General features: G+C 57.2%; 108 protein-coding genes, 1 tRNA gene, 1 other RNA gene, 2 pseudogenes and 1 other annotated feature (2 of these 113 only partly in view). Of the genes and pseudogenes, 55 read left to right on the top strand and 57 right to left on the bottom strand.

The window, feature by feature from the left end:
- Positions 1 to 638, top strand: partial view of an amino acid ABC transporter ATP-binding protein gene (locus tag DBY66_RS06320; RefSeq protein ID WP_039383149.1) — the 3' portion only. Its footprint begins 88 nt before the window's first position; the window shows 638 of its 726 coding nt (coding positions 89-726); its start codon lies beyond the left edge, outside the window; the stop codon is at positions 636 to 638.
- 58 nt (positions 639 to 696) lie between these two features.
- On the opposite strand, the gene DBY66_RS06325 is transcribed toward DBY66_RS06320, so the two are convergent.
- Positions 697 to 1179: a zinc ribbon-containing protein gene (locus tag DBY66_RS06325; RefSeq protein WP_039383147.1), complete on the bottom strand. Its 483-nt coding sequence runs from the start codon at positions 1177 to 1179 to the stop codon at positions 697 to 699.
- A 301-nt stretch (positions 1180 to 1480) separates the two neighbouring features.
- On the opposite strand from DBY66_RS06325, the gene leuS reads away from it, so the two are divergent.
- From leuS to lipA, 13 genes are all read left to right on the top strand, one after another.
- A complete protein-coding gene (gene leuS, locus DBY66_RS06330; protein ID WP_071668981.1) occupies positions 1481 to 4063 on the top strand; it encodes a leucine--tRNA ligase in 2583 nt (860 codons plus the stop codon).
- A 14-nt stretch (positions 4064 to 4077) separates the two neighbouring features.
- The gene (lptE, locus tag DBY66_RS06335; protein WP_039383142.1) at positions 4078 to 4677 is read left to right on the top strand and encodes an LPS assembly lipoprotein LptE; all 600 of its coding nucleotides are present in this window, start codon (positions 4078 to 4080) and stop codon (positions 4675 to 4677) included.
- Positions 4674 to 5705, top strand: coding sequence for a DNA polymerase III subunit delta (holA, locus tag DBY66_RS06340; protein ID WP_039383140.1), 1032 nt, complete (start codon positions 4674 to 4676; stop codon positions 5703 to 5705). The genes lptE and holA overlap by 4 nt, the downstream gene beginning before the upstream one ends.
- Positions 5698 to 6366, top strand: a complete 669-nt coding sequence (gene nadD / locus DBY66_RS06345) for a nicotinate-nucleotide adenylyltransferase (RefSeq protein ID WP_108569688.1) — start codon at positions 5698 to 5700, stop codon at positions 6364 to 6366. Before holA ends, nadD begins: the two co-directional genes overlap by 8 nt.
- Before the next feature lie 111 nt (positions 6367 to 6477).
- The gene (gene rsfS, locus DBY66_RS06350; protein WP_071668979.1) at positions 6478 to 6795 is read left to right on the top strand and encodes a ribosome silencing factor; all 318 of its coding nucleotides are present in this window, start codon (positions 6478 to 6480) and stop codon (positions 6793 to 6795) included.
- Between the two features lie 3 nt (positions 6796 to 6798).
- Positions 6799 to 7269, top strand: a complete 471-nt coding sequence (gene rlmH, locus DBY66_RS06355; protein WP_071668978.1) for a 23S rRNA (pseudouridine(1915)-N(3))-methyltransferase RlmH — start codon at positions 6799 to 6801, stop codon at positions 7267 to 7269.
- 33 nt (positions 7270 to 7302) lie between these two features.
- Positions 7303 to 9207 carry a peptidoglycan DD-transpeptidase MrdA gene (gene mrdA, locus DBY66_RS06360; RefSeq protein WP_071668977.1) on the top strand — a complete coding sequence of 635 codons (1905 nt, stop codon included), beginning with the start codon at positions 7303 to 7305 and terminating at the stop codon, positions 9205 to 9207.
- Between the two features lie 8 nt (positions 9208 to 9215).
- The gene (mrdB, locus tag DBY66_RS06365) at positions 9216 to 10328 is read left to right on the top strand and encodes a peptidoglycan glycosyltransferase MrdB (protein ID WP_039385756.1); all 1113 of its coding nucleotides are present in this window, start codon (positions 9216 to 9218) and stop codon (positions 10326 to 10328) included.
- Positions 10329 to 10338: 10 nt separating this feature from the next.
- The gene (gene rlpA, locus DBY66_RS06370) at positions 10339 to 11418 is read left to right on the top strand and encodes an endolytic peptidoglycan transglycosylase RlpA (RefSeq protein WP_108569687.1); all 1080 of its coding nucleotides are present in this window, start codon (positions 10339 to 10341) and stop codon (positions 11416 to 11418) included.
- Between the two features lie 123 nt (positions 11419 to 11541).
- Entirely contained in the window at positions 11542 to 12753 is a 1212-nt protein-coding gene (gene dacA / locus DBY66_RS06375) for a D-alanyl-D-alanine carboxypeptidase DacA (RefSeq protein WP_039383127.1), read from the top strand.
- Positions 12754 to 12848: 95 nt separating this feature from the next.
- Entirely contained in the window at positions 12849 to 13112 is a 264-nt protein-coding gene (ybeD, locus tag DBY66_RS06380) for a DUF493 family protein YbeD (protein ID WP_039383125.1), read from the top strand.
- A gap of 69 nt (positions 13113 to 13181) precedes the next feature.
- Positions 13182 to 13832 carry a lipoyl(octanoyl) transferase LipB gene (gene lipB, locus DBY66_RS06385; RefSeq protein ID WP_108569686.1) on the top strand — a complete coding sequence of 217 codons (651 nt, stop codon included), beginning with the start codon at positions 13182 to 13184 and terminating at the stop codon, positions 13830 to 13832.
- A 176-nt stretch (positions 13833 to 14008) separates the two neighbouring features.
- The gene (gene lipA, locus DBY66_RS06390; RefSeq protein ID WP_039383121.1) at positions 14009 to 14974 is read left to right on the top strand and encodes a lipoyl synthase; all 966 of its coding nucleotides are present in this window, start codon (positions 14009 to 14011) and stop codon (positions 14972 to 14974) included.
- Between the two features lie 98 nt (positions 14975 to 15072).
- Here the strand turns inward: lipA and tatE are convergent, their stop codons facing one another.
- The 5 genes from tatE to pagP form a co-directional block, all read right to left on the bottom strand.
- Positions 15073 to 15276 carry a twin-arginine translocase subunit TatE gene (gene tatE, locus DBY66_RS06395; RefSeq protein ID WP_039383119.1) on the bottom strand — a complete coding sequence of 68 codons (204 nt, stop codon included), beginning with the start codon at positions 15274 to 15276 and terminating at the stop codon, positions 15073 to 15075.
- Between the two features lie 99 nt (positions 15277 to 15375).
- Positions 15376 to 16170 carry a deaminated glutathione amidase gene (locus DBY66_RS06400; RefSeq protein ID WP_108569685.1) on the bottom strand — a complete coding sequence of 265 codons (795 nt, stop codon included), beginning with the start codon at positions 16168 to 16170 and terminating at the stop codon, positions 15376 to 15378.
- 24 nt (positions 16171 to 16194) lie between these two features.
- Positions 16195 to 16620 carry a GNAT family N-acetyltransferase gene (locus tag DBY66_RS06405; RefSeq protein WP_071668974.1) on the bottom strand — a complete coding sequence of 142 codons (426 nt, stop codon included), beginning with the start codon at positions 16618 to 16620 and terminating at the stop codon, positions 16195 to 16197.
- A 347-nt stretch (positions 16621 to 16967) separates the two neighbouring features.
- On the bottom strand, positions 16968 to 17177 hold the full coding sequence (cspE, locus tag DBY66_RS06410) for a transcription antiterminator/RNA stability regulator CspE (RefSeq protein ID WP_010615627.1): 210 nt from the start codon (positions 17175 to 17177) through the stop codon (positions 16968 to 16970).
- A gap of 150 nt (positions 17178 to 17327) precedes the next feature.
- Positions 17328 to 17900 carry a lipid IV(A) palmitoyltransferase PagP gene (pagP, locus tag DBY66_RS06415; RefSeq protein ID WP_071669036.1) on the bottom strand — a complete coding sequence of 191 codons (573 nt, stop codon included), beginning with the start codon at positions 17898 to 17900 and terminating at the stop codon, positions 17328 to 17330.
- Positions 17901 to 18842: 942 nt separating this feature from the next.
- Between pagP and DBY66_RS06425 the strand changes: the two genes are divergently transcribed.
- Positions 18843 to 19088: a hypothetical protein gene (locus DBY66_RS06425; protein WP_039383108.1), complete on the top strand. Its 246-nt coding sequence runs from the start codon at positions 18843 to 18845 to the stop codon at positions 19086 to 19088.
- Between the two features lie 39 nt (positions 19089 to 19127).
- Here DBY66_RS06425 and gntT read toward each other — a convergent pair whose 3' ends face one another.
- Positions 19128 to 20444 (bottom strand): gluconate transporter, encoded by a 1317-nt coding sequence (gntT, locus tag DBY66_RS06430; protein WP_039383106.1) that lies wholly within the window; start codon positions 20442 to 20444, stop codon positions 19128 to 19130.
- A gap of 275 nt (positions 20445 to 20719) precedes the next feature.
- Here gntT and DBY66_RS06435 point away from each other — a divergent pair, with 275 nt between their 5' ends.
- Positions 20720 to 21865, top strand: coding sequence for an iron-containing alcohol dehydrogenase (locus tag DBY66_RS06435; RefSeq protein WP_108569683.1), 1146 nt, complete (start codon positions 20720 to 20722; stop codon positions 21863 to 21865).
- 19 nt (positions 21866 to 21884) lie between these two features.
- Here the strand turns inward: DBY66_RS06435 and DBY66_RS06440 are convergent, their stop codons facing one another.
- The 3 genes from DBY66_RS06440 to DBY66_RS06450 all read right to left on the bottom strand — a co-directional run bounded on the left by DBY66_RS06440 (position 21885) and on the right by DBY66_RS06450 (position 24051).
- Positions 21885 to 22709 (bottom strand): Cof-type HAD-IIB family hydrolase, encoded by an 825-nt coding sequence (locus tag DBY66_RS06440; RefSeq protein ID WP_071668971.1) that lies wholly within the window; start codon positions 22707 to 22709, stop codon positions 21885 to 21887.
- Positions 22710 to 22812: 103 nt separating this feature from the next.
- Positions 22813 to 23232 carry an RcnB family protein gene (locus tag DBY66_RS06445; RefSeq protein ID WP_104084653.1) on the bottom strand — a complete coding sequence of 140 codons (420 nt, stop codon included), beginning with the start codon at positions 23230 to 23232 and terminating at the stop codon, positions 22813 to 22815.
- A 588-nt stretch (positions 23233 to 23820) separates the two neighbouring features.
- The gene (locus DBY66_RS06450; protein ID WP_039383097.1) at positions 23821 to 24051 is read right to left on the bottom strand and encodes a DUF1272 domain-containing protein; all 231 of its coding nucleotides are present in this window, start codon (positions 24049 to 24051) and stop codon (positions 23821 to 23823) included.
- A 131-nt stretch (positions 24052 to 24182) separates the two neighbouring features.
- On the opposite strand from DBY66_RS06450, the gene DBY66_RS06455 reads away from it, so the two are divergent.
- Positions 24183 to 25286, top strand: coding sequence for an AI-2E family transporter (locus DBY66_RS06455; RefSeq protein WP_104084651.1), 1104 nt, complete (start codon positions 24183 to 24185; stop codon positions 25284 to 25286).
- A gap of 402 nt (positions 25287 to 25688) precedes the next feature.
- Here the strand turns inward: DBY66_RS06455 and DBY66_RS06460 are convergent, their stop codons facing one another.
- The 11 genes and pseudogenes from DBY66_RS06460 to DBY66_RS06510 form a co-directional block, all read right to left on the bottom strand.
- Positions 25689 to 25943, bottom strand: a complete 255-nt coding sequence (locus DBY66_RS06460; protein ID WP_233499573.1) for a hypothetical protein — start codon at positions 25941 to 25943, stop codon at positions 25689 to 25691.
- Between the two features lie 30 nt (positions 25944 to 25973).
- Entirely contained in the window at positions 25974 to 26342 is a 369-nt protein-coding gene (locus DBY66_RS06465; protein WP_233499574.1) for a VENN motif pre-toxin domain-containing protein, read from the bottom strand.
- A 71-nt stretch (positions 26343 to 26413) separates the two neighbouring features.
- A complete protein-coding gene (locus DBY66_RS06470; protein ID WP_108569682.1) occupies positions 26414 to 26824 on the bottom strand; it encodes a hypothetical protein in 411 nt (136 codons plus the stop codon).
- Positions 26825 to 26829: 5 nt separating this feature from the next.
- Positions 26830 to 28012, bottom strand: a pseudogene (locus DBY66_RS18105) (VENN motif pre-toxin domain-containing protein); the annotation flags it as partial.
- A 157-nt stretch (positions 28013 to 28169) separates the two neighbouring features.
- On the bottom strand, positions 28170 to 28424 hold the full coding sequence (locus tag DBY66_RS06480; RefSeq protein WP_108569681.1) for a MafI family immunity protein: 255 nt from the start codon (positions 28422 to 28424) through the stop codon (positions 28170 to 28172).
- 347 nt (positions 28425 to 28771) lie between these two features.
- Positions 28772 to 29215, bottom strand: coding sequence for a VENN motif pre-toxin domain-containing protein (locus tag DBY66_RS18000; RefSeq protein ID WP_233499578.1), 444 nt, complete (start codon positions 29213 to 29215; stop codon positions 28772 to 28774).
- Between the two features lie 9 nt (positions 29216 to 29224).
- Positions 29225 to 29323 (bottom strand): annotated as a pseudogene (locus tag DBY66_RS18110) (VENN motif pre-toxin domain-containing protein); the annotation flags it as partial.
- 73 nt (positions 29324 to 29396) lie between these two features.
- A complete protein-coding gene (locus tag DBY66_RS06495; RefSeq protein ID WP_108569680.1) occupies positions 29397 to 29744 on the bottom strand; it encodes an immunity 8 family protein in 348 nt (115 codons plus the stop codon).
- 9 nt (positions 29745 to 29753) lie between these two features.
- Complete coding sequence (locus DBY66_RS06500; protein WP_108569679.1) at positions 29754 to 38432, bottom strand: hemagglutinin repeat-containing protein; 8679 nt, start codon at positions 38430 to 38432, stop codon at positions 29754 to 29756.
- Between the two features lie 12 nt (positions 38433 to 38444).
- Positions 38445 to 38972, bottom strand: coding sequence for a toxin-activating lysine-acyltransferase (locus DBY66_RS06505; protein WP_071668960.1), 528 nt, complete (start codon positions 38970 to 38972; stop codon positions 38445 to 38447).
- 2 nt (positions 38973 to 38974) lie between these two features.
- Entirely contained in the window at positions 38975 to 40666 is a 1692-nt protein-coding gene (locus DBY66_RS06510; RefSeq protein ID WP_083429512.1) for a ShlB/FhaC/HecB family hemolysin secretion/activation protein, read from the bottom strand.
- A 436-nt stretch (positions 40667 to 41102) separates the two neighbouring features.
- On the opposite strand from DBY66_RS06510, the gene vgrG reads away from it, so the two are divergent.
- From vgrG to DBY66_RS06540, 6 genes are read left to right on the top strand one after another with little or no spacing between them, the layout of a single operon-like run.
- Entirely contained in the window at positions 41103 to 43640 is a 2538-nt protein-coding gene (gene vgrG / locus DBY66_RS06515) for a type VI secretion system Vgr family protein (protein WP_094111774.1), read from the top strand.
- Positions 43637 to 45781 (top strand): DUF3274 domain-containing protein, encoded by a 2145-nt coding sequence (locus tag DBY66_RS06520; protein ID WP_108569678.1) that lies wholly within the window; start codon positions 43637 to 43639, stop codon positions 45779 to 45781. Before vgrG ends, DBY66_RS06520 begins: the two co-directional genes overlap by 4 nt.
- A gap of 44 nt (positions 45782 to 45825) precedes the next feature.
- Positions 45826 to 46527, top strand: a complete 702-nt coding sequence (locus tag DBY66_RS06525) for a hypothetical protein (RefSeq protein WP_199559916.1) — start codon at positions 45826 to 45828, stop codon at positions 46525 to 46527.
- Positions 46527 to 47282, top strand: a complete 756-nt coding sequence (locus DBY66_RS06530; RefSeq protein WP_233499575.1) for a hypothetical protein — start codon at positions 46527 to 46529, stop codon at positions 47280 to 47282. Before DBY66_RS06525 ends, DBY66_RS06530 begins: the two co-directional genes overlap by 1 nt.
- 50 nt (positions 47283 to 47332) lie before the next feature.
- The gene (locus DBY66_RS06535; protein ID WP_108569676.1) at positions 47333 to 47587 is read left to right on the top strand and encodes a PAAR domain-containing protein; all 255 of its coding nucleotides are present in this window, start codon (positions 47333 to 47335) and stop codon (positions 47585 to 47587) included.
- On the top strand, positions 47588 to 49012 hold the full coding sequence (locus DBY66_RS06540; protein WP_108569675.1) for a hypothetical protein: 1425 nt from the start codon (positions 47588 to 47590) through the stop codon (positions 49010 to 49012).
- A gap of 193 nt (positions 49013 to 49205) precedes the next feature.
- Here DBY66_RS06540 and DBY66_RS06545 read toward each other — a convergent pair.
- A tRNA-Arg gene (locus DBY66_RS06545) sits at positions 49206 to 49282 on the bottom strand.
- A 95-nt stretch (positions 49283 to 49377) separates the two neighbouring features.
- A complete protein-coding gene (locus tag DBY66_RS06550) occupies positions 49378 to 49881 on the bottom strand; it encodes a DUF1198 family protein (RefSeq protein WP_108569674.1) in 504 nt (167 codons plus the stop codon).
- 175 nt (positions 49882 to 50056) lie between these two features.
- On the opposite strand from DBY66_RS06550, the gene folD reads away from it, so the two are divergent.
- Positions 50057 to 50923, top strand: coding sequence for a bifunctional methylenetetrahydrofolate dehydrogenase/methenyltetrahydrofolate cyclohydrolase FolD (gene folD, locus DBY66_RS06555; RefSeq protein ID WP_039383072.1), 867 nt, complete (start codon positions 50057 to 50059; stop codon positions 50921 to 50923).
- Positions 50923 to 51135 (top strand): ribosome-associated protein YbcJ, encoded by a 213-nt coding sequence (gene ybcJ, locus DBY66_RS06560; RefSeq protein WP_039383070.1) that lies wholly within the window; start codon positions 50923 to 50925, stop codon positions 51133 to 51135. The genes folD and ybcJ overlap by 1 nt, the downstream gene beginning before the upstream one ends.
- Positions 51136 to 51168: 33 nt before the next feature.
- Here ybcJ and cysS read toward each other — a convergent pair whose 3' ends face one another.
- Complete coding sequence (gene cysS / locus DBY66_RS06565; protein WP_094111779.1) at positions 51169 to 52554, bottom strand: cysteine--tRNA ligase; 1386 nt, start codon at positions 52552 to 52554, stop codon at positions 51169 to 51171.
- Positions 52555 to 52769: 215 nt separating this feature from the next.
- On the opposite strand from cysS, the gene ppiB reads away from it, so the two are divergent.
- From ppiB to purK, 4 genes are all read left to right on the top strand, one after another.
- Complete coding sequence (gene ppiB, locus DBY66_RS06570) at positions 52770 to 53264, top strand: peptidylprolyl isomerase B (RefSeq protein WP_039383066.1); 495 nt, start codon at positions 52770 to 52772, stop codon at positions 53262 to 53264.
- The gene (gene lpxH, locus DBY66_RS06575; RefSeq protein ID WP_094111780.1) at positions 53264 to 53980 is read left to right on the top strand and encodes a UDP-2,3-diacylglucosamine diphosphatase; all 717 of its coding nucleotides are present in this window, start codon (positions 53264 to 53266) and stop codon (positions 53978 to 53980) included. The genes ppiB and lpxH overlap by 1 nt, the downstream gene beginning before the upstream one ends.
- A gap of 131 nt (positions 53981 to 54111) precedes the next feature.
- Positions 54112 to 54621 carry a 5-(carboxyamino)imidazole ribonucleotide mutase gene (purE, locus tag DBY66_RS06580; protein ID WP_039383061.1) on the top strand — a complete coding sequence of 170 codons (510 nt, stop codon included), beginning with the start codon at positions 54112 to 54114 and terminating at the stop codon, positions 54619 to 54621.
- Positions 54618 to 55682 (top strand): 5-(carboxyamino)imidazole ribonucleotide synthase, encoded by a 1065-nt coding sequence (gene purK / locus DBY66_RS06585; RefSeq protein ID WP_039383059.1) that lies wholly within the window; start codon positions 54618 to 54620, stop codon positions 55680 to 55682. Before purE ends, purK begins: the two co-directional genes overlap by 4 nt.
- A gap of 36 nt (positions 55683 to 55718) precedes the next feature.
- Here the strand turns inward: purK and ybbP are convergent, their stop codons facing one another.
- Positions 55719 to 58136 (bottom strand): putative ABC transporter permease subunit YbbP, encoded by a 2418-nt coding sequence (gene ybbP, locus DBY66_RS06590; protein ID WP_104084640.1) that lies wholly within the window; start codon positions 58134 to 58136, stop codon positions 55719 to 55721.
- Complete coding sequence (ybbA, locus tag DBY66_RS06595) at positions 58133 to 58819, bottom strand: putative ABC transporter ATP-binding protein YbbA (RefSeq protein ID WP_039383054.1); 687 nt, start codon at positions 58817 to 58819, stop codon at positions 58133 to 58135. Before ybbA ends, ybbP begins: the two co-directional genes overlap by 4 nt.
- On the opposite strand from ybbA, the gene tesA reads away from it, so the two are divergent.
- The 5 genes from tesA (at position 58787) to DBY66_RS06620 (ending at position 62583) form a co-directional block, all read left to right on the top strand.
- Positions 58787 to 59419 carry a multifunctional acyl-CoA thioesterase I/protease I/lysophospholipase L1 gene (gene tesA / locus DBY66_RS06600; RefSeq protein ID WP_139803627.1) on the top strand — a complete coding sequence of 211 codons (633 nt, stop codon included), beginning with the start codon at positions 58787 to 58789 and terminating at the stop codon, positions 59417 to 59419. The genes ybbA and tesA overlap by 33 nt on opposite strands.
- Before the next feature lie 25 nt (positions 59420 to 59444).
- Positions 59445 to 60218, top strand: coding sequence for an SDR family oxidoreductase (locus tag DBY66_RS06605; RefSeq protein ID WP_104084638.1), 774 nt, complete (start codon positions 59445 to 59447; stop codon positions 60216 to 60218).
- A 79-nt stretch (positions 60219 to 60297) separates the two neighbouring features.
- Complete coding sequence (locus DBY66_RS06610; protein WP_094111783.1) at positions 60298 to 61152, top strand: co-chaperone YbbN; 855 nt, start codon at positions 60298 to 60300, stop codon at positions 61150 to 61152.
- Positions 61153 to 61210: 58 nt separating this feature from the next.
- Positions 61211 to 62125, top strand: coding sequence for an SPFH domain-containing protein (locus DBY66_RS06615; RefSeq protein ID WP_104084637.1), 915 nt, complete (start codon positions 61211 to 61213; stop codon positions 62123 to 62125).
- Entirely contained in the window at positions 62125 to 62583 is a 459-nt protein-coding gene (locus tag DBY66_RS06620; protein ID WP_071668948.1) for an NfeD family protein, read from the top strand. The genes DBY66_RS06615 and DBY66_RS06620 overlap by 1 nt, the downstream gene beginning before the upstream one ends.
- On the opposite strand, the gene cueR is transcribed toward DBY66_RS06620, so the two are convergent.
- Complete coding sequence (gene cueR / locus DBY66_RS06625; RefSeq protein ID WP_071668947.1) at positions 62559 to 62975, bottom strand: Cu(I)-responsive transcriptional regulator; 417 nt, start codon at positions 62973 to 62975, stop codon at positions 62559 to 62561. The genes DBY66_RS06620 and cueR overlap by 25 nt on opposite strands.
- A 94-nt stretch (positions 62976 to 63069) precedes the next feature.
- Here cueR and copA point away from each other — a divergent pair, with 94 nt between their 5' ends.
- The 3 genes from copA (at position 63070) to ybaK (ending at position 67145) form a co-directional block, all read left to right on the top strand.
- Positions 63070 to 65577 (top strand): copper-exporting P-type ATPase CopA, encoded by a 2508-nt coding sequence (copA, locus tag DBY66_RS06630; protein WP_108569673.1) that lies wholly within the window; start codon positions 63070 to 63072, stop codon positions 65575 to 65577.
- Between the two features lie 71 nt (positions 65578 to 65648).
- A complete protein-coding gene (locus DBY66_RS06635) occupies positions 65649 to 66458 on the top strand; it encodes a TraB/GumN family protein (protein WP_104084635.1) in 810 nt (269 codons plus the stop codon).
- Positions 66459 to 66665: 207 nt separating this feature from the next.
- Entirely contained in the window at positions 66666 to 67145 is a 480-nt protein-coding gene (ybaK, locus tag DBY66_RS06640; protein WP_104084634.1) for a Cys-tRNA(Pro)/Cys-tRNA(Cys) deacylase YbaK, read from the top strand.
- Here the strand turns inward: ybaK and DBY66_RS06645 are convergent.
- Positions 67142 to 68014, bottom strand: coding sequence for a LysR family transcriptional regulator (locus DBY66_RS06645; protein WP_108569672.1), 873 nt, complete (start codon positions 68012 to 68014; stop codon positions 67142 to 67144). The two genes, ybaK and DBY66_RS06645, sit on opposite strands and share 4 nt — an antisense overlap.
- A 90-nt stretch (positions 68015 to 68104) precedes the next feature.
- On the opposite strand from DBY66_RS06645, the gene DBY66_RS06650 reads away from it, so the two are divergent.
- On the top strand, positions 68105 to 68536 hold the full coding sequence (locus DBY66_RS06650; RefSeq protein ID WP_039383032.1) for a multidrug/biocide efflux PACE transporter: 432 nt from the start codon (positions 68105 to 68107) through the stop codon (positions 68534 to 68536).
- A 47-nt stretch (positions 68537 to 68583) separates the two neighbouring features.
- Here DBY66_RS06650 and ushA read toward each other — a convergent pair whose 3' ends face one another.
- Positions 68584 to 70278, bottom strand: coding sequence for a bifunctional UDP-sugar hydrolase/5'-nucleotidase UshA (ushA, locus tag DBY66_RS06655; RefSeq protein ID WP_233499576.1), 1695 nt, complete (start codon positions 70276 to 70278; stop codon positions 68584 to 68586).
- A 408-nt stretch (positions 70279 to 70686) separates the two neighbouring features.
- On the opposite strand from ushA, the gene ybaL reads away from it, so the two are divergent.
- Entirely contained in the window at positions 70687 to 72375 is a 1689-nt protein-coding gene (gene ybaL, locus DBY66_RS06660; protein ID WP_039383029.1) for a YbaL family putative K(+) efflux transporter, read from the top strand.
- 53 nt (positions 72376 to 72428) lie between these two features.
- Here the strand turns inward: ybaL and DBY66_RS06665 are convergent, their stop codons facing one another.
- From DBY66_RS06665 to DBY66_RS06680, 4 genes are all read right to left on the bottom strand, one after another.
- Positions 72429 to 73730 (bottom strand): inosine/guanosine kinase, encoded by a 1302-nt coding sequence (locus tag DBY66_RS06665; RefSeq protein ID WP_039383027.1) that lies wholly within the window; start codon positions 73728 to 73730, stop codon positions 72429 to 72431.
- Between the two features lie 61 nt (positions 73731 to 73791).
- Positions 73792 to 74751 (bottom strand): ferrochelatase, encoded by a 960-nt coding sequence (gene hemH, locus DBY66_RS06670; RefSeq protein ID WP_039383026.1) that lies wholly within the window; start codon positions 74749 to 74751, stop codon positions 73792 to 73794.
- A 114-nt stretch (positions 74752 to 74865) separates the two neighbouring features.
- Positions 74866 to 75510 carry an adenylate kinase gene (gene adk, locus DBY66_RS06675; protein WP_108569671.1) on the bottom strand — a complete coding sequence of 215 codons (645 nt, stop codon included), beginning with the start codon at positions 75508 to 75510 and terminating at the stop codon, positions 74866 to 74868.
- A gap of 151 nt (positions 75511 to 75661) precedes the next feature.
- A complete protein-coding gene (locus DBY66_RS06680) occupies positions 75662 to 76483 on the bottom strand; it encodes a DUF6024 family protein (RefSeq protein ID WP_108569670.1) in 822 nt (273 codons plus the stop codon).
- 185 nt (positions 76484 to 76668) lie between these two features.
- On the opposite strand from DBY66_RS06680, the gene DBY66_RS06685 reads away from it, so the two are divergent.
- A complete protein-coding gene (locus tag DBY66_RS06685) occupies positions 76669 to 77538 on the top strand; it encodes a LysR substrate-binding domain-containing protein (protein WP_108569669.1) in 870 nt (289 codons plus the stop codon).
- A gap of 65 nt (positions 77539 to 77603) precedes the next feature.
- On the opposite strand, the gene htpG is transcribed toward DBY66_RS06685, so the two are convergent.
- The 6 genes from htpG to DBY66_RS06715 all read right to left on the bottom strand — a co-directional run bounded on the left by htpG (position 77604) and on the right by DBY66_RS06715 (position 83851).
- Positions 77604 to 79478 (bottom strand): molecular chaperone HtpG, encoded by a 1875-nt coding sequence (htpG, locus tag DBY66_RS06690; RefSeq protein ID WP_071668943.1) that lies wholly within the window; start codon positions 79476 to 79478, stop codon positions 77604 to 77606.
- Between the two features lie 100 nt (positions 79479 to 79578).
- Positions 79579 to 80184, bottom strand: a complete 606-nt coding sequence (gene recR / locus DBY66_RS06695) for a recombination mediator RecR (protein ID WP_039383019.1) — start codon at positions 80182 to 80184, stop codon at positions 79579 to 79581.
- The gene (locus DBY66_RS06700) at positions 80184 to 80513 is read right to left on the bottom strand and encodes a YbaB/EbfC family nucleoid-associated protein (protein WP_031377860.1); all 330 of its coding nucleotides are present in this window, start codon (positions 80511 to 80513) and stop codon (positions 80184 to 80186) included. The genes recR and DBY66_RS06700 overlap by 1 nt, the downstream gene beginning before the upstream one ends.
- Before the next feature lie 50 nt (positions 80514 to 80563).
- A complete protein-coding gene (gene dnaX, locus DBY66_RS06705) occupies positions 80564 to 82543 on the bottom strand; it encodes a DNA polymerase III subunit gamma/tau (protein WP_104084633.1) in 1980 nt (659 codons plus the stop codon).
- Positions 81158 to 81219: a sequence feature (DnaX frameshifting element), on the bottom strand. It overlaps the preceding gene by 62 nt.
- A 225-nt stretch (positions 82544 to 82768) precedes the next feature.
- Positions 82769 to 83320 (bottom strand): adenine phosphoribosyltransferase, encoded by a 552-nt coding sequence (gene apt, locus DBY66_RS06710; RefSeq protein ID WP_039383017.1) that lies wholly within the window; start codon positions 83318 to 83320, stop codon positions 82769 to 82771.
- A gap of 153 nt (positions 83321 to 83473) precedes the next feature.
- Positions 83474 to 83851 carry a DUF454 family protein gene (locus tag DBY66_RS06715; RefSeq protein ID WP_039383014.1) on the bottom strand — a complete coding sequence of 126 codons (378 nt, stop codon included), beginning with the start codon at positions 83849 to 83851 and terminating at the stop codon, positions 83474 to 83476.
- Positions 83852 to 83903: 52 nt separating this feature from the next.
- Between DBY66_RS06715 and priC the strand changes: the two genes are divergently transcribed.
- The 3 genes from priC to rsmS are packed head-to-tail and all read left to right on the top strand — an operon-like array spanning position 83904 to position 84870.
- Positions 83904 to 84416 carry a primosomal replication protein PriC gene (gene priC / locus DBY66_RS06720; RefSeq protein ID WP_104084632.1) on the top strand — a complete coding sequence of 171 codons (513 nt, stop codon included), beginning with the start codon at positions 83904 to 83906 and terminating at the stop codon, positions 84414 to 84416.
- Between the two features lie 44 nt (positions 84417 to 84460).
- Positions 84461 to 84706 (top strand): membrane protein, encoded by a 246-nt coding sequence (locus DBY66_RS06725; RefSeq protein ID WP_039383012.1) that lies wholly within the window; start codon positions 84461 to 84463, stop codon positions 84704 to 84706.
- A gap of 8 nt (positions 84707 to 84714) precedes the next feature.
- A complete protein-coding gene (gene rsmS / locus DBY66_RS06730; protein WP_071668940.1) occupies positions 84715 to 84870 on the top strand; it encodes a pleiotropic regulatory protein RsmS in 156 nt (51 codons plus the stop codon).
- Here rsmS and acrR read toward each other — a convergent pair.
- Entirely contained in the window at positions 84867 to 85502 is a 636-nt protein-coding gene (gene acrR / locus DBY66_RS06735; RefSeq protein ID WP_108569668.1) for a multidrug efflux transporter transcriptional repressor AcrR, read from the bottom strand. The two genes, rsmS and acrR, sit on opposite strands and share 4 nt — an antisense overlap.
- Before the next feature lie 143 nt (positions 85503 to 85645).
- Here acrR and DBY66_RS06740 point away from each other — a divergent pair, with 143 nt between their 5' ends.
- The 4 genes from DBY66_RS06740 to ykgO all read left to right on the top strand — a co-directional run bounded on the left by DBY66_RS06740 (position 85646) and on the right by ykgO (position 90545).
- Entirely contained in the window at positions 85646 to 86842 is a 1197-nt protein-coding gene (locus DBY66_RS06740) for an efflux RND transporter periplasmic adaptor subunit (RefSeq protein WP_108569667.1), read from the top strand.
- 16 nt (positions 86843 to 86858) lie between these two features.
- A complete protein-coding gene (locus tag DBY66_RS06745) occupies positions 86859 to 90011 on the top strand; it encodes a multidrug efflux RND transporter permease subunit AcrB (protein WP_039383009.1) in 3153 nt (1050 codons plus the stop codon).
- Between the two features lie 123 nt (positions 90012 to 90134).
- Positions 90135 to 90392: a type B 50S ribosomal protein L31 gene (locus tag DBY66_RS06750; protein WP_039383008.1), complete on the top strand. Its 258-nt coding sequence runs from the start codon at positions 90135 to 90137 to the stop codon at positions 90390 to 90392.
- 12 nt (positions 90393 to 90404) lie between these two features.
- Positions 90405 to 90545, top strand: coding sequence for a type B 50S ribosomal protein L36 (gene ykgO, locus DBY66_RS06755; protein WP_071668939.1), 141 nt, complete (start codon positions 90405 to 90407; stop codon positions 90543 to 90545).
- Positions 90546 to 90585: 40 nt separating this feature from the next.
- Here the strand turns inward: ykgO and DBY66_RS06760 are convergent, their stop codons facing one another.
- The 3 genes from DBY66_RS06760 to DBY66_RS06770 are packed head-to-tail and all read right to left on the bottom strand — an operon-like array spanning position 90586 to position 92963.
- A complete protein-coding gene (locus tag DBY66_RS06760) occupies positions 90586 to 91464 on the bottom strand; it encodes a metal ABC transporter substrate-binding protein (protein ID WP_094111508.1) in 879 nt (292 codons plus the stop codon).
- A 21-nt stretch (positions 91465 to 91485) separates the two neighbouring features.
- Positions 91486 to 92325: a metal ABC transporter permease gene (locus tag DBY66_RS06765; RefSeq protein ID WP_094111507.1), complete on the bottom strand. Its 840-nt coding sequence runs from the start codon at positions 92323 to 92325 to the stop codon at positions 91486 to 91488.
- Complete coding sequence (locus DBY66_RS06770) at positions 92322 to 92963, bottom strand: ATP-binding cassette domain-containing protein (RefSeq protein WP_108569666.1); 642 nt, start codon at positions 92961 to 92963, stop codon at positions 92322 to 92324. Before DBY66_RS06770 ends, DBY66_RS06765 begins: the two co-directional genes overlap by 4 nt.
- Before the next feature lie 319 nt (positions 92964 to 93282).
- On the opposite strand from DBY66_RS06770, the gene DBY66_RS06775 reads away from it, so the two are divergent.
- The 3 genes from DBY66_RS06775 (at position 93283) to DBY66_RS06785 (ending at position 94402) form a co-directional block, all read left to right on the top strand.
- Positions 93283 to 93636 carry a hypothetical protein gene (locus DBY66_RS06775; protein ID WP_039385744.1) on the top strand — a complete coding sequence of 118 codons (354 nt, stop codon included), beginning with the start codon at positions 93283 to 93285 and terminating at the stop codon, positions 93634 to 93636.
- Between the two features lie 145 nt (positions 93637 to 93781).
- Positions 93782 to 94159, top strand: coding sequence for an Hha toxicity modulator TomB (gene tomB, locus DBY66_RS06780; protein WP_039383003.1), 378 nt, complete (start codon positions 93782 to 93784; stop codon positions 94157 to 94159).
- Between the two features lie 24 nt (positions 94160 to 94183).
- On the top strand, positions 94184 to 94402 hold the full coding sequence (locus tag DBY66_RS06785; RefSeq protein WP_039383002.1) for an HHA domain-containing protein: 219 nt from the start codon (positions 94184 to 94186) through the stop codon (positions 94400 to 94402).
- 103 nt (positions 94403 to 94505) lie between these two features.
- Here DBY66_RS06785 and ffs read toward each other — a convergent pair.
- Positions 94506 to 94602, bottom strand: an RNA gene (gene ffs / locus DBY66_RS06790) — signal recognition particle sRNA small type.
- A gap of 157 nt (positions 94603 to 94759) precedes the next feature.
- Between ffs and DBY66_RS06795 the strand changes: the two genes are divergently transcribed.
- Positions 94760 to 95071 carry an MGMT family protein gene (locus DBY66_RS06795; protein ID WP_039383001.1) on the top strand — a complete coding sequence of 104 codons (312 nt, stop codon included), beginning with the start codon at positions 94760 to 94762 and terminating at the stop codon, positions 95069 to 95071.
- Positions 95072 to 95107: 36 nt separating this feature from the next.
- Here DBY66_RS06795 and DBY66_RS06800 read toward each other — a convergent pair whose 3' ends face one another.
- A complete protein-coding gene (locus DBY66_RS06800) occupies positions 95108 to 95665 on the bottom strand; it encodes a YbaY family lipoprotein (RefSeq protein WP_039383000.1) in 558 nt (185 codons plus the stop codon).
- 203 nt (positions 95666 to 95868) lie between these two features.
- Here DBY66_RS06800 and tesB point away from each other — a divergent pair, with 203 nt between their 5' ends.
- Positions 95869 to 96732: an acyl-CoA thioesterase II gene (gene tesB, locus DBY66_RS06805; protein WP_039382999.1), complete on the top strand. Its 864-nt coding sequence runs from the start codon at positions 95869 to 95871 to the stop codon at positions 96730 to 96732.
- A 41-nt stretch (positions 96733 to 96773) separates the two neighbouring features.
- On the opposite strand, the gene amtB is transcribed toward tesB, so the two are convergent.
- From amtB to DBY66_RS06830, 5 genes are all read right to left on the bottom strand, one after another.
- Entirely contained in the window at positions 96774 to 98063 is a 1290-nt protein-coding gene (amtB, locus tag DBY66_RS06810) for an ammonium transporter AmtB (protein WP_071669033.1), read from the bottom strand.
- 32 nt (positions 98064 to 98095) lie between these two features.
- Positions 98096 to 98434, bottom strand: a complete 339-nt coding sequence (gene glnK / locus DBY66_RS06815) for a P-II family nitrogen regulator (protein ID WP_003850469.1) — start codon at positions 98432 to 98434, stop codon at positions 98096 to 98098.
- A 232-nt stretch (positions 98435 to 98666) separates the two neighbouring features.
- Positions 98667 to 100430 (bottom strand): SmdB family multidrug efflux ABC transporter permease/ATP-binding protein, encoded by a 1764-nt coding sequence (locus DBY66_RS06820; protein WP_108569665.1) that lies wholly within the window; start codon positions 100428 to 100430, stop codon positions 98667 to 98669.
- Positions 100423 to 102207 carry a SmdA family multidrug ABC transporter permease/ATP-binding protein gene (locus DBY66_RS06825; protein WP_104084630.1) on the bottom strand — a complete coding sequence of 595 codons (1785 nt, stop codon included), beginning with the start codon at positions 102205 to 102207 and terminating at the stop codon, positions 100423 to 100425. Before DBY66_RS06825 ends, DBY66_RS06820 begins: the two co-directional genes overlap by 8 nt.
- Before the next feature lie 22 nt (positions 102208 to 102229).
- Positions 102230 to 102691, bottom strand: a complete 462-nt coding sequence (locus DBY66_RS06830) for an Lrp/AsnC family transcriptional regulator (protein ID WP_108569664.1) — start codon at positions 102689 to 102691, stop codon at positions 102230 to 102232.
- A gap of 115 nt (positions 102692 to 102806) precedes the next feature.
- Here DBY66_RS06830 and DBY66_RS06835 point away from each other — a divergent pair, with 115 nt between their 5' ends.
- On the top strand, positions 102807 to 103841 hold the full coding sequence (locus tag DBY66_RS06835) for a PLP-dependent cysteine synthase family protein (RefSeq protein WP_108569663.1): 1035 nt from the start codon (positions 102807 to 102809) through the stop codon (positions 103839 to 103841).
- A 35-nt stretch (positions 103842 to 103876) separates the two neighbouring features.
- On the opposite strand, the gene cof is transcribed toward DBY66_RS06835, so the two are convergent.
- Positions 103877 to 104698: an HMP-PP phosphatase gene (gene cof / locus DBY66_RS06840; protein WP_108569662.1), complete on the bottom strand. Its 822-nt coding sequence runs from the start codon at positions 104696 to 104698 to the stop codon at positions 103877 to 103879.
- A 92-nt stretch (positions 104699 to 104790) separates the two neighbouring features.
- Between cof and DBY66_RS06845 the strand changes: the two genes are divergently transcribed.
- Together DBY66_RS06845 and queC are read left to right on the top strand one after the other, a co-directional pair.
- Positions 104791 to 106500 (top strand): SgrR family transcriptional regulator, encoded by a 1710-nt coding sequence (locus DBY66_RS06845; protein WP_108569661.1) that lies wholly within the window; start codon positions 104791 to 104793, stop codon positions 106498 to 106500.
- A 26-nt stretch (positions 106501 to 106526) separates the two neighbouring features.
- Positions 106527 to 107222, top strand: a complete 696-nt coding sequence (gene queC / locus DBY66_RS06850) for a 7-cyano-7-deazaguanine synthase QueC (RefSeq protein WP_039382992.1) — start codon at positions 106527 to 106529, stop codon at positions 107220 to 107222.
- A 42-nt stretch (positions 107223 to 107264) separates the two neighbouring features.
- On the opposite strand, the gene DBY66_RS06855 is transcribed toward queC, so the two are convergent.
- The 6 genes from DBY66_RS06855 to clpX all read right to left on the bottom strand — a co-directional run.
- Entirely contained in the window at positions 107265 to 107669 is a 405-nt protein-coding gene (locus DBY66_RS06855; RefSeq protein ID WP_039382991.1) for a YbgC/FadM family acyl-CoA thioesterase, read from the bottom strand.
- Between the two features lie 101 nt (positions 107670 to 107770).
- A complete protein-coding gene (locus DBY66_RS06860; protein ID WP_071668933.1) occupies positions 107771 to 108097 on the bottom strand; it encodes a helix-hairpin-helix domain-containing protein in 327 nt (108 codons plus the stop codon).
- A 139-nt stretch (positions 108098 to 108236) separates the two neighbouring features.
- A complete protein-coding gene (ppiD, locus tag DBY66_RS06865; protein ID WP_108569737.1) occupies positions 108237 to 110105 on the bottom strand; it encodes a peptidylprolyl isomerase in 1869 nt (622 codons plus the stop codon).
- Between the two features lie 236 nt (positions 110106 to 110341).
- The gene (gene hupB / locus DBY66_RS06870; protein WP_039382989.1) at positions 110342 to 110614 is read right to left on the bottom strand and encodes a nucleoid-associated protein HU-beta; all 273 of its coding nucleotides are present in this window, start codon (positions 110612 to 110614) and stop codon (positions 110342 to 110344) included.
- Positions 110615 to 110825: 211 nt separating this feature from the next.
- On the bottom strand, positions 110826 to 113180 hold the full coding sequence (gene lon / locus DBY66_RS06875; RefSeq protein ID WP_039382988.1) for an endopeptidase La: 2355 nt from the start codon (positions 113178 to 113180) through the stop codon (positions 110826 to 110828).
- A gap of 189 nt (positions 113181 to 113369) precedes the next feature.
- A protein-coding gene (gene clpX / locus DBY66_RS06880) for an ATP-dependent protease ATP-binding subunit ClpX (RefSeq protein WP_039382987.1) crosses the window boundary here: on the bottom strand, positions 113370 to 114234 show its 3' portion. Its footprint extends 407 nt past the window's final position; 865 of the gene's 1272 nt are visible here — the last part of the coding sequence; its start codon lies beyond the right edge, outside the window; the stop codon is at positions 113370 to 113372.

Below are 114234 nucleotides of genomic sequence, written 5' to 3' on the forward strand. Positions count from 1 at the left end.
TGGTGGTCTGCGGGCCCTCGGGCTCGGGCAAATCCACGCTGATTAAAACCGTCAACGGACTGGAGCCGGTTCAGCAGGGCAGCATTCAGGTCAACGGCACTGAAGTGAACAATAAAAAGACTAATCTGGCCAAACTGCGCAGTCAGGTCGGCATGGTGTTTCAGCACTTTGAGCTGTTTCCTCATCTGAGCATTATCGATAACCTGGTGCTGGCGCAGGTAAAAGTACTGAAGCGCGATAAAACGGCGGCGCGAGATAAAGGACAAGCCCTGCTGAAGCGCGTGGGGCTCTCTGCCCACGCGGAGAAGTTTCCGGGGCAGCTTTCAGGAGGCCAGCAACAGCGTGTGGCCATCGCCCGTGCGCTCTGCATGGACCCGATCGCCATGCTGTTTGATGAGCCCACCTCCGCGCTCGATCCGGAGATGATCAATGAAGTGCTGGATGTCATGGTTGAACTGGCAAACGAAGGCATGACGATGATGGTGGTGACGCACGAAATGGGCTTTGCGCGCAAGGTGGCTAATCGCGTCATCTTTATGGATGAAGGAAAAATTGTCGAAGATACCCGCAAAGATGACTTCTTTAATAATCCGCAGTCCGGGCGCGCGAAAGAGTTTCTGGCAAAAATTCTGCACTAACCGCTGAACCATGCGCGCCGCCTGCACATACGCAGCGGCGCGCTGTTAACGCAATCTGTCAGGGTTCAAACGGCTGGCGCTGAAACTGATCGTGATTGCACTCCGGGCAGCGCGTCAGGCTTTCAGGCGTATAGATAGCGCGCGTAAAGCCGCAGTTTTCGCACACCAGATTACCCAGCCCCACTACCTCACCGCTCTGATAAACGCCGTGATGATGCAGGTCTTTAAACACCTCACGCCACTCCAGCTGACTCTTATCTGTGATATCCGCCAGCTCTTTCCACAGGCTCTCACGGATCACACGTAAAAAGACCGAATCTTCCAGCGCGCTCTCCGCTTCGGGATAGCTGCGGGAGAATTCGTAAAGATCGCGTCGCACCGCCCGCATTACTTCATCCACTTCAGAAGATGAGAGACTCTCGTCGGTCAGCAGATCCTGACGCGCTTCCGCGACCAGCGCGTCGATATCGCGTTCACCGTGCTCCAGTCGCTGGGTTAACGTTGCTACCGTGGTTCGATACGCCTGCGCCACGTTATTCATTTTATTCTCCTTTCTGCTGTGAGGGCTGCTGTAAGTTTAGCCGCTTTATCGCAAAAGCTCTGACGGTCATCGCGGAAATTGCAAAAGCGCGGAAGCCGCAACGCATTCCGCAGAAAAGCGGCGGAGAGGGACGGTGAAATGTTGTTGAGGGCGGGGCTTATGGGTATGCTATGCGGATCATAAGTAGACAAACCCGGCCTGTCCGATGCGGCGGTCAAGCCATCAGGCGACGATGTCAGCGGCTCTGCTGCTGCACCAGACGGTCCGGGAAAACGATTTTTACTAAGGATCACAGGCAGCCATGCAAGAGCAATACCGCCCGGAAGAGATAGAATCCCGCGTCCAGCAGCACTGGGACGAAAATGAAACCTTCAAAGTCACCGAGCAGGAAGGCAAAGAGAAATATTACTGCCTGTCGATGCTGCCCTATCCTTCTGGCCGCCTGCACATGGGCCACGTGCGTAACTACACCATTGGCGATGTTATTGCCCGCTATCAGCGCATGCTGGGCAAAAACGTCCTGCAGCCGATTGGCTGGGACGCTTTTGGTCTGCCCGCTGAAGGCGCTGCGGTAAAAAATAATACTGCGCCGGCGCCATGGACCTACGACAACATCAACTACATGAAGAACCAGCTGAAGCTGCTGGGCTTTGGCTACGACTGGAGCCGTGAACTGGCGACCTGTCAGCCAGAGTACTATCGCTGGGAACAGTGGTTCTTCACCAAACTTTACGAAAAAGGCCTGGTGTACAAAAAGACCTCGGCGGTGAACTGGTGCCCGAACGATCAGACCGTGCTGGCTAATGAGCAGGTAATCGATGGCTGCTGCTGGCGCTGCGACACCAAAGTTGAGCGCAAAGAGATCCCGCAGTGGTTTATCAAAATCACCGACTACGCTGAAGAACTGCTTAACGACCTCGACAAGCTGGATGAGTGGCCGGAGCAGGTTAAAACCATGCAGCGCAACTGGATCGGCCGTTCAGAAGGGGTTGAAATCACCTTTGACGTTGCGCACAGCGACGAAAAGGTCACGGTTTACACCACCCGTCCCGATACCTTTATGGGCGCGACCTACGTCGCCGTGGCGGCGGGTCATCCGCTGGCGCGACAGGCTGCCGCAGGCAATCCGGTGCTGGCCGATTTCATTGCCGAGTGCAGTACGACTAAAGTCGCAGAAGCGGATATGGCCACGATGGAGAAAAAAGGCATGGCGACCGGCCTGTCTGCTATCCATCCGCTGACCGGTGAAGCCATTCCGGTATGGGTCGCGAACTTTGTACTGATGGAATATGGCACCGGTGCGGTGATGGCGGTACCTGGTCATGACCAGCGCGACTGGGAGTTTGCGACTAAATATGGCCTGAACATCAAGCCTGTTATCCGCAACCTCGATGGCACAGAACCCGATCTGAGCAGCGGTGCCATGACCGAAAAAGGCACGCTGTTTAATTCCGGTGAGTTTGACGGTCTGGATCACCAGGCGGGCTTTAACGCAATCGCCGACGCGCTGACGGCAAAAGGCGTTGGCGTACGCAAAGTTAACTACCGTCTGCGCGACTGGGGCGTTTCGCGTCAGCGCTACTGGGGTGCACCTATTCCGATGGTCACGCTGGAAGATGGCACGGTCGTCCCTGCGCCAGAAGATCAGCTGCCGGTTATCCTGCCGGAAGATGTGGTCATGGATGGTATCACCAGCCCGATCAAAGCGGACCCGGAGTGGGCTAAAACTACCGTGAATGGTCAGCCAGCACTGCGCGAAACTGATACCTTTGACACCTTTATGGAATCTTCCTGGTACTACGCGCGCTATACCTGCGCTAACTACAACGAAGGCATGCTGGATCCGGCGGCGGCCAACTACTGGCTGCCGGTAGACCAGTACGTAGGCGGTATCGAACACGCCATCATGCACCTGATGTACTTCCGCTTCTATCACAAGCTGCTGCGTGACGCGGGCCTGGTTAACTCCGATGAGCCAGCAAAACGCCTGCTGTGTCAGGGCATGGTGCTGGCGGACGCGTTCTACTATGTTGGCGTTAACGGCGAGCGCAACTGGGTCTCTCCGGTTGATGTTACCGTTGAGCGCGATGATAAAGGACGTATTACCAAAGCAGTGGACAATCAGGGCCGCGACGTTATCTACGCCGGCATGAGCAAAATGTCGAAGTCGAAAAACAACGGCATCGATCCACAGCTGATGGTTGAGCGTTACGGCGCCGATACCGTACGCCTGTTTATGATGTTTGCATCGCCGGCAGATATGACCCTGGAGTGGCAGGAGTCTGGTGTGGAAGGCGCTAACCGCTTCCTGAAACGCGTCTGGAAACTGGCTTACGATCACGTAGCGAAAGGCGCAACTGTCGCGCTGGATGTCAGCGCACTGAATGATGAACAGAAAGCGCTGCGTCGCGATCTGCATAAAACCATTGCGAAAGTCGCAGATGACATTGGTCGTCGCCAGACCTTTAACACCGCTATCGCTGCTATCATGGAGCTGATGAACAAGCTGCTGCGCGCGCCGCAGGAGAGCGAACAGGATCGCGCACTGATGCAGGAAGCGCTGGTCGCCGTTACGCGCCTGCTCTATCCGTTCACGCCGCACGCCAGCTATGTCCTGTGGCAGGCGCTGGGTGGCGAAGGCAGCATTGATAATGCGCCGTGGCCGGTAGCGGATGAAGCCGCAATGGTCGACGATTCAATGCTGGTTGTCGTTCAGGTTAACGGTAAAGTACGCGGTAAAGTCACCGTGGCAGCAGATGCCACTCAGGAGCAGGTGCAGGCGCGAGCCGCACAGGAGCCACTGGTGGCAAAATATCTGGACGGCGTCACCCTGCGAAAAGTGATTTATGTCCCTGGCAAACTGCTTAACCTGGTCGTGGGTTAAGTTCAGGAGGAACTGTGCGACAACTAGTTATCAGGCTGTTTGTCCTGTTTGCGGTGCTGGTCACCGCAGGCTGTGGATTTCATCCGCGCGGCACCACTCAGGTGCCACCGGAGATGAAAACGCTGATTGTACAGAGTGGCGATCCTTACGGCCCGCTGGCGCGCACCGTGCGTCAGCAGCTGCGCATCAACGATGTAAACATCATTGAGGACAGCAAAGAGGCCAGCGCAACCTACCCGACGCTGCGTCTGGGAGGCGTGCGGCAGGCGCGTGACACGGCTTCAGTGTTTATCAGCGGTACCACGGCAGAATATTCGCTGGTGATGACGCTGACCGCACAGGTCGTGCTGCCCGGCAAAGGGATTTACCCTATCAGCACCACGGTCTACCGCTCGTTCTTCGACAACCCTAACGCCGCACTGGCAAAGGATGCGGAACAGGATATGATCCTGCAGGAGATGCGTCAGCGTGGAGCAGAGCAGCTGGTGCGTAAACTGCTGACGGTCCATGCCGCGCAGCTCAATAATAAAGAGACGCTGCCGGAGCCGGAGATCATCGCCCCGGGTTCTGATTCACCGGAAGTGCCCTCCTCTTCCGCCACCAGTCTGCAATGATCAGGATTTATCCTGAGCAACTGCGCGCGCAGCTTCGTGAGGGGCTGCGCGCCTGCTATTTTCTCGCCGGTAATGAACCCCTGCTGATCCAGGAGAGTGCGGATGCTATCCGCGCTGCTGCCGGCAGTCAGGGATTTGAAGAGCACTTTTCGGTCACGCTGGATGCCCAGACTGACTGGCAGGCGCTTTTTGCCAGCTGTCAGGCGCTGAGCCTGTTCACCCTGCGCCAGACGCTGACGCTGACGCTGCCGGAAAACGGCCCGAATGCTGCGATGGCTGAGCAGCTGGTTACCCTCTCTGCCCTGCTGCATAGCGATATCCTGCTGGTGCTGCGTATGACAAAGCTGACCAAAGCGCAGGAAAACAGCGCCTGGTACAAAGCGCTGAGTCCGCAGGCGGTGCTGGTGCCGTGTCAGACGCCGGAACAGGCACAGCTGCCGCGCTGGGTCGCCGCGCGGGCCAAAGCGATGCAGCTCAGCGTCGATGAGGCAGCGGTTCAGCTGCTGTGCTACTGCTATGAAGGCAATCTGCTGGCGCTGGCTCAGGCGCTGGAGCGGCTGTCGCTGCTCTGGCCTGACGGCAAACTGACGCTGCCGCGCGTGGAAGCCGCAGTCAATGATGCGGCCCATTTTACGCCATTTCACTGGGTGGATGCGCTGCTGGCGGGGAAAGGCAAGCGGGCGCTGCATATCCTGCATCAGCTGCAGAAAGAGGAGAGCGAACCGGTGATCCTGCTGCGCACCCTGCAGCGCGATCTGCTGACGCTGCTGCATCTGCAGCGCAATCAGGCTAAGCAGCCTCTGCGCACGCTGATGGATCAGCAGCGCATCTGGCAAAACCGGCGCGCGCTCTTCACCGGGGCGCTGCAGCGGCTGGACGCCGAACGACTGCATCAGGCGGTACACCTGCTGGCTGAGCTGGAGCTCACCATGAAGCAGGATTATGGCCAGAACCTCTGGCCGCAGCTGGAAACGCTCTCGCTGCTGCTCTGTCAGCGTCACTTTCCGTCAGGATTACATTATGTCTGAACTCTGCGCCCTGTTTGGCGGCACATTTGATCCGGTGCATTATGGTCATCTGCGTCCGGCAGAGGCGCTGGCGCAGCAGGTCGGACTGAAAAAAGTCACGCTGATGCCCAACAATGTTCCCCCCCACCGGCCACAGCCGGAAGCGAGTGCCGCACAGCGGGTGGCGATGCTGCAGTGTGCGATTGCCGACCGGCCGCTGTTTGATATCGACACGCGCGAACTGCAGCGTCAGACCCCCTCCTGGACAGTGACTACGCTGGAAGCACTGCGCCAGGAGCGCGGCCTGCGGCAGCCGCTGGGCTTTATCATCGGTCAGGATTCGCTGCTGTCGCTGCATAAATGGCATCGCTGGCAGGAACTGCTGTCACTCTCCCATCTGCTGGTTTGCAAACGGCCGGGCTATGCGACGGAAATGGGTTCGCCTGAGATGCAGCGGTGGCTGGAGCAGCATCAGACGCAGGACAGTGCGGCGCTGCATCAGGCACCGGCAGGCCATATCTGGCTGGCGGAGACGCCGCTTTATGCGATTTCTGCCACCGAGATCCGCCAGCGGCGCCATCAGGGAGAATCCTGCAGCACGCTGCTGCCGCCAGCGGTGATCGACTATATCGATCGCGCTGGCCTCTATCTGGATGCTCCGCCCGCCGGCGCGGGTAAATAACCCGGATATATATCTCCTCCGGTTGTAGCATGCTATACTGCGCCGCTTAATTTTTGGCTGCATTTCCGGGCATTCAGCCAGCCCGCATTACCTGTTTTTAAGGGGAACCTTTTGCAAGGCAAAGCACTCCAAGAGTTCGTTATTGATAAGATTGATGATCTGAAAGGCCAGGATATCATTGCGATTGATGTCCAGGGCAAATCCAGCATCACCGATTACATGATCATCTGCACCGGCACCTCAACCCGCCACGTCTCCGCTATTGCCGATCACGTTATGCAGGAGTCCCGCGTAGCTGGCCTGACTCCGCTGGGCGTGGAAGGTAAAGCAGCGGCAGACTGGGTTGTCGTCGATCTCGGTGACGTCATTGTGCATGTAATGCAGGAAGAGAGCCGTCAGCTTTATGAGCTGGAAAAGCTCTGGAGCTAAGCAGTGAAACTGCAACTTGTAGCCGTTGGCACCAAAATGCCCGACTGGGTTCAGACCGGTTTTATGGAGTATCTGCGGCGCTTTCCGAAAGATATGCCGTTTGAGCTGACTGAAGTTCCGGCCGGGAAACGCGGCAAAAACGCTGACATCAAACGCATTCTGGAAAAAGAAGGTGAAGCGATGCTGGCGGCAACAGGCAAAGGCAACCGTATTGTCACGCTCGACATTCCCGGACAGCCGTGGGAGACCCCGCAGCTGGCGCAGCAGCTGGAGCGCTGGAAGCTGGATGGTCGTGATGTCAGCCTGCTGATTGGTGGTCCTGAAGGCCTGGCTCCGGCGTGTAAAGCCGCTGCTGAACAGAGCTGGTCGCTGTCGGCGCTGACGCTGCCTCATCCGCTGGTACGCGTGCTGGTTGCTGAGAGCCTATACCGCGCCTGGAGTATCACCACGAATCACCCTTATCATCGTGAATAAACGCCCGACAACCTCCAGATAAAAACGCAGCGGATGAAACTACAGAGCAACGCTTTTCGCGATTACACTGCCGAACAAAAACTGTTTGTCCGCCGCGCCCTTGTGGCGTTCATCGGCATTCTGCTGCTCTCCTGCGTGCTGGTTTTCAACCTCTATCATCTGCAGATCCTGCGCTTTGATGATTACAGCACCCGCTCGAATGAAAACCGTATCAAGCTGGTGCCGGTCGCCCCGAGTCGCGGCATCATCTACGATCGCAACGGCGTTCCGCTGGCGCTGAACCGCACGATTTACCAGGCTGAACTGGTGCCGGAAAAAGTTGACGACCTTAAGCAGACGCTGCAGGCGCTGCGACCAGTGCTGGATCTGACTGACGACGATATCGACGCTTTTGAAAAAGAGCGCAAGCGCTCGCGTCGCTTTACCTCTATTCCGGTAAAAACCGGCCTGAATGAAGTACAGGTCGCACGTTTTGCCGTAAATCAATACCGCTTTCCCGGCGTGGAAGTTAAAGGCTACCAGCGCCGCTATTATCCTTATGGTCAGACGCTGACCCACGTTGTGGGATACGTATCGAAAATCAACGATCGTGACGTAAAACGCCTTGATGAAGAGGGCAAGTGGCCTAACTATGCCGCCACGCATGATATTGGCAAGCTCGGTATCGAAAACTACTACGAAGATGTGCTGCATGGCAAAACCGGCTATGAAGAGGTTGAAGTCAATAACCGCGGACGCGTGATACGCCAGCTGCATGAGCAATCCCCGCAGGCGGGCCGCGATATCTGGCTGACCGTTGACCTGCGGCTGCAGCAGTACATTGAAACGCTGCTGACCGGCAGCCGGGCGGCGGTAGTCGTCAGCGATCCGCGCACCGGTGAGATCCTGGCGCTGGTCTCCACGCCAAGCTACGACCCCAACCTGTTTGTCGATGGGATCTCCAGTAAAGATTACAAGGCGCTGCTCAGTGATGAAAACCGGCCGCTCTATAACCGTGCGCTGCAGGCTGCCTATCCGCCCGCCTCAACGGTAAAACCTTACGTAGCGGTATCAGCGCTGAGCGCGGGGGTCATTAACCGTAATACCAGCCTGTTTGATCCTGGCTGGTGGCAGCTGCCCGGTTCTGAAAAGCGTTATCGCGACTGGAAAAAGTGGGGCCACGGCCGTCTTAACGTGACCAAATCGCTGGAAGAGTCAGCCGATACGTTCTTCTATCAGGTCGCCTACGATATGGGCATCGATCGCCTCTCCGAGTGGATGACTAAATTTGGCTATGGTCATCGCACCGGTATTGACCTGCCGCAGGAGAGCGCCGGTAACATGCCGACGCGCGACTGGAAAATGAAGCGTTTTAAAAAACCCTGGTATCAGGGTGACACCATTCCGGTCGGCATCGGACAGGGTTACTGGACCGCTACGCCGGTACAGATGAACAAAGCGATGATGATCCTGATTAATGACGGCGTGATCAAAGTGCCGCATCTGCTGCGCGCTACGCGTGAGGGCAGCGCCATGGTGCCTTATCGTCAGCCGCCTGATGCGCCGATTGGCGATATTCACTCCGGGTACTGGGAAATTGCCAAAGATGGCATGTATGGCGTCGCCAACCGGCCTAACGGGACTGCGCACAAAAGCTTTGCTGATGCGCCCTATAAGATTGCTGCCAAATCAGGTACCGCCCAGGTATTTGGTCTGAAAGAGAATGAGACCTATAACGCGCATAAAATTGCCGAGCGCCTGCGCGATCACAAACTTATGACCGCGTTTGCGCCGTACGACAAACCGCGGGTGGCCGTGACCATCATTCTGGAGAACGGTGGTGCCGGCCCGGCGGTGGGAACCGTGATGCGCCAGATCCTCGATCACATAATGCTGGGTGACAATAATACGGTGCTGCCTGAAGCCGCCCCGACGCCGCCCGGCTACGAAGGTGAATAATCATGTCGATGAACGATAGTCCGCAGAAAAGGACGATCTGGACGCGTATCCATATCGACCCGCTGTTTATGTTAATTATTCTCGCGCTGCTGACCTACAGCGCCATTGTGATCTGGAGCGCCAGCGGGCAGGATCCGGGCATGATGGAGCGTAAGCTGGGTCAGATTGCCATGGGCACGGTGATTATGTTGGTCATGGCGCAGGTTCCGCCGCGCGTTTATGAGAGCTGGGCGCCCTATCTCTATATTGTCTGCGTGATTTTGCTGATAGCCGTTGACGCCTTTGGTCATATCAGTAAAGGCGCACAGCGCTGGCTGGATCTTGGATTCGTCCGCTTTCAGCCGTCAGAGATCGCCAAAATTGCCGTGCCGCTGATGGTCGCGCGCTTTATTAACCGCGACGTCTGTCCGCCCACGCTGAAAAATACCGGCATTGCGCTGGTGCTGATCTTTATGCCCACGCTGCTGGTGGCCGCACAGCCCGACCTCGGCACCTCTATTCTGATCGCCGCTTCCGGCCTGTTTGTGCTCTTCCTGTCCGGTATGAGCTGGAAACTGATTGGCGTTGCGGTGCTGCTGGTTGCGGCCTTTATTCCGGTACTGTGGTTTTTCCTGATGCATGACTACCAGCGCGATCGCGTGATGATGCTGCTCGATCCCGAAAGCGACCCGCTCGGCGCGGGGTATCACATTATTCAGTCCAAAATAGCTATCGGTTCAGGTGGGCTGCGCGGTAAAGGCTGGCTGCACGGCACGCAGTCACAGCTGGAGTTTCTGCCGGAGCGCCATACCGACTTTATCTTTGCCGTGCTGGCAGAGGAGCTGGGCCTGGTCGGCGTGCTGCTGCTGCTGCTGCTCTATCTGCTGCTGATTATGCGTGGCCTGATCATCGCCGCACGGGCGCAAACCACGTTTGGTCGCGTGATGTCAGGCGGATTAATGCTGATTCTGTTTGTTTATGTTTTCGTTAATATCGGCATGGTAAGTGGTATCTTACCGGTGGTTGGCGTACCGCTGCCGCTGGTCAGTTACGGCGGGTCGGCGCTAATCGTGTTAATGGCGGGGTTCGGCATTGTCATGTCGATCCATACTCATCGAAAAATGTTGTCTAAAAGCGTTTAAGAGGCTGCACATGCGTAAGGACTGGCTTGGGGTTGCACTGGCGTCACTGGTATTAAGTGCCTGTACCACACAGGAACCGCAAACAAATACGCCGCCGCCACAGCCGGCGTATAACGGTCCGGTAGTGGAGATCCCGGGCGTTGAGCCGCGCTATGAACCGATTAATCCGGCTACCAGCCAGGATTACAGCGTGAATGGCAAAACCTGGCGCGTGGTCAAAAATCCATCTGACTTCAGCGAAGTTGGCCTGGCAACCTGGTATGGCGATGAGGCTAAAGGCAACCGTACCGCTATCGGTGAAACTTACGATCCTGATGCACTGACCGCTGCGCACCCTACCCTGCCACTGCCGAGCTACGTACGCGTTACCAATATGGCGAACGGCCGGCAGATTGTGGTGCGCGTTAACGATCGCGGCCCCTACATGCCCGGGCGCATTATCGATCTGTCACGCGCCGCCGGCGATCGTCTGAACATTTCTAATAACACCCGTGTGCGGGTCGATTTTATCAACGTTGCGCCTGATGGCTCACTCTCCGGCCCTGGTACAATTGGCACCAGGGTGGCGAAGCAGAGCTATGCGCTGCCTGCCCGTCCCGATCTCAGCGGCGGCAATGTGATGAACGGCGGCAGTGCGCCACAGCCGACAGAATCAGACGTACGCGAGGTTGATAACCGTTCGCTGCAGGGCGACGACAGCCTGGGTGCGCCGGTACAGAGCAGCGGCTTTCTGGGCGCGCCGCAGCCGTTAGCAACCGGCGTGCTGGAGGGCAGCGAGCCGTCTCCGGCCCCTGCGCCAGCACCCGCGGTAGCGGCACCTGCTGCTACCGCCGCCGCGGCCAGCGCGGGCGCACCGGCCAGCGGCAGCTTTGTTGTTCAGGCTGGCGCGCTGAACGATGCGGGTCGCGCGCAGCAGCTGGCCAGCACGCTCGGTAAGCGCTTCGGCGTGCCGGGTAAGGTTGAGACCAGCGGTAATGTCTATCGTGTTCAGCTTGGCAGCTTTGCCCGTCGGGCTGACGCCGCAGCGCTGCAGGAGCGCCTCAGTACCGAAGCGCAGATTAACGCCTTTATTACCACAGCCCGTCCCTGATAGTGACGGACAGTAACATTTACGGCTAAAACTGACCGGCAATGCGGGATGCTGCCCGATCCCGCATTTGCTATAGTAAGGCACTTTTTTCACCCTAACCCCACGGATGTTGTAGTCCTTAACATGAATACGCTGAAACCTTCTCGTTTGCTGAAACGCCTGACAGTGGGATCACTGGTCGCCCTCTCTCTCAGCCATGTTGCCTTTGCTGATGATATCAATCTCAAAACTATGATTCCGGGCGTGCCGGACATTGATGCTGAGGCTTATGTACTAATCGACTATAACTCCGGTAAGGTGCTGGCCGAAAAAAACGCCGATGCGCGCCGCGATCCCGCCAGCCTGACGAAAATGATGACCAGCTACGTCATTGGTCAGGCGGTTAAAGCCGGTAAAATCCATCAGGATGACATTGTTACCGTGGGTAAAGACGCCTGGGCTACCGGCAACCCGGTATTCAGAGGCTCATCGCTGATGTTCCTTAAGCCAGGCGATCGCGTGCCGGTCTCCCAGCTGACACGCGGCATCGTGCTGCAGTCCGGTAACGACGCCTGTGTCGCAATGGCGGATTATGTGGCTGGCAGTCAGGACGCGTTTGTTAACCTGATGAATAACTATGTCGGGGCGCTGGGTCTGAAAAACACCCATTTCCAGACGGTACATGGGCTGGATGCTGACGGCCAGTACAGCTCCGCGCGCGATATGGCGCTGATTGGTCAGGCGCTGATCCGCGACGTGCCGGATGAGTATGCTATCTATCGTGAAAAAGAGTTCACCTTTAACAATATTCGTCAGATGAACCGCAACGGCCTGTTGTGGGACAGCAGTCTGGCGGTGGACGGCATCAAGACCGGCCATACTGAAGCCGCGGGCTACAATCTGGTGGCGTCTGCCACCGAAGGCCAGATGCGCCTGATCTCCGCCGTAATGGGCGGTCACACCTTTAAAGGACGCGAGACCGAAAGCAAAAAGCTGCTGACCTGGGGCTTCCGCTTCTTTGAAACCGTGGCCCCCCTGAAAGCGGGTAAAGAGTTTGCTTCTGAACCGGTCTGGTTCGGTAATACCGATCGCGTTCAGCTGGGCGTGGAGAAAGATGCCTATCTGACTATCCCGCGCGGCCGGATGAAAGATCTGAAAGCGAGCTATGTGCTGAACAACACCGAACTGCACGCGCCGCTGAAGAAAAACCAGGTGGTTGGCAGCATTAACTTCCAGCTGGATGGTAAAACGGTTGAACAGCGTCCGCTGGTTGTACTGAATGAAGTTGAGGAAGGCGGTTTCTTTGGCCGTATCATCGACTACATCAAACTGATGTTCCATCACTGGTTTGGCTGATTTACGGTTGAAAAACCACCAGCTCGCCCATAAATAAGATATGATCAAGGCTCTCGCCCAGGCGGGAGCCTGTTTTTTTAAGCACCGGAGCCAATATGAAAACCAAACTGAATGAACTGCTCGAATTCCCTACCCCGTTTACCTATAAAGTTATGGGACTGGCGCAGCCAGAGCTGGTTGATCAAGTGGTTGAAGTAGTGCAGCGGCATGCGCCTGGCGACTATACACCTGATGTAAAGCCCAGCAGCAAAGGCAACTATCACTCTGTATCCATTACTATTAACGCGACCCATATTGAGCAGGTTGAAACGCTCTATGAAGAGCTGGGTAACATCGATATCGTGCGCATGGTACTGTAACACCGGCGCTGGCAAAGCCCGCTTTGCCAGCGTTATACTCAGGCTTTCCCTCTTTACCGGACCTCCGCTGTGTCTGCAAATACGCTCCTTGTACGCAACCTCGGCCTGCGCGACTGGCAGCCCGTCTCCGATGCCATGCATCACTTCACCGATACCCGCAATGCGGAAACGCCCGATGAGCTCTGGCTGGTTGAGCACGCGCCGGTCTTTACGCAGGGACAGGCTGGTAAAGCTGAACATCTGCTGATGCCGGGCGATATTCCGGTGGTGCAGAGCGATCGCGGCGGTCAGGTGACGTATCACGGCCCGGGGCAGCAGATCATGTACGTGCTGGTGGATATTAAGCGGCGCAGGCTGGGCGTGCGCGAGCTGGTTACGGCACTGGAAGAGACCGTCATTGCCACCCTGGCAGAGTACGGCGTGACGGCGCGCGCGCGCGCAGATGCGCCCGGCGTCTATGTGGGTGATGACAAAATCTGTTCACTCGGACTGCGCATCCGTAAAGGCTGTTCATTCCACGGGCTGGCGCTGAATATCGCAATGGATCTGGCTCCGTTCCTGCGTATCAATCCATGCGGCTATGCCGGGATGAAGATGACGCAGCTGAGCCGGTTCCGGCCTGACGCTATGCCAGCTGATGTGCGTCCGCGTCTGGTGGCACACTTTGCACGTCTGACGGGATTTGAAGAGATGGCGTGGCAGGATGAAAGCGCGGACTGACCTTGTCTGTGCGTGCGTATTTACAAAATTGTAACCTTTCTCACCGCATAGCGGCTGCTTATGCAGCGGCGAGATGATATAATTTTTGCAAATTTTTCAAAAAAAGTTGAAAGCCTGGTTCTCAGTTTGAGTGAGGAAGCTTTCAAATCGCAATCCCGATCGGAACCTGCAGATTTATGAGTAAACCAATTCAGATGGAACGCGGCGTCAAGTATCGCGATGCCGACAAAATGGCGCTGATTCCGGTGAAAACCGTGGTCACCGAGCGCGACGAAATTCTGCGTAAGCCGGAGTGGATGAAGATCAAGCTGCCGGCTGACTCCAGCCGCATCCAGGGCATCAAAGCTGCGATGCGCAAAAATGGCCTGCACTCTGTTTGCGAAGAAGCGTCCTGCCCTAACCTGGCAGAGTGTTTTAACCACGGCACCGCCACCTTTATGATCCTTGGCGCCATCTGTACCCGCCGCTGCCCGTTCTGCGACGTGGCACACGGTCGTCCTAACGCCCCTGATGCGAACGAGCCGCTGAAGCTGGCGCAGACCATTGCCGATATGGCGCTGCGGTACGTGGTTATCACCTCTGTCGATCGTGACGATCTGCGTGACGGCGGCGCACAGCACTTTGCTGACTGCATCACGGCTATTCGTGAGAAGAGTCCCAGCATCAAAATTGAAACGCTGGTCCCTGATTTCCGCGGGCGTATGGATCGTGCGCTGGAGATCCTCACCGCCACGCCGCCTGACGTGTTTAACCACAACCTGGAAAACGTGCCGCGCGTTTACCGTCAGGTGCGTCCCGGCGCTAACTATGAGTGGTCACTTAAGCTGCTGGAGCGCTTTAAAGAGGCGCATCCTGATATTCCGACCAAATCGGGCCTGATGGTGGGCCTGGGCGAAACCAACGCGGAGATCGTGGAAGTGATGCGCGATTTGCGCCGTCACGGTGTGACCATGCTGACGCTGGGACAATATCTGCAGCCGAGCCGCCATCATCTGCCGGTACAGCGCTATGTCAGCCCGGCGGAATTTGATGAGATGAAAGAAGAAGCGATGGCGATGGGCTTCACTCACGCCGCCTGCGGCCCGTTTGTGCGCTCTTCTTACCATGCGGATATGCAGGCTAAAGGACTGGAAGTAAAATAATCCTCTGCTGACATCCTCCTGATACAAAAAAACCAGCCTCTGTGAGTCTGGTTTTTTTTCATCACAACTTGTTACAGTTGTGCGGCCCGGGCACGCCTTTACTCTTTATGGCTGACGCGCTCTGCCGGGATCTCATCTGCACTGCTCTTTGCAACGGTGCTGTCGTCGTCTTTCATGGCTTTTTTAAAGCCCTTGATCGCCGATCCTAAATCACCGCCCAGCGAACGCAGCTTATTGGTACCAAATAACAGAACAATAAGTGCACCGATAATCAGCAGCTTGGCAATACTGATACCTTCCATACTCTACCTTCAGCTCTCACGTATAACGGACAGCCTTTATTAACGCGCACTCTGCGCCGGCACTCAACAGAATTCTGTAACAGAGTAAGATCGGATCGGTCACTCCTGACGCAGCTGCGGCGTGGCAAAGCGACGGTTCTCCAGCACCGGCAAAATGCGGCGTGCGTAAGCGAGTCGCTCCGCCTCAAGATCGGCGAAGATCAGCGTGGCAGATTCAGCAGCCTGCGCGATCGTCACCCCCAGCGGATCGATCGTCATGCTGTTGCCAATATTACGCGGCCCGCATTCACCAGTGGCGACCAGATAACAGGTGTTTTCCAGCGCCCGGGTCGCTGTCAGTAACGCCCAGTGACGCTCTTTCTGCGGCCCTCTGACCCACGCAGCGGGCAGCACCAGTACCTCTGCCCCGTCAAGCGCCAGGCGTCGCGCCAGCTCAGGAAAGCGGATATCGTAGCAGGTCATCAGCCCGACCTTCATGCCGGCGACCTCAATCAGCGGCGGGATAGTGCTGCCTGCCGTAACGCGCTGTGATTCCTGCATCGCAAAGGCGTCATAGAGATGCAGTTTGGCGTAGTGCGCAATGATCCTGCCATTACGCAGGGCGATCAGCACATTTTGCGTTTTTCCTGCGGCAGCCGGTACGTGCACGCTCATAATCGTGGTGAGGCTGTTCTCTGCGCTCTCAGCCAGCAGCGCGCTGACAAACGGCCCATCAAGTGGCTGGGCCGCCTGCAGAATACGATCGGGATGCTCTCTGTCCTGCATCAGTACCGCTTCCGGCAGCACCAGCAGATCGGCTCCTCCTGCCCGCGCACGCTGCATCAAATCGCGACAGGTGACGATATTCTCCTGCCATTCGCTGCTGACGGCGAACTGCCCCATTGCCGCTCTCATTGTCTCTCCTCCGATACCGGTGCGCTAACAGAGATCTTTTGTATGGTAGCGCGGTGACTCCACATAGCCTTCACGTGCGTAAAACTGATTAGCTTTAAGCCGCGAAGCGTGACAGTGCACCTCCATACGATCGCAACCTCGCTGCCGCGCCAGCTGTTCAGCGTGGGACAGCAGCTGCTGGCCGCTGCCTTTACTGCGTTCACCTTCAGCAATGCAAAAGTAGCTGATGCGGGCAAAATCACCTGCCAGCGCCAGCTGCGGAATAAAATGCAGCGACAAAAATCCCAGTACCTGCGTTCCGTGTTCAGCCACCAGCAGGATCTCATCCTGATGAGTACAAAGCTGCACCAGCCGCGCTTCAATAAAGTGCTCAGTGCCACTATAGCCAAGCTCAGCCAGCAGCGCGCTCAGGGCGAAACAGTCATCAGGCCGCGCCTCACGTATATGCATAGTGCTTCTCCTTGTATCGGGCTGATGTTTATATAGCCTGTGAACGGTAAAAGCTGCAAGCGGCAGTGGTTAAAACTCTGGTTTGTGAAGCATTAAGCGCACTCTGTGGCGTCATATTTCTGTCATCTGAGCTTAAGGCTGACTTAATCTTGCTTTGGCATGCTGAGGGAAATCACATCTGAGGCGAGTAGAATGAAAAACTGGATCCCACGTTCTTCGGAAGAGATGCTGGCACTGACTTTTGCTGCGGTAGTGGTAGCCGCCTGGCTGATCACCTGGTGGCAGAACTGAAAAAAGAATAAAAAAAACCCGCCATCAGGCGGGTTTTTAAAATTCTGACTGTTAACTTACAGAGCGGTAACGTTAGCAGCAGATGGGCCTTTAGCGCCGTCGGTGATTTCAAACTCTACACGCTGACCTTCAGCCAGAGTTTTGAAGCCGTTGCTCTGGATAGCAGAGAAGTGTACGAATACATCTTTGCTGCCATCTTCTGGAGTAATGAAACCGAATCCTTTGGACTCATTAAACCACTTAACGTTACCTTTGATCTTGGACATCTATATTACCTTTACATGAAAAATGGACACTAAACTGTGTCGTCATCTAGTACAGCAATTGCAGTGGCATTTGTCCAGTCCGAATTGATGAAAAAGTGATAAATATCGGATTTTTGTCTTTGCATCACACTTTTGCACTTATGTGCTCGCTTAAAACTGGAATCTGAGCCAGGCAAAATAGACGTTGCCGTTGTTATAAGTACCGGGAATGTAAGTCATTTGAAACGTGGCGGGTCCGTAGCCTACGGATGCCAGCGGCAGCACCAGCGGCACCGGAATATATTTCCAGTTATCGCGCGCGGTGAAGCCAGCCGTATAGCCAGCTCCCAGATGAAAACGCTGATCCTGCAGCGGACGCCACGTCGCTTCCCAGCCATAGCCGGCAATCGGTTCCCACTTGTTGAAGGAGTCTTTAAACGCCATCACGTAGAGCCCGTTCCAGTTACCCTTATCGTCCCAGCGCGAGATGCCGCCCCCTGCCCCCCACGGCCGTTCGTTATATTTTCTGATGTGCGCATCATCATACGTCCAGCGGTTGTGCCAGGTGATGGCAGGCACATAAAGATCGTAATGCTGCGGCGCAGACCAGGTCTGAGCCACATTATCGCTGAAACTATTCCATCCCGCTTTAAGCGCGGCGCCTGCCGTAGCGGCTGAGGCAGAAAATGAGACCAGTAAGGTCAACACGCAGCCCGACATGGCTGCTGAAACGTGTCGATTCACGGATAAAACCCTGTTATTGCAAAATTTAATAGCGTGCAGAACCTCTGTAGCCAGCTCTGCAAAAGTGATTGCTGCATTTTTGCGTCTGAAATTGCCAAAAGTAGCGGTAATCCTTTTCAGATATAGCCTGAAATAACGCGCATGCAAGGGCCTATTGTACCTGCGAAGGCCGTTACGAATAAAACCGCAGTTAAACGAATCAGAAAAAGTGCTTTTGTGACATAAAGTGCAGTTTTGAAAATCGGCTAAAAGCAAAAAAATGTTATTTATCATAAAATAACGTAAATTTTGTCTGCCACCATACAGATAAACAGAATTAATCATTTGAAGCCAGGGTCTGATTGCGATATTTCTTATTTTCCGGGAGGGAACAGGGAGAGAAACGGTGACGATTTGTTGCAGCCAGTGCGGCAGTAAAAAATTCTTTTATACGTGCCAGCGGAGTGAAGCTTCAGAGCCGGCAACTCATCACGGCGCACGCTGTGCCGTATGCAGAAAGCCGCTAAACAGTTCGGATGTTAAACCGCCTGAAATAGCCGTCAGAGAGGCTGTTGTACGTTATGCGCGATAACAATTTCAGGCACCCGCAGGTGCCTGAACACGTCAGAAAATCAGCTTGAATACACCCGTAATAGTCAGCAGCCCGACAATAAAGACAATCGCAATGATCCACAGAAATATTTTCATTATTCGCTCCTTCAGTTTGAAAATTTATGCATCCGCCGATGAGTATAGCTGAATATCCTGAACGCGCCGCACGCTGCCGATACGCGTTTCGCTTCACCGGCCAGGTGAATAAGCCCCTGCTATTTCTGCGAGCAGGGTCGCAGCTCAGCCATTAACTGGCCCTGCAGGCGCTCTTTACAGATTTCGACGCGCTAAACTTAAAGCGCCTGTGACGGGCCTCAATGGTTATCTCTGTTAGCGAAACGAGGAGAAATTATGAGTACGATTAATACCAGCATGGGACGTTATAGCCTGAAGGCGAAGGAGGTCGGCAGCCATATTAAAGGGAGTATCGCTATTAACGACGAAGGCGGTACGCAGCTGACCATGCAGGAGTTTGATGAACACTATCTGGATGATGTGGTAAACAATGTCATCTACCCGGTAACGGGGGGCAATCGTGAAATTACCCGTGCACTGCGCGAGCAGATGGTAAAAGCGGGTTTTGAGCAGCCACATTAAGGCTGTCGGGCCACAATTCTGTGGCCCGTTATAAGCTGATTACAGCGCAGCAGAGAGCAGCAGACAGCCTGCCAGACCGCATACGGAAATAATCGTCTCCAGCGCCGACCACGATCGGATAGTCTCACCGATGGTGAGATTAAAATACTCTTTAAACAGCCAGAAGCCGGGATCGTTAACGTGCGAGAAGATAACGCTGCCGGAGCCTACTGCTATCACCATCAGCTCAGGGCTGGCACCACTGGTCACGATCAGCGGTGCCACAATCCCGCCCGCCGTAATGGCGGCAACCGTGGCTGAACCCAGCGCAATACGCAGGATCGCCGCAATCGACCAGGCCATAAAAATAGGCGACAGATTGGTTGCATGCATCATGCCCGCAATATATTTATCCACGCCGCTGTCTACCAGCACCTGTTTAAAGGCTCCGCCACCGCCAATAATCAGCAGCATCATTGCAATGATCTTGATGGAGTCGGTGATGGTGCCCATCACCTCATCCATGCTGCGCCCGCGATTCAGACCGAAGGTAAAAATAGCGATAAGCACGGCGATCAGCGTTGCCATAATCGGGTCGCCAAAGAATTCAGCGTAAGGCAGCAGCACGTGTCCTTTCGGCAGCAGCATCTCAGCCACCGCACGCAATGCCATCAGGATCACTGGCACCAGCGCGGTCCAGACGCTGACGCCAAATCCTGGCATCTCTGCTTCTGTAAAGGTTTTTGGATTCCACAGCCCTTCCGGAATCGGCTTATCGATGCCTTTCAGAAAACGCGCATACACCGGGCCAGCCAGAATTACGGTAGGGATCCCCAGCAGCGTGCCGTAAAGCAGCGTTTTACCCATATCAGCGTTAAACAGCGTCGCGATCGCGGTCGGACCCGGATGCGGCGGCAGAAAACCGTGCGTTACCGAGAGCGCGGCTGCCATGGGAACGCCGACATAAAGCAGCGGCACGCGCGCTGAGGCAGCGATACTGAATACCAGCGGCAGCATCAGTACAAACCCCACCTCATAAAACAGCGCGAAGCCCACGGTAAAACCGGTCAGCACCAGCGCCCACTGGATATGCTTCTCGCCAAATTTTGCAATCAGGGTGGTGGCGATACGCTGCGCGCCGCCGCAGTCAGCCAGCAGTTTGCCCAGCATGGCTCCAAAACCCATAATCAGCGCCAGGCTGCCAAGTGTCCCGCCTACGCCGGTTTTGATTGAGCCGATCACTTTATTGACCGGCATGCCCTGCATCATGCCCACCGCCAGCGCCACCAGAATCAGCGCGATAAAGCCGTTAAGTTTGAAGCGAATCATCAGCAGCAGCAGCAGCGCTACGCCGATGGCCACATAGAGTAATGGCATGGTTATTCTCCACTTTTTACGCGCGGCGTCAGTTGCCAGCGGGTTGCGTTGTACTACCGGATCGGCCAGATGCGGCCGGATGTTGCGAAATGCGTCATACTGTTACCGGTATCATGTTAAGGGCAACACCGGGCCGGTAACATCAGAGCGGCGGGCTGAATTTCGTTTTTGCGAAGGCGATCAACTTTTGCTCATTAAGCTGGCGGCGTTTATACCTGCGTCAGCAGCGCTTTTCGCTACACTGGCTGCCTGAAATCATTTGAAAGGATAGACAGGTGAGTGAGAACCTGATTGCACTTTACAGTAACCAGCGAACCCTGTGCGGACGCGGCAGCATTCGCACTCTGCCCGCGCTGCTGGCTGAGGATCCGCAGCCTGCGCTGCTGTTTTGCGGCCGCTCATTTCTCAATAGCGAGACGTGGCAGCAGCTGAAGGGTGAGCTGCAACACGCTATACAGGACTATGAAATCGTCAGTCATGAAGCTTCTCCGGAAGAGATTGACCTCTGGGTAGCGCGCTGGCGCGGACGGGTTAAGCGGGTAGTGGCGATTGGCGGCGGCAGCGTGCTGGATGCGGCAAAAGCGTTCTGCGCCATGATAGAGCATCCGCTGCCGACGGCGCGCTACCTGGAAAAAGTGGGGGATACGCCGGTGCAGGGCGACACGCTGCCGCTGATCGCCATCCCCACTACCGCCGGCACCGGCAGTGAAGTTACGCAAAACGCTGTGGTCACCGATCAGCAGCACATCAAAATTAAAGCGTCGCTGCGCCATCCGAACTTTGTTCCTCCCGTCGCGATTCTCGATCCCGACCTGCTGCGCGGCGCACCTGATAGCGTCCTCGCTACCTGCGCAATTGATGCCTTTACGCATCTGTTTGAAGCGTATCTGTCAAAGAAAGGCAACATATTTACTCAGCAGATGGCGCTCAGCGGCCTGCGGCTCTTTTTTCAGGCCTGGCCTTACCTGAACCGCGCTGACCGGCAGGGTGACGAGGCGCGTGAGGCAATGATGATGGCGTCCTGGCTGGGCGGCCTCTGCCTGAGCAGCGCCGGCCTGGGCGTGATCCATGGCATCGCAGGCGAGTTGGGGGCGATCAAAGCGATTCACCATGGTGAAGCCTGCGGCCGCCTGCTGTTTCCGTTTCTGGATCAGCTGGCAGAAAGCGACCACCCTGAACAGCAGCGCCTGATGAGCACGTTTGCGGCGCAGCTGATGCCCGGCGCCTCCGCGCCTGCCCCGCTGGCGCTGAAAGCCTGGCTGCAGCAGCACGCTATTGTGCCGTTCTGGCAGGAGGGACCTGCGATCTCTGCCACAGAGGTGGGCTGGATTGTCGCACGCGCCAACAGTAAAAATAGCCGGGTAACCTATAACAGCGCGCAGATGACCGACATGCTTGTTCAGGCGTGGCGCGTGCTCTGAGCCTGCCGGCGCGCTCTGCTCAGGCGAACGGGCCCTCACCCGCCAGCATCTGCTCAATGACCTGCAGCACGCCAGCATGATTATTATCCGCGGTAACATAGCGTGCCGCGGCTTTCACCCGCGCCGGCGCGTTCTGCATCGCAAAGCTAAATCCCGACTGCGTCAGCATTTCCAGATCGTTGCCACCATCGCCGAATGCCAGGACTTCGCTGCTCTCAATTCCCCAGCGCTGCTGCAGCAGACGCAGTCCGTTGGCCTTGTGGAGGCCAGGCACAATCAAATCTACTGAGCCGTGGCCGCTGGAGGTGGCCGCAGCCGATCCCTGGTGCAGCCGCTCAATGTCTGCCATTAAAACCGGCACATAGTCATCAGAGAGGTTCAGGGCAAATTTAAACAGTCGATCGTCGGCAATCTCATCCAGCGTCTCAATGGGCCGCAGGCGGTGACAATAATGCCGCATCTTCTGCAGCCACTGCGCGTCCGCACCGGCAAAGTAGTAGGCGCTGTTGCGACCACAGATAAGAAAGCGCAGGCCGGGATAGTTACCCTGCTGCAGCGTATCCAGTACGGCGTGCACCGCCTCACGGCTGAACGCGCCGCAGAAAAGCTCCTCTTCACTATCGAGGATCCACGCACCGTTCTCCGCAACAAACGCGATCTCATGCGCTATTTCCGGAAAAAAGGATTTCAGCTGGTAATACTGATTGCCGCTGGCGACGACAAACCGGATACCGCGCTGTTTCATCATTTGGTAGCAGGCCATGAACCGCGGACGGTCATACTGCTTACGGTCATCCAGAAAGGTGCCATCCATATCCACTGCTACCATTTTTACTGCGGCCATCATCACTCCTTAGCACATGTGTATTAGCGGTAGCTCACAGAATAGCCTGGCAAAGGGTAAAAGCAGAAGGATAGCGGGAGGCGTGGTTCCTCCCGGCAAGAGATTAATCGAAGGCGCCGTTGAGTAATATGGCGGTGATGATGCCGGTTGCAGCCGCTACCAGCACATAATTGCCGTCGATAAAGGCCCAGTGCTCACCGCGCGGCGGTGCGGTAAGGCCGCGATCGCGCCAGTTATCCACGCGGTATCCGGCACCGCGATAGGCGGGTGGCATCGGCTGGCCGCGCCGGAACTCATGCCCCTGCCAGGCAAAGCGGTCAGCGTGATGATGCCCTTCCGGCCCGCCCCGCTCGCCGTGACGCTCATTATCTGGTCCACGGCGATCGGCTTCCCGCCCGGATGCGTGCTGGCTTTCATGTGTATTCCAGCGGGGACCGCCAGGACCTTCTGCCTGACTCAGCGCAGAAAACAGCGTGCTGCATGCAATAAGGGTAATAGCGATCTGCGTTTTAATTTTTTTCATCATGGTCTCCATCACAGCAGCAATAAGTGCGCTGCCGGCAGAGACTATTAACCAGTCACGCAGCGAATAATAGTTCTTTCATTCTTAAAAACCTCATTATTACAGTAAATTACACTGCCTTAGCGCTTTCTTAACGAAGATGTCCGGCCGGATACAAATAAGTACCGCAGAGAAAAAAACATAAAAAAACCCGACCGCAGGGATCGGGTAAATAAAAATGTTTCATTATTCAGAAACAGGGAAACCCTGCAAATCAGAGGGTAAAACTGAAGCACACAACGCCACATCACCAGCATTGCGCGCGCAGAATAACACTTCACCGCTAAAACAATAAATAAAATTAATCGGATTTAGGAATATTACTTAACGCTGCCAGGCAGATTAACGCTGCTTATAAATAAGGTCAGTGCTCTGACCTCACGCCAGTGACGGAATTAAAATCTCATAAAAAACATAAAATTAAAATAATTACCTTTTGGGGCTGGCAACAGGAAAATAACTGCCCTTTCTGATCTCTGGTTTAACTGCGGATAACATTGTAAGTAGCACAATTAATTATCTGCTGGTCACTCATTGCGCGCGCCGGAATTACGGCTGCCGGATGTGCCGCAGCAGAGAAGCCGGATGCCGCGCCAGCGCTGCGGCAGGTCGTATCGGGCGACGGACCAGTTCGCCGCTGCAGTTCGGACAGCGCTGCAGCAGAACATGCTCAGCGCAGGTTGCGCAGAATGTGCATTCAAATGAGCAAATACGTGCCTCCGCGCTTTCCGGCGGTAAATCGGTATCGCACCACTCACAGTTAGGTCGCAGTTCAAGCATAGGGTTCTCCGGTTTAGCGCAGGCTCAGGACAGATTTTTATCCGTTACTGCATTCAATCATGTGAAACAGATTACATTCTGCGCCAGCCGTTCTATAGTTCTTTCGCTACGTTTATTTGCGAGGCTATGGAATGCGTGTTAAAGGCTTAAATATCGGTTTCTTTATTCTTATCCTGGCGATTGTCACCATCGCCTTTTTTGATGTGCTGTCACCTTATTTCTCTGCCATTCTCTGGGCGGCTATCCTGGCGGTGATTTTTGCCCCGCTAAAGGTGCTGCTGCGGCGTAAAATGGGCGACCGTAACGGGCTTGCCTCTTTTGTCACGCTGCTGATTATCTGTCTGATTGTATTTACGCCGCTGGCGATCATCACCTCATCGCTGGTGGTGGAGATCAATACCGTTTACGTCAAGCTGCAGAATAATTCAGCGCAGTTTCCGACGGTGTTTGCTGAGCTGCTGCAGCATCTGCCGGGCTGGGCGCAGCGCTATCTGGCCGACCACGATCTCAACAACTCTACCCAGATTCAGCAAAAGCTCTCTGAGTTCGCGCTGAAAGGTGGCCAGTATATGGCGGGCAGCGTGCTGCTGATTGGTAAAGGCACGTTTACCTTTACCGTGAGCTTTGGCGTGATGCTCTATTTACTGTTCTTCCTGCTGAAAGATGGTGCCTGGCTGGTGGGCCTGATCCTCGAAGCGCTGCCGCTCTCCACCTATGTGAAGCATCATCTGCTGATGAAGTTTGCTGCGGTGTCGCGCGCGACGGTGAAAGGAACCGTGGTGGTGGCAATTGTTCAGGGTGTACTGGGCGGCTTTGCTTTCTGGATCACTGACATCGACGGCAGCCTGCTGTGGGGTGCGCTGATGGCGTTTCTGTCGCTTATCCCGGCGGTCGGATCCGCCATCGTCTGGGTGCCGGCAGCGATCTTTTTCTTTGCCACCGGCGCGCTGTGGAAAGGCCTCTTCCTGGTCGGCTTCTTTGTGGTGATTGTCGGCCTGGTAGATAACATTCTGCGCCCGCTGCTGGTGGGTAAAGACACCAAGATGCCGGACTATATGATCCTGATCGCCACGCTGGGCGGCATGGAAATCTACGGCATCAACGGCTTTGTGATTGGCCCGCTGATTGCCGCTCTGTTCATCGCCTGCTGGAATCTCCTCTCCGGTCGCGATAACCGCGACAACGCCGAAGAGATTGATGAAGAGTTTATTGAAGAGGGCAAAACGCGCGAGTAGCGCTATGCACTATGCACTATGCGCTGAGCTGACTAAAAACCGCCTGCGGGCGGTTTTTTTATGGAGGCGGCTGCGAACAAAGTAAATCTTATAACAGATCCAGACGCTGGCCCGATTTCTGTTGGCGCAAACTGCCGGATAAGCCAGTACCAGGGCTGATACTCTTTCAGATGTTGAAGGCTGTTCAGCCGCCGCGTTCCCCACTGCCTTCACTGCCACACTCTTCAGCCCAGACCCACCAGCCAGAGATGCAACGATAGCCTTTTTCGGTCAGCGCGGCCTGAAGTGCGGCCAGTCCCTGCATCGCCGCCGTCGACGCCTGGATGCCCAGCCGGAGAACGCTGCCCCTGCCGTTCAGCAGGTCAAAATATCCCGGCCTGATTTGACCGGGGCCGCTGTTTATCAGGAATCTGATGGAGGTGATTTTCGGGCTTTACATTCGTCTATTTTGGCAAAAATCCATGAACCAGCTCCACCTGCGACAGCAGCAATAAGACTCATAACACCTGTTTTAAACACATCCTGCTCCTCCGGGAACAATTCCTTTACATAAAAAAAGTTAATAACTAATCTCAGTACGATCCCAGTGAGAAAAAAAATAGCCCAGCCATATAAAATATTTAATGCAAAAAGCATTATTGTAGGTCTTCTTTTCACTTATTTTTCTCCTGCTTATTAATAGCATCTTCACCGCCCTTCCTGTAGCTCGAGATATATAAGCACTACCCACATCTGACCAAAAACCAGCAGAAGAGCTAAATTTCGGCAGGCTGAACGTATCATTGTTTCAGGTGTGTTTTTCCCGGCCTGCGCGCCAGACACTGCCGAAGCCACGCTGTCTCCGGTGAGTCCTCCGGCCAGCCCGCCTGCCAGTGTGCTAAGAGCGGATATAGTCTGTTTCTGCGTTTCGTCCAGCCTGCTGTAGTCATCAGTGCCATAGAGCGTTTTCGCTATCACGAAAGTTGCAGCGGATGCGCTCGCTGCACCTGCTGCATCGGCCAGGGCTGAGTTACCTGATGCCTGCGCAACCACTGCGCCCACAACAGCATGTGCCATCAGATTCGCTTCCGGATTGCCTTTCGTCAGTCTGTGTATCTACTCTGCCAGGTAGGGTGCCGCCGCGCCCGTTATCGCCTGCGCCCGGCTGCCTCCCGCCACGAACGTCCAGGTCTTGACCCAACACGAAACCTCTCTGATGGGAATAAAGGTTGTATTATAATTTCATTATTATAAATAAATAATTTTGGTGACAATGCCGTAACGTCATAGACATTTTCAGCAACCAGCTTAATATTCGTCCTGAATATCGGTATGTCAGCATTATCCGTCAGGACAAATACGTCTTGATTTTTTACTGTGCTTACGTTTAATACATCATAAAAATTATCATAATCACTATATTCCATCTCATTCCATACAACTCCCCTTGGGGTAATAGGGTATTTATTAAGTAAGTCAATGGCTTTATTCTCCTCGTCACCGATAAGCAAATGAAAATCAGAAAACAATGCTTCTTTACACTCATCAAACAAAGTCATTATCTCTACTTATTTAATTGTTTCAATATAGTTTCAAAAACCTTTTCATTACTTTCAAAAGGTATGACTGTTTTAACTGCTTTACCAGGTATTTTACCTTTCGAATAACCCCATGTATTAATGTGCGTCCCTTTTTTCTGGGTCATAATCAACACACCAACCTAACTTGCCATCACTGGATTTACGACTAATAATTTTTTCATTGCCAGCACTTAATTCTAACCGACCAATAACAGGCTTTGAATCAATACCTAAATCATCGACCGTATTTATGGCTTTATTTCTGGCTGTTTCCCAATTCTTTTCAGCTTTAAGCACCGTTTCAATACGGTTTCCGACTCCCGGAACTTTCTTACCCGGCAATATAATCCTGCCCAGCATTTCGCCCGTCGCTTCCAGTGCAAGCTGATTCCCGTCCGCTGCCTGTTTTACCGTGTCTGCCACTGCCGACCAAGTTTCACTTTTCAGCAGCGCTTTCACGCTGTCGGCTACCGCCTGGTTCTTCCCGGTCAGGTCGCTTAACGCTTTACTACAGTAGCTGTCTCCGGTTGCACAGGCCGCCAGGGCCATTGCAGCATCCGCTACGTAATCCACGCCACCTAATGCCGACTCACTGGTATTTGCTATAGTACCAATGATGGTGTTTGCGATGGCAGAGGCCGTACCATTACACAGCTTGTCCCTGACCTGTTCTTTCAGCGATTCAGCTGCCTGTTTCACCGTGGCACGCGCCTGGTCACCGGACAGTGAGTTATTCTCAACCGCATTCCTCCTCGCCTGCGCGCCCGCAACCACATCCGCCGTGCTGTTGCCCGCCAATCCGCCCGCAAGCCCTGCCGCAAGCGTACCCAGCGCCGAGATCGTCTGCTTCTCCGTTTCCGACAGGTCGCCCACCTCCTTACCCGGATACAGCTCCTTCATCACCAGCTGCGCCATTAGTTCGCCGCTGACGCCGCCCGCCGCACCTGCAAATGCGCTGTTGCCCGCGGCATAAGAACTTACCGCGCCCAGCACCGCGTGCGCCATCGCCTGCGCTTCCCGGTTGCCATCCGTCAGCTTATGTATCTGCTCCGCCACATACGGCGCAGCCGCGCCGCTCACCGCCTGCGCCACGTTCCCGCCTGACAGGCCCTGCACCACCGCCGTTACCGCGCTGATACCCTGCTGAAGTGCCGAACCCGTCCCGAACGGCTTCATCGCCGTGTCGTAAGCCTGCTTCGCTATCTCATCTGGATACGCCAGTCACCGTGACCGTTGAGCACGGCCAACTGGTGATCCGGCCAGTAACTGAGTGACCAATAATAATAAAAGTATCCCAGCCGCTGAGGGCTGGGATTCCCTCAACTTAACTGACTAATTTTATTAAATATTTAAATGGTGCTTCACTTATGTCAAATTTCATATCTTCGATAAGCTGAGTTATTAGCTCATATTCGTTTTGAGTTATGGCTACGTCATACTCGCTTATGTGATCACAGAGAATCTCAAAAGCAAGCGGCTCTTCATTATATTGAATATAATCCAGCGCACCCTCGATCAATCCTGGATCCAGTCGATCTTCAAGGGATCTTCCTAACTGACTAATTTTTGCACTAAACATTTAATAAACTCTTCCTATCATTTAATGGGTTTCGATGCCGCAGGCACAGGTTTATTATCGGGGAAAGCAGTAATAACCTTTCCTGTAGCTGGTTGATAAATAACTCGAATCCTGACGCAGTCTCTGACTTCATACGCTACCCATTTAGCAGGATCCCCTTCAGCAGTATACATTCCACCAGCCCCTGTCTGCGCAAACCATTTAGTATCTGGCGAAGTCGCTATGTCACCAATTTCATGTACAACCTTATCGGCGGTCCACTCTTTTGGATAAACAGTCTTCCCTGGGTTTCCAGGATAAAGATGTCCCCCACTGGTAGGGCTGTCGCCATATAAAATATGCTGTTTTTATTCAGGCGATAAAATATCAACATATTTCTGGTTAGAGGCTGATAAACCAAGGTCAGAGCTTTTCGCGACACTAAAGAACGCCTTCGCCGCCACATACTGCAACAGTTTTTTTTCACTGGTCGGTAAGCCGCTGGAAAGTATTTCCGCCGCTTTTTGTGGCGTCATTTGTTCATTCGACATAACTACGTCTAACGGCACACTAAAGAAATTACCCCAGGCTACCAGTAATCCCTCCGCTGCATTTTGTCCTTCCGGCATATCGCCTTTAGCAGCTTTCGACAGAGCCGCCGCGATTTCATCCGGTGAAGTGCCATTCTTAATCATGGAGCCGCCCAGTGAAGTTTGAGCCTGCCCATAATCCATCATGCCTTTACCGAACCCTTCCAGACCGGACAGCGCATTATTCTCAACCGCATTCCTCCCGGCCTGCGCGCCCGCCACCGCATCTGCCGTGCTGTTTCCGGCTACGCCGCCCGCCAGACCTGCCGCCAGCGTGGCCAGTGCGCTGATGGTCTGCTTCTGATCTTCACTCAGGTTTTTACGGTCAATCCCCGGATAGCGGAATGCTGTTGCTACTTACCAGTGATAAGACTCCCGGCATAATATCCGGGAGTCTCAATGTCTATGGCTGGTAGTCTTCATATTCCCAGGCGAAAACTCGGGATAATTTTTGTGCTATCTCAATCCAGTTTTTGCCTTCGCATTGATCGATATAATCAGTGATAGTTTTGGTTATCTCTTCCAGGTCATATTTACGTACAAGGAGCGTATGCCGCATCAACTCTGGCACCCAATGATGTTTACAGAGCCATTCGGGTGTGTATATACGAAGATCGAAGTTGTCTGCACCAGAGCTATCTTCACATCCAATTCGCAATAATAAACGGAGAGAAAAATTAAGTTCATCTTCTGGATGAAATGTATCCAACTCAACGTCGTCATTTGAAATGCTTTTTAAAATAGCCTTCATTTTTATTTCCTATTTGATATCCAGATGGCCATTACCGATCTTAGTTTTGTCGCCGGTAGCAGGATCTATTTTAAACGTTTCAAAATTAGCCTGAGTACCAGTTGTTGCATATGAACTATTATCTTTTGAAGCAGGAAAACGATATACACGAGTACCATCAGCACTCATTAATCCAGATTTATCACTGGTAAGTCTTGCTCCATCGCCAACCCAGATTTTACCTAACTGATCGGCTTCTGCTGATGTTCCTGAGCCAATACCATAATTTAGCTTGCCATTATCACCTTTAATAACGGCTGCCAGTCTCGTATCCTGCTTCGCAATATTATTCAGATTCTGCTGCCTGAGTTCATCTTTTAACTTTGGATAGTTTGCAATGTTATAAGCAGAGACTTCATCGCTGGCCTTATTGATCAGCTTCGATGCCTCCGCTATATCGCCTTTCTTCAGTGCTACTTCTGCCGCTTTAATGGCCTTACCGGCAACATCACCTGCACCCGGTATAATACCCACCACCGCTGCCAGATAGTCAATAGCCGACTGCGCCTCCGCAAAACCTTTGATATCGCTCACAATCGGTACAAAATCAACGCTCAGCGAAGCCGTTGCTTTCAGCGCTTCACGCCGCTCGTTGTACATTTTCACTGAGCAGGTTTCGGCGCTCATGCCGCCACAGTTGGCCTTCTTATAGCGCTCGTTTTCGGCCTCAACGTACTCACCGGCCTTCTGCTCAAGCGTCTTGCCTTCAGACTGCGCCTGAGCGATATCAGCGAGAGAATTATTCTCAACCGCATTCCTCCCCGCCAGCGCGCCCGCCACCGCGCCCGCCGTGCTGTCGCCCGCTACTCCGCCCGCGAGGCCCGCCGCCAGCGTCCCCAGCGCGCTGATGGTCTGGCGCTGCGTCTCCGTCAGGTCGCTGCGGTCAGTGCCCGGATACATCTGCTGTGCGATGTACTCGCCCATCGCCGCCCCCGACGCTCCCGACAGCGCGCTGTTCCCCGCCGCGTAAGCCGTCACCGCACCCACCACCGCGTGCGCCATCAGGTTCGCCTGCACGTTCACCGAACCGTCCGCATTCAGCGTCTGTTTATGAATAACCTCTGCCAGGTACGGTGCCGCCGCGCCCGTTACCGCCTGCGCCAGACTGCCCCCCGCCAGGCCCTGCACCGCAGCCGTCGCCGCCTGAATACCCTGCTGAAGGGCGCTGCCGGTGCCAAAAGGCGCCGCGGCGGCTTTATAGCTGTCCGTTGCGGCCAGCGCTTTGTTGTAGTCAGCCCACTTCGCCTTCGGCGCGCCTTCGCCCGGCTCTCTGATATCCTTCGAGGCCAGCTCCGCCTTACCGGCATTCGTGGCCCTTATCTGCCCCTCCGTGCGCGCGATGTCCGCCGCCTGGTTGCCGATTTCCCCTATCAGCTGCGCCGCCTGCAGCCGGTTCTGCTCCCTCTCTTTATCGAATATCGGCGACAGCGTCTGGTTCGCGTGCGCGGCGTCGCGGCTCAGCCCGCTCACGTCCTGCGACTGCTTGTCCCCGTTGCGGATAACCAGCGCGCCCCCGCTCACCGCCGCCTTCGTCAGCGAGCTGCCGCTGTCGCTGTGGTTCGCCCCCGTCAGCAGCCCGTTCGCCATGTTCCCCGCAAACTGGCCGCCGATGCTGCCCCCGGTGCTCACGCCCGCGCTCTGATGCTCCACCTTATAATCCGCCCGGTTTTCGATGTCGCGCCAGCCCAGCGTGCCCGTCTCCAGACGGTTTTTATCCGCCGTCGCCGTCGAGCCGATAACCGCGCCGTTCAGCTGCGTGTGTCCTCCTACCGTCACGTCAAAGCCGCCTTTCCCCGCGAACAGGCCGGTCTGCTCCTCCACGCTCTGCCAGGTGCTGTGCATCTTATCCCGGCTCAGGTTCACGTTCGCCGAGCCGGTCATCGACCCGAAGGTGAAGCTGCCCCCGGCGCTGGCGCTCTGCTGCTTCGAGTCGTAGCGGTCGCTGTCCTGCTCGCTCGTCAGCGTCAGGTTGCGCGCCACGTCCGCCCTGATTTTTTCGCCGCTCACCTGCGCGCCCTGAAGCGTGGTGTCGCGCCCGCTTATCAGCGTCACCTCACGGCCCGCGCTCACCTGCGTTTCTGTGTGGGTGACGCCGCTGCCCTGCTCGCTGCCTTTTGCCTTATTTGCGCTGGCGGAGACGCTGATGCCCCAGCCGCCCTGACCCGCGCCGATGCCCACGCCCGCCGTGCCGCCGTGGCTCTCGTTTTTACCCTCCAGCGACGAGGTGTTCGCGGCCGACAGCAGGTTGAGGTCCCGGTTCGCCGACAGCAGCAGGTCTCTGCCCGCCTGCAGCTGGCTGCCCTGCACCGTCAGGTCACCACCGTCGCCTTTCACGCCGCTGCCGCGCGCCACCACGCTCAGATTATCGCCCGCCGTCAGGCTGCTGCCCTGCGCGGTGCGCTGCTCGCTGCGCTGTGTGGAAGTGGAAGACTGGCTGCCGTAAGAGAGGCTGACGCCGATGGCGTTGTTGTTCTCCGGGCTGTCGCCCTGCGCTTCTGCCAGCCGGCCGGCCTGCATCGCCTGCACGCCGCTGAGCGCCGCTTTGGTACCCTGCAGCGCCGCCAGCCGTCCGCTGTCGGCAGACTTCGCCTCCTGCACCGTCTGCGCCGCCGTGTTCAGCGCGCTGCCTGCCGTGCCGGAAAGCGCCAGCGTCAGACCCGAGGTTTTCTGCTCCACGCGGTGCGCCTGGCTGCTCTGGTTTTCCGCTGCGGTGATGCTCACCTCGCGGCCGTCCAGCGTCAGGTTTTTGCCCGCGATAAGATCGGAGCCGTTGATATCCAGCCGGTTGCCCGCCGTCAGGGACACGCTGCCGTTCACGCTGCCCACGGTGCTGCCCTGGCTGGTCGTCTCCTGCGCGGTGTCAGTGGTTTTCAGGCTCTGTTTGCCGTAACTGAAGCCGATACCGCCGGTGCCGGAAAACCCGCTCTTTTTCTCCTGCGCCAGATGCTGTTCACTGTTGCGTTCAGTCGCTCCGGTAACGCTGAGATCGTGCCCCGCCTGCAGGGAGAGATCGCCGGTACTCGCTATCTGGCTGCCCTGTACGCGCAGATCGTTGCCCGCCGCCACGGAAATAGTGTCGCCATTCAGCGAACTCCCCTGCGCCGTCTGACGCGAAATCTGGTCGCGTGTGGTTGTCGTGCTCTTCGACAGCCAGCCGCTGCTGCCCGTCGTCTTTTGCCGCTCGTCCAGATCCCGGGTGTTCTCGCCGTTTGTCAGTGTGACGTCATGTCCGGCGGTCAGCGCCAGCGCAATATCTGCCGACAGGGTGGCCGCGCGGGCATAAAGATCGTTGCCTGCCAGCAGCGAGAGATCGCCCTTGCTGACGACTTCGCTGCCGATCTCCTGCGTATTGCCCTGCTTCAGGCTGTTATCGCTATCCCAGACAAGCGTGTCCCGGCTCGCCGTACTGACGGTATTGAGCGTCAGATCGCGTCCGGCCTTAATCACCGTCTGGCTATTGTCGCCGCTGTTAACCACCTGCGCCGCCGTGAGAGTGATATCACGTCCGGCCTGCAGTATCAGCCGGCCGTCGTCGCCCTGCACGTACATGCCTGCCACGCTATCTACCGTGGTCCGGTCGAACTGGTTCTCACCGTTCCGGCTGCTCACGCTGCGGGTTGTGCTGACGGTATTGATATCCCGTCCGGCGCGGGCGAGCAGCGAGTCGGTTGCCTCAATCACGCCGCCGATATTATTGATATCTGCGCGGGCGAGAAGATCGACACTGGCGCCTTTAATCGTTCCCGCCATGTTGGTGATATTACCGGCGCTCAGCTTCACCACTTCGCGCCCGGCCAGCGTACCGCTGTTAAACAGGCCACCACCCAGGTTCAGGTTGAGGTTGCGGCCCGCAATCAGCGCACCGCTGCCATTGACATCGCCTGGCTGAATACGCGCATACACCTGCGGTACCAGCACCGTCTGGCTGGAGCCATCCGGCAGTCTAACCTGCGCGTTAACCAGCCAGACAATATCTTTTGTCAGCAGCGCCATCTGCTCAGGCGTCAGCGCCACGCCTGGCGTCAGGTGATAGCGCTGACTAAAGGCGATAGCGTTGTTCATCAGCGCCTTGTACTGATCTTCGTCGTTGCTGAAGCCGCCCAGGTAGCGCTGCCCTGTCAGGTTCATGACCTGTTCCCGAATCAGCCGCTGCTCGTAATAGCCGTCACCCAGACGCTTCAGTACGTTATCGCTGTTCTGCGTCAGAGCGTCCTGCATATAGTCGCTGCTCAGCCACTGCTTCTCCTGAGTAAAGCGCGGATCGGTCTCTACCAGATATTTACCGCCGGGAGAGGGATTGGTTCTGAACAGGCTGTTGTCCGGCAGGCGCGTATCGGGCCCGACGATGCGGATCACGCTCGCGTTCTCCCCCTGGCTGCCGGGCACATCAAAATGCTGGCCGGGTTTAAGCAGAGCGGCAATGTCAGGCATGCTGCCTGTGATATGGGCATTCACGCCGCCCGCGCGGCCCGTCGTGGCGTCGGTACCCTCTGTGCTCTGCGGGGCGAGCGAAAGGGGGTTGCCGCTCAGTTCACCGTGATCGACCAGCTCTCCTGGCTTCAGGGCAATCGTCTCAATCACGTCCGGCGGCGTGTAATCCGATGTGCTGTCGCCCTGCTCGTCGCCACCTTTATGACGGATGCGCTTGTAGTGAGTCACCTTACCAACGTCAGTCGTGATTCGCTGGCCCACCACCTCGACGTTATTGAGATCGCGCGCGTTTATCGTCAGCGTATTGCCCGCGATGATTTGACTCTTATCGTTCAGCACGCGGTCAGCGTTTATCGTCAAATCACCGCCCGCGATAATCTTCGCCGGATCGCTTTCGGCGATCTGCGTCTCCTGCACCGTACGCGTGTAGTCATACTGGTAGAAGTTATCGTTATTGCTGCCGGTGTTGCCTGGCGTGTTGAGATTAAGCAGTGAATCGGCCGAGTTGCGGTCAACAAAGACGCCCGGCTCGCCGGCTTTCCAGCGGACGGTATCGCCCGAGTGCTGATACCCGGTAATCGCCTCCGAAGAGACGGTTACCAGCCCGGTGCTGAAACGATCGTTGACGTTATTGATTTCACCGGCAGCCATCTGCATGTTGCCCGCTGACTCGATGGTGGAGCTGTGATTATTGAGGGTGCCCGCTCTGCCGGTTGCCAGGCCGTCAGCATTCAGCTCACCGCCCAGCGCCATATCGCCGGCACTGTAGATCAGGCCGTGGTCACGATTGTTCAGCGTCTGCACGCCGATATCCACCCGCTCACGTCCCGCCAGCGTGGCGGCAGTGCCGTTTTCCGCCAGGTTGTTGAAAATATCAGCCTGTACGCCAACGCTGTCGCCATAGATCCGGCCACTGCCGATATTGGTCAGCGTCGACGCCTTCAGCAGCGTCTGTTTACCGTCGATCAGCCCATAGTTGGTCAGCTGTCCGCTCAGCGTCAGCCAGTTCTGTCCGGCATTGATCTCGCCGGTGGCAGCGTTCAGCAGGTGGGTGGCGCGCAGATCGAGCTTGCCGCCCGCCAGCAGTTTACCGCTGTTATCAACGTCGCCTGCGGTTGTGAAGTTGAAATTGCCGTTGGCAATCATCTCGCCGCGGTTGTTCAGGCTCTGCTGGCTGACCAGCGTGATGTCACCCAGGGAGAGGATCTGTCCGTCACCCTCCAGGCGATCGGCACGGATCGTCAGCGATCGGCCCGCTTTGAGAACGCCCTCCCGATTTTCCAGCGTCAGACTATTGCTCTGAGGCTGCGCCACTCTGAAGCTGCGCAGGCGACTCTCCGGCATCAGGTCATTGCTCTGCAGCAGCAGATCTTCTCCGGCCGAAATCGCACCCTGCCGGTTATCGACCGAGCCACGGCTGTTGATGATCAGTTGCCGATCGGCCAGTAACATGCCGCGCTGATTGAACACATCGTCGCTGTTAATCCGCAGGCTGGCCGCTTCAATACCCTGCTGATCACCCTGAGTATCCTGATTGTTCAGCTGCAATGCGTTCAGCACGGCGTTCGCGCCGCTGCGAATCAGGCCGCCCGCATTGTCTACCGTGCTCTGCGCACTCACCAGCAGATCGCCAATGCTCTGGATCTCTCCGCCACGGTTATCCAGATGAGTCATTTCCAGCGAAGCCGCCTGCTCGCTGACGATGCGTCCACCGCTGCGGTTATCCACTCCGCCACTCTGCAGCGTAAGATCGCCTTTCGCGCCCACGGTTCCGGCCTGATTGTCGATCGCGCCGCTGTGCAGATGAAGATCGCTAAGGCTGTAGAGGGTGCCGCTCTGGTTATCGATCGCCTGGCCGTGGCTGTCGATAAGCACGCTACCGCCCTGCAGCAGACCTGCCCGGTTATTGAACGTGGAGTGCGTGTCGAGGCTGAGCTGCTCCTGTGCCACCAGCGTGCCAGCGGCATTATTCAGGCTGCCAGCCGCCAGTTGCAACGCTTTTCCGCTCAGCGTCAGACCCTGCGTATTGTTTATCTGTCCGGCGCGGATAAGCATGTCGCCCTGGCTGATCACGCCGCCTTTTTCGCCGCTGTTCTGATTAAGCAGCGTCTCTGCGCCGATATCAAGCTGCGCACCGCTCTGGATAAGGCCGCCGTCCCGGTTATCGAGCGTATCGCCGCGCAGCGTCAGCGCCTGCTGCGCCACCAGCTGACCGTCACGGTTATCCAGTAAGCGGGCATCCACATGCCCGGTGTCGCTACTGACTATCCTGCCCTGAGCATTCTGCAGCACATCCGCCGTGACGCGCAGCGTCTTACCCGCCCTCACAACGCCCTGCTGATTAGCCAGCTGCGCGCCTCGCAGGCTGAGATCGCCTTCACTCGCGATCAAGCCCTGCCGGTTCGCCAGGCTGTCCGCGTTGATATCAATCTGCCGGGCCGAGGTGGTGCCCCTATCAATATCGACATCGCCACCGCGCAGGGTGAGCTGACCATTTGAGCGCAGCGATCCCTTACTGCCGCGCAGATTACCGGTGGTGATCGACAGTGTGCCGCGGCCTGTATGGGTGATGTCACCCGACTGGTTATCGATCGCAGCCGCATTGAGCGTCAGGTTGTCACTGTTAGTCGCGATACGGCCGCCCTGATTATTCAGGCTGCCCGCGAAACTGAGCGTGAGATCGTCACGCCCGGTTTGCAGGATCTGACCCTGCTGGCTGGAGAGATCGCGCGCCTGCAGGTTGAGCTTGCTGGCTGTCAGCGTGGCGCCATCGTTGTTCAGCATTTTTCCGGTGCGCGCGGTGAGCTGCTGCTGCGCGGTCAGGGTGCCGCTGCGCGTCACGATATCGCCCTCGCGGGCGTCGAGCGTCAGGTTTTTACCCTCGGTACGGCTGCCGCTGAGGTCAATAGTCTGCCCGCGTGCGCTCAGGCTGCCGCCGGCCAGGTTTTTCCCCTGCGCGCGAAGCTGGCCCGTTGTCGTCAGGGTCAGATTGCCCGATTCACCGGGTCTGCCGTCATCCTGCACACCTGCCGCGAGAACGCCTGAAGCCGTGCTGTTGAGGCTGCCAGCCTGCAGCGTAACGTCATTGCGTGCCACAACAGAGCCGCGGTTCTGCACATCTGCCGCACTGGTTACCGACGCTTTTCCGCCAGAAAAGATCGTACCGCTGTTGCTGATCCCTTGCCGCGCGGCGAGCTGCAGATCGCTACGGCTCTGAATAGCGCCGCTGTTCTCAATGCGGCCATCAGCGGTGATGACCACCGAACCCGCCTGCGCGCCAATATTGCCCGCATTGCGAACGCCGACGCCCCTCTCCGTGCCGACCAGACGGATTTTTCCGGCATACATGCCGCCCAGGCTGGAGACATCAAGCGCCATCCGGGGTTCTGTAGCGCGCTCGTCGCTCTGCTTCGTGACCTGCTGGTGTGCGGCATCCACCTTGTTTCGTCCGGTGGTGACGCGAAGATCCCTGGCCCAGACGCTGGCATTGACCTTCACCGAGCGGGCAATAATGTCGGTATAGTCCTGGCGTGAGCTGTCCATCCCCGCCCCTTCGACCACCACTTCACCGCGTTCAACGTTAAAGCCGGTCAGGTTGCCATTGTTGAGCTGCGCCTGTCCGGTGGTCAGGGTGCCGCGACTGGCATTGATAAATCCGCAGCCGTTGCAGGTGATCCCGGACGTATTGGCGATAACGACCTGGGCTTTCTGACCCGCGACTTCAATAAAGCCGTTGAGGCGGCTGGGATTGCGCGAGTTAACCTCATTCAGGATCACTTTGGCTTCGCCCCGGGCCAGCCAGGGATTGCCGCTTACCATCCCGCCGAGTCCGGTCTGAACATTTTTGTGGGAGTTGTTGAGGATCGCTCCCCGCTTTCCGACATCAAACTGACTATACGTATTGCGGGAAACACCGCCTGCGGAGGGCGTCTGGATATTGATCTGCGGCGTACCGCTGGCGCTGTTTACTATCGTGGGCCGCTGGCCGCCAGGCGCCTGTGCATCTGCCACAATGGCGGCGCTGGCAGGCTGTATCACGCCCATCGCCAGCCAGAGACTAAAACATAATGCGCCGACTCTGCCAGTGAGGCTGCTAAGCGTGTGGCTGAGACCTGACGCGCGTGCGCTGCCGGCCCGGCCTGATTTAGCAATATCCGGCACCACCATCAGCATGCCGCGGACTGTGTTAAAAATCACGCGGTAGCGATTTTTGTTCATCTAATATCCTTATCAGATTTGCGGTAACGCGGCGGCGAGCGGATGCTGCTGGCGCCACGTTTTTGCCGCTTTATGGGTCACGCGGCTGCCATGAAAGTTGAATACGCGCCTGCCGCGCTGCTCACCGCGGTGATCTAATGCCCGCCAGCAGGCATGAGGAAAGAGATCGCGCCGGATCAGGCGACTCATCGCTACGGTATGGCCAAATGGCGCGATCCAGTCGCAGCACCACATGCGTGTGCCACTGTTCCACGCGTCAGGCGGAAAATGGATAGCGGGCCGTGTAAGATAAAGCGCTTCGGCTTCTTCGTTCAGCCAGGCCCAGCTGAAGAAAAAAACCGGCGTACCGGCTTCAGCCACCAGCACATATTGTCGCTGTTTGATGATCGGCAGCAGCAGCGTCGGCAGGGCGTGCAGCGGCGCATCACGATGCAGCGGCGAGTGCATCCAGAGCCACACCGCCGATCCCAGTATTTCCGCTTCACTCTCTTCACCGCCCAGAATCAGCGGTGATTTAACCTCATACTTGCCTGCGCGCATTCTCAGTAGCTCCAGTTGAGGTTGAAGCCGAGCGTGACGCTGCTGGTGCGTAAACCGTCAGGCTTCGACAGCGGCGTCCCGATAAACAGGTCATAACCGGTATTCCAGGCCTGACCGCGCAGCCCCGCCACCCCGCCCGCCAGATGCTGGCCGGTCAGCAGCTCACTGCCCGCGCCGCCCACCTCGCCATAGTCCGCGCCCAGGTAGAACTCCTGTGCAGGCAGCGGCGTACTCCAGGCGATGTCATTGCGGACGAACCAGCCGCGGCTCGCGTTCAGCGTGCGTTCGCCGTCGAAACCGCGCACAGTCCAGCGGTTACCTATCGAAAACTGCTCCTGCGGCGTGAGCGGCGTATTACTCATCTGACGCAGGTATTGCGCACCGTAGCGAAAATGCTGGCTGCCGATGCTGAACGGCAGGCTGAACTGCGCATTGAGCTGAACGATTTTACTCAGCGCCGTCGCCTCGCCGAAATACTCCTCGGGTGCGGGCTGGGCACCGAACCAGCGCGTGCCGCGCTGATAGCTGATGCCCGCATCCAGCGTCGCCTGGCGGATATAGTGGCGGTGTTGCAGACCGATACGCCACGCCGCCGTCTGGCGATGCTGCACCTGAACTTCGGTGTCGTTGATATAGTTGCGGGTTTCGCGCGTCAGGACGTCATAGGTCAGCGAGGTTTTTTGCGAGCCGCTGCGATGCAGTACCCGGCTAAGCTGTAAATCGAGGCTCTGACTTTTTCCGCTATAGCGGTAGTCCTGATGGGTTCCGGCGACCGTCTGGTGATAGTCATAGTCGCTGGCCGTTGCGGAGAACATCCAGTATCCAAACGGCACCGAGTAGTGGCCGATGACGTTTTTGCTGCCTTTACCGCCTTTGCCCTGCAGATCGTGCGTGGCCGACAGATAAAAAAGATCGCTCAGCGCAAAAGGGTTATCGAGCGACAGCGTGACGCCACCCAGATAGCGTCCGGTGCTGCGCGTACCGGAATCATCCAGCGAGAGACCGAGGCGCCACATCTTTTTCTGCTGCCAGCGTACCTCTATATCGCTCTCGCCCGGCTGTTCACCGGGCACGACCGACATATCGGCTACCACGGTCGGCAGCCGTTGCAGGTTTTCCAGCCCCTGTTCGATATCACGCAAATCCAGCAGATTACCGTCGCGGGCAGGAAATGCGCTGTAGAGCCACAGATAACGATCGCTACCCGGCGTCAGTCTGGCCTCCCGCACGTAACCGGGCAGGATCACCAGCCGTAGCGTGCCGCTGTTAAGGTCCTGCGAAGGTGCCAGCACCCGCGTAGTAACATAGCCATGATCAACCAGCCGGTTTTGCAGCGTACTCATCAGCAGATTAATGCCGCGCCCGCCCAGGCACTTTCCCTGCGCCTGGCTGGCAATAGCGTTAAGCGGCAGCCAGTGCGGCAGCGCCTGCTGCCCTTCAAGCACGATACGCGTGAGAGGAAAGCAGGGTTTTTCTGCAGGAAAAGAGAGGCGGCCAAAACCAGAAGCGGGCGGTGAAAGTCGCACATCAGGCGCTTTCGGCTCTATCTGCTGCTCCAGCGCTCGCTGGCGCTGTTGCTGCTGCCGGACCTGTTCACCTGCATCAGGCAAGGGCTCCGCAGTGGCCTCGCTGGTTATAAAAGCAGCAACCAGAAAAGAGAAACAGAGCGTAATTGATGTATCAGATGAAACCATCAGACAATCCTTGTCACGTAAACTAAACGCAAATCTTATTAATTAATATAAAAATTGCCGCATATTATTCACGAAAATGACCTGATAACAACGTCAGTATGGTTTTTTTTAAGCCAGATAATTCAGACTGATTAATCATCCTGCTAATTTTTCCGGGATGTATGTTATGCAGCAGCGAGAGTAGAGAGAGGCAAAAAAAGGGCCATTATTTACTGAAAGGCCGGACTGCTGGCAAAAGCGCATCCGTCTGCTGACTCAGGATAGGGGCGGAAAACCGAAAAAATCATGACCAGAGTCCGTTGCCCTGCAGGGTTCAATGCTTCTCCCCTGTCGGAATCAGAGCCAGAATTAAATCAAATTTTACAATATACTAACCCTCTGTAATTATTTACACTTGTCCTTATGGTTTGTAATGCCAAACTAAATAAGGATATCTATGCCCCTGACAGGACGTTCGGGCTCATTCGCCGTTGCGGATTCGCTCAATCACTATCTGCTCGCCTTTGAAAGCTGCGAGATCGTTGCAGACGTTAAATCTTTCGAAGGGCGAGAGTCCCTTAGCCAGCCCTATCGATTTATCATCCGCTTTACTTCATCCGTTCAGGATATACCACCTGAGAAAGTGATGATGCAGCCGGCAGTTTTTATGATGCGGGCCTGTTCCACGGCGTGCTCCCTCTTTCGGCCTGCTAAGGATCGCTGGCACACATTACGCAAAATTTATGGGGTTATCACCCGCCTTTCCCATATATCAACCAGCGTTGACGAATCAACGTATGAAGTCACACTCGAACATCCTCTGGCGCTGATGTCCAGCACGCACCGGTACGCTATCTATCAGCGGACGTCTGTTCCCGAGCTCGTCAATTCTGTCCTGAAGTCGCACGGCTTTAGGGATTATGAGATTGACATGAGCCTGCTGCAGTGGCGTTACCCCAGGCGTGAGATGATCGTTCAGTGGGGAGAGAGTGACCTGAGTTTTATCCGGCGTCTGCTTTCTGAAGTCGGGATCTGGTTCCGCTTCTGCAAACATGAAACTGCTGAAGAGATCACCGTCATCGTATTTGCCGATCAGCAGGCAGGCTACCTATCTGGCGCGAAAATTCAGTCGCTGCCCGGAGCAGGGTTAACAGGCGATACCCTGACAATATGGCAGATGCGCTGCCACTCAGCGGTGGTGCCTGCATCGGTACGTACGCGCAATTACGACTACCGGCAAAGCCGGCTTATTCCGCCGGAACATGAGGCGGACATGAGCGGTGAAGCTCCCTACACCACAGGCAGCGATTATCACTACGCTGATATTCAGCATAGCACGGGCGATCGGTGGAGCAGCATTCAGGGCGGAGATGCTGAAACAGCCTGGCACTATGCCCGCATCCGCCATGAGCGCCATCTGTCCGGCCGGACGTGTCTGGAAGCCATCACTGACGATCCCGCACTGCAGCCGGGCATGGTGGCTGAAATCGACGGCGAGCAGCCTGAAGCATTTATGTCCGGCTTTCTTATCGTTGAGAGCGTCTGCCGCGCAAGCCGGGCAACAGGCTATCAGACGGCACTCAGCGGTATTCCCTGTAGTGAGCGCGCCGCTTTCCGGCCGGAGCGCCTGCCAAGACCGGTTATCTCAGGAACGATTCCCGCCCGCGTCTCCGGCAGCGTTATGAACGATAGCCTTGCCCGTCCCGATAGTCAGGGGCGCTATCGGGTGAAATTCAGTTTTGATCTCGCCAGCTGGGAGAAAGGCAGGGAAAGCATGCCTGTCCGTCTGGCCCGCATCTACGCAGGCGATAAGTATGGCGTGCATTTTCCGCTGCTGGACAACACGGAGGTGGCAATCGCATTTGAAAGTGGCGATCCCGAGCGGCCTTACATTGCCCATGTATTGCATGACGCGCTAAATCCGGACGTCGTTAACGATAGTAACAGCACGCGCAATGTTATCCGGACAAAGGGGAAGAACAAAATCCGGCTGGAAGATGCGGCAGGCAATGAGCACATCAAGCTATCAACCGAGTTCGGCAAAACGCAGCTTAACCTCGGTCATATGGTCGATACCGGTCGCAAAGCACGCGGTAAAGGCGCAGAGTTGCGCACCGATCATCACGCCACCGTGCGTGCCGCAAAGGGGATCTACCTGACGACCGCCGCGCAGACCGGTGCACGCGGAACGCTGCTGGAGATGACCGACGCGATCGCGCATCTGGAGCAGGCGCTCAGCATAGCTTACAGCCTGCAGTCGTCGGCCGCCGGGGCCGGCGCTGACGGCGCTGACACTGCCCCGCAGCAGGCGCTGCAGCAGGCCGTTTCCGGGCTGGCGCAGCCGGGCATTCTCTCCTGGGGTGAAGCGGGTATTGCACAGGCAACACCTGAAAGCCTCCATCTCGCCGCCGGTAAAGATGCGGTGATCACCGCCGGCAGTAACGGCAGCGTCAGCGTGTTCAAACGTCTTTCTGTCGCGGCGGGCCAGGGAATTTCCGCCTTTGTGCGCAGGCTTGGCATCAAACTGATTGCCGCGTCTGGCGATATCACGCTTCAGGCGCAGCGCGGCCAGCTGGCGGCGCTTGCCGATCGGAACATGCAGATCGCCAGCGTCAACGGAGAGCTTCAGATAAGCGCCAAAAAAGGCCTGTATCTGCACTGCGGCGGCGGCGGGATCCGCCTGCACCCGAACGGCGGCGTAGAGATATTCTCGCCGGCGCACATTGAGCAGAAAGCGCCGACTCTTGTTTATCAGAAGGGGGAACCGGCAAAAATTGTCGATCCGCTGTTTAAAGATAACCCGCTGGCGCGCGGTGTACGCCTGTACCGAAACGGCGACCGGAAACACCCGCTGGTCAGCCAGCCCTTCCGCGTTACCCGGCCGGACGGCAGCACGGTGGAGGGTATCACCGATGCTGCCGGGCACTCTCCGCTGCTGGATCTTGCAGAGACCGAACAGCTGGTTGTTACGCTTATCAGGGAGGCAAAGCGATGACTCATCACACCTCAAAAAACAGCGCCTTTAACGATCCGGAACTGGGCAGCTTCATCGGCCTTAATCGCGATACCGCCGGCGGTATGCTGATGCAGGAGTTTCCTGTAAACAGCCCCCTGCCCTGTATTGTTATTCTTGTACACGGCGTCAACGACATCGGCGAAGCTTACGAAACGCAGGAGAAAGGGATTATTGCCGGGCTGAATACCCGACTGGCGCGCGACGACATGTACCCGCACCAGTGGAGTGAAATTGAGGGATTAACCGACCTGAAAGATGCGCCAAAGCGCGTGACGGCCAGCGGGCGATCGCCGGTTATTCCGTTCTACTGGGGCTATCGCCCGGTCGATCGTGAAACCTATAACGCAGACCAGCGGCGCTACCGTGATGAGGTCGCCCGCCTCGGGCTGGAAACAGTTCTCCCCTACGATGCGTTTCAGGAAGATGATCCGGTACGGCTGAAAAAGCTGAACGCTGAGGGACGCGGCTTCTGCAACGATAACTACGGCAACGTGCTGAACCTGGCAGCAGCGAAGAATGGCGGCACCTTTGCTAACGCAACCACCTGCATTCCTGACATGCTGGGGCCCGGCGCGAACGGCGGGGCCATCTGGATGGCGGGGATCTACAGCCGCAAACTTAACGGCGGGGACTTTACCCACCCGATTTATGGCAATCCGCACCGCATTTATCAGTTTTTTGCTGCTCAGCGGCTGGCAGATCTGATTCTGGAAATCAGAAAGAACCCCAGTACACGTCACGACACCATCAATATAGTGGCGCACAGCCAGGGCACCATCATTACCATGCTGGCGAATATGCTGGTCAGGCAACAGGTAGCTGATTATCCGGTTGCCGACTGCGCCATCCTCTGCCACTCCCCCTACTCACTTGATCCGCGGCTCATGGAAAATATGCTGCCCGGCAAGCAGCAGACGTCGCACGGGCGTCAGGAGACGCTGCGTAATTTCTGCCGGCTGATGGCCACAAATCCAAAGTATGACGCCACGGGTTGCTACCGGCCGGAGTTTGTCACAGCCATGTACCACGATACCACACTGTGGCGCAAACACCGCTGGAGCAGCGATCCCCGCTACAGCCGCAATAACTACGGCCGGGTTTATAACTATTTCTGCCCGAATGACGGCACGGTGTCGCTGTCCAGTGTGCAGGGCATCGGCTGGCGCGGTATTCCTGATACGCTCGCCGGCGGCATACCCAATCTCTATCAGCGCGCGTTCTGTCAGCACCACAGTACGGGCGGTAACGCGTCCGGTGCGCCTTTCAAAAAGCCTGCTTTCCGGCCCGGAGATTTTACGTATGACGGCTGGCCCACTAACGTGGCCTATCCAATGGAAAGCGGCGTGACTGAAAACGCCGAGGCCCTGCCTGAAGTGATAGAGCTGACCCTGATGGGGCACGATCGCAGCGGGGACATGAAATATAAAACGGGCGTTGGAGGCGAAGATCGCTATATCGACTACTCCGCCCGCGAGTATGAGAACGCCTGGCAGGTGACAGAGTTTCGTCCGGCGATCGGATTTGTTTATCCGCATCGCTCCGGTCAGCTGCTGTCTGAAACCGAGCTGGCTGCGGTCAACCGGTATTACGGCACCGCGTTTGTCTCCGGTCGCGTGGTCGGCAGCAGCACGCAGCGCTACCAGCTGAAGCGGCGTAAAACAAGCGAAGAAATCAACGAGATGGAAAAATATGGCGATCCGGTGAGGTTCAGCCAGCACTCTTCAATAGTGATGGATCAGAACGTGCAGGAAAAGGCTGTTGCCTACGACCTCGCCATCGGTAACTGCATGGCCTTTGAAGATCCCGCCTTCTGGCTCAATCTGCGCAAGCGCGCAGACTGGCGGCACGAGTTTAATCCGGATGCCAATACAAAGAAATATTACAAAACGGGCGTGCTGAATGAAGATATAACCAAAAAGTTTATGAATAAACCGGATCAAACTTTGCCGGCCGGTGAGTTCGGCGTGGTGAATGATTTCGGCCCGAAAACGCGCGTAGAGCCCGCCCGGCATCCGGAGGTGCATCATAAGGAAGTGCCTGTGCATCAGTGGGACATGCCGGAGCCGGCAGGCTATCGCGATGTGCCGGCAAAGAAAAAAACGGAGGGAACAGGATGGTAACGTTAAGGAAACACACTGTAATTACAGCGCTGGCAGCTCTGATTATGTTGACTGCCAGCGGCTGCAGCAGCAAGCCGCTGAGGAAACGGCAGACGCCGGTGCAGGTGGTGTACCGCTTTGACGACCACCGCTGGCTGGAGCTGCACGGGGTCGCCTGCGAGGGCGCCCTGTGGTTTGTGGATGAGAAGCGCGATATCCGCAGTGAGGTATCGTCGCAGTTTTATCGCATCTTTACCAAGCCCTACATCAATGCCTCCAAGCGCTACATTGCCATTCCCAGCTGGGACTCTGCGCATTTCACCGTGTCCCGGGACTATGGCAGAACATGGACCCCTTCGTGGATCAGGGGGCGTGAAGATGATGAGGCAGGCTCTTTTTATCCGGAGTCTAAAAACATCGCTTCCCTGACCGTAGTCAACGACCAGGGGTTTCTGCTGACGAAGCAGGGGCACCTCTATATGTCCTCTCACCCTTTTGACGATCCGCGCATCATGCCGGGTGGAGAAGGGATTGATTACAGCTATACATTTAAAGGCAAAGTTTACTATGACCGGCTGGACGCTATTCGTTCTGGCAAAGGTGAGAACGTTTCGCGCTGGGGTCTCCTTTATATCGATCCCCGCATCCTGCCAGTAAGAATGGAGCAGTATTACGCCAACTTTCAGAACCTGCCGACCCGGGTGCCGGAGGTAAAGGGCTATACGGGCTGGACCCGCATGCAGTGCGATATGAAGGCGGGAATGTGATGCTCAGTTACGTTCTGAACAGGTACGCTGCTGCGATGCTGGCAATGCTGATAGCCCTGAGCGCCAGCGGCTGCAGCGGCAAGCCGCTGAGGAAACGGCAGACGCCGGTGCAGGTGGTGTACCGCTTTGACGACCACCGCTGGCTGGAGCTGCACGGGGTCGCCTGCGAGGGCGCCCTGTGGTTTGTGGATGAGAAGCGCGATATCCGCAGTGAGGTATCGTCACAGTTTTATCGCATCTTTACCAAGCCCTACATCAACGCCTCCGAGCGCTACATTGCCATTCCCAGCTGGGACTCTGCGCATTTCACCGTGTCCCGGGACTATGGCAGAACATGGACGCCTTCGTGGATCAAGGGCCGTGAAGATGATGAGGCGGGTTCTGATTCTCCGGAGTCTAAAAACATCGCCTCCCTGACCGTGGTCAACGACCAGGGGTTTCTGCTGACGAAGCAGGGGCACCTCTATATCTCCTCTCACCCTTTTGACGATCCGCGCATCATGCCGGGCGGAGAAGGGATTGATTACAGCTATACATTTAAAGGCAAAGTTTATTATGACCGGCTGGACGCTATTCGTCCTGGCAAAGGTGAGAACGTTTCGCGCTGGGGTCTCCTTTATATCGATCCCCGCATCCTGCCAGTAAGAATGGAGCAGTATTACGCCAACTTTCAGAACCTGCCGACCCGCGTGCCGGAGGTGAAGGGCTATACGGGCTGGACCCGCATGCAGTGCGATATGAAGGCGGGAATGTGATTTCATTTGCACAAAAATAAATTTAACAGGACAGAGAGTAAGGATATTTCATGGATGGCGTTATTCGACTGGGAGACCGCCTGTCGGCGGGAGGCTATGTTACTGAAGCTTCAGGAGAGATGTTCGATGGTAAGCCGGTAATGCTGATCGGCGACAAAGCGCGGTGCAGTCAGCATGGTGAAACCGCTGCTGCTGAAGGGCATCCTGCCTGGATCATGAACGGCCGTCACGTTGTGACCCATGGTTGCAAAGTGGCGTGCGGATGCCTGCTGTTAAGCTCTTTGCCCGAAGCAGGAGTGCGATAAATGAAATATTTCTGGAAGCCGTTGCTCTCTTGTCCGGAGAAAACGGAAATACGCTTTCCCCGTCTGTTTACGATAGCTGCAGGTATTGTGGCCCTTATATTGATGCTGATGTTCAGTGCCCTGACGCTTGAGAATGCGCAGCTAACGCTCAGCATGCTTATCTGGCGATTACTGGCGCTCCCTGTTGCGGTCTGCATGACGGTTGTTTCGCTATGCTTTATTTTTTTCAACATTCTCTGTTGCTGGCGTCTTTTGATGCAGCTTGCGTACTGCGGTGTTGAATCGGACTGGCAATCACGGGCTTCTGAATGGACGCTGCTGGCTGAACACACCTCAATCTTTCCGGTTGATAACGCAGCCCTGAAAATGCTCGGACTTGAGGGGAAAATGCCGGTGGATGGCGATATTCCCCTCAGGCTTTCCGTTGAGGATGATGAAAGGTCAGGCATGGGACGGATGCTGGTCACAGTGCAGCGCCTGCTGGAACAGCTGGATCTGACACAGATTGACGCCATCACCGAACGTCCTGAACTGTTTCTCTACATGGGTAATACAGCAGGATCTGTTCGCGATGACATCACATCGCTGGTCCGCTCTTTCCATGCCGCATTCCGCCATGCCAGCTTTCACTATTTTGACGACATGCCTGAACTGTCACTGGTTCAGCAGTGGACAGACGGGTCGTTTAACGGATTTCGTCTGCTGTTAATTGCCGAACTGCATGATGGCGATAATCGTAACTTTTGTGAATATGCCTGTGCACTGCTCTTTTCCCGCTACCGGCAAATAAGCGGAAACAGAGTGCCGGTCTGCTGTTTTAAAGGAATGAGCGCTCAAATTTATAACCTTGAGCGCAGGATTAATGCACTGCTGTCTGCCGGGCAAGTCAGGCCCGCTGACCTGCGGCACGTCTGGACCAGCGATCTGCAGGGAGAAAGTCTTAATTTGCTGAAAAATTCCCTGGCGGAGAACAATGCAGGAATTAACGTCCGGAGCTGGCAAAATATGCGGATAGCCGATACCTGGACGACGGGCTATCAGTGGCTGATGATGGACTGGGCAGCCATGGCAGTTCGTAACGGAGAACGTGCTCAGCTGCTGGCAGCAAGGGAGAAGAGAGGCGAGCAAATCACGTTTCTTCAAATGAACGGGAAACTTGCCCGGCCCGAGGACAATTACAGCCCTGCCTACATCAAAAGTCTCAAAAAGAGCGGCAGTCTGCTTGGCTGCAGTTTTATACTTGCCACCTCTCTGCTGCTTATGACAATCAGTATCGAGGTGGGATGGAGCTTTGAAAAAGATTTCTTTACCCGCAGCGCAGTATTTATCATGCCGATAATCTTAACGCTTTTATCTATCGGGTTTATGCTCGGGAAAAGTTATAAAAAAGAAGCTGAGCTCAACAGTTATTACGATTATGAGTAAAACATACTGTACGGTTTCAGCAACCGCGTCTGAAATCCTTATGTCACTGTATTGTTAATTCAGATAGCTGAGCCGCTATTGTTAACAGAGCGGCGAAAAACTGCGACGGCGACCCTCAGGCAGTCGTGTCCCAAATCTGTCCCATGCTGAAAATATGAAAGCTGGCGGAGTGGCGTAACTGCTTGATTTGACTTGGCGCGCCCTACAGGATTCGAACCTGTGACCTACGGCTTAGAAGGCCGGTGCTCTATCCAGCTGAGCTAAGGGCGCTGAGGAGTTGGGTCGGATTATACGTCGGGAAGCGGGTACGTCAACGTTTTTGCCGTTTCTGTGCAGCGGAGTGCTGCGGGAATAACCAATTTGCATCAATGGCGTTTGCGCCATTCGCTGAGCGACACGAGATTACTGGTGCCGGTGGATTCCCCTTCCAGCTCAATCCCTTGTGGCGTAAAGCGCGCATTATATTGCTCACGCAGCGCGTGCAGCTCCTGGCTGTCCGGCTCCAGCTGGCGCAGAAAGCCCAGCGCGAGCAGCAGCTGCTGGCGGCTGATGAGTGCCGGGAAACCGGCGCGGCTGAGGATCGCATGCCAGCGCTGGCTGTTCTCTTCGCTGCCGTCAACAATCAGTACCTGCCAGATCAGCAGTACCGCTGCGCCATTATGCAGGTGCGTTTCGTTATCGCGGCTGAGGTAGTCGGTAAACTCTTTCGCCGCCTCTTTCCCCATCATCGAGAGCATTGACTCCACCTGTACCGGCGGCAGCTGCAGCCGCTTGCTGAGCCGCTGGGCAGCGTGACGTGAGGCGGCGGTGATCAGCTGAAATCCAGCCACAAACACCACTGCCAGAGTGGCAAGCATTATCCAGATCATTACATCGTTCCCAGAGTGTCCTGCAGATATCATACCTATGCAGGCTGGCACGCGTCACCACGAAAAAAGCCTGAAAGCGCGCAGGCTGCTGAAACTGTGACTGACAGCTGCCCGCGCTTCTGCCAGAATAGGCACCATCCCCGATTTAACTCTCTACAGATGGATTTCCTCTCTGATGGCAGCAAAAATTATTGACGGTAAAACGATTGCGCAGCAGGTGCGTAGCGAAGTTGCGGAAAAAGTGCAGCAGCGCCTGGCGGCGGGCAAACGTGCGCCGGGTCTGGCCGTGATCCTGGTGGGCGAAAATCCCGCTTCGCAGATCTACGTCACGCACAAACGTCGCGCCTGCGAAGAGGTGGGCTTTGTCTCCCGTGCTTATAACCTGCCCGACTCCACCGGCGAAAGCGAGCTGCTGACGCTGATTGATGAGCTGAACAGTGACCCGGCGATTGACGGCATTTTGGTGCAGCTGCCGCTGCCGGCCGGTATCGACAACGTCAAGGTGCTGGAGCGCATCACGCCGGATAAAGATGTGGATGGTTTCCATCCCTATAACGTGGGTCGCCTCTGCCAGCGTGCGCCGAAACTGCGTCCCTGCACGCCGCGCGGTATTATCACGCTGCTGGAGCGTTATAACATCGATACCTATGGCCTGAACGCCGTAGTGGTCGGCGCGTCTAACATCGTTGGCCGCCCGATGAGCATGGAGCTGCTGCTGGCAGGCTGTACCACGACGGTTACTCACCGCTTCACCCGCGATCTGCGCCATCACGTGGAGCACGCCGATCTGCTGGTCGTGGCCGTGGGCAAGCCCGGTTTTATTCCGGGTGACTGGATCAAACCAGGCGCGGTGGTGATTGACGTCGGCATCAACCGGCTGGAGAGCGGTAAAGTGGTGGGCGACGTTGATTTTGCCGCTGCCGCTGAGCGCGCCTCTTACATTACGCCAGTCCCGGGCGGGGTCGGGCCGATGACGGTAGCCACTTTAATTGAAAACACGCTGCTGGCGTGCGAAGCGTATCACGACGTGGAGGAAGCATAATGGCGAGTTTCTCACTGGGTAAACATCAGCACGTTGATCTGTGCGATCTGCTGAAGCTGGAAGGCTGGGTAGAGAGCGGCGCGCAGGCCAAAGCGGTGATTGATGAAGGTGAAGTGCGCGTGAACGGGGCGATTGAAACGCGCAAGCGCTGTAAAATCGTTGCCGGACAGACGGTAGAGTTTGCCGGCCAGCGCATAACGGTGGTCGCATAGCAAAAAGGGCGAACCCGGGTTCGCCCTTTTTTCTTATTTACGTCGCCAGGTGGTGCCCTGCGGACCATCTTCCAGCACAATGCCGAGCGCGTTGAGCCGGTCACGCGCCACATCCGCCTGCGCCCAGTCTTTCGCCTGACGCGCGTCGTTGCGCATTTTGATCAGCTGCTCAATCTCTGCGACTTCGTCATTATTCGTCTGCGCTCCGCTCTGCAGGAACAGCTCCGGATCCTGCTGCAAGATCCCCAGCACATTCGCCAGCTCGCGCAATCTGGCCGCCAGCCCGTCAGCCGCCGCTTTATCTTCACTCTTCAGGCGGTTCACGTCGCGCGCCATATCAAACAGCACCGAGTAGGCTTCAGGCGTGTTGAAGTCATCATCCATCGCCGCGCGGAAACGCGCTTCAAAAGCTTCGCCACCGGCAGGCTGCGCGCCGGTATCGGTATGCCGCAGTGCGGTATACAGACGCTCCAGCGCCGCACGTGCCTGGTTGAGGTTATCTTCGCCGTAGTTAAGCTGGCTGCGATAGTGGCCTGACATCAGGAAATAGCGTACGGTTTCGGCGTCGTAGTGCTGCAGCACATCGCGCACGGTGAAGAAGTTGCCGAGTGATTTTGACATCTTCTCACGGTCAACCATCACCATGCCGGAGTGCATCCAGTAATTGACATAGGGACCGTCATGCGCGCAGGTGGACTGCGCCACTTCATTTTCATGGTGCGGAAACATCAGGTCAGAGCCGCCGCCGTGAATATCAAAGTGGCTGCCAAGCTGCTTGCAGTTCATGGCGGAGCACTCGATGTGCCAGCCCGGACGACCGTTGCCCCACGGCGATTCCCACGACGGCTCATCGGCTTTGGACATCTTCCACAGCACGAAATCCATCGGGTTGCGTTTTACCTCTGCCACTTCCACACGGGCACCCGCCTGCAGCTGCTCCAGATCCTGACGCGACAGCGCGCCATAATCGGTATCGCTCAGCACATCAAACATCACATCGCCGTTCTCCGCCACGTAGGCGTGACCGCGTTCAATCAGCCGCTCCACCAGCTCAATAATTTCCGCAATATGGCGCGTGGCGCGTGGTTCCAGATCCGGCGGCAGGATGCCCAGCGCGGCAAAATCCTGGTGCATCTCCGCAATCATGCGGTTGGTCAGCGTCTCAATGGTTTCGCCATTTTCGTTAGCGCGGCGAATAATTTTGTCATCAATATCAGTGATATTACGCACATACTTCAGCTGATAGCCAATATAGCGCAGGTAACGCGCCACCACGTCAAATGCCACAAACGTACGCCCATGGCCGATATGACAGAGGTCGTAAACCGTAATACCACACACGTACATGCCGATTTCACCAGCATGAATAGGTTTAAATTCCTCTTTCTGTCGACTCAGGGTGTTATAGATCTTTAGCATTGAACGGTTCCGTTTTTATCGTGTGCGGGAGACGCCTTCTTTGGTAGCCTGATATTGTGCCGTATTTTTCTGACTTGTGCATCGCTGAGATACCAGATGCCGTTGCCTTGCTGACGCGTTCCGGGAAATTATGTTATAAGAGGCGTCGACAAAATGCCCGTCCGCATGCGAACGCGGCAACTGATACTGAATACAACCTCCACAGGACGAATATAATGGTCACTTTCCAGACGAACCATGGCGATATCGTAATCAAAACCTTTGATGATAAAGCGCCGGCCACCGTACAGAACTTCCTGGACTACTGCCGTGAAGGTTTTTATGACAACACTATTTTCCACCGTGTCATCAATGGCTTTATGGTTCAGGGCGGCGGTTTCGAACCGGGCATGAAGCAGAAAGCTACCAAAGCTGAAATCCGCAACGAAGCGAACAACGGCCTGAAAAACACCAAAGGCACGCTGGCGATGGCGCGCACTCAGGCTCCGCACTCGGCAACCGCACAGTTCTTTATCAACGTTGCTGACAACGACTTCCTGAACTTCCGCGACGAAAGCCTGCAGGGCTGGGGTTACTGCGTGTTTGCTGAAGTGGTTGAAGGTATGGATGTCGTCGAAAAAATCAAAGCGGTGAAAACCGGCCGCAGCGGTATGCATCAGGACGTGCCGACCGAAGACGTTGTCATCCAGAAAGTGACCGTCAGCGAGTAATGTCGCGCACGCTGTTTATCGCAGATCTCCATCTGTGTCAGGAAGAACCGGCAATTACTGCCGGTTTTCTGCATTTTTTGCAGGGTGAAGCGCGGCAGTGCGAGGCGCTTTACATCCTGGGCGATCTGTTTGAAGCCTGGATTGGCGATGACGATCCTAATCCGCTGCATCAGCAGATCGCCACCGCCCTGCGCGCCCTGCCGGTGCCGGTCTATTTTATTCACGGCAACCGCGATTTCCTGTTGGGCAAGCGCTTTGCCCGCGCCAGCGGCATGACGCTATTGCCGGAGGAGAAGGTGCTGGAGCTGTATGGTCAGCGCGTGCTGATTATGCACGGCGACACGCTCTGCACGGACGATGCTGGCTATCAGCGCTTTCGCGCAAAGGTCCACCAGCGCTGGCTGCAGCGGCTGTTTCTGGCGTTGCCACTGCGTCTGCGGTTGCGCATCGCGACCAGAATGCGCGCCGGCAGCCGGCAGGCGAACCAGCATAAATCGCTGGCCATTATGGATGTAAACCCGCAGGCGGTGGCAGCAGCCATGCAGCGCCAGCAGGCTCCGCTGCTGATCCACGGCCATACGCACCGGCCGGAAATCCACACGCTCTCTCTGAATGGCCTTCCCGCGCAGCGCGCTGTTCTTGGGGCATGGCACAACGCAGGCTCGATGATCCAGCTGGACGCCAGCGGCATAAAACTGATCGCCTTCCCCTTCTGATTTTACGGGTGCAATTGCCCGTTTTCTGGCCGCGCAACCGTTTTCCTTGCTGCTATCTCATGCTATCCTCTGTGCCCTTCTTACCTGCCTCACCGGCCAGGTTCGTTTGTCTATTCACAGGAGTTGACCGCATGTCATCCACTGCCGCCCCGGCTCGTATCGCTATCGTCATGGGTTCCAGAAGTGACTGGGCTACCATGCAGTTCGCCGAGGAAATTCTCAACAGCCTGGACGTTCCCTTTCACGTGGAGGTGGTTTCTGCCCACCGCACCCCGGACAAGCTGTTCAGTTTTGCTGAAGGTGCCGCTGCGCATGGCTACCAGGTGATTATTGCGGGCGCCGGCGGTGCTGCGCATCTGCCCGGCATGATCGCAGCAAAAACGCTGGTGCCGGTGCTGGGCGTACCGGTGCAGAGCGCCGCGCTGAGCGGTGTTGACAGCCTCTACTCGATTGTACAGATGCCGCGCGGCATTCCGGTGGGTACGCTGGCCATTGGCAAAGCGGGCGCAGCCAACGCGGCGCTGCTGGCCGCGCAGATCCTGGCCACCCACGATGCGGCACTGGCATCGCGTCTCACCGCGTGGCGCCAGGCGCAGACCGATGAGGTGCTGGAGAATCCGGATCCGCGGGGTGAGGCATGAAGCCGGTATGCGTACTGGGTAACGGTCAGCTGGGCCGTATGCTGCGCCAGGCGGCTGAGCCGCTGGGCATTGCGGTCTATCCGGTGGGACTGGATGCGGAGCCCGCCTCGCTGCCCATTGCAGAGAGCGTGATCACCGCCGAGATTGAACGCTGGCCGGAAACCGCCCTGACGCGCGAGCTCGCCCGCCACCCCGCCTTTGTGAACCGCGATATCTTCCCGCGCCTTGCCGACCGTTTGACGCAGAAGCAGCTGCTGGATGAGCTTGGTCTGGCTACCGCACCGTGGCAGCTGCTGGCCGCACCTGATGAGTGGCCGGCGGTGTTTGAGAAGCTGGGCGAACTGGCGATTGTCAAACGCCGCACCGGCGGTTATGACGGTCGCGGCCAGTGGCGGCTGCGGGCGGATGAAACAGAGACGTTACCCGCTGAGTGCTATGGCGAGTGCATTGTTGAACAGGGCATAAATTTTAGCGGTGAGGTTTCGCTGGTAGGCGCGCGCGGTCAGGATGGCAGCATGGTATTCTACCCGCTGACACACAACCTGCACGAAGAGGGCATTCTGCGCACCAGCGTGGCGTTCCCGCAGGCGGATAGTGCACAGCAGCAGCAGGCGGAAACCATGCTGCGCGCCATTATGCAGGCGCTGGATTACGTGGGCGTCATGGCGATGGAGTGCTTTATCACGCCGCAGGGACTGCTGATCAATGAGCTGGCACCGCGCGTGCACAACAGCGGTCACTGGACGCAGAACGGCGCGTCCATCAGCCAGTTTGAGCTGCATCTGCGCGCCATTCTTGGCCTGCCGCTGCCGCAGCCGGCGGTATTCGCACCCTCGGTGATGGTGAATCTGATCGGCAGCGACGTAAACCACGCCTGGCTGGCGCAGCCGCTGGTGCATCTGCACTGGTATGGCAAAGAGGTCCGGCCTGGCCGCAAGGTGGGACACCTGAATCTCACTGACAGTGAGCCATCACGTCTTGCCACTGCCCTGCACGCGCTGCAGCCGCTGCTGCCGCCGGAATACGCCTCGGGCCTCGCCTGGGCGCAGGCGAAGCTCTGAGTTGCTGACGGGATCCCTCAGACAGAGGGATCCTGATTACGCCGCTTCAAAGCGCCGGAACAGCGCTTTGCCCTTCAGCAGTCGCACGCCCAGCCAGCCGCCGCACAGCGACAGCAGAAGCGCTCCGCACAGCGGTAGCGCAAACCACAGCGTCCAGTCGGGCTGCCAGGGAAAATCGAAAATTTTACGCTGCAGTGCCCACAGCGCGGCCTCTGCACCCAGCGCAGCCGCTATTCCGGAAACCACGCCGAGCAGAGCAAACTCACACCACAGCGTGCCGCGCAGCAGACGTTTGCTCGCGCCCAGCGTGCGATACACCACCAGCTCCTGACGACGCTGGCGCATGCCGATCTGGATCTGCGCCAGCAGCAGCAGGACACCGCACAGCGTCACCAGCACCACCATGATTTCCAGCGCCTGACTCACCTGCGCCAGCACCTGGCCAATCTGTTTCATGATGCTGCCAATATCGAGCAGGCTCAGCGTCGGGAACGTCCGGTTCAGCTGCGCCAGCAGCGCCGGATTATTCGCCATGCGGAAGCTGGTCAGCCATGTCTGCGGCTGCTGCTCCAGCGCGCCGGGCGGGAAGATAAAAAAGAAGTTAGGCCGCAGGCTCTCCCAGTCCACCTTACGCAGACTGCTGATGCGCGCGCTGAACGTCTGCGTATCGCCGCTAAAGGTCAGCTCATCCCCTGGCTTAACGCCCAGCCGCTGCGCCAGTTCGGCTTCAATCGAAACCTCCCCTGGCCGCGGGGGCCAGCTGCCGGCAAGCAGCGGGTTGTGATCCGGCCGCTGCGCCTGCCAGGTCAGATTGAGCTCGCGGTTCAGCGCATTATCCTGACGCGGATCGGCAGCTTTGCCGTTCAGCTCAACCAGACGCGCGCGCACGACGGGATAAAAGGTTTCCGGTTTGATCTGATGCTGCTGCAAAAAGTCACGCACCTGTGGCACCTGCGCCTGCGTAATATTCAGCAGAAAATAGTTTGGTGCATCCGGCGGCAGCTGCTGCTGCCAGCGATCGAGCAGATCGCCGCGCATAACCAGCAGCAGCGCCAGCAGCATAAAAGAGAGCGAGAACGCGGCCAGCTGGCTCAGCGTCATTGCCGGCTGTCGCAGCAGACGGTTAATGGCCAGCCGCAGCGCCAGGTTACGCACGACCAGCCGGCGCAGCAGCAGCAGCGTACCCCAGCCCAGCACGGCGAGCAGCAGCGCCAGCAGTACGATGCCGGTGAGCAGCGCCCAGAGCATTTTGCTGCCCCCCAGCAGCAGCGCCAGCAGCAGCACCACCACCAGCGCCATCGCCGGCAGATAGACGCGCAGCGGCCAGACGCGCGCCACCGCATCGCGCCGCAGTACGCGCAGCGGCTGGGTCGCCATCAGCAGACGATAAGGACGCAGCCCCACCAGCAGGGAAATAACAAACATGGTGCCCAGCGCCCAGAGCCATGGCCAGAGGCTGGCGGCAGGCAGCGATGCGGGCAGCACCGGCTTCAGCAGGGTAAGCAGCAGCAGTTCGATCCCCTGCCCCAGCGCGCTGCCGGTCACGCCCGCTAACAGCAGCACCGCCAGCCACTGGCCGATAATCAGCCGCTGCAGTGCACGTCGCGTGGCCCCCAGCGTTTTCAGCACCGCCACCAGATCGTAACGGCTGCGGCAGTAGTGGCTCATCGCTACCGCCACGGCCGCGATGGCCAGTAGCAGCGTCAGTAATGCCGACAGCAGCAGAAACTGCTGCGCGCGCTGCATGGAACGGCCCAGCGCATCCTCTGAGTTTTCGGTGCTTATCCAGCGTTCGCCCCCTTTAAGGCGCGGCTCGATCCAGCGATCGTAGCGCGCCAGCGGTGCGGCGTCGCCGGAAAACTTATAGCGCCAGCTCAGGCGGCTGCCGGGCTGAACGGCGCCGGTTTTTTCAACGTCCGCCAGGTTCATTAACAGACGAGGCGCCGTCTGGAAGGGATTGAATCCGCTGTCCGGCTCCTGGATCACCGTACCGGCAATGCGCAGCGTGGCGTCGCCGACCTCTATCGGATCGCCGACGCGCAGATCCAGCAGCGCCAGCAGACGCGCGGCGACCAGCACGCTGCCTGCCGCCGGACGCAGGCCCGGTGGCTCGGTCTGCAATGTACCAAACATCGGATAGGCGTCATCCACCGCTTTAACATCTGCCAGCTGCGGCGTCTCCCGCGCAAAGGTCATAGTGGTGAAGCTGAGTTGACGGCTGATCGCTAATCCCTCCTCACGCGCCTGCGTCAGCCAGGCTTCCGGCACCGGCCGGCTGCTGCGCAGCGTACGATCGCCCGCCATAAAGTCGCGGCTCTGCTGGCTGAGTCCTTTCTCCATGCGATCGCTGATGGAACCCAAAGCCAGCACGCAGGCCACCGCCAGCGTCAGCGCCAGCCAGACAATCAGCAGCGAAGGCGAGCGCCATTCGCGCCAGAACCAGCGCCAGATCATGCCTCCTCCCACAGCTTGCCGTCACGCAGCCGCAGCCGCCGATCGCAGCGCGCGGCCAGCTGCTCATCATGGGTCACCAGGATCAGCGTTGTGGCGTAATCACGGTTGAGCGAGAACAGCAGATCGGCAATGCGCTCCCCGGTCTGACGATCGAGATTACCGGTGGGCTCATCCGCAAACAGCAGGCCGGGACGCCCGCTAAATGCGCGCGCCAGCGCCACCCGCTGCTGTTCGCCTCCTGAAAGCTGTGCAGGAAGATGATGCAGGCGCGCTTTCAGGCCAAGCTGCGCCAGCAGCTCGCTGGCCTGTGCCCGGCTGTCGCGATCGCTCTCGCCGCGCAGCAGCGCCGGCAGCTGCACGTTCTCCAGCGCATTTAGCGTGGGCACCAGCATAAATGACTGAAACACAAAACCGACTTCGCGTGCGCGCAGCGCCGCGCGCTGCTCTTCGTTCATGCGGTGCAGCGGCTGACCCAGCAGATGAACCTCGCCGCTGCTGCCATCATCCAGCCCGGCGAGGATCCCCAGCAGCGTCGACTTCCCCGATCCCGATTCGCCAATCAGCGCGAGCGTTTCGGCTGGTTTGACAACCAGCTCAACTCCGGTAAGGATTGAGAGCTGATGCTCACCCTGACCGACGGACTTAGTAAGATGATGAACCGCAACAATGTTTTCCGCTGGCATTATCCCTTCCTGTGTGTGGTGCTGCTGCTGGTATCGCGCATCGCTGCAGCCGATACGCTGATGGTATTAGGTGACAGCCTGAGCGCCGGCTACCGGATGTCTGCCAGCGCCGCCTGGCCTGCCCTGCTCAGCACGCGCTGGCAGCAGCAGCCCAACGTCGTCAACGCCAGCATCAGCGGTGATACCGCCGGACAGGGTCTGGCACGGCTGCCTGCACTATTAAAACAGCATCAGCCGCGCTGGGTGTTAATCGAACTGGGCGGTAATGATGGTTTACGCGGTTTTCCGCCGCAGGCTATCGCGCAGGATCTGCGTGCGATTATCCTTGCGGTGAAAGCCGCTGACGCGCAGCCGCTGCTGATGCAGATCCGGCTGCCTGCTAATTATGGACGACGATACACTGAAGCGTTCAGCGCCATCTATCCGCGCCTGGCGGAAGAGTACAGCCTGCCGCTGGTGCCCTTTTTTATGGAGCAGGTCTATCTGAAGCCGGAGTGGATGCAGCAGGATGGTATTCACCCCAATCCGGATGCGCAGCCGTTTATTGCCGGCATTATGGCTGACGCGCTGGCTCCGCTAGTTAAGCATGACTCGCGCTAAGTCGTGCTATTTGACAGGTAAAGAAATGCAAAAATCGGTTTTGATCACCGGCTGCTCCAGCGGTATCGGGCTGGCAGCCGCCAGCGATTTGCAGGCGCGCGGCTACCACGTGCTTGCCGCCTGCCGCCGCGCCGAGGATGTTGCGCGGATGACTGCTCTGGGATATACCGGCATCCTGCTCGACCTCGACGATGCCGCAAGTGTGGATGCCGCGGCAGAACAGGTGCTGGCACTCACCGGGCATTGCCTGCACGGGCTATTTAATAACGGCGGATTTGGCCAGTATGGGCCGCTGAGCAGCGTCAGCCGCCAGCAGCTTGAAAAGCAGTTCTCCACCAACCTTTTTGGTACCCATCAGCTGACGATGCGGCTGCTGCCGGCGCTGCAGAACAGCGGCGACGGCCGCATTATCAATACCAGCTCGGTGCTGGGACTGATCTCCACCCCGGGGCGTGGCGCCTATGCCGCCAGCAAGTGGGCGCTGGAGGCGTGGAGCGATGCGCTGCGTATGGAGGTGCGCGCCAGCGGCGTGCGCGTCAGCCTGATAGAGCCAGGACCGATCGCCACGCGCTTCACTGATAACGTGCAGCAGGGTGAACAGGAGAAGCCGGTGCAGAATCCCGGTATCGCAGCGCGTTTTACCCTGCCGCCGGAAGCGATTCTGCCCAAACTGCGCCATGCGCTGGAGAGCCGTCACCCTCGGCTGCGCTATCCGGTTACGCTGGTGGCCTGGGGCATGAGTTTTCTGAAACGACTGCTGCCGGGCTGGATGCTGGATCGCATTTTGTGCAGCAACTGAGCGGTAACATCAGTCAGCGCTTGAAGCGGGACACTTTATCCCCATATTCTCTTTACACTTTCTGCCAGGAGCGTTTTTCATGTCACACGCTTTGATCACCGACATCAATGAGTCCAATTTGCAGCAGACGCTGGAGCAATCCATGCAGCTGCCGGTTCTGTTCTATTTCTGGTCTGAACGCAGCCAGCACTGCCTGCAGCTTACCCCGGTGCTGGAGCGTCTGGCACAGGAGTATGCCGGCCAGTTCCTGCTGGCAAAACTCGATTGCGACAACGAGCCCGCGGTGGCATCACAGTTCGGTCTGCGCTCGCTGCCCACGGTTTATCTGTTCCAGAACGGACAGCCGGTAGATGGTTTCCAGGGCCCGCAGCCGGAAGAGGCGATCCGCGCGCTACTGGAAAAAGTTCTGCCGCGCGAAGAGGAGCTGAAAGCGCAGCAGGCTATGGAACTGATGCAGCAGAACAAGCCGCTGGAGGCGCTGCCGCTGCTGAAAGATGCCTGGCAGCTGAGCAATAAAAACAGTGAGATTGGCTTTCTGCTGGCAGAAGTGCTGATCGCCCTGAACCGCAGTGATGAAGCGGAAGCGGTGCTGGATGTGGTGCCGCTGCAGGATCAGGATACACGCTATCAGAGCCTGGTCTCACAGATCGACCTGCTGAAGCAGGCGGCGGATACGCCTGAGATCCAGCTGCTGCAGGAGCAGCTGAACGCCGAGCCGCAGAACGCGACCCTGGCTGCTAAACTTGCGTTACAGCTGCATCAGGTTGGGCGTAATGAAGAGGCGCTGGAGCTGCTGCTGGGCTTTCTGAAAAGCGATCTCGCTGCCGGTGACGGTGAAGTGCGCAAAATGTTCCAGGAGATCCTGGCCGCGCTTGGCACCGGCGACGCCCTCGCCTCGCGCTATCGCCGACAGCTCTATTCGCTGCTCTACTGACGGATACGCAGACGGGCCGAAGCGACTCGGCCCGGTTATCTGACAGCCAGGAGGTTATATGCTGACCGCTATTCCTGTTATCATCGTGCTGGTGCTGGTGATTGTATGGGCCGGTATCAAGATTGTTCCGCAGGGCTATCAGTGGACGGTAGAGCGCTTCGGACGCTACACCCGTACGCTCTCGCCGGGGCTTAACCTGGTGGTGCCGTTTATGGATCGCGTGGGTCGCCGCATCAATATGATGGAGCAGGTGCTCGATATCCCTTCTCAGGAGATCATCTCCAAAGATAACGCCAACGTCACCATTGATGCCGTCTGCTTTATTCAGGTCGTTGACCCGGCGCGTGCCGCCTATGAGGTCAGCAATCTGGAGCTGGCGATAATCAACCTCACGATGACTAACATTCGCACGGTCCTTGGCGGCATGGAGCTGGATGAGATGCTGTCGCAGCGTGACAACATCAACACCCGCCTGCTGCATATCGTTGATGAAGCGACAAACCCCTGGGGCGTCAAAATTACCCGCATTGAGATCCGCGATGTGCGGCCACCGCAGGAGCTGATCGCTGCCATGAATGCGCAGATGAAAGCTGAGCGTACCAAACGCGCCGATATTCTGGCTGCTGAAGGCGTGCGTCAGGCCGCCATACTGCGCGCTGAAGGCGACAAGCAGTCACAGATTCTGAAAGCGGAAGGCGAGCGCACCTCCGCTTTTTTACAGGCCGAAGCGCGTGAGCGGCAGGCAGAGGCGGAAGCGAACGCCACGCGCATGGTGTCTGACGCGATCGCCGCCGGTGATATCCAGGCCATTAACTACTTTGTTGCGCAGAAATATACTGATGCGCTGCAGAAAATTGGCGAAGCCGGCAACAGTAAAGTGGTGATGATGCCGCTCGATGCCAGCAGCCTGATCGGCTCGGTAGCGGGCATCAGTGAACTGCTGAAAGAGCGTCATGCGGAGCGGAGGCCGTAATGCTGATGGAGCTGATTGCCCATCCGCACTGGTTCTGGCTGACGCTGGGCGGGCTGCTGCTGGCAGCCGAAATGCTGGGCACCAGCGGTTATCTGCTCTGGTGCGGTATGGCGGCGCTGCTGGTTGGCCTGGCCGAGTGGCTGTGGCCCTTCTCGTGGGCTGGTCAGGGGCTGCTGTTTGCCGCGCTGACGCTGCTGAGTGCGCTGGGCTGGTATGGCTGGATGCGCCATCAGGCTGCAACGCAGCAACCCAACACGCTGAACCAGCGCGGTAAAGAGCTGATTGGCCGGCAGCTGACGCTGGAGACGCCGCTTAAAAGTGGTATCGGACATGTACAGATTGGTGACAGCAGCTGGCGCGTACAGGCAACAGACGATCTGCCGGCGGGCACGCGGGTGACGGTCACGGCGGTTGAAGGGATCACGCTGCTGATTCAGCCGCGTTTACCGCCGGAGTGACCGCAGCAGCCCGCCAGCTGATTCATTATCGGGCACTCGGCGCCCTCGTCGCCGGGACACGCCTCTGCCAGTGACAGCAGGCGCGCCCGCATGGCGTGCAGCTCCTCAATATGCGCTGCAATTTCTTCAGCCTTCTGCAGCGTGCGCGCTTTGACATCTGCGCTGTGCCGCGCAGGATCGTTGAACAGCGCCACCAGCTCGCGGCACTCATCCAGCGTAAAGCCAACCTGGCGCGCCTGGCGCAGCAGATGCAGCTCTTCCAGATGGCGTTCGTCATAGTGCCGGTAGCCATTTCCGCTACGCAGCGGCGGCGTCACGATCCCTTTCTCTTCATAAAAGCGGATCGCTTTACTGGTCAGCCCGGTTTTTCTGGCAACGTCGCTGATATTCATGCCGGCTCCTTGACCTTCCCCCGAATGGAAGGTTTACGCTTATAACTACTGTAACCGGTGCAGCCGGTCAACTCTGTTCACTAAGGAGACTATCATGTCAGACAGACAAACGCTGGCGCTGGAGGGGCTTTCCTGCGGCCACTGTGTCAAACGGGTTAAAGAGGCGCTGGAACAGCGCAGCGACGTCGAGCAGGCGGAGGTCACGCAGCAGGAGGCACGCGTGACCGGGACGGCCAGCGCCAGCGAGCTGATCGCAACCGTAGAGCAGGCTGGCTACCACGCCACGCTGCAGCCTGAGGCAACATCCCCAAAGTCTGATCCGTTGACAGCTCAGGAGCCGCCGCCGGAGGCGCTGACAACGGCCTCTCAGCCGGCAGAAGCGGCGCTGCCGGTACAGCATCTGCTGATTGATGGCATGAGCTGCGCCAGCTGCGTCAGCCGGGTAGAGAACGCGCTGCGCGCGGTATCCGGCGTCACGGAAGCACGCGTTAACCTCGGTGAACGCAGCGCGCTGGTGCTGGGTGAGGTTAACGCACCGGCGCTGATTGCCGCCGTAGACAAGGCAGGCTACAGCGCTGAAGTGATTGAGGATGAACAGCGCCGGCGCGAGCGTCAGCAGGCGAACGCGCGGCAGGCGATGCGCCGCTTCAGCTGGCAGTCGGCGCTGGCGCTGGGGTTTGGCGTGCCGATGATGTTCTGGGGCATGGCGGGCGATCATATGATGCTGACGCCGGAGAATCAGACGCTGTGGCGTACGCTGGGCGTTGCCACGCTGCTGGTCATGATCATTGCCGGCGGCCACTTTTACCGCAGCGCCTGGCGCAGCCTGCGATTAGCCACCGCCACCATGGATACGCTGGTGGCGCTCGGCACCGGCGCTGCCTGGCTCTATTCGATAAGCGTGGCGCTGTGGCCGGAATTTTTTCCGCTGCAGGCACGCCACCTCTACTTTGAAGCCAGCGTCATGATCATCGGCCTGATTAACCTCGGGCACGCGCTGGAACAGCGTGCCCGTCAGCGCGCCTCGCGCGCGCTGGAGCGGCTGCTGGATCTGACGCCGGCGCAGGCGTGCGTGGTCACCGAACAGGGTGAGCAGCAGCTGCCGCTGAGCGCCGTCACCGCCGGTATGACTCTGAAGCTGGTCACCGGCGATCGGGTACCGGTGGATGGCGACGTCACGCAGGGAGAGGCATGGTGCGATGAAGCGATGCTGACCGGCGAAGCCGTGCCGCAGGAAAAAGCGCCTGGCAGCAAAGTCTATGCCGGCACGGTGGTGCAGGATGGCACGCTGCGCTTTATCGCCAGCGCCACCGGCAGCCACACCACGCTGGCACGTATTATTAATCTGGTGCGTCAGGCGCAAAGCAGCAAGCCGGAGATTGGCCGCCTCGCCGATCGCATCTCTGCCGTTTTCGTACCGGTTGTGGTAGCGATTGCGCTGCTGAGCGGCCTCACCTGGTATCTGATTGGGCCACAGCCGCAGCTCGCCTATGCGCTGGTGATCATCACTACCGTCCTGATCATCGCCTGTCCCTGTGCGCTGGGGCTGGCCACGCCGATGTCGATCATCGCCGGCACCGGCCGTGCGGCAGAGCTGGGTATCCTGGTGCGCGATGCCGACGCGCTGCAGCACGCCAGCGAAACTGACACGCTGGTGTTTGATAAAACCGGTACGCTGACGCAGGGATCGCCGCAGATCGGCGAGATCTGCTGCTATGCTGACCGGGATCAACAGCAGATCCTGCAGGCCGCAGCGGAGCTGGAGCAGGGATCCACGCATCCGCTTGCCAGCGCGATCCTCGCTGCCGCGCCGCAGCCGCCGGCAGCAGAGATCACCCGCTTCCGGACGCTGCGCGGCAGGGGCGTGAGCGCGCAGGTGGCAGGTCAGACCCTGCTGCTGGGCAACACGGCCCTGCTTGATGAGCAGCAGATTAACTATGACGCCGCCCGGGCAGATATCGAACGCATCGCGGCAAGCGGTGCTACGCCAGTGCTGCTGGCCGACGCGCACCAGCTGCTGGGCCTGATTGCGCTGCGCGATAATCTGCGGCCGGAGAGTAAAGCGGCACTGCAGCGGCTGCATCAGGCTGGCTACCGGCTGGTGATGCTGACGGGCGATCATCAGGCCACAGCCCGCGCGATCGCTGCTGAAGCGGGAATTGATGAAGTGATCGCCGGCGTGCTGCCAGAGGGTAAAGCAGAAGCCATAAGCCGCCTGCAGCAGCAGGGGCGCCGGGTGATGATGATAGGAGATGGCATCAACGATGCGCCAGCGTTAGCGCAGGCGGATACCGGTATTGCGATGGGCAGCGGCAGCGATGTCGCGGTCGAAACGGCGCCGCTTACGCTGATGCGTAACGACCTGCATGGGGTAGCGGATGCCCTGGCGATTTCGCAGGCCACGCTGCGCAATATGCGCCAGAATCTGCTGGGCGCATTTGTGTATAACAGCCTGGGTATTCCGATTGCGGCGGGCGTGCTCTATCCCTTTACCGGCCTGCTGCTGAGCCCGATTGTCGCGGGGGCAGCAATGGCCCTCTCTTCCATCACCGTCGTCAGCAATGCAAACCGCCTGCTGCGTTTCACTCCGCCCGACCGGTAATAGCAGCCAGCGCGCTGTTTTTAGCCGAAATAAATCGTTAGCATGACGGTTTAACCGTAACAGGAGCGGACATGAACAGCCCTATCTGGCAACGTCTCTGGCAGCGGATCGCCGCGCTTTTTCCGTCTGCCTACCGCTGGCCGGCAATGGATATGCGTCTGGGCGACCGGCTGCTGCATCTGACCGGCAGTATCCATATGGGCACACGCAACATGCAGCCTCTGCCAGCCGGCCTGCTGCGTCAGCTGCAGAAAGCGGATGCGCTGATTGTTGAAGCGGACATCACGCGCGGCGGCTCTCCTTTTGCGGATACCGCAGATTTGCCGCCGCTGCACACCCGGCTGGAGAGCGCCACGCTGACGCGGCTGCAGACGCTCTGTCAGGATCTGGGGCTGGAGAGTGATCTCTTTGATACCCTGCCCTGCTGGCAGATAGCGCTGATGCTGCAGGCGCACCAGGCGCAGCGGCTCGGACTGCGTCCGGAGTATGGTATCGATTATCAGCTGCTGCAGGCCGCAAAGGCAGCGGGCAAGCCGATCATTGAGCTGGAAGGGCCGGAGACGCAGATCGCGCTGCTGAAATCCCTGCCGCAGGAGGGTCGGGCGCTGCTGGTGGATACGCTTGAGCACTGGCATACCAATGCGCGGCTGCTGCAGACGATGATCAGCTGGTGGCTTGAAGCGCCGCCCGCGCAGCAGCCGGTAGCGCTGCCCGCGACCTTTGGCAGCGAGCTGAGCGATACGCTGATGCGTAACCGTAACCAGCAATGGCGCGAACAGCTGCTGGCGCTGCCATCGGGTCGCTATCTGGTGGCCGTCGGCGCGCTGCATCTCTATGGCGATGATAATCTGCCCGGCCTGCTAAAACAGAAGCAGCCGTAACGCGACACCTGCGCTGCTCAGGAGTGGCCGAAGGATAAGACAAAAAAAGAAGGCCGATATCACTATCGACCTGTCAAAGAGGAATTTGTTTATGATTTTGGTTATCGCCAGGGTGAGTGGCGCGGGACAATTCTCGCGCAAAGTTCAGATTTTCGCCACTGTTATTAGCGCAATCTTTGAGAAGAATTTTTGTCGTAAGGATTAATGATGACCCCTGCAGTCAAACTTCTGGAAAAAAACGGCGTGGCGTTTACGCTGCACCCCTATGAGCATGACAGCCATGAAACGCATTTTGGCGATGAAGCGGTGCGCAAGCTCAACCTTGATGCGCGCCAGGTGTTTAAAACGCTGCTGGTCGCGCTGAACGGCGATGCGAAAGCGCTGGCGGTGGCGGTTACGCCGGTTGCATCCCAGCTTGATCTAAAAAAAGTGGCGAAAGCGCTGGGCGCAAAGCGAGCAGAGATGGCCGATCCGCAGCTGGCGCAGCGCGTCACCGGCTACCTGCTGGGCGGCATCAGTCCGCTGGGCCAGAAAAAGCGCCTGCCAACGGTAATCGATCGGCAGGCCGCAGAGTTTGCCACCATATTTATCTCTGGCGGTAAACGCGGCCTCGACATTGAACTGGCTGCAGAGGATCTGGCGCGGCTGCTGAATGCCACACTGGCCGACGTGGCACGCTGCGATTAATCGGGCTGCTGCGCGCAAAGCTGATCGATCATCCAGCGCCCGGCCGGGCCGGGCGGATTACGTCGCGACCAGACCACATCTACCGCAATATGCTGCGGCCAGCCGGGAACGCATAGCTCTTTCAGGACCTGATGACCAAACTGATCCACCAGCCAGCGCGGCAGTACGCTCCAGCCAAACCCCTGCTCCGCCATCTCCAGCAGCAGCAGATACGTCGGCGCTGACCAGGTTCGCCCCGCCGCCGGCAGCGGTCCGCGCGTCTGTACCCAGGTGTTCAGCCGCAGCTGCCGCAGCTCGCTGAGCTGCGCCTCACTCACCTGAGCCAGCTGCGACAGCGCGTGATCCTGATGCAGAAAGATCGCCATCTGCGCCTCCACCTGCAGCCGGGCTACCGCCAGATCGGGCGGCAGCGCAGGCTGAGTGCGGACCACGCCCAGGTGCACCCGCCCCGCCTGCAGCAGATCCAGTACATCCTCATCCTCTGCAATCATGCATTCAAAGTCGATATCGGGGTAGCGGGCATCAAACCGCGTCAGCAGATGTTCATGGTGATCGGCCTGCCAGAAATCGGAAATGGCCAGACTCAGGCGCGGCTCAACACCCTGCGACAGACGCAGCGCCAGTTCATCCAGCCGCTGACTGGCGGCCAGGATCTGCTGCACCTGAGCCAGCGCGCGTTCACCCTGCGGTGTCAGCACCGGCTGACGGCCGCGGCGGTCAAACAGCGCAAAGCCTAGATCGATTTCAAGGTTAGCGATGGCAGCACTGACGGTGGACTGGCTTTTTGCCAGTGCGCGGGCAGCAGCAGAGAAAGAGCCGCTCGCAACAGTCTGGACAAATGCCTCAAGGGATTCCGGAGAGTATTTCATGGTTTACCATCGTTTTTTTCGATAGACACTCATTTTATCTCAGATGCATGCAGTGCGAAAATGCGCGTTATTACGTAACCGGAGGTATTTATGCGTACCCGTTCGCTGAAAGAACGCATTCTGCACGCCGTGGGCTTTGAGGGCCTGGCGATTGTGACTATCGCGCCGCTGGCAGCATGGATTATGGACAAGCCGCTGTTCCAGATGGGCACGCTGGCGATTGCCCTTTCTACCGTCGCGATGCTGTGGAACATGATCTATAACACCCTGTTCGATCGCATCTGGCCGCCGCATCAGAAGCGCGGGCTGGGGCTGCGTGCCCTGCATGCGCTCTGTTTTGAAGGGGGATTTATCCTGATAGGCCTGCCGATCGCCGCCGGCATGTTGCATATTTCGCTGCTTAACGCCTTTTTAGTGGAGGTGGGATTCTTTCTGTTTTTCCTGCCCTACACCATGGTTTACAACTGGGTCTGGGATAAGCTGCGCCTGCGCTGGTTTGCGCAGCCATCCTGCCGCGCCTGATGCCGGGCGCGCGCTGCCTCCGGCCGGAAGCAGCGCGCCGGTTACGCTTAATCCTGCGCCGCGCGCGGCCAGATCCATGCCAGGAACATACGCGGATAGCTGCGCTTGCGCTGCTTTTCCAGCGCCTTGTCACGCTCGCGTACCTGCTCGTCAGTCAGATGCACGACGGCTGGCGGCACAAAATCAGCGATTTTTAGCGGCGAATGCTGAGTAATATAGTCGCGCAGCACGTCAGCATCGCGCAGACCGCTGTTGCGGTAGCCCGCGCGCGCCGTCAGCGGCGGATAGCCGTCGCCGCCGCTGGCGTTAAAGCTGTTAGTGGCGAGACGATAGGTTTTTGTCTTCTCCAGCGGCTTACCGTTGATTTTGACATCACTCACTGAGGTGCCGTCGGCCACCAGGCTGACGCCGGCCAGCTGCGCAAAGCCGCCGGAGTTAGCTTTGATATTGGCGATGCGGGCAAGATATGCCTGCAGTTCCTCACCGCTCAGCGTGACCGACACCACCTGATTGCCAAACGGCTGCACCTGCAGCAGATCGCGCAGGCGCAGCTCGCCTGCCGGAAGCGATGTGCGGATGCCGCCGCCGCTGATCACCGCCACATCCGCTTTGGTCGCGGCGATCTGCGCTCGCAGGATCAGCTGCGCCAGATTGGTCTGCTCAAAGCGGACTTTATTGCGCTCGCCGACAAACAGCCCGTCACTGCGGCCAACGGCGACATCCAGCTGTTTACCGGCGCGCAGCTGGAAAGGGGTCAGCAGCTTCATCATCGCGGTATTGGGTACAATCGGCTCCTGATAAGGCAGCCAGGTTTCGCTGCCATCCTGGTTGGTGACTTTATGCTTCAGGTTAACCGGGATGAGCTGATAATTTTCCAGCGTCAGCTCACCGTTGCGAAAGGTAAAATCGCCGCGACCCACATATTTGCCCCACTCTTTAGCCTGCATGATCCAGACGCCATTCTGCCGATCGGGCTGGCAGGGCTGGCCTGGCTGATAATCCGGCACGCTGCGGTTAGCCTGCGCCATACAGACGGCATCGTGCGAGTGACCGCCTACGATAACACTCAGGGTGCCGGGCGGCAGGCTGCGCGCCAGCTCAACGTCGCCCGGTGCGTTACTGCCGTGCTGACCGTCGTCATAATGTCCCATATGCGTCAGCGCGATGATCACATCAGGCTTTTCCGTGGCGCGCAGCTCCGCTACCGCTTTCAGCGTCTCTTTGACCGGATCGCGGATCTCAAGCTCTGCGACATTTTCCGGGTTGGTAATACGCAGCGTATCCGTAGTGGTCAGCCCGATAACCGCTATTTTCAGGCCCATACGGTTAAATATGGCCCAGGGCGAAAACAGCCGCCGATCGCTGCCTTTTTGATAGATATTCGCCGCGAGAAAGGGAAAACGCGCCCACTTTTTCTGCTGTTCCAGCACGCTCAGAGGCTTGTCAAATTCGTGGTTTCCCAGCGCCATAGCGTCATAACCCACCAGATTCATGCCGCGAATGTCAGGCTCTGCGTTCAGCACATCTGACTCCGGCACGCCGGTATTGATATCCCCGGCGGAGAGGATGAGCGCACCCCCTCCGCGCGCCTGGACATCATAACGCTGCTGGTCCATCAGGCTCTTTTGTGCTGCCAGCCCATACTCACCCTGCGCGTTACTCCAGAAATGGCCATGATGATCGTTGGTATGCAGGATGCTGAAGCGATAGCTGCGATCGGTTTGCCACGCCTGCGCCAGCATCGGCACCAGCAAAACCAGCAGCGCCAGCCAGCGCTTTTTCGGGGTAAGTAACAACACAACGCTCTCCTTGTTCGTTTTTTTCCACTGCATCGTGGACCTGACAGATTTCTGCCCTCTGTGTCGCACAGTTCCCTGCTTAACTCAAGCTGAAAGGCAGTACCCGCAGCTATTTTCATCTGCTCTCGCCGGCTGGGCCCGTCGGGGGATGCTGCGCTTTTTAACGCTGCTGTAATGCATTATCACTACCTGCACGCCAGGATAACTGCTGAAAATAGCGCTTCGGCACGTTTTTTATCGCATTTTTTCAGTTTATTCAGCTTTCATCCCGCAAATGTCTAAACGCTGCAGCAGGATTTGCATTACACTTGATTGTTACAAGCGGACACATTTGCACACAAGGAGACAGGCATGCATCACACCACACCGTTGATCACCACTATTGTCGGGGGCCTGGTCCTCGCGTTTCTCCTTGGCATGCTGGCCAATCGCCTGCGCATCTCTCCGCTGGTAGGCTATCTGGTTGCCGGCGTGGTTGCGGGCCCTTTTACGCCAGGCTTTGTTGCGGATACGAATCTGGCACCTGAACTGGCAGAGCTGGGCGTCATTCTGCTGATGTTTGGCGTCGGACTGCACTTCTCACTGAAAGATCTGATGGCGGTAAAGTCGATCGCCATTCCCGGCGCCGTGGCGCAAATCGCGGTGGCGACGCTGCTGGGAATGGGGCTCTCCTGGACCATGGGCTGGTCATGGATGACTGGCCTGGTGTTTGGCCTGTGCCTCTCTACGGCCAGTACCGTAGTGCTGCTGCGGGCGCTGGAGGAGCGACAGCTGATTGACAGCCAGCGCGGCCAGATTGCGATCGGCTGGCTGATTGTGGAAGACCTGGTGATGGTGCTGACGCTGGTGCTGCTGCCTGCCATCGCCGGCATGCTGGAACAGGGTAACGCCAGTCCGACCCTGCTGGCATGGGATCTGCTGCTGACCATCGGTAAAGTGGCCGCCTTTATGGTGCTGATGATGGTGGTAGGCCGCCGCGTTATCCCGTGGATCCTGGCAAAAAGCGCGGCTACCGGCTCGCGTGAACTCTTTACTCTATCGGTGCTGGCGCTGGCGCTCGGTATCGCCTTTGGTGCCGTAGAGTTCTTTGATGTCTCCTTTGCCCTTGGCGCCTTCTTCGCCGGCATGGTGCTGAACGAATCTGAGCTGAGCCACCGCGCGGCGCGCGACACGCTCCCACTGCGCGACGCCTTTGCCGTACTGTTCTTTGTATCGGTCGGCATGCTGTTTAACCCGATGATCCTGATTGAACAGCCGCTGGCGGTACTGGGCGCGCTCGCAATCGTGGTGCTGGGTAAATCAATCGCCGCCTGGGCGCTGGTCACTCTGCTGGGGCACTCACGCCGTACCGCCCTGACCATTTCGGTCAGTCTGGCGCAGATTGGTGAGTTTGCCTTTATTCTCGCCGGCCTCGGCATTTCACTCGATCTGCTCAGCGAAGAGGGGCGCAACCTGGTGCTGGCGGCGGCTATTCTCTCCATTATGCTGAATCCTATCCTCTTCTCGCTGCTGGAGCGCTATCTGGATAAAACTGAAACCGCTGAGGAGCAGACGCTGGAAGAGGCGATGGCGGAAGAGAAACAGATCCCGGTAGATATCTGTAATCACGCGGTGATTGTGGGTTATGGACGCGTCGGCAGCCTGCTGGGGCAGCAGCTGCTGGAAGCAGATATCCCGCTGGTGGTGGTGGAAAACTCCCGCCCGCGCGTTGAAGCGCTGCGTGAACAGGGTATCAGAGCGGTGCTGGGCAATGCAGCACGCGCAGAGACCATGGAGCTGGCACGGCTTGACTGCGCCCGCTGGCTGCTGCTGACCATTCCGAATGGCTATGAAGCGGGTGAAGTGGTAGTGGCCGCACGTGAGAAGCGCAAGGATATTGAGATTATCGCCCGTGCGCACTATGACGACGAAGTCGCCTATATTATGGATCGCGGCGCTAATCAGGTCGTGATGGGCGAGCGTGAAATTGCCAGCAGCATGCTCAATGTGCTGAAAAAGGAGATCGCCGTTGAGCCGATCTCCCGCGAATGCCCGATTTGATCGGGGATCGCTGACTGCAGGGGCGCACTGATGCGCCCCTTTTTACTGCGCGCTTATCTGTCCCAGTAAGACTCTTCCAGGCTATCTTCCCGCTCCGGCAGGCCGCGCGTCAGGCGCGGTGAATGCTGGTTCAGCACCTGATAACTCACGCGGTTAGCATATTTGCACACCTGCGCCAGCGAGGAGTAGGTCAGATATTCACGCGCATGTTTGCTGGAGTTGGGGACTTTGAGGCGATGGAAGTTGTTCGCCGTGATATCGTGCAGCAGCGCTGCCAGCGCCCCGTCCCCTGCCCCGTTGGTATTCATGATCTTTTCCGGTCCGCCCATGTAAGGCGCGATATGCGAGAAGATGCGCAGCGGCTGCTGACAATCCTGCTGGCGCATCGCCCGGCTGAACTCATACTGGTTGAATTCCGCAATCGCGCCCGGCAGCAGCGGGTGATTCGTTTTGCGCTTAAATTCATCTTCAGTGAAGCCCGCCATGTAGAGCCCGGTCGGACCGGCGGTGCAGAGCACCAGATCGACCCACTCCAGCGCCATATCAGCTGCCAGCAGCGGATCCTGTTCACCGGTCAGCGCAAACGCTTCTTCTTCGTTCATCGCGACAATAGAGACGTGATCGCGCAGGAAATCACGCCAGAACTGCGGGTTATCCTGAATGACATATTTTGTACCCAGCGTTAACACCACCGGCACATTATGCTTTTTCGCATACGCAATGGCGCGCAGCGTGGCGTCCGGCATCGGTTCACCAGGCTGGCAGCGTACCAGATAGGAGGTCAGCACCAGCGCTGACGCCCCGGCAATCACCTCTTCCGGGATACTCTCCGCCTGCAGCCGGTTCATCAGCCCCGGACTGATCGCGAAGGTCCGTTCACCGTGCTCGCCAATCAGGGTAAAGCAGCGGCCAATCGCGCCGTCCACGCCCTGCAGGAAGTTCAGATCCATACGGCTGGAGGTGTTGCAGAGATAGCGATAGGCGTAGCCGCCAATCTGGATGTTATTGCACATGACGCCCAGCAGCACGGAACGATCGTCAGCCAGCACCGAGTAGTTGTGCAACGTGTTGCCAATGGTGCCGCCGGCAAACTGGTGGCTGATCAGCTGCTCGCGCATCAACTCGTTATAGAGCGCTTCCGCCGTCGCGTCGTCAATCACCAGCGAATGCCCGGCACTCAGGCCGTAGCGCTGCAGGAACGCGTCATCAACTTTGGCTTCGATATCCACCAGCGTCTGGTCGATACCCACCACCCAGCTGCCCTCCTCCTGCTCCTGCTGAATAGCCTGCAGCAGCGGATCGCGCGCGTTGACGGGAAAATAGTGTTTGGATTTACGTTTGCCGGGAAATTTCATGAAAAGCAGTCATCAGGGAAAATCAGGCAGAGAAGCATATCATACTCTCTGCCTGATGCGCTTAGCGGCGCGCGTTGACCAGCTGTACCATCATCTCAATGTGCTCGTCATCAGCGTTAAGCGCGGGAATATATTCAAATTTTTCGCCGCCTGCATGCAGGAAAATTTCGCAGTTTTCACCGCTGATTTCCTCCAGCGTTTCCAGACAGTCCGCCGCAAAGCCGGGGCTCATGACCTGCACGTGCTTAATGCCTTTGGCCGGCAGACTTTTCATGGTCTCATCGGTGTAAGGCATCAGCCACGGCTCACGCCCGAAGCGCGACTGAAAGGTCATCATGATTTTTTCAGGGGCGATATTCAGCGCCGCCGCCAGTGCGGCGGTGGTATCTTTACAGCGCTGCGGATAATCATCGCCTTCATTGGCGAAACGCTGCGGAATGCCGTGGTAAGAGAGCACCAGCAGATCCGGCTCGCCGTGGCGGGCAAATGAGCGCTCAACGGAGGCTTTCAGCGCGGCAATGTAAGCCGGATGCTCAGCATAGTCGCGAATAAAGGAGACCTGCGGCAGCGAGCGCAGCGGTTTAAAGCTGCTGGCCAGGCCATCCCACACGGCGGCAACGGTAGAGCAGGAGAACTGCGGATAGAGCGGCAGCACAATCAGGTGCGTGACGCCCTGATCCAGCAGGCGATGTACCGCTCCGTCCAGGCTCGGCTGACCATAGCTCATGCCCAGCTCGACCGGCATGTCCACGCGCTGCGCCAGCGCGGCACGCTGCCGCTTGCTGAATACCATCAGCGGCGATCCCTCTTCCATCCAGACGGAGGCGTAGAGTTTCGACACGCGCGGCGAACGAAACGGCAGAATAATAAAATTAAGGATGGGCCACCATAGCCAGCGCGGCGTATCAACCACGCGCGGATCGCCGAGGAACTGCTTCAGATAGCGTTTCACCGCCGGGGTGGTAGGTGCTTCAGGTGTGCCTAAGTTAACCAGCAGAACACCGGGCTTATCTTGCCTCATTCTGTTTCCTTGATATCGCAACGAAGAGTGGTGAATCGGGGGAAATTGTAGCGGAAATCACGGGCGGGAAAAGCAATTGCTGTAAAAGGGCCAGGCATCCGGCCCTTTTGGTACTTAGCCGAGGATACGGCGCAGTTCTTCACTGACGTCAGCCACCGGGCGGGTGCCGTCAATTTTGTGATAGGCGGTGTTACCCGCTTCCGCTTCTTTGCTGTAATAAGCAATCAGGGGCGCTGTCAGCTCATGATACTCAACCAGACGCTTACGCACGGTCTCTTCCTGATCGTCTTTGCGCGTGGTCAGCTCTTCACCGGTCACATCATCTTTACCTTCCACTTTTGGTGGATTGTTTTTGATGTGGTACACGCGGCCAGAAGGCGCGTGCACGCGACGGCCCACAATGCGATCGACGATCAGCTCGTCCGGCACAGCAAATTCCAGCACGTAATCGACTTTGATGCCCGCTTCTTTCATGGCGTCAGCCTGCGGGATGGTGCGTGGGAAGCCATCGAGCAGGAAGCCGTTTTTGCAGTCTTCCTGCGCGATACGCTCTTTAACCAGCGCAATCACCAGTTCATCAGTCACCAGTTTACCGGCATCCATGATGGCTTTCGCCTGCTGGCCCAGTTCGGTGCCTGCTTTTACTGCGGCGCGCAGCATGTCACCGGTAGAGATCTGCGGAATACCGTAGTTCTCCATAATATACTGAGCCTGAGTGCCTTTACCTGCGCCCGGTGCCCCGAGCAGAATAATACGCATTGCGTAATTCCCCTTGCGAATCGCATTGATCAATCTATGAAGGCCAAGAACATACCATTATGACCCGCCAGCCACAAGGCAACGGGCACGCTATCACTGGCCCGCCTACTGTGACCTGCTTTGGGATGAAGCGCCAGCTGAGGGATTGATTTTAGGAATTCAGGCTACGCAGCAACAACGCTTTCAGCTGCTTTTTCAGCGTCGCGGTGACGTTTGTATGTTTGCTGCCGCTGCCGCGCAGGCTGGCCGGGATCAGCAAACGTCCGGGCAGCCGCCGGATCTCCGGCGGCAGGGTAACATTATGCAGCGCCGGCGGCAGATCAATCAGGGCAAATGGCAAACCGGGCTGCTGCAGTGAGGCGAGCGGTAGCGGCGTTTCGAGCGCAAATCGGTCAACCATGGCGATATTAAACGGCTTCCACTCAGCGCTCTCCATCATCGTCAGCGCCTGCTGCGGCGCGCTTCCCAGCGCCAGCCCCTGCTCTATCAGCCGCAGTTCGCTGCGCACCAGCGTGCTGAATTTTGTCGTGCGCAGCGCAATCAGTACCAGATCGTCGCTCAGCGCTGCGTGGTGGTTCAGGTGTGCGACAAACAGATGGGAGCCGGCAATCAGCGTTTTGTGCAGCGCGCTGGCAAACGACCCGGAAGCGTCGGTCACGCCCTGACTCTGGCAGGCGTCGAGCGAGCGCACCCGCCCTTCCGCCAGATCCACATGCTCTATCAGGGCGATATTTCCCGCCATCATCGGGACGGCGGGCAGCACGCTCAGCTCGCTGACCGGATGGTGCGAGGCGTAGCGTGTCTGATTACGCGCCTGCTCCTGGCGTAAAAAAAGCTGCGAGAGCACCACCCGCGCAATATGCAGCGTGGGCGCAAAGAAGAGATCGTAATTTTCCAGCCGGTAGTAGCGGGATAGCTGGCTGCGCAGCCGATCGCATATCGCCGCACTGGCAGAGGCGTTTTGTGAGGCCATCGCGTAACGTTTCCCTGTATTAGCTGCGAAGTGGTGCTTTCCGGCAGATAAAACGCGTGGCTGATACATAGCCAGCCCATCCCGTCAACCTGCCAGAATCTGGAGCAAAGGTTAGGGCAATGCGGCTGGACATTAAAATGATATAAACTGACAATCCCTGTTAGGTTTTTACACAAGGGACGAGTATGACCGCGCTTCCGTCACTACGGGCGCTGCGCTATTTTCATCAGGCAGCGCTGCACAGCAGTTTCAGTACGGCAGCGGAAACCCTGCATGTCACCCACAGCGCCGTCAGCCATCAGGTGCGCCAGCTGGAGAGCTGGATGGGCAAACCGCTGTTTGTACGCACTAACGGACGCGTCAAACTCACCTCGCATGGCGAACGCCTGCTGGTCAGCTGTCAGAAAGCGTTCAGCGAACTCGCCACCAGCTGCGAAAGCATACGTAACGGTATGCGGCATCACCTCTCTGTTTCCTGTGCGCCCAGCTTTCTCTCTCAGTGGCTGATCCCGCGTATCAGCAGTTTCTATCAGCGCTACCCGGATATCGACGTGCAGTTTCAGTCACTGGTTGAGATCGATCAGCTGCGCAGTGAACACACCGATGTGCTGATCCTGAGTTATGAGCAGCAGCCCGATGATGATATTGAAGCCACGCTTATCAGCGATGACGCGATTGGGCCGCTCTGTGCGCCCCACTACGCCGAACGCCTGCAGAGCGCGCGCGATCTGCAAACGCTGCCGCTGCTGCATGCGGATACCCGGCTGCACGCCTGGGCTGAGTGGGCAAAAAACAGCGGCGCACGCGGTGATTTCTGGCGTGGCAAACACTTTGATAATCTGATGCTGGCTATTCAGGCCGCCAGAAGCGGTCTGGGGATCATGATGGCCCCGCGACTGCTGGTGCAGCAGGAGCTGGAAGCGGGCGCGCTGATTGCGCCGCTGGGCTTTGTGCGCATCGATCGCGCGACCTGGATGATGGCCAAACGCTCGCGCGAGCAGAATGCAGAGATCCGTCTGTTTCGCGCATGGCTCAGCGAGCAGGCGCAGTGCTGACGCCATAAAAAAGGGCGCCATTAATGGCGCCCTTAGCTGTTTTATTCGCTTCGCGCTGTGCGGCGTTACGCCGTCAGCAGCTGGTTCATGCGGCGGATAAACTGGTTAGGATCGTCCAGCGTACCGCGCTCAGCCAGCAGCGCCTGATCCAGCAGCAGTTCCACCCATTCGGCAAAGCGCGCCTCATCCTGGGTATCCGCTACGCGTTTCACCAGGCCATGCTCCGGATTGATCTCAAAGATATATTTCACTTCCGGAACATCCTGACCGGCGGCGGCAAACAGCTTCGCCATCTGGGTGGTCATTTCGTTAGCATCAGTGGTGACGATAGCAGGCGTATCGGTCAGACGATGCGTCAGTCGCACCTCTTTAACGCGCTCGCCCAGCAGCGTTTTCACGCGCTCAACAAACGGCTCCAGCGCTTTTTCCGCTTCTTTCTGCTCTTCGGTCTCTTCATCCGCCAGCTTGCTCAGCGACTCATCAGCTTTGCTTACTGACTGGAACGTTTTACCTTCGAACTCGGTGAGATAACTCATCATCCACTCATCGATACGATCGGAGAGCAGCAGTACCTCAATGCCTTTTTTGCGGAACAGCTCCAGATGCGGGCTGCTTTTCGCCGCGGCATAGCTGTCCGCCGTGATGTAGTAGATCTTCTCCTGACCTTCAACCATGCGGCTCAGGTAGTCATCCAGCGATACGCTCTGCTCGCTGCCTTCGCTCTGCGTGGTGGCAAAACGCAGCAGTTTAGCAATCGCCTGCTGATTGGCGCTATCTTCTGCCGGTCCCTCTTTCAGTACCAGACCAAACTCTTTCCAGAACTGCTGATACTTCTCTGCATCATCTTTTGCCAGTTTTTCCAGCATCTGCAGGCTGCGCTTAGTCAGCGCGGCGCGCAGGCTCTGGGTGACACGGCTGTCCTGCAGAATTTCACGTGAGACGTTAAGCGGCAGATCGTTAGAGTCAATCAGACCGCGCACAAAGCGCAGGTAGTTCGGCATGAATTGCTCAGCGTCATCCATAATAAACACGCGCTGTACATAAAGCTTGAGGCCATGCTTGCTGTCGCGGTTCCACATATCGAACGGAGCACGCTGCGGGATGTAGAGCAGGCTGGTGTACTCCTGCTTGCCTTCCACGCGATTATGGCTCCAGATAGCCGGATCGCTGAAGTCATGTGCAATGTGCTTGTAGAACTCGTTGTACTCGTCGTCGCTGATCTCCGCTTTATTACGCGTCCACAGCGCCTGGGCTTTGTTGACCTTCTCCCAGGTTACGGTGTCGTTCTCTTCATCTTTGGTTTCGATCTCTACCGGCAGTGCGATGTGATCGGAATATTTGCTGATGACGTTACGCACGCGCCAGGCGTCAAGGAAATCATCTTCCCCTGCGCGGAAATGCAGCGTGATCTCGGTACCGCGATCGGCTTTTTCGATTTCTGCCAGGGTATATTCGCCCTCGCCTTCTGACTCCCAGAACACGCCCTCGCTGGCCTGTGCGCCGGCAGCGCGGGTGCGCACGGTCACTTTGTCAGCAACGATAAAGGCGGAGTAGAAACCCACACCAAACTGGCCAATCAGCTGGCTGTCTTTCGCCTGGTCAGAGCCCATAGACTCCAGGAACGCTTTGGTGCCTGATTTAGCGATAGTACCGAGGTTTTCAATTACCTCATCGCGACGCATACCGATACCGTTGTCGCTCAGCGTCAGCGTCCGTTTCTCCTTGTCGACCGAGATACGCACGCGCAGCTCGCCGTCGCCTTCATAGAGATCCGGAGTGGAAAGCGCGCGGAAGCGCAGCTTATCAGCGGCATCAGAGGCGTTGGAGATCAGTTCACGCAGGAAAATCTCTTTATTTGAATAGAGGGAATGGATCATCAGGTGCAGAAGTTGTTTTACCTCTGACTGGAAGCCACGCGTCTCTTGTCCTTTCATGGTCATTGCTACCTCAACAGAATCGGGGTTGATCGAACGTTGAGGAAGAGATGGGGATGGCGGGAAAATTTTCAAGCCGGTTTCAGTGAATGAAACCGGCGAGTGCTTAGAATTTAATCTTATGACGCCCGGCAAGAGAGTGCGACAGCGTGGTGCCATCAACCATCTCCAGCTCACCACCTACCGGCACACCGTGTGCAATACGGCTGGCGTCAACGCCATACTGACCGCACAGCTCAGCGATATAGTTGGCGGTCGCTTCACCCTCTACCGTGGGGTTGGTCGCCAGGATCACCTCCTGCAGCGTCTCATGTTCCAGACGCTGCTCCAGGCGATCGAGCCCGATATCCTGCGGACCAATCCCATCCAGCGGCGACAGATGTCCCATCAGCACAAAGTAGCGTCCGCCAAACTGGCCGGTCTGCTCAATGGCGTGAATATCTGCCGGGCTTTCCACCACGCAAATCTGCCCGTTCTGCTGCCGACGGGCGTTAGCGCAGATGGTGCAGATCTCCTGTTCGGTGAAGGTACGGCAATCGGCACAGTGGCCGATTTCCGACATCGCGCGCGTCAGCGCCTGAGCCAGACGCATGCCACCGCTGCGATCGCGTTGCAACAGGTGAAACGCCATGCGCTGCGCTGACTTAGGGCCTACACCCGGCAGACAGCGCAGTGACTCCATTAAGGTTTCAAGCAGTGGGCTGGTCTGCATCAGAACGGCATCTTGAAGCCAGGCGGCAGCTGCATACCGGAAGAGACAGAAGCCATCTTCTCTTTCTGCGTCTCATCGATGCGACGCGCCGCATCGTTAAAGGCTGCAGCAATCAAATCTTCCAGCATATCTTTGTCATCTTCCAGCAGGCTGGGATCGACTTCCACGCGACGGCAGTTGTGCGCGCCGTTGATGGTTACTTTAACCAGACCCGCACCCGATTCGCCCGTAACTTCCAGCGCGGCGATCTCTTCCTGAACCTTGGCCATTTTATCCTGCATCTGCTGGGCCTGTTTCATCAGGTTGCCCAATCCGCCTTTACCAAACATAGTTTTCTCTCTCTGCTGGGGCTGCGCGCAACCTCTGCGCGACAGCGTGATCATACGGGTCGGATACTCTCTTCATCCAGATCGGCATCAAAGAACTGCTGCAACATCTGAATGTGGGTATCACTTGCGAGCGACTGGCGCGCCTGCGCCAGCTTCTCTTCATAGATGGCCTGTCGCCACTCCAGCGGCGTCAGCACCGCCGGATTATCATCTTCCACGATGGTCAGTTCAACTTCCTGACCCGCCGCCTGGCTTAGCGCAGCCTGAATGGCCTGCCGGGCTGCCGCAGAATTGAGGTGTCGCTGGCTGCTGCGCAGATGCAGCGTCACGCTCTGTTCATGCTGCTCTTTCCACGCGTTGAGCGCCACCTGCTGCACCAGCTTTGGCAGCGTCAGCCGGGCAATTTCAGCGGTCCAGGCATCACGCAGCTGTGCTTCCTCGGCCAGCCGCGCAGCCAGCTCCGGCGTTTTCTCATGCTCCAGCGCTGAACGCAAGGCTTTTGGCGTTGCGACCGGCTCCGCTTTCTCCTCACTCTGCTGCTGTGCTTTCCAGCGGTACGCCTCCGGTTTTACCGGCGCGCTTGCGGTTTCGGGTGCACGCTGCTGAACGCGCTCCGTCACCGTAGCCAGACGCTCCAGCGCCTGATTTGCCGGCCGCGCGGGACGCGCTGCCGGCTCACTCTTTTTTACTTTACCTGCCCCCTGACGCAGCAGTTGCGTACGCGCCTGCAGCAGCTGACTGGTGGTGTCCGGCAGATTGCCGGCAGGCGGAGCCTGCGGTTCTGCCGGAGCCGGCGCAGCGGGCGGCGCCATCTGCGGTTGCGTAGCCGGTGCCATCTGCGGTTGTGTAGCCGCAGCGGGCTGCTCAGCCGGGGCGGCGGCAGGTACCTGCGGTGCCGCCTGCGGTGCCAGCGACGGACGCGCCACCGGTTCAGCAAGTGTAGCCTGTGGATGGAAAGCCAGCGCGCGCAGCAGCGTCATTTCCACACCCAGGCGCCGATCGGGTGCCAGCGGCAGATCTTTGCGTCCCATCAGCAGCGTCTGATAGTAGAGCTGCACGTCAGCGGGCGGCAGGGTACGCGCCAGCTCACGCAGGCGCTGCGCTTCACTAAACTCTTCATCATTGAGAGAGCCAGGCAGCAGCTGCACCATTGCGATGCGATGCAGCAGCCGCAGCATCTCAACCAGCAGCGCTTCCCACTCTACTCCGCGCGAAGCGGCCTGATTCAGGCGCGCCATTACCCGTTCGCCGCTGCCCTCCACCAGCGCTTCAATCAGCGCCAGCGGCTGTTCATCATCCAGCGTGCCGAGCATCTGCGCGACGGTATCGCGCGTGACGCTGCCCTGCCCGCTGGCGATCGCCTGATCGGTCAGGCTCAGCGCATCACGCATACTGCCATCGGCAGCGCGCGCCAGCAGATGCAGCGCACGTGGCTCCGCGGCAATCTGCTCCTGCTCCAGCACATAGCTCAGCTGCTGCTGAATCTGTTCAACGTCCAGCGCTTTCAGATGGAACTGCAGGCAGCGCGACAGGATAGTGATCGGCAGCTTCTGCGGATCGGTGGTGGCCAGCAAAAACTTAACGTGGGACGGCGGCTCTTCCAGCGTTTTCAGCAGGGCATTAAAGCTGTGGCGCGACAGCATATGTACTTCATCAATCAGATAGACCTTGAAGCGACCGCGCGCTGGCGCGTACTGCACGTTATCCAGCAGATCGCGCGTATCTTCCACTTTGGTACGGGAAGCCGCATCGATCTCGATTAAGTCAACAAAGCGGCCCTGCTCAATTTCCCGGCAGTTGTCGCACTTGCCACAGGGCGTAGCGGTAATACCGGTTTCGCAATTCAACCCTTTCGCCAGCAGGCGGGCAATAGAAGTTTTCCCTACGCCGCGGGTGCCGGAGAAAAGATAGGCATGATGAATACGTCCCAGTGATAACCCGTTGGCGAGCGCAGTCAGCACATGTTCCTGACCCACTACGTCTGCGAAGGCCTGGGGACGCCATTTTCGCGCAAGTACCTGATAGCTCATGTGGATGTGGTCACTGGATTGTATTGAGTTGGCACAGCAGCGCGGCAATCAGCCGGCAGCCACCGTCAGAAAAAGGGAAAAAATGCAGCTTCGCAAACCCTGTGTATTTGGGCAGTAGTTTACCAGCCACAGCGAAATATGCCTATACCCGTCTCGGGCAGGCGCAGGCAGAGTAACCTATGGGATAAGCACTGCGCTCCGCAAAACGGCAGAGCGCAGCAGGCCTTAGTGGCCGGGAAAGCTGACGAGGCTGTAGCAGTTAACGCCCAGCGCGGTCAGGCGCGCTTCGCCGCTAAGATCGAACAGATTAATGACAAAAGCGGCATCGTTGACTTCGCCACCCGCGCGGCGGATCAGTTTTACCGTCGCCTCAATGGTGCCGCCGGTTGCCAGCAGATCGTCGATGACCAGCACGATATCGCCGGGTTTAATCGCGTCTTTGTGCAGCTCCAGCGCATCCGTACCGTACTCCAGCTCATAGCGCTCCTGCCAGGTTTCACGCGGCAGCTTGCCCGGTTTACGCACCGGTATAAAGCCTACGCCCAGCCCCAGCGCTACGGGTGCACCAAACAGGAAGCCGCGCGCTTCTGTACCCACCACTTTGGTGATGCCTTTGTCACGATAACGCTCAACCAGAATGGAGATCGCCGCCGCATAGGCCTGCGGATCCTCCATAAGGCTGGTCACGTCGCGGAACAGAATGCCCGGCTTCGGATAGTCGTGAATACTTTTGATGCTGTTTTTGATCAGTTCAAGCTGCTGCGCAGTTGCGGTCATAAAGGTTACGCCTGGAAAAATATCTAAAACGCGCAGCTTCAACAGCGCCAATACCCGGAGACCGGGTTAAGCGAAGTCGTTTCACAGAGGGAAGCCACGCACGAAGATGCCCAAATCTAAGCAAACAGCGGCCTAAATGCAACCCTGACGCGGTTAATGTTGCGTTGTCTCTTCTGCTACTACCGGGATACGCCACATAAAGAGCAGCAGTATCGCTAATAACACCAGCAGCAGCAGACGCAGCCAGAACAGCTTTACCAGCCAGAGCGAGAACGCAAAGGTGATGATAATCAGCACTATTGCCCGCCCCTTAGCGCCTGGCGGCATGGCACGATGACGCTGCCAGTGACGCAGATAGCGGCCAAAAGGCGAGCGCCACAGCAGCCAGTGGTGAAAGCGCGGCGATGAACGGGCAAAACACCAGGCGGCCAGCAACACAAATGGCGTTGTCGGGAGTAAAGGTAATACAATGCCCAGCGTGCCCAGCACTATCGCCAGCCAGCCAAGGCTCAACAGTAGAAAACGCTGCATGCCAGATGCCTGAATACTGAATATGCTCTTACGTTAACATGGAACCGAAGTGATGCCTCTCCTTTCCGCGCCTGAGCGGCTGCAAAAAATCGTTGAAACGCTGCGCCAGCGCATAGCACAGCAGCCGGACGGCGTCTGCAGAGTGCCGCGCTTTGATGCCGCACTGTTTCATACTAAAGGCACCCGCCTGAGCGACTATCTGCAGGAGCTGGAGCGAAATCTGCACCATCTGCAGCAAAAACAGCACAGCGCCGTGCAGCAGCAGTGGCTGGCGCAGCGGGTGCTGGATCAGCTGGCGGCACTTCAGCGCGAATGCGAAAGCCAGCAGCTGCGGCCGTGGCGGGAGCAGCCGCGGCGGGATACCCGCCAGCAGAAGCGTGTTGAGTATCAGGGGTATGAGACGCGGCTACTCGCCATGCTGCGCCAGCGCGAGGCGCATCTTGCCCGGGCAGAAACGCTGAGCGTGCAGCAGCAGCTGATGCGGGAAGTGGAGCAGCTGCAGGCGCGATTAAGCCGCTGTCGCGCTGCGCTTTATCAGCTCGATCTGCCCGCCGCGCAGCCGTAGCGCTGCACTTCTATACTCAACGCATAAGGCAGAAGGAGGAACCGGTGACGCTGATTATCTGGATAGTAACGGGCCTGGCCGCTGGCTGGCTCAGGCGCCTGCTGCTGCCCGGCAGGCCCGGCGGGATGATCCCCGGGCTGGTACTGGCCGCAATTGGCGCGCTGATTGGCGGCTATATTGCCACCTACTTTATGAATGGCGAAATCGGCACGCTGCATATCGCCGGCGTAGCTGCCGCTTTGGCGGGCGCAGTGCTGATGCTGCTGGTTGCAATAAAACTACGAATTTAGGAGAGAGTATGTCGCTTGAGAGCGCACCGGATGAGATTAAGCTGGCGGTCGATTTGATTCAGCTGCTGGAGGAGAACCAGGTGCCGCCCGCGACGGTGCTGGCCGCGCTGGCGATCGTCCGGCGCGACTATGAACAGAAGCTGGCCGCCGCGCATGCAGATTAACGCCCGCTCAGGGTCGGGCTCAGCCGCAGCATATCGAGAAACGCATCAACGATCTGCGGCGCTTCCGCGGCCAGGTCAAAACTGTGCGGATTAAACAGCCAGCTCTCCATCATGCCATTGATATAGCCGCGCATCAGCAGTGCCGCCTGACGGGTATTCAGCGCACCGGGCAGCTGTCTCGCTTCAATGCAGCTGCGCAGCACGGTTTCAATGCGGTCATAACACGCCTGCAGTAAGCCCTGCTGCATCGCCACCAGCGTTGACATTTCGCCCACAAACTCACATTTATGGAAGATAATCTCCATAAGTGCGCGTCTTTGCGCATCCTTTGCCGTGGCGTCAAGGATATAGATCAGCATCGAACGCATTACAGAAAGTGGATCGTCCGGATATTTTGTCTGATACTCAAGTTCCACATCGTCCAGCCCGGCGTCGCAGCGCAGCCAGATTTCCTGTAACAGATCGGCTTTATTTTTAAAGTGCCAGTAAATGGCACCGCGCGTGACGCCAGCCGCTGCGGCGATATCAGCCAGCGACGTGGCGGCCACACCCTGTTCAGAAAAGTGTGCTAATGCGGCATCAAGAATTTGATTACGCGTTTCAAGTGCTTGCGCTTTGGTTTTTCGTGCCATAGGGAGCTGTTTTTACAAACTGGCAAGTTTACATACATTTGTGAATGTATGTACCATAGCATGACCCGTGTTTTAACGCAGCAATGGGTTTATCGGTTTGTGATCCATTGATCATTTGATATCGGACACTAGAGGTTTTATTTATGAATAAAAACAGAGGGTTAGCGCCTCTGGCGGCCGCCGTGATGCTTTCAGGCAGCTTTTTGTTAACAGGATGTGATGATGATAAATCTCAGCAAGCCGGCCAGCAGCAGCAACAGCCGCCGGAAGTCGGGGTGGTCACATTAAAAGCTGAACCCCTGAAGGTCACGACTGAACTGCCTGGTCGCACTTCCGCGTTTCGCGTAGCAGAAGTCCGCCCTCAGGTGTCGGGTATCATTCTGAAGCGTAATTTTGTTGAAGGCAGTGATATTAAAGCGGGCCAGTCGCTTTATCAGATCGATCCTGCCACCTATCAGGCAGCTTACGACAGTGCTAAAGGGGATTTAGCGCAGGCGCAGGCTAATGCCCGCGTAGCGCAGCTCACCATCAAACGTTATAAGCCACTGCTCGGCACCAAATATATCAGTCAGCAGGATTACGACAACGCAGCGGCCACTGCGGCTCAGACTGCGGCTGCCGTACAGGCTGCCCAGGCTAACGTTGAAACTGCCCGTATCAACCTCGCCTACACCAAAGTCACGTCGCCTATCAGCGGCCGTATCGGCAAATCCTCTGTGACGGAAGGTGCCCTGGTCTCCAATGGTCAGACTAACGCGCTCGCGACCGTGCAGCAGCTGGATCCTATGTATGTCGATGTAACGCAGTCCAGTGACGATTTTCTGCGCCTGCGCGCCGAGCTCGAAGCGGGCCAGCTGAAACAGACCGATGGTAAAGCTAACGTCACGCTGCTGATGCAGGATGGTAGCCCTTACAAGCAGTCGGGAACACTGGAATTTTCCGATGTCACCGTCGATGAAACCACCGGTTCGATTACGCTGCGCGCTATCTTCCCGAACCCGGATAACCGTCTGCTGCCGGGTATGTTTGTGCGCGCGCGTCTGGATGAAGGCGTGAACCCAACCGCGCTGCTGGTGCCGCAAACCGGCGTGACCCGTACGCCAACCGGTGATGCCAGCGCGATGGTTGTTGGCGCAGATAACAAAGTAGAAGTACGTAAGATCACTGCAAATCAGGCGTTTGGTGACAAATGGCTGGTTACCGATGGTCTGAAAGAGGGCGACCGCGTGATTACCGTCGGTATTCAGCGCGCGAAAGCGGGTGCGCAGGTTACGCCAAAAGAGGTCTCAGATGATGCTAAAGCAGCCCAGGAATCTCAGTCTGCTAAATCATCGTCATAACAGGAGCCGTTGATACATGGCTAAGTTCTTTATCGATCGCCCCATTTTTGCATGGGTGCTTGCCATCATCATTATGATGGCGGGTGCGCTGTCGATCATCAGCCTGCCGATTGAGCAATATCCCAATGTTGCGCCACCGGCGGTTGAGATCCAGGCATCTTATCCGGGTGCGGATGCAAAAACGCTGCAGGATTCTGTTACGCAGGTTATTGAACAGAATATGAACGGCATCGACGGGCTGATGTATATGTCCTCGAGCAGTGACTCATCCGGTACGCTGACGCTGACGCTGACCTTCCAGTCCGGTACCGACGCGGATATCGCGCAGGTACAGGTGCAGAACAAGCTGCAGCTGGCGATGCCGCTGCTGCCGCAGGAAGTACAGCAACAGGGGATTCAGGTTAAAAAATCCTCCAGCAGCTTCCTGATGGTAGCCGGTTTTGTCAGTGACGATGGCAGCATGACGCAGAACGACATTGCGGACTATGTCGCCTCTAATATCAAAGATCCTATCAGCCGTACCACAGGCGTAGGTGATACCCAGGTGTTTGGTGCACAGTATGCGATGCGTATCTGGCTCGATCCGCACAAGCTGAACAACTATCAGCTGACGCCGGTTGACGTGATCAGCGCGCTGCAGACGCAGAATACCCAGGTCGCCGCCGGTCAGCTGGGCGGTACACCGCCGGTGCCAGGCCAGCAGCTTAACGCCTCGATTATTGCTCAGACCCGCCTGACCTCAACCGATGAGTTTGGCAACATCATGCTCAAGGTGAACCAGGATGGTTCGCAGGTGCGTCTGCGCGACGTGGCAAAAATTGAACTGGGTGGTGAAAACTACGAAGTTATTGCCCGTTACAACGGCAAGCCCGCATCCGGTATCGGTATCAAGCTGGCGACCGGGGCTAACGCACTGGATACCGCAGAAGCGGTTAAAGCAGAGCTGGGTAAACTGGAGCCGTTCTTCCCGTCAGGCATGAAGACCGTCTACCCGTATGACACTACCCCGTTTGTAAAAATCTCCATTTTCGAAGTGGTTAAAACCCTGTTTGAAGCGATTGTGCTGGTGTTCCTGGTTATGTATCTGTTCCTGCAGAACTTCCGCGCCACGCTGATCCCCACCATCGCCGTACCGGTGGTGCTGCTGGGTACCTTCGCTATCATCAATGGTTTTGGCTACTCCATTAACACGCTTACGATGTTTGGTATGGTGCTCGCCATCGGCCTGCTGGTTGATGACGCCATCGTGGTCGTCGAGAACGTTGAGCGCGTTATGGCAGAAGAGGGACTGCCGCCGAAAGAGGCGACCAAACGCTCCATGGAGCAGATTCAGGGCGCGCTGGTCGGTATTGCGCTGGTGCTCTCTGCGGTATTTATTCCCATGGCGTTCTTTGGCGGTTCGACCGGGGTTATCTACCGTCAGTTCTCGATCACCATCGTTTCAGCGATGGCGCTGTCGGTGCTGGTCGCGCTGATCCTCACCCCTGCCCTCTGTGCCACCATGCTCAAACCGATTAAAAAAGGTGAGCATGGTAAAACCACCGGCTTCTTTGGCTGGTTCAACCGCATGTTCGACAAAAGCACCAATCACTATGTCGACAGCGTCAGCCATATTATTCGCAGTACCGGCCGCTATCTGGTGATCTATCTGGTCATTGTTCTTGGCATGGCGTGGCTGTTCCTGAAGCTGCCGACCTCCTTTCTGCCGGAAGAAGATCAGGGGCTGTTACTGGCACAGGCGCAGCTGCCAGCCGGTGCGACCCAGGAACGTACTCAGAAAGTGCTGGATCAGGTAACGGATTACTTCCTGACCAAAGAGAAAGATAGCGTCAATTCCGTGTTCACCGTTAACGGCTTTGGCTTTGCCGGCCGTGGTCAGAACACCGGTATCGCGTTTGTCAGCCTGAAGCCGTGGGATGAGCGTGGCAGCGCCGATCTGAAAGTACCGGCTATCGCCGGACGCGCCATGGGCGCACTGGGTCAGATTAAAGATGCCATGGTCTTCCCGTTCAACCTGCCGGCCATTATCGAACTGGGTAACGCCACCGGTTTTGACTTCCAGCTGATTGATCAGGGCAACCTGGGCCATGAAAAGCTGACCGAAGCGCGAAATCAGCTGTTTGGCATGATCGCCCAGCATTCAGATACGCTGGTTGGCGTACGTCCGAACGGCCTGGAAGATACGCCGCAGTACAAGCTGATTATCGATCAGGAAAAAGCGCAGGCGCTGGGGGTATCGCTCTCTGATATCAACACTACGCTGGGCGCCGCCTGGGGCGGATCCTACGTCAACGACTTTATCGATCGCGGTCGCGTGAAGAAAGTGTACGTTATGGGTAAAGCGGATGCGCGCATGCTGCCGGATGACATTGGCAAATGGTATGTGCGCAACAGCGCCGGCAATATGGTGCCCTTCTCCGCCTTCTCCTCGGCGAAATGGCAGTATGGCTCACCACGACTGGAGCGTTACAACGGTCTGCCTTCCATGGAGATCCTCGGTCAGGCTGCGCCGGGCAAGAGCTCGGGTGACGCGATGGATATGATGGAGGAGCTGGCGTCGAAACTGCCAACCGGTATTGGCTACGACTGGACCGGCATGTCCTATCAGGAACGTCTGTCAGGTAACCAGGCCCCGGCGCTCTACGCGATCTCGCTGATTGTCGTCTTCCTCTGCCTGGCGGCACTCTATGAGAGCTGGTCTATTCCGTTCTCGGTAATGCTGGTCGTGCCGCTCGGCGTTATTGGCGCGCTGATCTTCACTACCCTGCGCGGGCTCAGTAACGACGTCTACTTTGTCGTCGGACTGCTGACCACGATTGGGCTTTCCGCTAAGAACGCCATTCTGATCGTCGAATTTGCGAAAGATTTGATGGATAAAGAGGGCAAAGGCCTGGTGGAAGCGACGCTGGAAGCGGTGCGTATGCGTCTGCGCCCGATTCTGATGACCTCACTGGCGTTTATCCTCGGTGTACTGCCGCTGGCGATCAGCAGCGGTGCCGGTTCCGGCGCTCAGAACGCAGTAGGTACCGGCGTAATGGGAGGAATGGTCACCGCTACCGCGCTGGCAATCTTCTTTGTACCGGTCTTCTTCGTCGTGGTGCGTCGCCGCTTCAGTAAGCATAAAGCGGACCTTGAAGGCAGCCATCCGGCTGAACACGCGAAACACTGATTGACTCCTTAATGAAAAAGGCCGCAGATGCGGCCTTTTTTTATGGTGCCTGATGACGGTTGCAATCGCGCTATAACGGGCGCATAATATTGTTATATTATAACATTACATAGGAATCGTCATATGAAGCCTGATATCCACCCGCACTATCGTCCGGTTCTGTTCCATGACACTACCGCTGATGAGTATTTTAAAGTGGGATCAACCATTAAAACTGAACGCACCATCGAGTTTGAAGGCGAGGTTCTGCCCTACGTGACGCTGGATGTCTCCTCCAAATCGCACGTTTATTATACCGGCAAACAAAAAGAGTTCGCCAAAGAGGGCAGCGCGGCGCGCTTCAACAAGCGCTTTGGCAGCTTCCTGACGCGCACCAAATAAAGGAGCAGTACGATGCAGGTCGTGAGTTCACTTCGGTCGGCTAAAACCCGCCACCGGGATTGCAAAGTGGTACGACGTAAAGGCCGTATTTATGTGATTTGCAAATCCAATCCACGTTTCAAAGCGGTTCAGGGAAGAAAGAAAAAGCGTTAATGCGTTGTGAGAGTTTGGCCGGGATGCTCCCCGGCCTTTTTTATTGCATGCTTTTCAGCATCGCTTCCGCGTTATGCCGAAATGCTGCCGTATAGGTCGCAGCCGGACCGCCAGCAGCGGAGAGCGCCTCCGGATAGAGTTCGCCGCCGGGCTGCGCCCCCGATTCACTGGCTATCTGTTTAACCAGGCGCGGGTCGGTCTGATTTTCAATAAAGTAGCGGTGAATATGCTCACGCCTGAGCTGCTTAATAATCTGCGCAACGTCGCTGGCGCTGGCTTCTGCTTCCGTGGAAAAGCCGACCGGTGCCAGGAAGGTAACGCCATAACGCTGTCCGAAGTAGCCAAAGGCGTCGTGGCTGGTCAGCACTTTGCGCGCGCTGCGCGGCACGGCGTCAAATGCAGATTTAGCCCAGCTGTCGAGCTGCTGCAGCTGCTGAATGTAGCGTTCGCCGCTGCGCCGGATGTCGGCGGCGTCCTGCGGATCGGCTTTTATCAACGCCTGCATTACGTTACGCGCATAAATTTCACCGTTCTGCAGATTGTTCCAGGCGTGCGGATCGGTAACGGTACTGCCCTCCTCTTCCATGGTACGCGTGCTGATGCCGCTCGATGCCACCACCACATCGCCGCGATAGCCTGAAGCCGTTATCAGCCGATCCATCCACCCTTCCAGACCGAGACCGCTGACAAACACCACGCTGGCCTGCGCCAGCGCCTGGCTATCCTGTGGCGAAGGCTCAAAGGTATGCGGATCGCCATCCGGCCCGACCAGCGAGGTGACACGCACATGATCGCCGCCAACCTGTTTTACGATATCGGCCAGCACGGTAAAACTGGCTACCGTGTTGATAGTACCGGCCTGCGTAAACGGGCTGACCAGCATCGCGCTGGTTATCAGGCTCAGTGCAATAAACTTCATTTGTATCCCCTTATCAGTATATTAACGACGACGCAGCACGCCGCCGCATGGCCCTGTCAGAACAGAGAGCAGAAACAGCCCGGCGGCACTCAGCACCACGGCTGGTCCGGCAGGCAGTGAGTAGTACCAGGAGAGCATCAGCCCGCTTAGCGCAGCAGCGATTGCCAGCAGCATAGCGATAAACAGCAATGGGGTGAGCCGACGGCTCCAGAAGCGGGCGCTGGTAGCGGGCAGCATCATCAGCCCGACGGACATCAGCGTTCCCAGAATCTGAAAGCCAGCAACCAGGTTCAGTACGACCAGCAGCAGAAAAAGCCCCTGTACCAGCGGTGCGCTCCAGCGGTTCTGCACCCGCAAAAAGTCGGGATCGAAGGCGTCAATGACCAGCGGGCGGAAAATCAGCGCCAGCGTCAGCAGCGTGAACGTGGCGATAGCGGCAACCAGAACCAGCGCACGAGTGTCGACTGCCAGCAGTGAACCAAACAGCACGTGCAGCAGATCCACACTGGAGCCGCGCAGCGAAACCAGCGTGACCCCCAGCGCCAGCGATCCAAGATAAAATCCGGAAAAGCTGGCATCCTCTTTTAACGGGGTGTAACGACTGACGGCACCGGAGAGCAGCGCCACCACCAGCCCCGCCAGCAGTCCGCCTGCGCCCATTGCCACCAGCGACAGACCTGAGAGCAGGTAGCCAACCGCTGCACCCGGCAAGATCGCATGCGATAGCGCATCGCCTATCAGGCTCATCCGGCGCAGTGACAGAAATACGCCCAGCGGAGTGGCGCTCAGCGCCAGCGCAACACAGGCCACCAGCGCGCGACGCATAAAGCCAAATTCGATAAAAGGCTGCAGCAGCGTCATGACGTCACCTGCACTCTCTCTGGCGAGTGGTCCAGCGACAATTCTGCGCTGAAGTAGCGGCTGACCAGCGGCCTGTCGTGCAGGACCACCAGCAGCGTCGTGCCCTGCTGCTGCTGCTGCCGGAGCAGTGCCATCAGCAGAGTAGTGGTGGATGCATCGATAGCGCTGAAAGGTTCATCCAGCAGCCAGACCCGGCTCTGCTGCATCAGAAGCCGGGCAAAAAGGACCCGCTGCAGCTGGCCGCCAGAGAGCGTGGCAGGCTGCGCATCAGCAAACGCCCGCATCTGTACGGCGTCCAGCGCGGCGTCGATCTCTCTGCGCAGCGCCCGGTTAATGCCGCCAAACCAGCCGCAGCGCGGCCAGCAGCCGGTGGCAACCAGTTCATACACCGTAAGCGGAAAACGCGTCTCCAGTTCGCTACGCTGTGGCAGCCAGCCAATAGCACGGGCGGGCACGCCGATCGGGCAGGAGCCGGAGACCGGTGCAATTACGCCAGCCAGCGTTTTCAGCAGCGTTGACTTGCCGCTGCCGTTTGCGCCGGTCAGCGCGGTCATACTGCCGGCAGCCAGTTTTCCGTCGGGGATCGCGGTTATCGCCTGCCCGCGATAGCCGACCTGGAGCTGATTAAAGTGGATCATGCCGAGGTACCCCAGAAGACGCAGAGCATCAGCAGAGTAATAAGTATCATGACAACCATCAGACGACTGCCGACGGAAAGTAACAGACCGCTGTTGCGCATCGCATTCACCATTATGTTATAACATAACAATACACTAACGAATTTAACGGCAAAGCGCGTGCAGAGAAGTGTTTCAAAAATTGATCGTCCGTGCCCCCGGGCAGATCGCCAGTGGCATTACCCATCGCAATAATCGCTGGTAGCGTCAATCACCTGCTTGCATTACAACCAGCAAGACTCAATGATAGCGGTACGATCTTTTTTTTACGGAATACGCTATGCAGGCTATTATTAATGTGGACGTTGCGGCAGATGAACATGACTGTGACAAACTTCGCAGCGTCATCCAGGGGAATATTCTTAAAATAGCTGAAGCGCTGGCCGGAGAGTTAGACTGGTATTCGCAGAGTGCTCAATTAGTTCCTGAAAGTTTTCAGGTACTATCTATTAAAACCATTAATCCAGATAGTTTTAAAATGCTTTATGAATTTTCCTGGGATTTATTTAATCCCTGCCTCGATTTGAACGAAACCTTTACCCGACATGAAGAAGTTATGTTCCACATAAAGCCCGGTGCGCTGGTGTTTGATGTGATTGACAATACGCGCCTCTCCCCTGCTGATGAATTGTAATATTTGGTAATTGAGGTGAGCAAAACTAATGATTGTGGATTACATTTAATAGGTCGCTGAATTATTTTTATTCGTGATCGCTCCCTGGTAGCTCTTTTAAATCTCGCCGCGTTGCGGCTCCTGTGCTCACTATGGAGGGAAAAAGATGGACGAATACTCACCGAAACGGCATGATATTGCCCAGCTTAAATTCTTATGTGAAAACCTGTATGACGAGAGTATGGCTACCCTGAGTGAAAATCATCGCGACTGGGTTAACGACCCTGCCTCCTCTGCTAATTTACAGCTCAACGATTTTATTGAGCATATCGCCTCTTTCACAATGAATTACAAAATTAAGCATACCGAAGACGAGTCGCTGATTTCTCAAATCGATGAATATCTTGATGATACCTTTATGCTTTTTAGCAGTTACAGTATCAATGCAAAGGATCTTCAGCGCTGGCAGCGATCCGCTAAACGCTTATTTAATATTTTCGCCGAAGAGTGTGCTTATCTTCAGCAACCGAGCCATTCCTTTTAGCATCAGAGTGAGAAGATTTTTTTCATGAGCAATCAAACCCTGACCAAGACCGACTATTTGATGCGTCTGCGTCGTTGTCGTTCAATTGATACCCTTGAACGGGTCATCGAAAAAAATAAGTATGAATTACCGGATAGCGAACTGGCAGTATTCTATTCAGCAGCAGATCATCGCCTTGCTGAACTGACCATGAACAAGCTTTACGATAAAGTGCCAGGCTCTGTGTGGAAATATGTTCGCTGATAAAGCGTGCAGTGCTGTTGAGTGACTGAAGCGGAATAAGGCAAGGGAGTGCCGTAAAATCCTGGAGAGGCGCGGCTATTTGCTGGCCCGAAATGGGTGGAGGCCCTGCCAGCTACATCCCGGCACACGCGTCGCCTGCTGCGGCTGCTTCCTTCCGGACCTGACCGAGTTCACAAGTTAGCGTTGCGGGAGAACCAACAGGGCCTCCATTGAGTGCTCTCTTTTCGGAGAGCGGGGGCATTATCAGCGAACGCCTGTGCAATTGCAAGGGTGAGCCAGACAACCGTTGTTTTCTTGAACAGGCGTACTCTGTCAGCTACCCTGCTTCTGGTTTCCCTCTGTTTCTTACTCCCGATAATGAATGATTCTCTGAATTTTGCCGCACGCGTGTGGCACATTGTGGCCGCAATACCGCGCGGTCAGGTAACCACCTACGGTGATATCGCCTTACTCGCCGGTTCACCGCGCGCTGCGCGTCAGGTCGGCGGTGTACTGCGTCGCCTGCCGCCGGAAAGCACGCTGCCCTGGCATCGCGTTGTTAACCGTTACGGACAGATTTCCCTGCAGGGTGACGATCTGCTGCGTCAGCGCGATGCGCTGGAGGCTGAAGGCGTCGTTGTCAGTGAGGAAGGCGGGATTGATATGGCACGCTATCGCTGGGAAATTTAATCAGCAGGCCCGCAACGGGCCTGCTGATGCTGCAGATTACAGGCTGGTCGGCGCCGGTACTGAAGCCGATGGCGTTACCTGAGTAGGCGACGTCGACGGAACCGTGGTAGCGGCACCCGGCTGCGTCGGCATTGCGCGATTGGCAACCGGCACCAGCAGCAGTTCAGCTTTGGTGCCGCCCTGATTGATCACTGGCTTTACCGTGTCCGTAACAAACGCCAGTTTGCCATCCATAGTGATGGCTGCGCTCAGCAGAATGCGCGCGTCTGGCTTAATGTCTGCCGGATTAAAGGGCAGAATAAACTGGAACGGTGACTGTTTGCCTTCGGTACGCACGGCACGCTGTGCCAGCACTTTAGAAGGCGCGTCCGCCAGCGACGCATCTGCCAGCGTAACGGTCAGTACTGCATCCGGCGGCAGCGCGATGCGCTGACGGATATAAACAGAACCGCTTACGTTAGGCTGCTTGATGGCCGACTGCTGGCTGGCAACCGCCGAGCCAAGCGTAGGCGTCGGAACCGGTTTGCTGTGGTCAGCACACCCTGTAATCGCCGCCGCCAGTGTCATACCGCTAATAACCTGCCAAAGTTTCATCGATGTCGTCTCCTTATGAACACTATGATTGTCGGCGGTTAATTTTTTAGCTGGCATTTCAACCGCCGATTGCTCTTAATTCTGGCACAGAAATCCGCATTGCGCCTGGCGCGTCGCCCGTCATCAGAAATCAGCGCAAATCCGTTGCGCAAACTGGTCGGATCTTTCACACTTGCGCCATATCTGCTGATGAGGACATGATTATGAGCCAGGCGCTGACTAACCTGCTTACGCTATTAAATCTGGAAAAACTGGAAGAAGGCCTGTTCCGCGGGCAGAGTGAAGATCTCGGTCTGCGTCAGGTGTTTGGCGGTCAGGTGGTGGGCCAGGCGCTCTATGCTGCTAAACAGACGGTGCCGGAAGATCGCATTATTCATTCATTTCATAGCTATTTTCTGCGTCCCGGCGACAGCCATAAAGCGATTATTTACGATGTTGAAACGCTGCGCGACGGTAAAAGCTTCAGCGCGCGCCGCGTCAGCGCAGTCCAGAATGGTCAGCCTATTTTCTATATGACCGCCTCATTTCAGGCGCCTGAAACCGGGTTTGAGCATCAGAACAGCATGCCCCCGGTACCGGGTCCGGATGAACTGCCCTCTGAACGCGATCTGGCGCAAAAACTCGCCGCGCATCTGCCGCTGAAGCTCAAAGAGAAGTTTCTCGCTGAGCGACCGCTGGATATCCGCCCGGTTCAGATCCACAACCCGCTTAAGGGCCACGTGGCTGAGCCGGTGCGCCAGGTCTGGGTGCGCGCCAATGGCCAGATGCCTGCCGATCGCCGCATCCATCAATATGTGCTGGGCTACGCCTCCGACCTTAACTTTTTGCCGGTGGCGCTGCAGCCGCACGGCAAAGGGTTCCTGGAAGCGGATATGCAGGTGGCCACGATCGATCACTCGATGTGGTTTCACCGCCCGTTCGATCTCTCAGAATGGCTGCTTTACAGCGTGGTGAGCACGTCTGCCTCTGGCGCGCGCGGCTTTGTACGCGGCGAGTTCTATACGCAGGAGGGTACGCTGGTGGCGACCACGGTACAGGAAGGTGTTATGCGTCAGCGCGACGCATAAAAAAAGGGGCGACCTGGTCGCCCCTTTTCTTCATTTTTAGCTTACTGGTTATATGCGTTTTCGCCGTGGCTGTTTACATCCAGACCTTCACGCTCCTGCTCTTCCGGTACGCGCAGGCCGACAATCACATCCGCCAGCTTGAAGCCGATAAAGGCCACCACGCCGGACCAGACTACGGTAACGATACAGCTGAATATCTGGACCCAGACCTGATGCCCCATAGTGACGCCTTCCGCATAGCCAACGCCACCCAGTGAGCTGGAGGCGAAGACGCCGGTCAGGATGCAGCCGAGGATGCCGCACACGCCGTGCACGCCAAACACATCGCAGGGATCATCGACGCGCAGCCATCTTTTCAGCGTCGTAACGCCCCAGATGCCCGCGAGTCCGCCCGCCAGACCGATGATCAGTGCGCCGCCAACGCCCACGTAGCCACAGGCTGGCGTAATGGCGACCAGGCCGGCGATAAAGCCGGAGCAGGCACCCAGCAGCGAAGGCTTACCGCGCAGCGCCCACTCACCAAAGACCCAGGAGAGCACCGCACCGGCGGTAGCGACAACGGTGTTCACAAACGCCAGCGCAGCAATTTCGTTCGCCGATGACGCTGAACCGGCGTTAAAGCCAAACCAGCCGACGTAGAGAATGGCCGTACCGAGAAACACCATCGGCAGGTTATGCGGTTTAAACGCCTCTTTGCCAAAACCGGCACGCTTTCCGACCAGATACGCGCCCACCAGCCCCGCGACAGCGGCGTTGATATGCACCACGGTACCGCCGGCAAAGTCCAGCGCGCCATCCTGTGCCAGATAACCGCCGCCCCACACCATATGCGCAATCGGCAGATAGGAGAGCGTCAGCCAGACGCCGACGAAAATCAGCACCGCTGAGAAGCGAATACGCTCAGCCAGCGCGCCCACGATCAATCCGACGGTAATACAGGCAAACGACGCCTGGAACGCGACGTGAATATATTGATAAAAGCTGCCCATGACGGCTTTCAGCTCGATGTTTTTCAGCATCACCCACTGGAAGTTGCCGAAAAAGGCGTTGCCTTCGCTAAAGGCTAACGAGTAGCCATACACAACCCACAATACGCAGACCAGGGCAAAGGTTACGGCAACCTGTGTGAGCATGGACAAGACATTTTTACCGCGGATCAGGCCGCCATAAAACAGCGCGATGCCGGGAATTGTCATAAAAAGTACCAGCGCGGTACAAATCATCATAAAGGCGTTGTCCGCTTTATCTGCGACCGCAGGGGCAGCAGCCAGCGTCAGAGTGGGTAACAGCGCCAGGCTGGCAAGGCCCAGTTTCATCATCATTTTTTTCATTTTTTTCATCCCATCTCAAGTCAGAACCCGGATCAGAGCGCCGCTTCGTCAGTTTCACCGGTACGGATACGGATCACCCGCTGCAGCTCAGCAACGAAGATTTTGCCGTCGCCAATTTTGCCGGTGTAGGCCGCTTTACTGATGACATCAACCACTTCATCCAGCTGGTCATCTGCAATCGCGATATCGATTTTTACTTTTGGCAGGAAGTTAACGCTGTACTCGGCCCCGCGATAGAGTTCGGCATGTCCTTTCTGACGGCCGAACCCTTTAACTTCAGATACCGTCAGCCCCTGAATGCCAATGGAGGATAGTGCCTCACGGACATCCTCCAGCTTGAATGGTTTGATTACCACGGTAACCAGCTTCATACGTCCCCTCCGGATTAAACACAACTGCGCGATGTATACGCAGTGGTTAAAGCAAAGGGTGTGCCAGAAGTGCAAAACGCGGTTTAACGCGGCGGCGGTACAGGCTCAGCGCGGGGCGGCATTGCCGGAGAGAAAGAACGGTACGGGGGTCTGCACCTCTTTGGTGCTCAGGGCGTCAAAGAGGTGCAGAAGCGAGAAAAGAACGGGTCAGCATGAACAAAAAAGGTGCAACTCAGGCGGATGCGCCGGCCGCCAGCTGCTCGCCAGCCTGCTGCAGCTGATACATCTGCCAGTAGCGCCCCTGCTGCGCCAGTAGCTCTGTATGCGTACCGCGCTCGGCAATATGGCCGCGATGTAACACCAGGATTTGTTCCGCCTCCATAATTGTCGAGAGCCGGTGCGCAATGACCACCAGCGTGCTGTGCTGGCGCAAAGTGCGCAGCGCCTGCTGAATCGCCTGCTCGGTGCCGGAATCGATGTTCGCGGTAGCTTCATCGAGGATCAGGATCTGCGGCGGCGCGACCAGCACGCGAGCCAGCGCCAGCAGCTGTTTCTGCCCGACCGAAAGCGTATTGCCCTGCTCTCCCAGTCGCGTATGGATACCGTCCGGTAACGCGCGGGCCAGCGTAGCGAGCTGCACGCTCTCCAGCGCCTGCCACACCCGCTCTTCAGGGATGGCCCGCCCCAGCTGTACGTTAGCCAGCAGCGTATCGGCCAGCACCACCGGATCCTGCTGCACCATGGCAATGCCGGTGCGCAGCGCATCGTGCGAGAGCGAAGAGACCGGACGCCCGTCCAGCACAATCGATCCGTGCTTTACCGGATAGTAACCCATCAGCAGGTTTGCCAGCGTGCTCTTGCCGCTGCCGGTATGCCCGACCAGCGCAACGAAGCCCCGTGACGGCACGGTAAAGGAGATATTGCTCAGCACGTCGCGATCGTCGCGATAGGCGAAACTGACGTCGTGCAGCGCAATTTCTCCGGAACGCAGCGGAGCACTTTCGCTGCCATACCCCTGCTGATGCGCATCAACCAGTTCAAAGATGCGCTCACCCGATACCACCGCCTGCTGCAGCATCGACTGCTGCGTCGTCAGTTCGATCAGCGGCTCATTCAGCCGGCCCAGGTAGGTGATAAAGGCATAAAGCACGCCGACTTCAAATGCGCCGGGTGAAGCAAAACTGAATAGCAGTAACAGGCCGCACAAAATCAGTGCAGAAAAGAGGCTAAGCAGCGGACGCAGCAGAAATCCGTCCAGCCGCAGCGTCTGCATGCGCGCCATATAATGGGCGCGACTCGCTTCGCTCATGCGTGCCCCAAAACGCGCCTGCTGCCGGAACTGCTGGATCACGCTCATGCCGTTGATCACTTCGTTAAAGCCGTTGTTGATATCCGCCAGATAGCTGCGAACCCGGCGGGCAATCGGGGTACTGTAACGCTGATAAATCAGCATCACGGTCAGCACCAGCGGGAAAATAACCAGCGCCACCAGCGCCATACGCCAGTCGAGCGAAAACATGGCGACCAGCATCGCGCCAATCAGCGCGGCGCTGCGCAGCACGGTGGCGACTACGGTGACATAGAGATCTTTAATAACCTCGGTGTCATTGGTGACGCGCGAAATAATCTGCCCCACCGGCTGGGTGTCGAACGCGCTCAGCGGCTGGCGCAGCGCCGCGTTCATGACATCAACGCGCAGCTGCTGCACCACTCCGATTGCCGCACGGTTAAACAGCAGCGCCTGAAAATAGTGCAGCGCCGCCGCCATAAGCTGCAGCAGAATAAAACTCACCAGTAATCCCGCCACGATGCCCCACGGCATCTGATGTCTGGCGATCAGGCGATCGATAAAATAGCTGACCAGCACCGGGCCGGTCACCTCGGCCGCCGCCGCCAGCCAGAGCATACCGGTTGCCAGCCACAGCGAGCGGCGCCAGGGTTTTCCGTATGCCAGCAGCCGTTTCAGCGTCGGCCACAGCCGCTGCAACTTAGCCATGCTGCGCTCCTGTTGCGGTTTCATCTTTGTTTTCACTCTCATCATCCAGCGCCGCTTCCAGCTGCTGATAGCGGTACATATCGCGGTACCAGCCCGGCTGCGCCGCCAGCTGGTCATGATCGCCTCGCTGCGCAACGCGCCCCTGCTGCAGCACCAGAATTTCACTCGCTTCCGTTAACGCCGAGAGACGGTGCGCGCTGATAATCAGCGTACGGTTCTCTCCCCAGATGCGCAGGTTATGCAGGATGTCATGTTCAGTACGTCCATCTACCGCAGAGAGCGCATCGTCCAGAATCAGGATCTCCGCCTCCAGCAGCAGCGCACGGGCAATCGCGATACGCTGCTTCTGTCCGCCCGAAAGCATGACCCCACGCTCTCCGACCTCTGTCTCATAGCCCTGCGGCAGGCGCAGAATATCCTCATGCACGCAGGCCATTCTTGCCGCCTGCTCAATCTGCTGCTGCGTGGCGTCGGGACGACCCAGCGCCAGATTGTTTGCCACGCTGTCAGAAAACAGAAACGGCGTCTGGCTCACTATCGCCAGGCGGCTGCGCCAGCTGTCCAGCTGCAGCTGCGCCAGCGGCAGCTCGCCGTAGCGGATCTCTCCCCGATCGATATCGAAGTGGCGCTGGATGAGGCTGAGCAGCGTGCTTTTACCGCAGCCGGTCGGGCCACATAATCCCAGCATCTGCCCTGGCTGCAGCTTCGCATGGATATCCTGCAGTACGGCATTTTCTGTCCCCGGGTAGTGAAAGGCGTCAATGGCGAGCTGCAGCACAGCCGGCTCAGGCGGTAACGTCAGGGTGCCGTCAGCCACTGCCGGCGCTTCAGCCAGCAGCGCGCGAATACGGCTCCAGGCCGCACTGCCGCGCTCCACGATGTTGATCATCCACGCCAGCGCCAGCATCGGCCAGATCATCAGCCCCAGATACATCACAAAGCTGGTGAGCTGACCCAGCGTCAGGATACCGTGCCATACCATCCAGCCGCCGCCTGCGATCGCCAGCAGGTTGGAGAAGCCAACGGCGACGTAAATAATGGGATCAAATCGCGCATCCACCCGCGCAACATGCAGATTTTTACGTCCGGTATCGCTGGCGATGTCAGCAAACTGCTGCGACTGGTGATCTTCCAGTCCAAATGCTTTGATCATACGGATGCTGGTCAGGCTCTCCTGCGTCTGATCGTTAAGGCTGGAGAACGCCGCCTGCGCAACTTTAAAACGCTGATGCAGCCGGGAACCATCCCGCTGGATCGCCAGCGCCATAAAGGGCATCGGGATCAGCGCCAGCAGCGTCAGCTGCCAGCTTATCTGCGTACTCATGACCGCCAGCACTACCAGCCCCATGACCAGGGAGTCCACCAGCGTCAGCACTCCCTCTCCCGCTGCAAACACAACGCGGTCGACATCATTCGTTGCGCGCGCGATGAGATCGCCGGTGCGATGGCGCAGATAGAACGCAGGATGCTGCCGGCTTAGCTGACGATAAAAGTCCTCGCGCAGCTCTACCGCCAGCTGATACGAGGCGCCAAACAGCAGCACGCGCCAGACATAGCGCAGCAGATAAACGATAACGGCGGTCAGCAACATGACGCCGATCCACATCATAATCTGCCCGGCAGAGAGCCGCTGCTGCGTGACGCCATCGACAATTACGCCGACCAGATGCGGCGGGATCAGCTGCAGTAAAGCGATGATAATAAGCAGGCAGACAGCACCGGCATAGCGGCGCCACTCACGCAGGAAATACCAACTAAGCTGGCTGAATAATCGCACAATCTCTCTCTTTATTTACGCTTCAGGGCACAACGGGCAGCGCGGTTGAGTATTTAATCTCTTCCATCGCAAAGCTGGAGGTGACATCTATCAGGCCCGGCACGCCATTCACCAGCCGCTTATAAAACGCGTCGTAGCTCTTCATATCCGCAACCTGTATTCGCAGCAGATAGTCATACTCACCGGCCATACGGTAGAACGCCATGACTTCCGGCATTGGCTCAACCACGGCGACAAACTGCCTGAACCATTCGCTGCTGTGCTGCTGCGTTTTGATCAGCATAAACGCGGTCAGTGACAGACCGAGTTTTTCACCATCCAGCAGCGCTACGCGCGCCCGGATGATACCGTCATCTTCAAGTTTTTTCAGGCGCTTCCAGCAGGGCGTGGTGGTCAGATTGACCGCCTCTGCCAGCGCCTGCAGCGATAGCGTGCAATCCTTCTGCAAAAGGGCGAGCAGCTTACGGTCAATTTTATCTATCATCACGCCTCACCGGAGAATATTTTTCTCTGAACCGCCGATTATACCCTGGTTTTAGCAACCTCTTTTTCCTGCCCGTGCCGTACACTGGCGGCAATGAAAACCGGAGAGAATCGCCATGCAAACCCCCTGGATCCGCCACGCCATTAATGAGATCAACGCTGATATCCAGCGCTCGGCTGACACACACCTGATCCGCTTTACGCTGGACGATTTCCCGGGCATCTTTTTCTATCTCAAAGATGAGAGCACGCACCCCAGCGGCAGCCTGAAACATCGCTTTGCGCGTTCGCTGTTTCTGTATGGACTGGCTAATGGCTGGATCGGTGAAAAAACCCCGATTATTGAAGCGTCATCCGGCAGTACTGCCGTATCGGAAGCCTACTTTGCCCGGCTGCTCGGCCTGCCGTTTATCGCGGTTATGCCGGTCAGTACCGCAAAGCGCAAAATTGAGATGATCCGTTTTTATGGCGGAGAGTGCCATTTTGTGGCTGATCCGTGCCAGCTCTACGCGGAGTCTGAGCGGCTGGCGCGTGAACTCAACGGCCACTTTATGGATCAGTTTACCTATGCCGAGCGCGCGACGGACTGGCGCGGCAATAATAATATTGCTGAAAGTATTTTCCGGCAGATGGCGCATGAGCCGTTTCCGGTGCCGCATACGCTGATCATGAGCGCCGGCACCGGCGGCACTTCCGCCACGCTGGGCCGCTATATTCGCTATCAGGGCTACTCCACCCGCCTGCTGGTTACTGACCCGCAGCATTCGGTATTTTTTGACTACTGGCACAGCCGGGACAGCAGTTTGCGCAATGCACGCGGCAGCCTGATTGAAGGAATCGGCCGCCCGCGCGTCGAACCCTCTTTTCTGCCCGACGTGATTGATGAGATGATCAAAGTCCCCGATGGCGCCACGCTGGCGGCTATGCTGCGGCTGGAACAGATCCTCGGGCGGCGCCCCGGCGCTTCAACCGGCACCAACTTCTGGGGCATGATGCAGGTGGCGAAACGCATGCGCGCCAGCGGTGAACGGGGCGCGCTGGTTACGCTGCTCTGCGACAGCGGCGAACGCTATCCTGACACCTATTACAACCCGGCGTGGGTTGCGGCGCAGATTGGCGATATTCAGCCCTGGCTGCAGGCGCTGCAATAAAAAAACCGGACATCCGGTCCGGCTCACGGCAAGACTCAGCCCCTGGGGGAGTAATCAAGGTGGGGCGTGGTCAGCCAGTGATTTAAATAGTGAGACACCGCCTGTGTCTCGCAATGGCCGATAACCGGCAAATGCGGCAGCGCGGCTTTAAGCTGATGCATCGCGTTGCCCATAACAAAGCCTTTACCTACCTGCTCCAGCATCTCGCGATCGTTCATCGCATCGCCAAAGGCCATACACTCCGCCAGCGGCAGATCGAGATGTTCGCACAGTCGCGCCAGCGCCGCGCCTTTATGGCAACCTGACGGCAGAACCTCAAGACAGTCCCAGGCGGAAAAACAGATAGTGGCACGCGCGCCCAGCGCCTGCTGCAGCTCTTCCTGCAGCGCCAGCAGCATCTCGTGGGGTGCGATAAAACAGATTTTGGTGATGTTATTTCCTGACATCTGCTGCAGATCGCACAGCTGATAGCTAAACCCGCTCAGCGAGTGCGCCTCCAGCGCGCCAGGCAGTGGCTTATCAGTAAACCAGCCCTCGTCGGTAAACAGGTGAATGGAGGCTGGCGTTTCCCAGCGGGTTCGCATGACCTGCTCTGCGACGTCCGCCGGCAGATCGCAGCCATACAGCTGGTTGCCCTGCGGGTCGTGAATACGCGTGCCGTTACCGGTTATCAGCCAGGCAGGCAGCGTGATCTGTGTACGGATCACCTGCATATCCAGCAGATGGCGGCCGGTGGCAAAAGCCAGAATCACATTGCGCTGCTGCAGCGCATGCAGGGTTTCCAGCGTCTCTTTACCTAACTGATGCGTGGGCAGCAGCAGCGTGCCGTCCATATCAAATGCTGCAAGACGAGCCATGCCTGTTCTCCTGTCGGGGGATGCTTTTACTATCGCCTGGTAATTACGGAACGAATAGTGAATACTTTTTGAAAACTGTTCCGGGTTTAACTATGCGTGAACTTCATCGTGTCAGCCAGTTTCAGCGGCTGTGGCACGCCAGCCAGGGAGAGACGCAGCGACTAAGCGTTGCCATGCTGGCTCAGCGCTGTTTCTGCAGCGAACGTCATGCGCGTACTCTGCTGAAAAAATGGCAGCAGGCGGGCTGGATCCGCTGGAGCAGCCAGCCGGGGCGCGGTAAGCAGGGTGAACTGCAGTTTCTGATCGCACCGGAGACGCTGCGCCAGCAGCTGCTTAACCGCCAGCTGCTGGCGGGCGAACCGATCCAGATGCTGCAGACGCTTGATCTGCCGCCGGAACGCCTGCTGCAGCTGCTGCAGCCACTGATGGGCGGGCACTGGCAGGATCGTATGCCGGTGCTGCGCATTCCTTATTATCGTACCCTCGCGTTCCCGGCCCCCCTGCAGCCTCTCGGCCGCGCTGAGCAGCATCTGGCCCGGCAGATTTTCTCTGGCCTGACGCGCGTAGAAAACAACCGCGTCAGCGGCGATCTGGCGCACCACTGGCAGCATGACAGCAGCGGACTGAACTGGAGCTTCTGGCTGCGTCCGCAGCTCAGCTGGCATAACGGCGAGCCGCTGTATGCCGCGCAGCTGGCAGCGGTCCTGCAGCAGATTATCCGCAGCCCCGACGGCCGCGCGCTGCTTGCCAGCGTGGCGCAGATTGACGCGCCGCATCCGCTCACGCTGCGTATCCGGCTGCATCGGCCCGACTACTGGCTGCCGCAGCGGCTGGCTCATCAATTTTGTCTGCTGCCGCACCCCGACAGCCCGCAAACCGGCAGCGGTCCCTGGCAGCTGGTGCAGTTTACCCCGACCCTGCTGCGGCTGGAGAGCTATGCGCGCTGGCATCTGCAGCGCGCGCTGATCCAGCGTATTGAATACTGGATCACGCCTGCCCTGTTTATGCCGGAACAGGGCAACAGCTGCCGGCATCCGGTCCAGATTGCGATTGGCAATGCTGACGAACTGCAGCAGCTGCGGCCGGTAGACCGCAGTATCAGCCGCGGCTTCTGCTATCTGGCCACCCGCCCCTCGCTGCGTTTCAGTACGGCTCAGGCCCGGACGCTGATTGCGCTGATCCAGCGCAGCGATGTGATCCGCCAGCTGCCGCTGGCAGAAGGATTGATTACGCCGAGTCACTCGCTGCTGCCCGGCTGGCCGGTTCCGCAGACCGGGGCGGACCCCGTTGCCCTGCCCGCCCGACTGACCCTGCATTACCATCTGCCGGTTGAACTGCACGTGATGGCGGAGGCGCTGGTCACGCTGCTGGCTTCACACGGCTGTGAGCTGAGCTGCGTCTTTCATGAGGTAAAAAGCTGGGGCCACGCGCAGGATCTCACCGCAGCGGATATTATTATGGGCGACCGGCTGATCGGTGACGCGCCGCAGTTTACCCTGCTGAACTGGCTGGAGCAGGACAGATTGTGGCAGCCGCTGCGCGACAGCTTTCGTCAGTCGCTTCAGCAGATCGCCCGTGAGCCAGACGACAGCGTACGCTCGTCCGCCGTTCAGCAACTTTTCCATACGCTGATGAGCGAAGGTTATCTGCTGCCGCTGTTCAACTACCGTTATCAGGTACTGGCGCCAGCGGGCGTTGAAGGTGTGCGGCTGACTTCACTGGGCTGGTTTGACTTTACCCGGGCGTGGATCCCGCCGCCAGCCGTCAGCCCTGTTCACTCCGGCGCTGACGCAGTACCATAAGAGACCACACCAGGAGAGATAAGTTAATGAAACGCGCCGTTGTCGTTTTTAGTGGTGGACAAGACTCCACCACCTGCCTGATTCAGGCTCTGCAGCACTATGATGAAGTTCACTGCGTCACCTTCGATTATGGCCAGCGCCACCGCGAAGAGATCGAAGTGGCGGCGGAGCTGGCACATAAACTGGGCGCGCGCGCGCATAAAGTACTGGATGTCACCCTGCTTAACGAACTGGCGATAAGCAGCCTGACGCGCGATAACATTCCGGTACCGGCCTATGAGGCTGATGCCAGCGGATTACCCAGCACCTTTGTCCCGGGCCGTAATATTCTGTTTCTGACGCTCGCTTCTGTCTACGCGTATCAGGTAGAAGCTGAAGCTGTTATTACCGGCGTCTGCGAGACCGACTTCTCCGGCTATCCCGACTGCCGCGATGAGTTTGTTAAAGCGTTAAATCACGCGGTCAGCCTTGGCATGGCTCGCGAGATACGTTTTGAGACGCCGCTGATGTGGCTGAATAAAGCAGAGACCTGGGCGCTTGCTGATTACTGGCAGCAGCTGCCGCTGGTGCGGACAGAGACGCTGACCTGCTATAACGGCATTAAAGGAGATGGCTGCGGAACCTGCGCCGCCTGTCATTTACGTGCCCGCGGGCTGGCGGAGTATCAGGACAATGCCGCCGCGATAATGACGGCAATGAAGCAAAAAAGCGGCCTGCGCTGAGTCAGCATGTCGCTGGCGTGGCGTCAGCAGTGACGCCACGGTTTAACGTCCGGCCATGAGAGTGGCCAGGCGTTCGCGCAGTTCTCCCTCCAGCGGCACCGCTTTTTGCGTCCGTAAATCGATACAGACAAACGTCAGCAGAGCGTCAGCCACCAGAGTGCGATCTTCTGCAAGCAGCACACGCTGTGCGATGATCCCGCTGCGACCGCTGAGCTGTGACACGTCACTTTCAATGACCAGACGGTCGCCCAGAACCGCAGGCCGGCGATAGTTGATGTTGATGTTTACCACCACGAACGCCAGTTTTTGCGCCATCAGCCAGTTAAAGGCGTCCGCTTCTTCCAGCCACTGCCAGCGCGCCTCCTCCAGAAATTCGAGATAGCGCGCGTTATTAACGTGCTGATAGACATCCAGATGATAGCCGCGCACTTTGATTGTGGTTTGCATCAACGCTCCTGAACAGGCTGAAATTACTAACTGGTTGGACCTGTTGAGCATAGCACAGCCTGTTGCCGGTCTTCACAGATTCTTCAGCGTCGCGAAGTGCTTCACAGTTTGAGCCGATCGCTGTTGCGTTCGACCAGCGCGCTGCCGATACCCGGCACCTCTTTGAGCTGATCCAGCGCGGTGAAGCGCCCATACTCTTCGCGATAGCTGACGATCGCCTGCGCTTTTTTCAATCCGATGCCATTCATGGCGCTCGCCAGCTGCTCCGCGGTAGCGTCGTTGATGCTGACCGCTCCGGCCGTCAGCGATGCGGGCGGCTTCGCCTGTGCTTCCGCGGGCTCTCCCGCCGCATGCGCAAGAGTGCTGCTGCAGAGTGCGCCGCCCAGCGCCAGTGTCAGACAAAATGCGTGAAAAGTAGATTTGTTCATGCTGTTTTTCTCCTTGTGTTTGACAGCATCAGCAGCGTGTCACAGCAGAGGATGTCCGGCAAAAGGCGAAGCGCAGAGATGGAAAAGGCCGCAGAAGCGGCCTTTGATTGTTGCAGAAAATTACCTTTTTTTGTGAGGCTTACTGGGCTTGTGCCGCTGCCCCATATTTGATCTTCGCCTCTTTACGCAGGTTTTCAAGCAGCGCTTCAAATGCGATCTGCGCATTGTTCTGCGTCACGCCTTTGATCATCTCATCGACCTGGTTCTGCGGCAGGCTGCCGGCAGAGACTTTATCCAGCGCGACCAGTACGACGTTGCCCTGCATATCTTCGCTTACGCCCCAGGAAGGTTTATTCTCTGCCGGTTGCGGCAGTGAAAATGCGGTCTGGGCGACCGGATCCTGTGCGTTACGATCAACCACTTTGCTGCTGCTCAGCGTCAGTCCTGCCGCGCTCAGTGCCTCACTCTTGCCCGCTTTCAGCCCGGCCAGCAGTTTATCTGCCTGCGCTTTAGCCTGCTGCGTCGCCTTATCGTGTTTGATGCGGTCGGTAACCTGTGCCTTCACCTGGTCAAGCGGTTTTACCGCTTCCGGTTTATGTTCGCTGATGCGCAGCACAAACGCGCGATCGCCATCCACGCTGATAATATCGGAGTTGTTGCCCGGCGCGCCGTTCTGCCCAATTAAGCCGCCGCTGAAGACCGCCTGTTTAACCGCGTCAAAGTCGAGGTCGGCAGGCATATCATCACGGGTAAACCAGCCTGTTTCGCTGACCTTAAGACCCGATACCTGGGCTGCACCCGCCAGCGATTCATTGTCATTGCTGGCGGCTTCACTGACTTTCTGCTGCAGCTTATAGAACGCGTCGAGCGCTTTTTCCTGCTTAACTTTATCTGCAATAACGTCATGCACCTGCGCCAGCGGCTTCACCTGCTCCGGCTGGATATCATCCAGACGTACCACCAGGAAACCGACTGAGGACTTGATCACGTCTGAAAGCTGGCCTTTCTGCGTCAGGTCGGCATTTTTCAGCTCATCCGGCGTGGTTGCAGGCTCCAGCCAGCCCATATCACCACCTTTACGCGCGGAGATAGGATCGGCAGATTTGCTTTTCGCCAGGCTGGCAAAGTCCCCGCCCTGCTTCAGCGCATCCAGCACTGACCGGGCTTCCGCCTCAGTTTTGGTCTGAATGATGCTGTAACGGCTGCGCTGGGGCTGTGAATAGTCCGCTTTGTGTTGATCGTACCAGCTCTGAATGTCCGCTTCGCTGACCGGCTGCTGCATCGCTGCTGCATCCATTTTGATGTAGCTGACGCGGAACTGCTCCGGGGCCATAAAGCTGTTCTGATGCTGCTGATAATACTGCGCGATCTCATCGTCATTAACCGTCTGCTTCGCTGCCAGCGCATCCACGTTAATCACCGCCTGACGAATTTCCCGCTGCTGCGAGACTAAATCGGTCAGCTTTGTGGTTTCATCTTTCAGCATAAAATCAGTGTTAGCGATGGCGTTGATCAGCTGCTGATTAAGCAACTGCTTGCGCAGCGCTTCTGCATATTGATCGGCTGAGAAGCCCATGCTGGTGATCAGACCGTTATATTTGGCATTATCAAATTTGCCGTTGGTCTGAAACGCTTTCTGGTTGAAAATGGCCTGCTTTACCTGCTCATCACTGATGCCGAGATGCAGCTCGCTGATGTACTGATCCAGCAGCGCCTGATCCACCAGCTGTGACAGCGCCTGCTGGCGCATCTGCTGGATATACCCATCATTGCTCGCCAGCTGCGAGAACTGATCGCCCAGCATCTGCTGCTGACGATTGCGCTCGCTGTTAAACGCCTGCTCCAGCTCAGCCCGGCTGATTTCGTGGCCGTTAACTTTCGCAGCGTAATCGCCATTGCCACCTATCAGGTAGTTACCCACTCCGGTAAGCACAAAGGACAGGATAATCAATCCCAGAATAACCTTGAGCACGACATGATTCGACGCCGCGCGTAAATTGTCCATCATGGTATGACAACACTCCGCTGTAGTGTGAATGTAAAGCTCAGACACGATGCCATCATCGTGCAGCTGCAGTTCAGGCTGGCAGCTGGCAACCATGCGGAGACTGAAGCCACTGGCTTAAGCTGCGCATCAAATAAAAAAGGGCACATCAGTAATGATGTGCCCGTATGTTACATGAGAACGGCTTTTTCGTCCTCAATCCAGAGAAGAAAATGCTTCACTGGTTAATCCTGACTGGCTTAATTAACGGCGTCTTTCAGCGCTTTACCGGCGCGGAATCCCGGTACTTTGCCAGCCGGGATGGTGATCTCTTTACCGGTCTGCGGATTACGGCCGGCACGCTCAGCGCGCTCGCGCACAGAGAAAGTACCGAAACCCACCAGGGCTACTTCGTCGCCCTCTTTCAGTGCGCCAGAAACAGATTCGGTAAAGGCCTCCAGTACACGTCCGGCTGCTGCTTTTGAAATGTCCGCTTCTGCAGCGATTTTGTCGATCAACTGTGACTTATTCACTCTCTTCATCCCCTCTTTTATTATTCACTTTGCCCCGTCTCTTTACGCCGGAGCAAACGCGCAGCCAGTTATAACAAGCCTGTGGTGCTGAAACAACGGTATTCATCTTAATCGCCGATCCAGCAGCCCTCTAACTTAACAGGCAAAAAAAAGCTGGCAAGCCTGATTTGGCCTGCCAGCTTCGTTTTTTAGCCGCGTTTGCTGCTTAGCGCTATTTTGCCGTCACAACCTGCATACCGGATGGCGCATTTTCCAGGGCCAGATTCAGCACCTCTTCAATGCGTTTAACCGGATGAATGCTGAGATCGGCAATCACGTTTGCCGGGATCTCTTCCAGATCGCGTTTGTTTTCATCCGGGATCAGTACAGTTTTAATCCCGCCACGGTGTGCTGCCAGCAGTTTCTCTTTCAGACCGCCGATAGGCAGTACCTGACCACGCAGCGTGATCTCGCCGGTCATCGCCACATCGGAACGGACCGGGTTACCGGTCAGACAGGAGACCAGCGCCGTACACATCGCAATACCGGCACTCGGACCATCCTTCGGTGTAGCCCCTTCCGGCACATGCACGTGGATATCGCGCTTCTCGTAGAAGTCGCCGTTAATACCCAGTTTTTCTGCCCGGGCGCGAACCACGGTTAATGCAGCCTGAATCGACTCCTGCATAACCTCGCCGAGAGAACCGGTATAGGTCAGCTTGCCTTTACCTGGCACACATGCGGTTTCGATGGTCAGCAGATCGCCGCCCACTTCTGTCCACGCCAGGCCGGTCACCTGTCCTACGCGGTTTTCGCTGTCAGCGCGACCGTAATCAAAACGCTGTACGCCAAGGAAATCTTTCAGGTTGTCGCCATTAATTGTGATGCTCTTCTGAGTTTTATCCATCAGCAGCGCTTTGACCGCTTTACGGCATAACTTAGAGAGCTCACGTTCCAGGCTACGCACGCCTGCTTCACGCGTGTAATAGCGGATGATGCCGATGATTGCGCTATCGTCAACGCTGATCTCTTTCTCTTTCAGCGCGTTGCGCTCAATCTGTTTTGGCAGCAGATGCTGCTTCGCAATATTGAGTTTTTCATCTTCGGTATAGCCCGACAGGCGGATCACTTCCATACGATCCAGCAGCGGTGCCGGAATATTCATGGAGTTGGAGGTCGCGACAAACATTACGTCAGACAGATCGTAGTCGACTTCCAGGTAGTGATCGTTAAACGCGATGTTCTGTTCCGGATCCAGCACTTCCAGCAGTGCCGAAGCGGGATCGCCGCGCATATCAGACGACATTTTATCAATCTCATCCAGCAGGAACAGCGGGTTTTTCACGCCCACTTTCGCCATTTTCTGGATCAGTTTGCCCGGCATTGAACCGATATAGGTGCGACGATGTCCGCGGATTTCTGCTTCATCACGCACGCCGCCCAGCGCCATACGCACATATTTACGTCCGGTCGCTTTCGCAATCGACTGTCCCAGAGAGGTTTTACCCACACCCGGCGGGCCAACCAGACAGAGGATTGGGCCTTTGATTTTGCTGACGCGACTCTGCACCGCAAGATACTCAAGGATGCGATCTTTGACGCGCTCAAGACCAAAGTGATCGGTATCAAGCGTCTCCTGCGCTTTGCGCAGATCCTTCTTCACCTTACTGCGCGCGTTCCATGGAACCTGCACCATCCAGTCGATGTAGCCGCGTACCACCGTCGCTTCTGCCGACATCGGCGACATCATCTTCAGTTTCTGCAGCTCAGCTTCCGCTTTTTCACGCGCTTCAGCCGGCATTTTAGCCGCGTCGATTTTACGCTTCAGCGCTTCATACTCGTCTGGTGCGTCATCCATCTCGCCCAGCTCTTTCTGAATCGCCTTCATCTGTTCGTTCAGATAATATTCGCGCTGGCTTTTTTCCATCTGCTTTTTGACGCGATTGCGAATGCGTTTTTCAACCTGCAGCAGATCAATTTCCGATTCCATCATCGCCATCAGATATTCCAGACGCTCGTTAACGTCGGACATCTCCAGCACGGACTGTTTATCCGCCAGCTTCAGAGGCATATGCGCCGCCACGGTATCGGCCAGGCGCGCCGCATCATCAATGCTGTTCAGCGACGTCAGCACTTCAGGCGGGATCTTTTTGTTCAGCTTGATATAGCCTTCAAACTGATTAATCGCGGTGCGCACCAGCACTTCCTGCTCGCGCTCTTCAATTTCTGGCGAAGTCAGATATTCAGCCTGAGCGACAAAGTGATCGCCATTGTCAGATAGCGTGGTAATGCGGGCACGCTGCAGGCCCTCCACCAGCACCTTAACTGTGCCATCAGGCAGCTTCAGCATCTGCAGTACGGACGCCACTGTCCCTACGGCAAAGAGATCGTTAATTCCAGGTTCATCCGTTGAAGCCTCTTTCTGGGCAACCAGCATGATCTTCTTGTCATGATCCATTGCTGCTTCCAGGCAACGAATCGATTTTTCCCGACCAACAAACAACGGAATTACCATGTGCGGATAAACCACCACGTCGCGCAGCGGCAACACGGGGATTTCAATGCGTTCAGAACGCTCAGGATTCATAGAGCTCTCTCTTAGTTTAATGTCCGCCAGGTGATGGGTACCGCGTAATACAGGCTGTATGCAGTTAAACCCACAGGATTATGAGTATATGGGGATGCTTGTCCGACATTCAATGTCACAGGAGTGAGAAAAGTAAAAGGGGAATAGAATTCCCCTTTTTTAAGATAACAACGTGATTTGGCTGCTTATTTATTCGCCAGAAGCTTGTGCTTCATGCTTTCCGTAAATCAGCATTGGATCGGACTCGCCATCAATCACCGAATCATCGATAACCACTTTCTCAACATCTTCCATTGAAGGCAGGTCATACATGGTTTCCAGCAGGGCCGCCTCAACGATAGAACGCAGACCGCGCGCACCGGTTTTGCGCGACATCGCCTTTTTAGCGATAGCCGTCAGCGCTTCGTCGCGGAACTCCAGCTCAACGCCTTCCAGGTTAAACAGCGCCTGATACTGCTTGGTGAGCGCATTTTTCGGCTCGCGCAGGATCTGGATCAGGGCTTCTTCGCTCAGCTCGTTCAGCGTGGCAACCACTGGCAGACGACCGATAAATTCCGGAATCAGACCAAATTTGATCAAATCTTCCGGCTCTACCTGTGACAGCAGTTCGCCTTCGCTGGCTTTTTGCGATTTGCCTTTTACTGTCGCGCCAAAGCCGATACCCGATCCGGTTTCTACACGCTGCGAAATCACCTTATCAAGGCCGGCAAATGCACCGCCGCAGATAAACAGGATTTTCGATGTATCAACCTGCAGAAACTCCTGCTGCGGATGTTTGCGACCACCCTGAGGCGGGACAGCGGCAACGGTGCCTTCGATTAGCTTCAGCAGCGCCTGCTGCACGCCTTCGCCTGACACATCACGCGTAATAGAAGGGTTATCAGACTTACGGGAGATTTTATCAATCTCATCGATGTAGACGATCCCGCGCTGCGCCTTCTGCACATCATAGTCGCACTTCTGCAGCAGCTTCTGAATGATGTTTTCCACATCTTCGCCCACATAACCCGCTTCGGTCAGCGTGGTGGCGTCCGCCATGGTAAAAGGCACATCC

It is taken from the genome of Pantoea sp. RIT413 (assembly GCF_003057675.2).
Classification (GTDB): domain Bacteria; phylum Pseudomonadota; class Gammaproteobacteria; order Enterobacterales; family Enterobacteriaceae; genus Pantoea; species Pantoea eucrina.

Bases quoted from the DNA above. Each gene is read 5' to 3' on its own strand.
- DBY66_RS06835 (WP_108569663.1), top strand. From the start codon at position 102,807: ATGCAAACCCCCTGGATCCGCCACGCCATTAATGAGATCAACGCTGAT.
- DBY66_RS06455 (WP_104084651.1), top strand. From the start codon at position 24,183: ATGCGTGTTAAAGGCTTAAATATCGGTTTCTTTATTCTTATCCTGGCG.
- ybcJ (WP_039383070.1), top strand. From the start codon at position 50,923: ATGGCGAGTTTCTCACTGGGTAAACATCAGCACGTTGATCTGTGCGAT.
- DBY66_RS06770 (WP_108569666.1), bottom strand. From the start codon at position 92,963: ATGATCCACTTTAATCAGCTCCAGGTCGGCTATCGCGGGCAGGCGATA.
- DBY66_RS06525 (WP_199559916.1), top strand. From the start codon at position 45,826: ATGTTGACTGCCAGCGGCTGCAGCAGCAAGCCGCTGAGGAAACGGCAG.
- DBY66_RS06760 (WP_094111508.1), bottom strand. From the start codon at position 91,464: ATGAAGTTTATTGCACTGAGCCTGATAACCAGCGCGATGCTGGTCAGC.
- glnK (WP_003850469.1), bottom strand. From the start codon at position 98,434: ATGAAGCTGGTTACCGTGGTAATCAAACCATTCAAGCTGGAGGATGTC.
- dnaX (WP_104084633.1), bottom strand. From the start codon at position 82,543: ATGAGCTATCAGGTACTTGCGCGAAAATGGCGTCCCCAGGCCTTCGCA.
- ybaK (WP_104084634.1), top strand. From the start codon at position 66,666: ATGACCCCTGCAGTCAAACTTCTGGAAAAAAACGGCGTGGCGTTTACG.
- DBY66_RS06615 (WP_104084637.1), top strand. From the start codon at position 61,211: ATGCTGACCGCTATTCCTGTTATCATCGTGCTGGTGCTGGTGATTGTA.
- DBY66_RS06765 (WP_094111507.1), bottom strand. From the start codon at position 92,325: ATGACGCTGCTGCAGCCTTTTATCGAATTTGGCTTTATGCGTCGCGCG.
- vgrG (WP_094111774.1), top strand. From the start codon at position 41,103: ATGCCCCTGACAGGACGTTCGGGCTCATTCGCCGTTGCGGATTCGCTC.
- tesB (WP_039382999.1), top strand. From the start codon at position 95,869: ATGAGCCAGGCGCTGACTAACCTGCTTACGCTATTAAATCTGGAAAAA.
- rlpA (WP_108569687.1), top strand. From the start codon at position 10,339: ATGCGTAAGGACTGGCTTGGGGTTGCACTGGCGTCACTGGTATTAAGT.
- tesA (WP_139803627.1), top strand. From the start codon at position 58,787: ATGATGAACCGCAACAATGTTTTCCGCTGGCATTATCCCTTCCTGTGT.
- DBY66_RS06510 (WP_083429512.1), bottom strand. From the start codon at position 40,666: ATGGTTTCATCTGATACATCAATTACGCTCTGTTTCTCTTTTCTGGTT.
- DBY66_RS06425 (WP_039383108.1), top strand. From the start codon at position 18,843: ATGAGTACGATTAATACCAGCATGGGACGTTATAGCCTGAAGGCGAAG.
- DBY66_RS06440 (WP_071668971.1), bottom strand. From the start codon at position 22,709: ATGGCCGCAGTAAAAATGGTAGCAGTGGATATGGATGGCACCTTTCTG.
- DBY66_RS06795 (WP_039383001.1), top strand. From the start codon at position 94,760: ATGAATGATTCTCTGAATTTTGCCGCACGCGTGTGGCACATTGTGGCC.
- DBY66_RS06325 (WP_039383147.1), bottom strand. From the start codon at position 1,179: ATGAATAACGTGGCGCAGGCGTATCGAACCACGGTAGCAACGTTAACC.
- DBY66_RS06495 (WP_108569680.1), bottom strand. From the start codon at position 29,744: ATGAAGGCTATTTTAAAAAGCATTTCAAATGACGACGTTGAGTTGGAT.
- DBY66_RS06550 (WP_108569674.1), bottom strand. From the start codon at position 49,881: ATGATCTGGATAATGCTTGCCACTCTGGCAGTGGTGTTTGTGGCTGGA.
- DBY66_RS06800 (WP_039383000.1), bottom strand. From the start codon at position 95,665: ATGAAACTTTGGCAGGTTATTAGCGGTATGACACTGGCGGCGGCGATT.
- DBY66_RS06610 (WP_094111783.1), top strand. From the start codon at position 60,298: ATGTCACACGCTTTGATCACCGACATCAATGAGTCCAATTTGCAGCAG.
- ushA (WP_233499576.1), bottom strand. From the start codon at position 70,278: ATGCTGGCGCAGGCGTGGCAAACCGATCGCAGCTATCGCTTCAGCATC.
- recR (WP_039383019.1), bottom strand. From the start codon at position 80,184: ATGCAGACCAGCCCACTGCTTGAAACCTTAATGGAGTCACTGCGCTGT.
- ybeD (WP_039383125.1), top strand. From the start codon at position 12,849: ATGAAAACCAAACTGAATGAACTGCTCGAATTCCCTACCCCGTTTACC.
- ybbA (WP_039383054.1), bottom strand. From the start codon at position 58,819: ATGCCAGCGGAAAACATTGTTGCGGTTCATCATCTTACTAAGTCCGTC.
- DBY66_RS06535 (WP_108569676.1), top strand. From the start codon at position 47,333: ATGGATGGCGTTATTCGACTGGGAGACCGCCTGTCGGCGGGAGGCTAT.
- apt (WP_039383017.1), bottom strand. From the start codon at position 83,320: ATGACCGCAACTGCGCAGCAGCTTGAACTGATCAAAAACAGCATCAAA.
- hemH (WP_039383026.1), bottom strand. From the start codon at position 74,751: ATGAGGCAAGATAAGCCCGGTGTTCTGCTGGTTAACTTAGGCACACCT.
- lpxH (WP_094111780.1), top strand. From the start codon at position 53,264: ATGTCGCGCACGCTGTTTATCGCAGATCTCCATCTGTGTCAGGAAGAA.
- nadD (WP_108569688.1), top strand. From the start codon at position 5,698: ATGTCTGAACTCTGCGCCCTGTTTGGCGGCACATTTGATCCGGTGCAT.
- copA (WP_108569673.1), top strand. From the start codon at position 63,070: ATGTCAGACAGACAAACGCTGGCGCTGGAGGGGCTTTCCTGCGGCCAC.
- cysS (WP_094111779.1), bottom strand. From the start codon at position 52,554: ATGCTAAAGATCTATAACACCCTGAGTCGACAGAAAGAGGAATTTAAA.
- DBY66_RS06860 (WP_071668933.1), bottom strand. From the start codon at position 108,097: ATGAACAAATCTACTTTTCACGCATTTTGTCTGACACTGGCGCTGGGC.
- DBY66_RS06855 (WP_039382991.1), bottom strand. From the start codon at position 107,669: ATGCAAACCACAATCAAAGTGCGCGGCTATCATCTGGATGTCTATCAG.
- tatE (WP_039383119.1), bottom strand. From the start codon at position 15,276: ATGGAAGGTATCAGTATTGCCAAGCTGCTGATTATCGGTGCACTTATT.
- DBY66_RS06845 (WP_108569661.1), top strand. From the start codon at position 104,791: ATGCGTGAACTTCATCGTGTCAGCCAGTTTCAGCGGCTGTGGCACGCC.
- amtB (WP_071669033.1), bottom strand. From the start codon at position 98,063: ATGAAAAAAATGATGATGAAACTGGGCCTTGCCAGCCTGGCGCTGTTA.
- DBY66_RS06520 (WP_108569678.1), top strand. From the start codon at position 43,637: ATGACTCATCACACCTCAAAAAACAGCGCCTTTAACGATCCGGAACTG.
- leuS (WP_071668981.1), top strand. From the start codon at position 1,481: ATGCAAGAGCAATACCGCCCGGAAGAGATAGAATCCCGCGTCCAGCAG.
- DBY66_RS06445 (WP_104084653.1), bottom strand. From the start codon at position 23,232: ATGAAAAAAATTAAAACGCAGATCGCTATTACCCTTATTGCATGCAGC.
- htpG (WP_071668943.1), bottom strand. From the start codon at position 79,478: ATGACCATGAAAGGACAAGAGACGCGTGGCTTCCAGTCAGAGGTAAAA.
- folD (WP_039383072.1), top strand. From the start codon at position 50,057: ATGGCAGCAAAAATTATTGACGGTAAAACGATTGCGCAGCAGGTGCGT.
- DBY66_RS06750 (WP_039383008.1), top strand. From the start codon at position 90,135: ATGAAGCCTGATATCCACCCGCACTATCGTCCGGTTCTGTTCCATGAC.
- DBY66_RS06645 (WP_108569672.1), bottom strand. From the start codon at position 68,014: ATGAAATACTCTCCGGAATCCCTTGAGGCATTTGTCCAGACTGTTGCG.
- purE (WP_039383061.1), top strand. From the start codon at position 54,112: ATGTCATCCACTGCCGCCCCGGCTCGTATCGCTATCGTCATGGGTTCC.
- DBY66_RS06775 (WP_039385744.1), top strand. From the start codon at position 93,283: ATGCAGGCTATTATTAATGTGGACGTTGCGGCAGATGAACATGACTGT.
- lipA (WP_039383121.1), top strand. From the start codon at position 14,009: ATGAGTAAACCAATTCAGATGGAACGCGGCGTCAAGTATCGCGATGCC.
- DBY66_RS06820 (WP_108569665.1), bottom strand. From the start codon at position 100,430: ATGGCTAAGTTGCAGCGGCTGTGGCCGACGCTGAAACGGCTGCTGGCA.
- DBY66_RS06605 (WP_104084638.1), top strand. From the start codon at position 59,445: ATGCAAAAATCGGTTTTGATCACCGGCTGCTCCAGCGGTATCGGGCTG.
- adk (WP_108569671.1), bottom strand. From the start codon at position 75,510: ATGCGTATTATTCTGCTCGGGGCACCGGGCGCAGGTAAAGGCACTCAG.
- DBY66_RS06635 (WP_104084635.1), top strand. From the start codon at position 65,649: ATGAACAGCCCTATCTGGCAACGTCTCTGGCAGCGGATCGCCGCGCTT.
- DBY66_RS06700 (WP_031377860.1), bottom strand. From the start codon at position 80,513: ATGTTTGGTAAAGGCGGATTGGGCAACCTGATGAAACAGGCCCAGCAG.
- holA (WP_039383140.1), top strand. From the start codon at position 4,674: ATGATCAGGATTTATCCTGAGCAACTGCGCGCGCAGCTTCGTGAGGGG.
- acrR (WP_108569668.1), bottom strand. From the start codon at position 85,502: ATGGCACGAAAAACCAAAGCGCAAGCACTTGAAACGCGTAATCAAATT.
- DBY66_RS06540 (WP_108569675.1), top strand. From the start codon at position 47,588: ATGAAATATTTCTGGAAGCCGTTGCTCTCTTGTCCGGAGAAAACGGAA.
- purK (WP_039383059.1), top strand. From the start codon at position 54,618: ATGAAGCCGGTATGCGTACTGGGTAACGGTCAGCTGGGCCGTATGCTG.
- ykgO (WP_071668939.1), top strand. From the start codon at position 90,405: ATGCAGGTCGTGAGTTCACTTCGGTCGGCTAAAACCCGCCACCGGGAT.
- cueR (WP_071668947.1), bottom strand. From the start codon at position 62,975: ATGAATATCAGCGACGTTGCCAGAAAAACCGGGCTGACCAGTAAAGCG.
- DBY66_RS06665 (WP_039383027.1), bottom strand. From the start codon at position 73,730: ATGAAATTTCCCGGCAAACGTAAATCCAAACACTATTTTCCCGTCAAC.
- ppiB (WP_039383066.1), top strand. From the start codon at position 52,770: ATGGTCACTTTCCAGACGAACCATGGCGATATCGTAATCAAAACCTTT.
- mrdA (WP_071668977.1), top strand. From the start codon at position 7,303: ATGAAACTACAGAGCAACGCTTTTCGCGATTACACTGCCGAACAAAAA.
- priC (WP_104084632.1), top strand. From the start codon at position 83,904: ATGCCTCTCCTTTCCGCGCCTGAGCGGCTGCAAAAAATCGTTGAAACG.
- DBY66_RS06480 (WP_108569681.1), bottom strand. From the start codon at position 28,424: ATGTTTAGTGCAAAAATTAGTCAGTTAGGAAGATCCCTTGAAGATCGA.
- rsmS (WP_071668940.1), top strand. From the start codon at position 84,715: ATGTCGCTTGAGAGCGCACCGGATGAGATTAAGCTGGCGGTCGATTTG.
- cof (WP_108569662.1), bottom strand. From the start codon at position 104,698: ATGGCTCGTCTTGCAGCATTTGATATGGACGGCACGCTGCTGCTGCCC.
- DBY66_RS06530 (WP_233499575.1), top strand. From the start codon at position 46,527: ATGCTCAGTTACGTTCTGAACAGGTACGCTGCTGCGATGCTGGCAATG.
- ybaL (WP_039383029.1), top strand. From the start codon at position 70,687: ATGCATCACACCACACCGTTGATCACCACTATTGTCGGGGGCCTGGTC.
- DBY66_RS06740 (WP_108569667.1), top strand. From the start codon at position 85,646: ATGAATAAAAACAGAGGGTTAGCGCCTCTGGCGGCCGCCGTGATGCTT.
- tomB (WP_039383003.1), top strand. From the start codon at position 93,782: ATGGACGAATACTCACCGAAACGGCATGATATTGCCCAGCTTAAATTC.
- DBY66_RS06685 (WP_108569669.1), top strand. From the start codon at position 76,669: ATGACCGCGCTTCCGTCACTACGGGCGCTGCGCTATTTTCATCAGGCA.
- DBY66_RS06505 (WP_071668960.1), bottom strand. From the start codon at position 38,972: ATGCGCGCAGGCAAGTATGAGGTTAAATCACCGCTGATTCTGGGCGGT.
- gntT (WP_039383106.1), bottom strand. From the start codon at position 20,444: ATGCCATTACTCTATGTGGCCATCGGCGTAGCGCTGCTGCTGCTGCTG.
- DBY66_RS06450 (WP_039383097.1), bottom strand. From the start codon at position 24,051: ATGCTTGAACTGCGACCTAACTGTGAGTGGTGCGATACCGATTTACCG.
- DBY66_RS06465 (WP_233499574.1), bottom strand. From the start codon at position 26,342: ATGGCACATGCTGTTGTGGGCGCAGTGGTTGCGCAGGCATCAGGTAAC.
- DBY66_RS06650 (WP_039383032.1), top strand. From the start codon at position 68,105: ATGCGTACCCGTTCGCTGAAAGAACGCATTCTGCACGCCGTGGGCTTT.
- ppiD (WP_108569737.1), bottom strand. From the start codon at position 110,105: ATGATGGACAATTTACGCGCGGCGTCGAATCATGTCGTGCTCAAGGTT.
- DBY66_RS06785 (WP_039383002.1), top strand. From the start codon at position 94,184: ATGAGCAATCAAACCCTGACCAAGACCGACTATTTGATGCGTCTGCGT.
- DBY66_RS06620 (WP_071668948.1), top strand. From the start codon at position 62,125: ATGCTGATGGAGCTGATTGCCCATCCGCACTGGTTCTGGCTGACGCTG.
- mrdB (WP_039385756.1), top strand. From the start codon at position 9,216: ATGAACGATAGTCCGCAGAAAAGGACGATCTGGACGCGTATCCATATC.
- DBY66_RS06745 (WP_039383009.1), top strand. From the start codon at position 86,859: ATGGCTAAGTTCTTTATCGATCGCCCCATTTTTGCATGGGTGCTTGCC.
- DBY66_RS06405 (WP_071668974.1), bottom strand. From the start codon at position 16,620: ATGCATATACGTGAGGCGCGGCCTGATGACTGTTTCGCCCTGAGCGCG.
- lon (WP_039382988.1), bottom strand. From the start codon at position 113,180: ATGAATCCTGAGCGTTCTGAACGCATTGAAATCCCCGTGTTGCCGCTG.
- queC (WP_039382992.1), top strand. From the start codon at position 106,527: ATGAAACGCGCCGTTGTCGTTTTTAGTGGTGGACAAGACTCCACCACC.
- DBY66_RS06680 (WP_108569670.1), bottom strand. From the start codon at position 76,483: ATGGCCTCACAAAACGCCTCTGCCAGTGCGGCGATATGCGATCGGCTG.
- DBY66_RS06715 (WP_039383014.1), bottom strand. From the start codon at position 83,851: ATGCAGCGTTTTCTACTGTTGAGCCTTGGCTGGCTGGCGATAGTGCTG.
- cspE (WP_010615627.1), bottom strand. From the start codon at position 17,177: ATGTCCAAGATCAAAGGTAACGTTAAGTGGTTTAATGAGTCCAAAGGA.
- DBY66_RS06400 (WP_108569685.1), bottom strand. From the start codon at position 16,170: ATGAGAGCGGCAATGGGGCAGTTCGCCGTCAGCAGCGAATGGCAGGAG.
- DBY66_RS06830 (WP_108569664.1), bottom strand. From the start codon at position 102,691: ATGATAGATAAAATTGACCGTAAGCTGCTCGCCCTTTTGCAGAAGGAT.
- DBY66_RS06470 (WP_108569682.1), bottom strand. From the start codon at position 26,824: ATGACTTTGTTTGATGAGTGTAAAGAAGCATTGTTTTCTGATTTTCAT.
- ybbP (WP_104084640.1), bottom strand. From the start codon at position 58,136: ATGATCTGGCGCTGGTTCTGGCGCGAATGGCGCTCGCCTTCGCTGCTG.
- DBY66_RS06500 (WP_108569679.1), bottom strand. From the start codon at position 38,432: ATGAACAAAAATCGCTACCGCGTGATTTTTAACACAGTCCGCGGCATG.
- dacA (WP_039383127.1), top strand. From the start codon at position 11,542: ATGAATACGCTGAAACCTTCTCGTTTGCTGAAACGCCTGACAGTGGGA.